Below are 111,697 nucleotides of genomic sequence, written 5' to 3'. Positions count from 1 at the left end.
ACAGGCCGAGCCCGGAGAGCAGCGCGCCCTTGTGCCCGTGCCGGTCACCGAGCGCGCCCGCCGGGATGAGCAGGCCCGCGAAGACGATGACGTACGCGTCGACGGTCCACAGGACCTCGCTCGCGGACGGGTGCAGACCGGACGAACCGAGCTGCGGGATCAGCAGGTTGATGGCGGCGACCATGCTCTGCGCGACCATCACGCAGGCACAGAGGACGAGGAGCGTCGACCGTCTGAGGGCGGTGGGGGGTGCGGGGGACTCCGCCGTCGGGTCGGGTGGCGGCGACGGCGTCGGCGACGGCGACGGGTCGGGTGGAGACGACGGCGCCGGGTCGGACGCGGTCGGCCGCGCCGGGACCGGTGCTTGGGCAGGCGAGGGCATGGCTCCTCCTCGGGAGCGTGGTGGCGTGGGATGTACGGCCACCGTAGGCTCGCCCGTTATCTGCTTTCCAGTGCAAGTTCCGCAAGGGATGATTGCGTGTGACGCAAGTGGAACGCCCCGCCGAGGGCGCCGGCCTCGACCTGAACCTGCTCCTCGCCCTCGACGTCCTGCTCGACGAACGCAGCGTGCGCGGCGCCGCCCGCCGGCTGCATCTGTCGGAGCCCGCGATGAGCCGCACCCTCGGCCGCGTCCGCAAGGCGCTCGGCGATCCGGTCCTGGTGCGGGCGGGCCGCCAGATGGTGCCGACGCCGTACGCGCTCGCGGTGCAGGCGGAGGTGGGCGCGGTGGTGGAGCGGGCGCGGGCGGTGTTCGCGGGGCCGGGCGCCCAGGACCTGCGGGCCCTGTCGCGCACGCTCACGCTGGTGGGCCACGACGCGCTCGCCGCCGCGTACGCACCCGACCTGTTCGCCCGCGCGGCCGCCGAGGCTCCGGGGATCCGGCTGCGGTTCCTGGCCGAGAGCCATCTGGACGCGCCGGTGCTGCGCGAGGGCGTCGCCGACCTGGAGGTCGGCGTGATCGACACGGTCGCGCCCGAGGTGCGGGTCGAGCCGCTCTTCGACGACGTGATGGTCGGGGTCGTACGCCCCGGACACCCCTTGTTGCAGGGCGAGTTGACGCCGAAGCGGTTCGCCGCCGCCGACCATCTGACGGTCTCGCGGAAGGGGCGGATGGCCGGTCCGATCGACGCCGCCCTGGCCGAACAGGGCCTGCGCCGCCGGGTGGTGGGCAACGTCAGCACGTACCCCTCGGCCCTCTTCATCCTCCTGCGCACCGACCTGGTCGGCCTGAGCATGACCTGGGCCCGCCCCCTGACCGAGCCCCTCGGCCTGGTCACCTTCCCCATTCCGCTGGAGCTGCCCCCGCTCAGGATCGCCATGGCGTGGCACCCCCGGCACGACGCGGATCCGGCGCACGCGTGGCTGCGGGGGTGTGTGCGGGAGTTGGTCGCGGCGCCTGTGTAAGAGCTCGTACTGTTGCTGAACCACTCTCAGATGTAGTACTTCTTATACATGAGCGAGCAAGTCCACAACAGGCTGGCGATGGTGCGTGCCGAGCGGAAGGTGTCCCGGCAGAGCCTCGCCGAGGCCGTGGGCGTGCACTACCAGACCATCGGCTACATCGAGCGGGGGCAGTACAACCCGAGCCTCGACCTCGCGTTGAAGGTCGCGAAGTTCTTCGGTCTTCCCGTCGAGGCGCTGTTCTCGCTGGAGCCGTTCAAGCCGCTCACGGATCAGGTGTACGGGCACGGGAGGGACCAGTAAGTCATGGCGCAGCAGGAGCAGTTGAGCAGGTACGACCAGCGGATGTACGCCCTGATGAACCGGACCGAGGGCGCGCCGCTGTACCGCACCGCGGCCCGGCGCCGCGCCGTCGTCGGCGCGCACGTCGTGCTGACCGTCGCCTCCGTCGGGGCCTGGCTCGCCACCGTCGCGGGGCGGCAGGACTGGGCCACCTGGGTGATGCTGGCGCTGCTCGTGCCGTGGTGCGTCGCGACCGGGACCATCAACGGCGCGACCCGCGGCCTCCTGGAGCTGCGGACCCGCGCCCTGGACGAGCGGCAGCGCGCGGAGCGGGACCGGGTGAAGGCGCTCGCCCACCGGATCATGAACTGGCTGCTGTTCGCGACAGTCGTGGGCGCGGGCGCCGCCCAGCTCTCGGGCGTGGATGTCAGGGCGACGGTGTTCCAGCTGGCGGTCGGCGTCCTCGTCGCGCACTGGCTGATGCCGATGTGGGTGGCGGGCCTCTCGGCGCGGGACGAGCCCGAGGGGTTCGACGTCGAGGAGTGACCGCCAGGCAGACCTGGCGGTGCGGTGACCGTCAGGTCTGCTGCAGCTCCTCCTGGAGCTTGGAGATGTCCACCGAGTCCTTCGCCGACGGCGTCTTCGTCGGCACCGGCTTGTCGTAGTCGGTGAGCGTCGTCGTCTTGTCGGTGCCCGTGCCCTTCTCCGTGGCGCGGATCAGATACGGCTTGCCCTTTGCCGCGACGTACAGCGTGGTGTCGTTGCCGTCGTCGTCCTTGCCGGTCAGGGGCACGACGCGGGTGTCGTCGACCGTCGTGACCTTGCCCTTCTTGAGGTTCTTGGACTCGTCTGAGTCGTCTGTGTCGTCGGAGTCTTCGTTCACGCTCTTCTGGAGCTCCTTGAGGTCGCAGACCTCCGCGAGCCCCTTCAGCATGTCGTCGTTCGTGCTGCCGTGGATGTAGCGGTCCTTGAAGAGCTCGGCCGCCGCGTCGCCCTGGCCACCGGGCACCTGGTTCTTCCAGAACGCCTGGTCGGGCTTCATCCACACCTTGTCGCCCTGCTTGACCAGCTCGGCCGAGCCGCCGGTGCCGCCGAACTTCAGCGTGCCCGCGCAGTTGCCGTCACGGTCGAGCGTGAGGTCCATGTGCGCCGGATCGTCCTTGTCGACGTCGCTGCCCTTGTCCGTGAGCGTCAGATGGACGGACTTGGCGTCGAGCAGTTCCTTTTTCGCCTTGTCGGAGATCTCCTGGGCGCTCAGGTCCGCCGTGCCGTCCTTGCTGTCGCCCTTGCCGCCGTCGTCGTCCGAGCAGGCGGGGACGAGCAGCGCCAGCGCGGCGGCACCGCAGACAGCTCCTGCGGTTCGCAGTCGCATACGGGACAATTGACTCATAGCGTCACCTCCGGTGACAGAACGTGTTTCGAGCGTACGTTTCACCCCGCGTACCCGCATGCGCAGTGACACGGCGCACTTTCGGCCATCGAATAGGCATGCTTTTCCAGGCCGGGGGCAGGTGCTCCCGGCTACCACGGGTGACAGGTGGGGCAATATGCAACAAATGTCAGGAACGGAAGGCAACAGGGACGTGTCCGCACAACAGACCATCCACGTGGCGGGAGAGTGGCTGAGCGCCGTTTCCGGTGCCACCCGCGAGATCATCGACCCCGCGGATGCCAAGCCGTTCGCGATCATCGCCGAGGGCGGCACCGAGGACGCGGACGCCGCCATCGCCGCAGCCCGCAGGGCTTTCGACGAGGGCCCCTGGCCGAGCACGCCGGTCGCCGAGCGCGCCGCGCTCCTGCGCCGGGTCGCCGACCTCCTCGTACGCGACCGGGAAGAGATCGGGCTCCTGGAGAGCCGCGACGCGGGCAAGACCCTCGAAGAGGGCCGTGTCGACGTCGACTGCGTGGCCGACGCCTTCCGCTACTTCGCCGATCTGGTGATCGGCGAGGGCGCCGGACGCGTCGTCGACGCCGGGTCCGACGACATCCACAGCGTCGTCGTGCACGAGCCCATCGGCGTCTGCACGATGATCACCCCCTGGAACTACCCGCTCCTCCAGGCCAGCTGGAAGATCGCGCCCGCCCTCGCGGCCGGCAACACCTTCGTGATCAAGCCGAGCGAGGTCACGCCGCTGACCACGGTCGCGCTGATCGAGCTGCTCGTGGAGGCCGGTCTGCCCGCCGGTGTCGCCAACATCGTGACCGGCCCCGGCCACACCGTCGGCGCCCGCCTCGCCGACCACCCGGACGTAGACCTGGTCTCCTTCACCGGCGGCCTCGTCTCCGGCACCAAGGTCGCCCAGGCCGCCGCCCTCGGCGTGAAGAAGGTCGCCCTGGAGCTCGGCGGCAAGAACCCCAATGTCGTCTTCGCGGACGCCTGCGCCACCGACGAGGGCTTCGACACCGCCGTCGACCAGGCGCTGAACGCCGCCTTCATCCACAGCGGGCAGGTCTGCTCCGCCGGCGGCCGCCTCATCATCGAGGAGTCGGTGCGCGAGCGCTTCGTCGCCGAACTCGCCCGCCGCGCCGAGAAGATCAAGCTCGGCCGCGGCACCGAGGACGGCGTCGAGTGCGGCCCGCTCGTCTCGCAGCAGCAGCGCGAGAAGACCGAGATGTACGTGGCCTCCGCCCTGGAGGAGGGCGCGGTGCTGCGCTGCGGCGGCAAGCGTCCCGAGCCCAGCGACGCCCGCCCCGCCACCGGCTACTTCTACGAGCCGACGATCCTCGACCAGTGCCACCGCGAGATGAAGGTCGTCCGCGAGGAGGTCTTCGGCCCGGTGCTCTCGGTCGAGACGTTCCGTACCGAGGACGAGGCCGTCGCGCTCGCCAACGACACCGAGTACGGCCTCGCGGGCGCCGTGTGGACCACCGACTCGGGCCGCGCGCGCCGCATGGCACGGCGGATGCGCCACGGCACCATCTGGATCAACGACTTCCACCCCTACCTGCCGCAGGCCGAGTGGGGCGGCTTCGGCAAGAGCGGCGTCGGCCGCGAGCTGGGCCCCGCAGGACTCGCCGAGTACCGCGAGGCCAAGCACGTCTACGAGAACCTCGCGCCGAAGCCGGTGCGCTGGTTCGCGGGCTGAGCCGCCCGTCCCCCTTACGCGTAAGCACCTTGTACGACCTCGCAGGAAGAGGAGCAGTTCCCCCATGGCTGAAACGAACGAGTACGACTACGTCATCGTCGGCGGCGGCACCGCAGGGTCCGTGATCGCGTCCCGGCTCACCGAGAACCCGGACGTCACCGTCGCCGTCATCGAGGGCGGCCCCAGCGACATCGACCGCGACGACGTCCTGACGCTGCGCCGCTGGCTCGGCCTGCTCGGCGGCGAGCTCGACTACGGCTACACCACCACCGAGCAGCCCCGCGGCAACTCGCACATCCTGCACAGCCGCGCCAAGGTCCTGGGCGGCTGCTCCTCGCACAACACCCTGATCTCCTTCAAGCCGCTGCCGTCCGACTGGGACGAGTGGGAGGCGGCCGGGGCCACCGGCTGGAACGCCAAGGCGATGGACCCCTACTACGGCAAGCTGCGCAACAACGTCGTACGCGTCGCCAAGAAGGACCAGAACCAGATCGCGACCGACTGGGTCGAGGCCACGAAGACCGCGCTCGGCGTGCCCGAGGTCGTCGGCTTCAACGACAAGCCCTTCGACGAGGGCGTCGGCTTCTTCGACCTCGCGTACCACCCGGAGAACAACAAGCGCTCGTCGGCGTCCGTCGCCTATCTGCACCCCCACATGGAGGCCGGCGACCGCCCGAACCTCCACCTCTTCCTGGAGACGTGGGCGTACAAGCTTGAGCTCGACGGCAAGACCGCGCGCGGTGTGCACGTACGCACCAAGGACGGCGCCGAGAAGCTGCTGAGCGCCCGCCGCGAGGTACTGGTGTGCGCGGGTGCAGTCGACACCCCCCGCCTCCTGATGCACTCGGGCATCGGCCCGGCGAAGGACCTTCAGGCCCTCGGCATCCCGGTCGTGCACGACCTGCCGGGCGTCGGCGAGAACCTCATCGACCACCCGGAGTCGGTCATCGTCTGGGAGACCAACGGGCCGATCCCCGGCAACTCCGCGATGGACTCCGACGCGGGCCTGTTCGTGAAGCGGGACCCGGACCACAAGGGCCCGGACCTGATGTTCCACTTCTACCAGATCCCGTTCACCGACAACCCGGAGCGGCTCGGCTACGAACGCCCCGAGCACGGTGTGTCGATGACCCCGAACATCCCCAAGTCCCGCGCCCGCGGCCGCCTTTACCTCACGTCCGCGGACCCCGAGGTCAAGCCGTCCCTCGACTTCAAGTACTTCGCGTACGACGAGAACGGCGTGGACTACGACGGGCAGACCCTCGTCGACGGCATCAAGCTGGCGCGGAAGGTCGCGCAGGCCGAGCCGTTCAAGAAGTGGCTCAAGCGCGAGGTGTTCCCCGGCCCCGAGGTCACCGACGACGCCGAGATCAGTGAGCTCGTACGCAAGGCCGCGCACACCGTCTACCACCCCGCAGGCACCTGCCGAATGGGTGCTTCCGGTGATGAACTCGCGGTGGTCGACCCGGAGTTGAAGATCCGGGGCATGGCAGGAATCCGTATCGCGGACGCATCCGTCTTCCCGACGATGCCCGCCGTGAACCCGATGATCGGAGTGCTCATGGTCGGGGAGAAATGTGCCGAGATCCTTGAAGCCGATATCCAGGGAGGTGACGGCCGATGAGCGAGTCCGCCACTACCGCCACCGCCACCGCGACCGACGCGTCCACGGACGTCGTCTTCGCCGTCGACAACCTGTGGAAGGTGTTCGGCCCCAAGGCCGAGCGCGTCCCCGGTGACAGCGAGCTGACCTCCCTCGACCCCGTCGAGCTGCGGGAGCGCACCGGCTGCACGGCCGCCGTGCGCGATGTGTCCTTCGAGGTGAAGAAGGGCGAGGTCTTCGTCGTCATGGGCCTGTCGGGCTCCGGCAAGTCCACGCTCGTGCGCTGTCTGACCCGCCTCATCGAGCCGACGTCCGGCGCGATCGAGATCGACGGCGAGGACGTCCTCGCCATGGACAAGAACCGGCTGCGCGAACTGCGCCGCCACCGCGCGTCCATGGTCTTCCAGCACTTCGGCCTGCTCCCGCACCGCACGGTCCTCGACAACGTCGCGTACGGCCTGGAGATCCAGGGCGTCGCGCGCGCCGAGCGCCGCGAGAAGGCCATGAAGGTCATCGAGAAGGTCGGCCTCGAAGGCCTGGAGCAGCGCAAGCCCGGCCAGCTCTCCGGCGGCCAGCAGCAGCGCGTCGGCCTCGCCCGCGCCCTCGCCGTCGACCCCGAGGTCCTGCTCTTCGACGAGCCGTTCAGCGCCCTCGACCCGCTGATCCGCCGCGACATGCAGGAGGAGGTCGTCCGCCTGCACCGCGAAGAGGGCCGCACCATGGTCTTCATCACGCACGACCTCAGCGAGGCCCTGAAGCTCGGCGACCGCATCGCGCTGATGCGCGACGGCCGCGTCGTCCAGCTCGGCACGCCCGAGGAGATCGTGGGCTCGCCCGCCGACGACTACGTACGCGACTTCGTCCGGGACGTGCCGCGCGAGCAGGTCATGACCTGCCGCAGCGCCATGCGTCCCGTCGACTCCGACGCGGACGAGGACACCAAGGGCCCGGCGATCGCGCCCGACGCGACCGTGTCCGAGGCCATCGAGGCCGTCGCCCGCACCGGGTTCCCGGCGCGCGTGATGGACGGCGGCCGGTGCCTGGGCGTCGTGGACCACGAGCAGCTGATCGGCGTGGTCGCGGGCGTGGCGCCCAAGGGCGGCACGCGGGCACCCGCGAAGGCTGCTTCCGGGATACGTAAAGAGGTAACCGGCGAGGTGGCTTCCTGATGGCCACCGCCACCGCCTCCGGACCCCTGCGAGATACCGGGATCGGCGCCCTGCTGCGCCGCCGCGCCGTCGTCAAGCTCCTGCTGCTCGCCGTCGTCGCGGCCGTCGCCGTACCGATCCTCAACGCCAAGTGGGCCTCCGGCGCCTGGCCGGACGCGCTCACCGTCGACCTGACCGAGCCGCTCACCAAGGCCAGCGACTGGATCATCGACAACCGCGACAGCCACTGGCTGTTCACCTACTTCTTCGGGCACATCTCCAACGCCATCGTGCTGTCCGTGCGCGGCGTCTACCTGGTGCTGCTCGCCGCGGGCTGGGCGGGCGTCACCGTCGCCGCGGGCGCGATCGCCTGGCGCGTCGCGGGCCTGAAGCTCGCCGCCCTGGCCACCGCGGCCTTCGCCGTCTGCGGACTGCTCGGCATGTGGGTGCCGACGATGCAGACGCTCGCGCTGATGGTCGTCGCTGTGCTCTCCTCGGTGATCCTCGGCATGCTGCTCGGCCTCGCCGCGGGCCTCAACGACCGGATCTTCCGCCTGATGCGCCCGGTCCTTGACACCATGCAGGTGCTCCCGGCCTTCGCGTACCTCCTGCCCGTCGTGCTCGTCTTCGGCATCGGCGTGCCCGCGGCCGTCCTCGCGACGGTCGTGTACTCGGCCCCGCCGATGGCCCGCCTCACGGCCCTCGGGCTGCGCGGCGCCGACGGCGGCGTGATGGAGGCGGTGGCATCGCTCGGCGCGACCGCGCGCCAGCGCCTGCTGTCCGCGCGCCTGCCGCTGGCCCGCAAGGAACTCCTCCTCGGCCTCAACCAGACCATCATGATGGCGCTCTCCATGGCCGTCATCGCGTCCGTGATCGGCGCGGGCGGCCTCGGTGACCGCGTCTACCAGGCGCTCTCCACCGTCGACGTCGGCCAGGCCCTCGCCGCCGGCATCCCCATCGTGCTGCTCGCCGTCGTCCTCGACCGCGTCACCGGCGCGGCGGGCGAACGCCTCGGCGCGCACGCCGAGGACACCTCGCCGCTGCGCGGCTGGCGCGGCTGGTCGATCGCCGCCGCCGTGACCCTGGCCTGCGCCCTCGCGGCCAGGTTCGCGGACCGCCTGGAGTGGCCCACGAGCTGGGTCGTGCAGATCGCCGAGCCCGTGAACACCGCCAAGGACTGGATGGTCGACCACCTGTACACGGGCGTGCCCGTGGTCGGCGGTACGGCGGACTGGGCCGCGCACTTCACGACGTACGTACTCGACCCGGTGCGCGACGGCCTGCAGGGCCTGCCCTGGTGGTCGGTGCTGCTTATCGTGGCGGCCCTCGCCTGGGTGATCGGCACCTGGCAGACGGCGCTCACCGCCGTCCTCGCGATGGCGGCGATCGGCGTCATGGGCGTGTGGAACGCGTCGCTCGACACCCTCTCCCAGGTCCTCGCGGGCGTGGCCGTGACCGTCGTCCTCGGCTTCGCGATCGGCATCGCGGCCTCGCGCAGCCGACGCCTCGAAGCCCTGCTCCGGCCCGTCCTGGACGTCTTCCAGACGATGCCGCAGTTCGTGTACCTGATCCCGGTGGTCGCCCTGTTCGGCGTGGGCCGTGCCCCCGCCGTCGCCGCGGCCGTCGTGTACGCGCTGCCCGCCGTCATCCGCATCACCACGCAGGGCCTGCGCCAGGTGAACCCCGCCGCGATGGAGTCCTCACGGTCCCTCGGCGCCACCAACTGGCAGCAGCTGCGCCAGGTCCAGCTCCCGCTGGCACGCCCCGCGCTGATGCTCGCCCTCAACCAGGGCGTCGTGCTCGTCCTCGCCGTCGTCGTCATCGGCGGCCTGGTCGGCGGTGGCGGCCTCGGCTACGACGTCCTCGCCGGTCTGGCCCGCGGCGACCTGGCCACCGGCCTGGTCGGCGGTGTCGCCATCGTCTGCCTCGGCCTCATGCTCGACCGCGTGACGCAGCCGACGGAACGCCGCGCGAAGAAGGGAGCCTGACCATGCGTACACGTACACGCGTGACCGCCGCGCTGGCGGGACTCGGCGCCCTCGTCGCCCTCTCCGGCTGCGGCAAGGCCGACATGTCCAAGCAGGCGTCGCCGTACGCCAACGCGGCGGGCGCCAAGACCGTGACGCTGTCCGTGCAGTCCTGGGTGGGCGCGCAGGCCGATGTCGCCGTGGCCGAGTACCTGCTCAAGAACGAGCTCGGCTACCGCGTCGACAAGGTCCAGATCGACGAGATCCCCGCCTGGGACGCCCTCAGCCAGGGCCGCGTCGACGCGATCATGGAGGACTGGGGCCACCCGGACCAGGAACAGCGCTACATCAAGGACAAGAAGACCATCACGCCCGGCGGCGACATCGGCGTGACCGGCCACATCGGCTGGTACGTCCCCACGTACTTCGCCAAGAAGCACCCCGACGTCACCGACTGGAAGAACCTCAACAAGTACGCGAAGGACTTCCGTACGCCGGAGAGCGGCGGCAAGGGCCAGCTCATGGACGGCTCCCCGTCCTACGTCACCAACGACAAGGCCCTCGTCGAGAACCTCGGCCTGGACTACAAGGTCGTCTTCGCGGGCTCCGAGGCCGCGCAGATCACCCAGATCGAACAGTTCGCCAAGCAGCAGAAGCCGTTCCTGACCTACTGGTACAAGCCGCAGTGGCTGTTCAAGAAGGTCCCCATGACGGAGGTGAAGCTCCCCGCCTACAAGGAGGGCTGCGACGCCGACCCCGTCAAGATCAAGTGCGCCTACCCGCACACCCCCCTCCAGAAGTTCCTCAACGCCGACTTCGCCAAGAACGGCGGCAAGGCGGCCCAGTTCCTGAAGAACTTCAAGTGGACCGAGGCCGACCAGAACGAGGTCTCCCTCATGATCGCGGACCAGAAGATGTCGCCGGAGGACGCGGCGAAGAAGTGGGTCGACGCGAACAGGGCCACGTGGAGGACGTGGCTCCCGAAGTAGCCCGCACTCAAAGACCGGGGGCTCCGCCCCCGGACCCCCCGTCGGCGCTCCGCGCCTCGTCCTCAAACGCCGGACGGGCTATGAATAGCCCGTCCGGCGTTTGAGGAGCAGGGGTCCGGGGTGCGCTACTTCACCGGCACACGGCCCGCGAACGGGCGGTCGAAGAGCCAGTTGTAGAGCATCTCCCGGCAGATCCCGGGCTGGAACGCGGGCACCTGGTGGCCGGAGTCGGGCACGCCGACCTGCGTCAGGTTCCTGAGGCCGCGGACGAATCCCTTCGGGTCGCCCTGTGCCTGGGTCCAGATCAGCCGGGGCGCGGCACGCCACTGCGCGTGCTGATCGCGGCCCTTCTGCCGCATGAGGTCGTCGAGGATCTCCTCCGTGCTCCGGTAGCCGCAGGCGGTGTCGAAGTTCCCGGTGTAGAGCAGGGTCTTGTAGCCCTTGTCGACGATCTCGGCGTACCGCCAGGAGCCGTCCGCCATGTTGTCCCGCACCAGCGCCTCGGCCACCGGGCCGTGGTCGTCGGCGCTCTGCCACGCGACGTTCTCGGGCACGTGCAGCGCGTTCTTCACGGCCGCGCTGTTCAGATAGGCGCTCAGCGCCCCCATGGGCAGATCGTCCCAGCGCCGGACGTCGTAGACGTCGAAGTTCCCTCCGTACGCCTGGACCGCGGCCACCAGGTCATTGCCGAGCCTGGTGGCCTCCTCCATGTCCTGCTTCCTGAGGGCGTCCTGGAAATCGGCGTAGTCCCTGTCCAGGGAGTCCTTCTGGCCGATGCCGAGGAACCCGGTCGTGTAGGCGTAGTCGATCAGGACGCGGAGCGACAGCTCGGGCTTGATCCAGCCGTTGCCGACGGCGATGCCCTTCAGGTTGACGCGTTCGTCCTCCGGGACCCGGCCGTTCTGCCGGTCGATCTCCAGGGCGATGGCCGGCACGTACTTGCCGGCGTAGCTCTCGCCGCAGACGTACAGCGGGCATTCCTCGTACTCCGGATGCAGGTGGAAGAACTCCCGCAGGGCCTTCCAGAACATCTGGCTGAGGGCCCGCTCGCTGCCGACGTACTCCTCGGTGTCGGAGTAGCTGTATCCGGTGCCGATGGGCTGGTCCCAGAAGACGACGTGCGCCTCCTGGTTCCAGGAGTTGGGGGTCACCGATATCGTCCCGGCGGCGTCGTCGCCGATGGACAGCGGCCCGTTCTCCAGGAAGAGGCCGAGGAGCGAGGAGGCGCCGGGTCCGCCGTTGAGCCAGATAAGGAGTGGTGTCCGGCTGATCAGCTCCTGCTGGTCGGCGGCCTCGACGTGCGGGTCGCAGGTCTGGCTCTCGAAGAACCAGTAGAACAGGTGGTCCTTGGCGTGCGGATGCTCCGTGCTGTCGATGTGTACGTGCCCGGCGTAGGAGCGCGCTTTCTTGGTGTCGCCGGAACTTAAGTCGATGCTCTGGGTGTTGAGGACGTTCGCCGGGATCGAGGCGACAAGGTCCGGGTCCGACATGGCTCACCTTCCGTTCGTTCGCCGGGACCGGGTGCGGTAGGAGCCGCGGAACAGTTTGGCGGTACGTTCCGTCTGCTCCAGGACGCCGATGCGCTGCCCCTGGAGCAATTGCACCGCGGGGAACCGGTCCTTCTCGAACAGCAGGATGTTCAGGGAGCCGCCGTACTTGAAGTTCCCTATCCGCTCGCCCTTTTCCACCGTGACCGGCCGCTGGAGCGGGGACTTGAACTTGTCCAGGAAGTTCACGGAGGCGATCGAGTTGAGGCCGACGGGCACCATGCCGACGTACCCTTCGCCGTCCGGTCCTCCCGACGCGTTCAAGTACTGCGTCTTGAGGATGAGGTATCCCCGGCGGAACTTCTCGAAGTCCGAGTAGTCGTAGCCGTATCCGACGTCCCCCTTGTCCAGCAGGTCGGGGAAGTTCCGGAACCCGTAGTACGCGCCCTCGACGTCCTCGCAGGATTCCACCACCTCACCCGCCACCGGTGCGTGGTACCAGTGGTAGCTGTCGGGCATCAGGACGCACGACACCGCGGTCCCGCCGTCGAAATGGCGGGCGTACTCGGAACCGTGGAGCAGCTCGTCGACGCTCAAGGTCACCGTCTTGACGTTGATCCGAGTCTTCGCGGTCAGGTTGTCGACGACCATGTTGATGACGCAGTCGGCCGGAGCGACCACGACGCCGATGTCGTCCTTGGCGTCGACCGGCCGCCGGCCGTCCTTGATCTCCCGGACGAAGAACTCGTTGAAGGTCTTCCAGTTCTCGACCTTGTACTCGTCCATACGCTTCGGGCCGAGCTCGTCGATCCACTTCCCGATGACCTCGTGCCACTTGTCGCCGTCCAGCTTCCCGTCCATCTGCATGCCTTGCAGATTCGTGAAGTCGGCGGTCATGTAGCGCCCCAGGCCGGAGATGACGAAGTTCCGGCCAGGCTCGTTCTCGTAGCTGATCCAGCTGAACTTCTCTATGTAGTCGAGGCCGTTGTGGACCCCCGACTCCCAGCCGTACCACTCCCTGAAGAACCGGCACAGAGTCTCGATTCCCGGCTTCTTCCAGTCGTACTTCACGCCGTCCGGTGTGCCGTCCGGGTACGGCTTGATGCCGTGGATCGCCGCGTCGTAGCCCTTCTTGAACTCTTTCTCGTCCTTCTCGTACCAGTTCCTGATCCGGTCGAGAAACTCGTCGAGGGACTTTGAGAAAGGTTCGTACCCCTGCGTCATTTCCTGTCTCCTTCCGCGTTCGGCCCTGGCATGCCGGACAAGGCTTATCCGGATCCGGGCCGCCGTGAAAGGAGGTCTGGGTGTGTGATGGCTGAGACCCGCACGGGCGGAACAAGCCAGTGCGGGTCCGATGGGCCTGGTGGACCTGGTGGACCTGGTGGACCTTGTAGGCCTTGTAGGCCTACCCCAGGTCCGACGCGATGCCCTTCAGCGCCGCCATGGCCTGTCGTTGCAACCCCGGCCCGAAGGTGATGCGCGTGGCACCCAGTTCACCAAGCTCCTTGGGGGAGGGCCCGCCAGGTATGGCGATGGCGTTGAGCGGCCCCTCGATACCGTCCCGCAACGCGGGCAGAACGTCGGCCGGGGCGAGGATGACGTACACACAGTCCGCCCCCGCCTCGACGTACAGGCGAGCCCGCCTGACCGTCTCCTCCAGGTCCGCGACCCCGCGTACGTACGTGTCGACGCGCGCGTTGATGAACAGCTCCGCCCCGGCGACGGCCCGCACCTCCGCGAGATAGTCCGCCTGCGCGGAAGCCTCCTTGAGCGTCCCGCTCCGTTCGGCCTTGCCGCCCCAGGAGTCCTCCAGGTTGCACCCGACGACCCCGGCGTCGAACAGCCGGTCCACCAACTCCCGGGCCGGAAGACCGTACCCGTCCTCGACATCCGCGCTGACGGGCACGGACACACCCCCCGCGATCCGCCCCACCGCCGCGAACATCTCCCGCGGCGGCACAGCCCCGTCCGCGTACCCGAGCGAAGCCGCGATCCCCGCGCTGGGCGTGGCGAGCGCGGCGAACCCCGCGTCCTCGAAGACCCGCGCGCTGGCGACGTCCCAGGGCCCGGGCAGAATCAGCGGATCGCCCGCGGCCCGCCCGTGGTGCAACGCACGGAACGCCTCGACACCGCCGCCCGTCACGCGTGCTCGCCGGGCTTGTAGGTGGGCGGGTTCCGGATGCTGACGTTGATGCGGTTCCAGGCGTTGATGAGGGTGATGGTCGAGATGAGCTGTCCGAGCTCACGCTCGTCGAAGTGCTTGGCCGCCCGCTCGTACACCTCGTCGGGCACGAACCCGTCCGTGAGGACGGTGATCGCCTCCGTCAGGGCCAGAGCGGCCTGCTCCTTCTCGGAGTAGTGACTGGCGGCTTCCTCCCAGGCGTTGAGGAAGTAGATCCGCTCATCCGTCTCGCCGGCGAGCTTCGCGTCCTTGATGTGCATGTCGATGCAGTACGCACAGTGGTTGATCTGTGAGGCGCGGATCTCGAGCAGATGCTTGAGGCGGACGTCCAAGCCCTTGGAGGCGGCCTGGCCCGCGGCCATCAGACCCTGCATGACGTCGAGGCTGACCTTGGCGCCGCGCTTGCTGCTGCTCATCACAAGTACCTTTCTGCTGAACCGAGTTGACTGCTTCTGTTGCCGGGGGTCAGTTGGCGGGCCGATGGGCGGTGGACCCCGGCGTGTAGTGCCCCGGAACCATCCGAGTGGTGACGGAGATCCGATTCCACCCATTGATCAGGGTGATCGCGGCGACGAGATGAGCGAGCTCCTTCTCGTCGAACTCCTTGGCGGCCCTCTCCCACACCGCGTCCGGCACGAACCCGTCCGTGAGGACGGTGACGGCCTCGGTCAGCTCGATGGCCGCGATCTCCTTGGCCGTGTAGAAGTGCTTGGACTCCTCCCATGCGCTGAGCTGCACGATCCGCTCGACGCTCTCGCCCGCGGCGAGCGCGTCCTTGGTGTGCATGTCGACGCAGAACGCGCAGTGGTTGATCTGCGAGGCGCGGATCTGGACCAGCTCGAAGATGACCGGGTCGACACCCTTCTTGGCCGCGGTGGCGAACCGGATCATGGCCTTGTACGCGTCCGGCACGAGCTCGGCCATGTTGAGCCGGGGCGTGTGCTCGGGCAGCCGCGCGTCGTGGGAGTGGTTGCTCTCGGTGTTCGTCGTCATGGGTACGACGCTACGGCGCGATTAGCCCAGAGGTATGGTCCATTCCCATGGAAGAATCCTGGGCCACTTTGGGGGTGGACCTGCACCTGGAGACCCCGGCCGCCGCAGCGCCCGGAACCCCCCACTCCGGCGTACGCAAGGGCCTCACCGACGCCCTGCGCGAGGCGGTCCGAGGCGGCCGCCTGGCCCCCGGCACGCGCCTCCCCTCCTCCCGCTCCCTCGCCACCGACCTGGGCATCGCCCGCAACACGGTCGCCGACGCGTACGCGGATCTGGTCGCGGAGGGCTGGCTGACCGCGCGCCAGGGTTCGGGCACACGGGTCGCCGAGCGGGACGTGCCGCGCCCCGTGGCCCCCGCGCGCCCGCGGCGGACGGGCGGCGCACCGGCGTACGACCTGATGGCGGGCGCTCCCGACGTGGCGTCGTTCCCGCGGGCGGAGTGGCTGAAGGCGGCCCGCCGCGCGCTGGCGGCCGCGCCCGACGACGTCATGGCGTACGGCGATCCGCGGGGCCGTGTGGAGCTGCGCACCGCGCTCGCCGCGTACCTCTCGCGCGCCCGGGGCGTCCACGCGGACCCCGACCGCATCATCGTCGTCCCGGGCTTCGCCCACGCCCTCACACTCCTGGGCCAACTGCTCTCCGACCGCGGCCTGCGCCGCATCGCCGTGGAGTCGTACGGCCTGGACCTCCACTGGGAGCGCCTGGCCCGCACGGGCCTGCGCACGGTCCCCCTGCCCTTCGACGACCAGGGCACCCGAACAGACGGCTTGACGTCCCACAGAGCAGTCCTGATGACCCCCGCGCACCAGTTCCCGATGGGCGTGCCGCTGCACCCCGACCGGCGGGCGGCGGCCGTCGACTGGGCGCGTCGCACGGACGGCCTGATCCTGGAGGACGACTACGACGGCGAGTTCCGCTACGACCGCCAGCCCGTAGGCGCGCTCCAGGGCCTGGACCCCGACCGCGTGATCTATCTCGGCACCGCCAGCAAATCCCTCGCCCCCGGCCTGCGCCTCGCCTGGATGGTGCTGCCCACCGCCCTGGCCCTGGAGGTGGCGGAACTCAAGTTCGCGGTCGGCGTGGCCAGCAGCGCACTCGACCAAGTGACCCTCGCGGAGTTCATGACGTCCGGTGCGTACGACCGCCACGTCCGCGCGGCCCGCCTGCGCTACCGTCGCCGACGCGACCAGCTCGTCGCCGCCCTCGCCGACCGCGCGCCCGAAATCCGCGTCACCGGCATCGCAGCCGGTCTGCACGCCGTGGTCCGCCTCCCACCCGGCACCGAACAAACAGTGGTCCAGGCAGCCCACTGGCAACACCTGGCCCTCCAGGGCCTCTCCACCTTCCGCCACCCCGAGGCAACGCCCCCACCCGTAGACGCCCTCGTCGTCGGCTACGGCACACCCCCGGACCACGCATGGACGGCAGCCCTAGAAGCCCTGTGCAGAGCCCTGCCCTAACCAGTGCCCCCGTCCCGAAACGTGAACGAGGCCGCCCGGAGGTAAGCAGAGTGGCGCTTCCGGGACGGAAGGTCTACGGCTCCGTCGGGGCTTCGCCGAAGCGGGCCAGGGCCAGGGCGCCTGCCACCGCCACCCCGAAGCCCAGGACGGCCAGCCAGGTCAGGCCCTCTCGGGTGCGGTCGCCGAGGTAGATGACGCCTACCAGGGCGGGGCCGATTGTTTCGCCGATGACCATGCCCGCGGTGGCGGCCGTGACCGAGCCGCGTTGGAGGGCGGAGGTGAGGAGGAGGAAGGCGGCGCCTCCGCCGACGAGGAGGGCGTACGTCGCCGGGTTGGTGGCCAGCGCGGCCGGCGAGACGTCGTCGATCAGGCGGACCGCGACCTCCACCACACCGAAGCCGCAGCCCGCGCCCAGGCCCAGGGCCAACGCCCGCCCCCGGTCCGGAAGTCGGCCGGCGACGGCGCCGACGGCCAGGACGGCCACGGCCACCCCCAGCATCACGTATCGGAGAGTGGTCGAACCGGTCCCGTGCCCCTCCTCGCCCGAGGCAAGCCCGAGCATCGCAAGCCCCGCGCACACCACCCCCACGGCCCCCCACTCCCACCCGCTCAACCGCACCCGCAGCAGCCGCGCCGCCACCACCGCCGTCACGGCGAGGGAGGCCGCGAGGGCCGCGCCCACCGCGTAGATGGGGATGGAGCGCAGTGCCATGATCTGGAGCACGAAGCCCAGGCCGTCCAGGGCCAGACCGGCCACGTACCGCCACTGCCGCACCGCCCGCCACAGCAGCGCCGGATCCACCCCGGAACCCGTACCCGGCGCGGTCGAGCGCGCCGCCACCGCCTGCAACACCGACGCCGTACCGAAGCAGACCGCCGAACCCAGCGCGCAAAACATCCCAAGAGACACGAAAGGACAGTAGAGGAGGGGGTGGTGCGGGACCCGTTGGCGGGGCTGTGGCGGCGGTCATCTAGCCTGCGTCGTCGACACGGTTCAGCGGTTCAGCGCGTGTCGGCACGGTTCAGCGGTTCAGTGCGTGTCGGCACGGTTCAGTGGTTCGGTACGTACGGGGGAGCGGCACAGTGAGTGGCACGGGCATGGCCGACGAGAAGCGACCGCGGCGGCGACGGCTGCGCTCCAGCACGGTGGCCCTCGGCTCCATGGGCGTCCTCGCCGCCGCCCTCACCTCCTGCGGCTCCGAGCCCGACAAGCGCTGCGTGGACCGTGACAGTTACGACCTGCTCACCGGGTACAAGGTCGTCAGCGACCAGCAATGCACCGGCACCAGCACCGGAACAGGCACCTCCCCCCGCGCCTCCGCCGCCTGGTACTACGACCCCGACGTCGACGGCCGCTACGCCGACGACGGCACCTTCAGCCGCAGCGAAGCCGTCGATCGCGACGGCTTCGGCTGCTCGGGATCGGGCTCCGGCGGCGGCTGAGGACGAGGTCGAAGGACCGTGGAGCGCCGCACCCTCACCCCCCGCCCCGGCTGGCAGCAGACCGTCGAGGAGCAGGGGCTCATCTACCCCCTGACCCGCCACCCGGACGGGACTCTGCGCCCCTACTGGGACGAGTCCGCGTACTACGTCTTCAGCCTCCCGGAGGTGGAGGCCCTGGAAGACGTCGTCGAGGAACTGCACGCCATGTGCCTGACGGCGGCCGACCACATCGTCCGAGAAGGCCGCCTCGCCGACCTCGGCATCACAGAGCCACGCCTCGCATCCCTCGTGGCGGAGGCCTGGCGGCGACGGGACGAACTGCCGTCCCTGTACGGCAGGTTCGACCTGCGGTACGACGGCAGCGGCAGCCCCGCCAAGCTGCTCGAGTACAACGCCGACACCCCCACCTCCCTCGTCGAGGCCGCCAGTCCCCAATGGTTCTGGATGGAGGACCGCTTCCCCGGCGCCGACCAGTGGAACTCCCTCCACGAGCGCCTCGTCGACGCCTGGAAGAAGCAGGCCCACCTCCTCCCGCCCGGCAGCCCGCTCTACTTCGCGCACTCCGCCGGCGACGAGCTCGGCGAGGACCTGATGACCGTCGCGTACCTGCGCGAGACCGCCGAGCAGGCCGGACTCGCCACGGACGCCATCTCCGTGGAGGACATCGGCTGGGACCGCCTCTCCCGCCGCTTCGTCGACAAGAAGCTCCGCTTCATCCGCTCCTGCTTCAAGCTCTACCCCTGGGAGTGGCTCACCACGGACCGCTTCGCCCCGCACGTCCTGGAGACCCTCGACAACGGCGGCGGCACGGGTACGACGCTCTGGATCGAGCCCGCCTGGAAGATGCTGCTCTCCAACAAGGCGCTGCTCGCGGTGCTTTGGGAGCTGTACCCCGGCCACCCGAATCTGTTGCCTTCGTACGTGGACGGTCCGCGCGACCTCGCGACCACTACCGGATACGTCGCCAAGCCCCTCCTCGGTCGGGAAGGCGCGGGCGTGACCATCCACGAGCCCGGCAGCAGCCCGGCGGACCTGCCCCAAGACCCCCACTGCTACCAGGAGTTGGCCCCCCTCACCGACTTCGACGGCAACCGCGTCGTCCTCGGCGCCTGGGTCGTCGAGGGCGAGGCGGCGGGCCTGGGCATACGCGAGTCGTCCGGCCTCGTCACGGACGAGTATGCCCGCTTCCTGCCGCACGTGATCCTCTGACCCACCCGGACACCTAGAGGCGCGGCTGCGTGCCGGGGTGGAGTTCGATCCGTACGTCGTCGTCGTCCTTGATGACGTACGTCGGGTCGGTGCTCTTCTTCCACCCCAACGGCAGTACGTAGTACCGCTGATCGCGTTCGACGAGCAGCCGCAGGCCGCTGTACCGGTAGCGGTAGTGGGTGCCGCGGCCCAGGTCCTCCACCTTCGGTCCGGGCGGGGCGAAGCTGAGGCGGTCGGTGGTGAGGACGACCACGGCGACCCGGCGTACGAGTCGCTCGGCGTCGTGGTGCGCGTCGTGGCGGCCGCGGTCACCGGCCACCAGGGCCACGACCCAGACCAGGCAGAGGCCCCCGGCCACGAGCGAGGCGGCGCGCCACCACCCGGGCGGGCCCGCGATGCCCGCGGGAGCGGCGGCGCGTGACCAGCCGAGCAGGAGCCCGGTCGCGACGAGCAGCGGGGCCGTCCAGGCGTACGGCTGTATCCACCGCCACAGCAGCAGCAAGGACGCTCCGGCGGCGACGAACCAGACGTGGGCCCGCGCCACCGTGCCTCCGACCCCGTGCAGTCGGCGCACGTGGCGCGCGGGGACGTGCAGGGCGCTCAGCAGCCGGGGGAGGTGCGGGATCAGGAGGGTCAGGATGAGGACTTCTATGGCGGACAGGGCGGCGAGGTTCAGGCTGCGGATGACGAGCTCGAAGGTGTCGAAGCCGACGGCGAAGCTGTCGAGGTGGAAGTAGCCGTAGTAGGCGTTGGTGTAGATGTAGCCGGCGTAGAGCATGAGGGCGCTGACGAACGAGGCTGCTCCGACTACGGAGTTGAGGAGTTCGGCGGGGCTGCCGCCGGCGGGGTCGGGGGCGGCAGTTGGGGGCGCCGGGCGTGGCCTCGGCACGCGGGTGCGCCGCCCGCGCCGGGCGGCGGCCGCCTGGGGCCGCGCCCGCGGTGAGCGAGGCGTACCGCTCGACCTCGGTGGTCCGGCGCCCACCCCCGCTCAGTTCCCCTCGGAAGAGGGCGAGGGCGAGAGCACCGGCGCAGGACTGCTGCTCTCCGGTTCGACCGACTCCGGCGTACGCCGACACGGATCCTCGTCGGTCCCCGGGGACGGGAACAGGGTGCACCCCGGCGGGTGCGCCGGAGTCGAGCCGCTGACCCCGGGTCCGGGCACATCGATCGGCCCCGTATCCGTAGGCGGCGCCTGCACCGGCGGCACCCCGGGGTCACCGCCCCCACCGCCGCTGTCCCCCGCACCGGTCGACCCCGCGGACGGGCCCGCGGACTCACCGGAAGCGCTCGGCGAAGGCACCGCCCCCGGCCCGGAAGACCCACCGGGTCGCCCCGGCGTCCCACCCCCGGCCCCGCCCGAATGCCCGCAGGCCGCACCCCCGAGCCCCAGCACCACCACCAGGACGGCCGCCGACACGGCTCCGCCGCCCCCGGACCCAACACCTCGGCGTACACGCATGCGTTCCCCCTCACACCGGAACGTCCTCACAGTGCGTGAGCGAAGAATGGCACCGGTAGCGGGGGCTGCCCATATCCCCGGCGCGAAATTCACCCTGCGCGCGGGCACGAATTTCCCCCGGCGCGCGGGCGCGGAACCGGGCAGGGCACGATAGGCGGTCGCATCGACCAGATGGATCAGTACGACAGGGAACACAGGAAGCACATGAGCACTCAGCGCGCATCGCAGTACCGTCGGAGGCTCGGCCTCGTGGCCGTCGCCGTGATCACCACCGCCTCCCTCGCCGCGTGCGGCGGCGGTTCCGGCAAGAAGAGCGGCAAGTCCGGTGGGTCGGGCGCGAACAACGAAGCCACCGAGGCCCCCAAGAACCTCAAGCTCGGCCAGCCCGGCCCCGACCAAGAAATCACAAGGTACAAGAAGACCGCGAAGTTCTCCCTCACGCCGACGAAGGTCACCGAGGGCAAGCCGGCGGACCTGAAGGAACTGGGCGACGACAAGAAGTATGCGGGCAAGAAGATCGCCTGGATCTACGTGAAGGCCAAGCACGTCGCGGGCGCGGCCTCGATCAAGGGCCCCATGGTGATGAGCGAGGTGAACGCGGAGACCGGCGCGGGCGCCCCCGCCACGAAGTTCATCCTCATCGGCAGCCTCTCCAGCCAGCCCGCCGACTGCCTCGACACCGGCAAGAAGGAGATCAGCAGCGAGGACATCTGGAAGAAGGGCGAGGAGCGCACGCTGTGCGAGCCGTACCTGATTCCCGCCACCGAGAAGGTCAAGTCGGTGACGTACTCGCAGGGTTACTACAAGGAGCCCCTCAAGTGGGCTGTGAAGTAACCCACTTGAAGAGCTGGTAGCTCACTTCACGCAGGTCGAGTCTTTGGCAGGCAGCCTGCCTGTGGCCAGGTAGGCGTTCACCTTCCCGTCCACGCAGGCGTTCCCGTACTCGGCGTAGAGCCCGTGCCGGTTGGCACCCTTGAGGGTGAGCAGCCGGGAGCCGGGCAGCCGGTGCCGCAGCGCCACGCTCCCGACATACGGAGTACGCGGATCCCCGGTGGCGGCCACGATCAACGCCCGAGCATCCCGCCGCACCTCCGTCGGCCGCTCCCGGGGCCGCTCCCAGAAGGCGCAAGGGTTGATGTTGTTGGCGAGCGGCCCGAAGACGGGGTGTTCCCTGCGGCTCGCCTGGATGTCGCGCCAGTAGTACTCGGGGTCGCGCGGGACGGCCACGTCCCCGCAGAGGATCGCCATCTGCGCGCTGCCGTACGCGGACTCGGCGCCGGTCGTCGCGACCCGCAGTGTCGCGGTGAGGCTCTCGGTCAGCCGGGTCGGCTTCCCGGCCGCGGCCTTCGCCAGCACGGAGACCGTGTCGGCCAGGTCGGCCCGGCCCGCGTCGGTGTCGTCGGCGTTGCCGTTGAGGAGCAGCAGCGGCACGTGGGTGTCGTCGATGCGGTACGCATTGGCGGCCGTGCCCAGCGTGAGCCCGCCCGCGGACTTCGCCACGATCCGGTCGATCGTGGCGAGGACCTGGGCGGGCGTCCGGCCGAGTCCGTACGTCCCGTCCCGCTTCGCCGCCCACACGGCCCAGTCGGCGAGCGCCCGCTCGTTCTCGGGCTCGGCGCCCCGCATGAGCCGGGGCTGGTAGCGCGGTGCGTCGAGCGCGCTGTCGAGGACCATGCGGTCGTAGCGGCGCGGGAACATCTGTGTGTAGACGGTGCCGAGGTACGTGCCGTACGAGTACCCGAGATACGACAGCTTCGGCGCACCGAGGGCGCCCCGGATGACGTCCATGTCGCGCGCCGTGTTGCGCGTCGTGACATGCGGCAGCACGTCGGCGTTCGTGTCCCGGCAGGCGTCCGCGAGCCGCTTGTGCAGGCCGACTTGCCGCTCGAAGCTTGCCCGGCTGAGCCCGGCGGACAGTACGTACGTGCTGACGGGCCACCCGCAGTCCAGCCCGGTGCTGCGGCCCACGAAGCGCGGGTCCATGCCGATGAGGTCGTAGCGCCCGGCGACACCCTTCATCGCGTCCCGGATGGCAGGCGGAAGGTAGAGCGTGGCGTCCCCCGGCCCGCCGTAGTTGAGCAGCATGGGACCCACGTGGCGTCGGGTGTCGCTGCCCTTGATCCGCGAGATCGCGACTTCGATCGTACGACCGCCGGGGTCGGAGTAGTCGAGCGGAACCGTCACGTTCGCGCAGCGCGCGCCCTCCTTCTCCAGGTACTTTCCCCCTTCGTCGTCCGGACCGAGGACACAGCTGCGCCAGTCGAGGCGCTGGTCGTAGTAGCGGCCGAGGCCGCCGGACGCGGTGGCCGCGGTGGCCGCGGGGGCGGCGGTGGCCGCCGGGGTGGCGAGGGCCGCCGGGGTGGCGAGGGCCGCTGTCCCCGTCACCGCCACCGCCGTGAACACCGCCGTGCACAGGGTGAGTTTCATGCACAAAACGCTAGAAGCACGGTCCTTCGTACGCACTCCGGGCGGCCCCCGCAATACGGCTGGAGAAAGCCACACCTGCGGCCGCGCCCGCGCACTCCCGCAGGGCGGTGACCTGAGGACGAGTCCGTGTGAGCGAGGCCGCCCGGAGGTAAGCAGAGTGGCGCTTCCGGGACGGAAGTCAAGGGCGCCCTTCGGGCGTCGGCTTCGCCGATTCCGCTTCGCTCCACCCTTGACTACCGCCCCTACAGCGCGAGTTGACGTAAGTCCGGGCGGCCCCGGGGTGAGGCGGCGGGCAGGGGTCCGGTGGAGGCGGACGGCTTCATTGCCGGGTGCCGCCCGGCACTGACTGGGTGCGGGCGGGCTGGGCTGTGGCCCAACGGAGTCGCTGGGTGGGGGTTCGCCTGATTCGCCGGGGGAGGGGGGAGTAGGGGGCGCGGAGAGGAGGGGGGCGAGGAGAGGGGGAGGGGGCGAGGAGAGGAGGTGGGCGCGAGGAGAGGAGGAGGGGGCGGTCGCGTGGCCGGGCGTCGGGGCGTCGGGGCGTCGGGGTGTCGGGGGTCTCGGCCGGGCCTCACCCTCCCCCCCCAACTACCTACTTCGGAAAAGTTGTGCGAGGCGCGCGGGGTAGTGCGGGTGGGAAGGCGTGCGCCCCCGCCTGTCGGCACAGATTTGGCACATGTCAGTGCAGGTCAGTGGGGGTGGGGAGGGGGCGTGAATTGCTTGGGTGCACTACTTCTGCGCGCCTCTCGCAACTTTTTCAAAGTAGGTAGTTGGGGGAGGCTCAGGCCCAACGAGTCCGGCTGAGTCTGGAGGAGTCGGGCGGGGTCGGGAGGATCCGAGCCGCGCTCGGCGGGCGGGCTTGGCCCCTTCGCCACCCGGGCCGCACGGCTGCCCTGTCCGCGAGGTGCACCAAGTCAGTGCCGGGCGGCACCCGGCAATGAAGCCGTCCGCCTCCACCAGGCCCTGCCCGCCGCCTCACCCCGGGGCCGCCCGGACTTACGTCAACTCGCGCTGTAGGGGCGGTAGTCAAGGGTGGAGCGAAGCGGAATCGGCGAAGCCGACGCCCGAAGGGCGCCCTTGACTTCCGTCCCGGAAGCGCCACTCTGCTTACCTCCGGGCGGCCTCGTTCACGTTTGCGCGTAGGGGAGGAAGTCGCTCCACGCGGTGGCCGCAACGGCGAGTTGGGGGCCGTCGGGGTTCTTGGAGTCGCGTATGTGGATGGTGTCGGGGGTGGTGGCTACTTCGACGCAGGCGGGGCCGTCGTCAGTGCTGTGGCTGCTCTTGAACCACTCCAACGTCATGTCTCGTCCCGCACTTTCTCGATGAAGGCCAACGACTCACGTGGCGTAAGCGCCTGTGCCCGGATGATCCCATAGCGCACGTCGAGGGTCTGGACCTCTTTCGGACTGGAGATCACCCGGCTGACGAGCTGGACTTCGTTGTGGGCGACCGTGCTGCCGTCCTTGAGCTTGAACAGCCTGAATGGCCCGCCGAGACCGGCGTTCTCCTCAAGGTCCAGAGGTAGGACTTGAAGGTCCACGTTGCGCAACTTGCCGACCTCCAACAGGTGTTCGAGTTGGGCTTGGAGCACCATTGTGCCCCCGAGGGGGCGACGTAGCGTCGACTCGCACTGCACGAAGCTGAACATTGGCGTGGCTGACGTCCCGTCGATGATCGCTCGACGAGCCATGCGCGCGGAGAGCCGCTGCTCCAGCTCCTCCTGGTCGAAGGGCGGACGTCGGCAGCCGAACACAGCCGATGCGTACTCAGGGGTTTGCAGCAGCCCTTCGATCACGGAGTTGTTGTACGCGCACACCTCGACGGACTGGGCCTCCAGCTTGGCCAGATCCCGGACTCGTCGCGGGTACCGAGCCCTTTCGGCGTCGGCCTTCAGGCTTTGGAGGTGACCGTTGGCGTTGAGGATTTGGTCGGCCCGGTCCAGGAATTCCGGCCTGGGAATCCGCGCCCCGCGTTCCACCTTGTGGATCAGGTTCTCCCCGTACCCCATGCGCTCACCGAACTCAACTGCCCGCAGGCTGGCGGCCTCCCGCCAAAGCTTGATCTGCCGCCCGATGAGTTCAGCGATCGCGCTCGACTCGTCGTCGGAGTCGACCTCCCAGCCGACGTCGTCCTCGTCCACGCTCACGGCGTACCTCCCCAGGTCACGGGTACGGACAGGACGAGCCGGTACAGGACCGGACAGTCACCGTACGCACAGGAATCATCACTGTTCAGGCTAAGCGTCATCGGCCACGCTCAGTTATGTGAACCGAGAAATCACCCGCCCCAGGGCCGAAGTGCCAGCGCCCGTGCGCCGCTTCAGTGTGCAACTGTCGAGCACCCGCAGGGGAGCCCGCCTGGCAAGGCTGCTCTCGACGGAGCAACTCCGTACATGGGGAGTCCCGTTGGAGGCCGCAGGCCAGATCATCGCGGAGTTGGCGAGCAATGCGGCGGTGTACGGGAGGGTGCCCGCGAGGGACTTCCGGGTGACGCTGACGGCGAGCGTCGAGGTGTTGCGTATCGAGGTGATGGATACGCGGGGTGACCGGCTGCCGGAGGTGCGGGAGCCGGACGGGGAAGACGAGACGGGCCGCGGCCTGCAGATCGTGGCGGCACTCGCGGACCGCTGGGGCGTGGAGCTGGGCCCGGAACCGCTCAAGACGGTGTGGGCGGAGCTGGACGTCCCCTAGAGGTGCCCAGTCGCGGCGCGCTGCCCCGGTGCGGGCCTGTTCGGGCCCGCACCGGGGCAGCGGGGCCGGAGGCTAGCTGTACTGGAAGAGGAAGGACCGGAACTTCAGGTTCACGCCGCCCTCACCCCCCCTGTTTAGAACCTGATACGTGCCTTCGCAGTCGATGCTCTCGAAGACGTAGACCTTCGTGTCCGTCTTGTTCGCGGGCGAGTGCGCGGGCTTGGTCCCCGCGGCCTCCGCTTCCTTGACGTTGTGGCACTCGTTGGTCGCGAGGTCGTCGTTCCCGTTGTCGTTGAGCTTCTGCCGGCGCTCGACGCCGTTGGCGTCGGTCTAGGTGTAGCGGAAGTCGCCCAGTGCGGCCGAGGCGGAGCCGGGGGTGGCGAGGAGGAACGTCAGGGCGCAGGCAGCCGCGAAGGCGATGGCGCGTGGGCGCGTCATGGGGGGTCCTTACGTGGAGGGGGTTGGCTCAGGCGTTCCCGAGTTACCCGGCAAAGCCGCTGGTAAGCCTTGTTTCACCTGAATGGGTCGACAGAATGTTTTCTGTCCCAATCCGGGCTCCCCCGGCGCAGGCGATGCCCGCGCCGGGGGAGGCGACTAGAGGGTGGCGATGACGTTGTCCACAGTCACCTCGACACCCGTGACCGCGTTCTTGACCGTCGCGACGAGCGATTCGGCGGTGGTGCCGACAAGGCCGCCCCCAGGGGCGGGGGCGGCGGAGGCGGGGGTGGCGAGGACGCCGAGGAGTGCGGCGGTTCCGAGGATCACGGCAGCGGTGCGGCGCATGGCGAAGTGCCTTTCAGCGGAGGGGGGTTGGAGTTCGCCCCGACAACCGGAGCGAGCCATTCCCACAACTGCCCAAGGTGATGATCGGGCACGCACAGCTCACTCGTAAGAGCAGATAAGCGCCTTAGGCGACAGTGTGCCGAGCGCTGAAGATGCCCCAGCGCAGGAGTCCGGCGCGGGTGGCGTCGACCCAGAGGGGGAGGTTGGCGAGCAGGCCGTCGACGTAGGCGGGGCTGATGGTGGCGCGCAGCTCGGCCTCGTGGGCGCGGGTCTCGGCCGTCAACCGGACGTAGTGGTACGTGAGTTGAGTGCTGTGGTCGTCGAAGGCGGCCGGGGCGAGGCCGAGGTCGGCGAGCTGGCGGAGGTAGAAGGACGGGGTTGCCAGGGCGTCCACGCCGAGGCGGGAGACGACCGGGAGCAGCGCCTCGGCGGGCGTGTCCTCGTCGGCCATGATGTCGGTGAAGGCGAGGGCGCCGCCGGGCTTCAGGACGCGCGCGGCCTCGCTGAGCACGCGGGACCTGTCACCGCTGTGGCAGAACGCCTCCAGGGAGCAGACGGCGTCGAAATGGTCGGCGGCGTACGGGACTTCGTGGAAAGAGCCGGTCACGACCTCGATGAGGGAGTCCAGGCCGCGCTTCGCGTTGGCCGCGCGGTGGCGGTCGTTCTGGGCGGCGCTGAGGTTGAGGGCGACGACCCGGCAGCCGAAGCGCTCGGCGAGGTAGCGGGCGGTGCCGCCGTAGCCGGAGCCGAGGTCGAGGACGGTGCGGTCGGGGCCGAGAGTGTCCGCGAGGCGGTCGGCCAGGCGCTCGACGGTGCGGCGCGAGGCGGCGGCGACGGGCTCCGCGTCGTGGGCGTAGATGCCGGTGTGGATGTCCTCGCCGCCCCACACCGCGTCGTAGAAGCCGTCGACGTCGCTGGACTCGTAATAGCTGCGCGTCGCGTCCTCGTTGCCGGCCAGATTCTCGCTCATGCGTGCTGTCCCCTCGCTCTTCACCGTGCCGCCCACGTGGCGGCACCCCAAGCGTGGGTGCCGCCACGGGAAACGATCAAGAGCGCCAAGTCGGCCACGGGGGCGCGGGGCGAGGTTTTCAGCCGAACCGCACGCTGTGCGGGAGCGAGCCGAAGAAGCCGGTGGACTGACCGGGGCGCAGGGTGCTGTGGGGTTCCTCGCAGCCGTGGTCGAAGTAGATCGTCGCGGTCGTGTCGGTCTGGTTGTCGGCGCTGGTCGCGCCTCCCTGGACGAGCAGTCGGCACTCGTTGTTGGCCGGGTTGTTCATCTCCAGGTCCCCGGCGTCGCGCGAGTGGTAGAAGAACGTGCCGGTGGCGGCGTGGGCGCTGGCGGTGGGCAGCGCGGCGAAGAGGGCGAGGGCGGCACCGGCGGCCAGCGCCGTGCGGCCGAGCCGGGGCGCCGTAACGCGTGTGGTGGTGGTCATGGCGCCCACGCTCGCGGAGGGCGGCGGGACCGCCCAGGGTGCAGGCCCCCTGGCGCCCGGGAACCCTCCCCACCCCACCCGGGAACAACTACCCCCACTGAATAGAACGTTCGTTACAGCCCATACATGTGCTCAGTCCGACGCCCGCGGCATGGCCCACTTGGGTCGCCAGGTCTCCGGGCCTCCGTGGTCCGCCGGTCGGGCCGCGAGCAGATGATCGCGCAGCGCGGCAAGACCGGGATGCGGGTTGTCGCGACGCCAGAGCAGCGAGTGCGGGTAGACCGGCGTCGGGTCGCGGAGAGGGATGAGCCGCAGATCGTGCCCTGCGGGCCAGACCAGCGGGGTCTGCTTGCTCATGAACGTCGCCAGCGTCGCCGAGTCCGCGATCGTGTCGAGCAGCGACTCGACGCCGAAGATCGGGCCGACCACGTCGATCTCGCACCCGAAGGTCGCGGCGAGCTCGTCGTAGTACGCCGCCCACTCCGTCCCCGCGGTGTTGCCCGGCATCCAGATCCGCCGCCCCGCGAGCTGCGCGGGCGTGACCGACGGGGCGCCCGCGAACTCGTGGGCGGGGCCGGTGAACAGCAACAGCGGCTCGTCGAGCACGGGCACGGCCTCGATCTCCTCGGGCAGCCGCCGCCCCGGCATGGTGACCGCGCGGAACGTCGCGTCGATCGTCCCGTCCAGGAGCGCGGCGATCGCCGCGTCCGCGCCGAACAAGGTCACGACGTCGAGGTCGGTCTCCGGGTGCGCGCGATGGAAGTCCCGCAGCAGCCCGGCCGTCGCCACCCGCCGCCCGACCACGTCTACGCGCAGCGCCCGGCTGCCCGGCCTGACGGACGCCGCCGCCCGCTCCTCGGCCTCAAGCAGCGCACGGGCATGCGGCAGAAACGCCTGCCCGTCGATCGTGAGCCGCGCCCCGCGCGGCGTCCGCGTGAAAAGGCGCACCCCGAGATCCGCCTCCAACGCGGCCACCCGCTTGGACACGGCCTGCTGGGTGATCCCCAGATCGGCGGCGGCCTCCTGGAACTGGCCCGTGTCGGCGGAGGCGACGAAGGTGCGTACGGCGTTGAGATCCACGCGGTCACCATACGCCCACTCGTGTACAACCCTTGGTTGTACTAGGTCTCTCCCTGGTTGTTTGCCGGGCGGCCCGGCCCTTGGCTTTGATGCCCGAGGTCGAGGGCGGCGAAGGCTTGTCCGGAGAGGGGGCGCTCGGTATGGCGGGCAGGGGCGGGCGGAGGTCGCTGGGCCGGGACTTCGGGTGGCTGTGGGCGGCGTACGGAGTCAGCGCGTTCGGTACGCGCTTCGCCTTCGACGCGTTCGCCCTGATCGCGATCCTCGCGCTGCACGCGGGCCCGGCGCAGGTGTCGCTCCTCTCGGCGGTGGGGCTCGCGGCGGGGGCGGTCCTCGCGGTGCCGCTCGGACCTTGGGTGGAGTTCCGCCGCAAGCGCCCGGTGATGGTGGCGATGGACCTGATCCGCTGCGCGGCCCTCCTGACCGTCCCGGCCGCGTACGCCCTCGACGCTCTGACCTTCGCCCAACTTCTGGTTGTGTCCGTACTGGTCGCCGCCGCCGACATCGCCTTCAGCGCGGCGGCCGGTGCCTGCCTGAAATCCCTCGTACGCCAGGAGGACCTGCTGACGGCCAACGGTCGCCTGGAGTCGACTTCCTGGACGGCCACGGCACTGGGGCCGCCGCTCGGCGGGGCGGCGGTGGGGATGTTCGGCCCGGCGGTGACGGTGGCGGCGGACGCGCTGAGCTATGTGCTTTCGGCGGCGGGGATCCATGCGATCGGCGGCAAGGAGCCGTACCCCGAGCGGAGCGGCCAGCCCCGGCTGCGTGCCCGCGATCTCCCCGACGGCTGGCGGTTCCTCCTCGCCGACCCGGCCCTGCGGCCCCTCTTCCTCAACACCGTCCTGGTGAGCGGCCTGATCATGGCGGCCTCACCCCCACTCGCCGTCCTCATGCTCGGCCGACTCGGCTTCGCCCCTTGGCAGTACGGCCTCGCGTTCGCGCTGCCCTGTGTGGGCGGGCTTATCGGCTCCCGGCTGTCGCGCCCCCTCGTACACCGCTTCGGCGAGCACGCCGTCCTGCGCACCGCGGGGACCCTGCGCGCCTGCTGGCTCCCGGGCCTGGCCTTCGTGCACCCGGGCCCCACCGGTCTCGCCCTGGTCATGGGCATCGAGCTGGGCCTGATCACGTGCATGGGTGTCTTCAACCCGGTGTACGCCACGTACCGCCTGAACCGCACCCCGCCCGACCGCCTCGCCCGCACCCTCTCCGCCTGGTCGATCACCACTAAGGCGACGGTCGCGGCCCTGACCGCGACCTGGGGACTGCTCGCCGCACTCACGGGCCCGCGCACGGCCGTCGCCACCGCGGGCGCGCTCCTCCTGGCCACCCCGCTCCTGCTGATCAAGGCCACGCGCGGCGCCCACCGCCCCGCCCCTCAGCCCAGATAGCAGGCCGAGACGTAACCCACCACGCCCGTCCGCTTGTTCTGCACCAGCTGCCAGGCGGCGGTCCTGCTGCCGTCCTGGCACTGCACGTTGGGGCCCGAGTCGGTCTGGTACCAGTACGCGCAGTCGCCCTGGTCGGCCCAGCCGACGTGATCGCCGCCGGGCTTGTTGCGCATGTGGATGTTGGTGCCCCTGAAGTCGGTGTGGGGGCCGCCGATCTCGCAGGCGGCGGGGGCGAGGGCTTGAGTGGGGGCGGGGGCCGCGGTCGCGTGCCCGGCGCCGACGGTGAGGGGGGTCAGGAGCAGGGCGGCTCCCGCCACCGCGAGCTTCGTTCGCTTCATCATGAGCGCAACGGTCCCGAACCAGGGCAAGGCCGACAAGAAGGCGCGCCCCTCAGGACTCTGCGGATCGGGTGGACCGATAGTGCTCGGCTATCTCGTCCGACGTGGTCACCCACACCCCCGGGTGATTCACCACGTATTCAAGCGCCTGGTCCAGGTACTTGGCGCGGAACGCCTGGCCGATCACGAACGGGTGCAGGGCGAGGGCCATGACCCGGCCGCTGTCGGCCGCGGTCGCGTCCTCGTGCAACTGGTCGAGCTGGTCCTTGACGATCTGTACGAAGTCGGGGCCGGACGTGCTCTTGCCGACGAAGAGACTGATGTCGTTCAGCTCGACGGAGTACGGGACGCTGAAGACGCCGGGGACGTTGAGGGCGTAAGGCTGGTCGTCGTTCGTCCAGTCGAGGACGTAATCAAGACCCAGCTCCTTGAGCAGGTGAGGGGTGCGGAAGGTCTCCGTCAGGGCCGGTCCCATCCAGCCGCGCGGCCGGGTGCCGGTGGTCCGCTCGATGGTGGAGACGACGTCCGTCAGATACGCGCGCTCCTCGTCCTCCGTCATGTCCGCCTGGAAGATGGAGTTGTTCTTGCCGTGCGCGAGCCAGGCCCAGTCGCGCTCGCGCCCCGCCTTGACGATCTGCGGATAGCGGTCGCCCACATCGGAGTTGAGCAGCACGCTCGCCCGGACCCGGTGACGGTCGAGGGTCTCCAGGGTGCGCCAGAAGCCCACCCGGGGACCGTAGTCGCGCCAGCCGTAGTTGAGGGGGTCCGGGGCGAGGTGCGCGGTGCCCGGGAACGTGGAGGTGGACGGCTTGTCGACCTCGTAGTGCTCGATGTTGAGCCCGACGTAGAAGGCGACCTTGGCGCCTTCCGGCCACTGGATCGGCTCGCGTTCGACGATGGGGCTGTAGTCGTAGAGCTGGTTGTCCATCGGGTTCACCTTGTCTGTGTGCGGTGTGGCGCGGTGCTGCCATGTGCTGTGAGCAGCACCGCGGCTTCCTTCTGCACACATCCTGAAACCTTCACACTGATGTGAGGGTCAAGTCGTCGAGGGCCGAGTCCACCACCCCGAAGGCCTTCTCGCCCGTCTCCAGGGAGTCGTACACGAACCGTACCGACACGTTCTCGGCCTTGATCCCGCAGTACTCCGAGATCCCGGTGCCCAGCGTGCGCGTCAGCGTGTCCTCCCAGCCGAGCTTGGCGAACTGCTCGCCCTGGTAGGCGACCAGACCGAGCCACAGCATGTGCTTCCCGGCGAGCAGCGGGTCCTTGCGGCCGTACGCGAAGCCGTTGTTCCAGACCCGGTCGATCCACCCCTTCAGCAGGGCGGGCAGGCCGAACCACCACACGGGGAAGACCACGACGATCGTGTCGGCGGCGGCCACGCGCCGCATGTGGGCGCGGACTTCGGGCGAGTAGTCCTTGTCGGGGTCGGCCCAGTCGGGCTCGTCGGCCGGGGTCATGCGGGGGTCGAAGTCCTCGGCGGTGAGGTCGAGGAGGTCGACGGTGTGGCCCTGCGCGGTGAGGCGTTCGCCTGCGTGGCGGACGAGTTGGGAGGTGAGGGAGTCGGAGCGGGGGTGACCGGTGACGAGCAGGACGTCGGCCATGGGCGGGGCTCGCTTTCGAGGGGGAGCGGGGGCGTGGGGTTGCCGTGTTACTTGGTGGGGTTGCCGTCCAGGCGGACGAGCATCTTGCCGGTGTTGGCGCCGCGCAGGACGCCGAGGAAGGCCTCCGGGGCGCGCTCGATGCCGTCGACGACGGTCTCCTCCGTGCGCAGGGTGCCGTCGGCGAGCATCCCGGCCGCCTTGGCGATCCACTCCGGGAAGAGGTCCAGGTGGCTGGTGACGAGCATGCCGCGCAGGGTGGCCTCCTGCTTCGCGGCGTGGAAGAGGTTGTCGGGGCCGGGGGCGGGCGTGGTGGCGTTGTACGTGCTGATGGCGCCGACTAGGGCGACGCGGCCCTGCGGGCGGAGCGCGCCGATCGCGGCCTGGAGGTGGTCGCCGCCGACGTTGTCGAGGTAGACGTCGACGCCGTCGGGCGCGGCCTGGGCGAGCTGCTCGGGCAGACCGCCCTGCCGGTAGTCGATGGCGGCGTCGTACCCGAACGTGTCGAGCAGCTTCTTCGTCTTCGCCGGACCACCCGCAGAGCCGATCACCCGGGACGCCCCGAGCGCACGGGCCACCTGCCCCGCGACACTGCCGACGGCACCGGCCGCGGCCGACACGAACACGACGTCACCCTCCTTGACGGGGGCGATCCGGGTCAGCGCCGCGTAGGCGGTCAGTCCCGTCGTACCCAGCGGCCCGAGGTAGGCGGACGCCGGGGCGAGCGCGGTGTCGACGACCGTCACGGCGGCGGCGTCGAGCACGACGTACTCACGCCACCCGGCGAAGTGCGAGACGGTCGCCCCGACCGGCACGTCCGGGCTCCCCGAGGCGACGACCTCACCGATGGCGCTTCCGTCGAGGGCCGCGCCCAGCTCGAAGGGCGGGATGTACGAGGGCACGTCGTCCATGCGGCCCCGCATGTAGGGGTCGACGGACATCCAGGTGTTCCGGACGAGGATCTGGCCTTCGGCGACGCTGTCCGGGACCTGGGTCGTGACCAGTTCGAAGTCGGTGGGGGCGGGCTGACCGACGGGGCGGGCGGCGAGGCGGATTTCACGGGAGGCGGGCATGGTGGGCTCCTTGGTGTGTGGTGCGGTTGGTGGATCTGTTCGCTGTGCTGCGTTGCCGTTTCCGGCGACGAGGAACAAGGTGCCTGGGGGCTCGCACGAACCACTGACGGCTGACGCACGACGATCCGGTCGGCCGGACACGATTACGGTTACGGCATGCGATTCGAGGAGCTGGGCCCCCTGGTGGTACGCGCCGACGACGGCGCGATCGTGCCGGTCCCGGAGCCGAAGGTGCGCGCACTGCTCGCCGCACTCCTCGTGCGAGGGGGCCGCCCGGTCCAGGTGGACACGCTGGTCGACGACCTGTGGGCGGACCGCACCCCGACCAACCCCGCGAACTCCCTCCAGACCAAGGTCTCCCAGCTACGCCGAGCCCTGGCGGCGGCCGAGCCGGGCGGCCGAGACCTGGTGACGTACGGCCCGGCGGGCTACGCGCTGCGCCTGGCGAACGACGCCACGGACGCGGCCCGCTTCACGGCCAGGACGACGGCCGCGTACGACGACACGGTCGACCCCCGCGAGCGGGCAGCCCTCCTGACCGACGCCCTGGCCCTGTGGCGAGGCCCCGCCTACGCGGACTTCCGCGACGCGGAGTTCACGAGGGCGACAGCGGCCCGCCTGGAGGAACAGCGCCTGACCGCCGAGGAGACGCTGGCCGAGCTGCGCCTGGACCTGGGCGAACACACCCTGCTGGCCGACGAGTTGGCCGACCTGACCGCCCGCGAACCACTCCGCGAACGCCTGCGCGCGGCCCACATGCGCGCCCTCTACCGGGCGGGCCGCCCCTCCGAGGCCCTGGACGCGTACCAGGACCTGCGCCGCCGCCTCGCCGACGACCTGGGCACGGACCCGGGCCCCGAGGTCACGGCCCTGCACGAGGCGATACTCCGCCAGGACCCGTCCCTGGCACCCCCGCCGCGCCCGGCGGCACCCACCCCGACCCGCCCCCACACGAACCTCCCGGCCCGCGTGACCGACCTGATCGGCCGCGACGCCGAGATATCCCGCGTACGCGACCTGGTCCGAGGGACCCGCCTGGTGACCCTGACCGGCCCCGGCGGCGTGGGCAAGACCCGCCTGGCCCTGGAGGCGTCCCGCACCCTGCTCACCGACCACGCCGACGAATTCCCGGACGGCGCCTGGCTGGTGGAACTGGCGGGAACGGGGGACGACGTGGCGGAGACGGTGGCGGCGGCACTGGGCATCCGAGAGGACACGGCGGGGTTTTCAGCCCGTCCGGCGATTGAGGACGAGGCGCGAAGCGCCGACACGGGGGTCCGGGGGCAGAGCCCCCGGCCTCGGGAAGGGGCGGGCTCGGGGAAACAAACCGCCCTGGCCCAAGCCCTCGCCCCCCGCCACGCCCTCCTCGTCCTGGACAACTGCGAACACCTACTGGACCCGGTAGCCGACCTGGTGGCCCACCTACTCCGCAAGGCCCCCCACCTGCACATCCTCACCACCAGCCAGGAACCCCTCGCCCTGACGGCAGAAACCCTGGAAACAGTCGTCCCCCTGCCGGAGGCAGAAGCCCTGCGCCTCTTCGAGGAACGAGCCACGGCGACCACCCCCGGCTTCACCCTGAACCCCGAGAACCTAGAGGCCGCGTCCCTGATCTGCCGCCGCCTCGACGGCATCCCCCTGGCCGTGGAACTGGCGGCGACCCGCGTCCGCACCCTGGGCGTACACGCCCTCGCGGACCGCCTGCACGACCGCTTCCGCCTCCTGAACCAGGTACGCAGAGACGCCCCGGCCCGCCAGCGCACCCTCCGCGCGATGATCGACTGGAGCTGGGAACTCCTGACGCCGCCGGAACAGCGGGCGCTGCGTCAACTGGCGGTGTTCCCGGGCGGATTCACGCTGGAGAGCGCGGAATCCGTACTGGACGAAGCGTCGCACCGAGACCCGCACGCGGCACCGGACGAACCCCCCGTCCTGGACCTGATAACCCGCCTGACCGACCGCTCCCTACTGACCCCCACAGCCCACACCCCCACCCCCGGCACCCCCCACACCCTCATCCGCCACCGCATGCTCGAATCCGTAGCCGCCTACAGCCTCGAACGCCTCGAAGAAGCAGGCGAGTCGAAGCCCCTCCGCCACCGCCACGCCCTGCACTACACAGACCTCGCCGAACGCGCCGCCCCCGCCCTGCACGGCCCCGACCAGCACCACTGGCTCCGCCGCCTGGACGCGGAGACGGTGAACCTGCGCGCCGCCCTGGAGTGGGCCACCACCGAGGCCGACGCCACCCTGACCCTGCGCCTGGTCAACTCCCTGACCTGGTACTGGTTCCTGCGAGGCCGCCTCAGCGAGGCCCTGCGCTGGATCGGCCTCGCCCTGGACCTGAACCCGGGCGCACCCGCGCGCGAAAACGGCGCCCGAGCCACCGCAGCCACCTCCCTCTCCGCCTTCGGCCTCCTGACCGGCGAAGACGCCTGCGCGTACGGCGCGGACTGCGTGACCGAGCGGGACGGCCACGCCGCCCCCCGAGCCCGCTGGCTCCTGGCCTTCGCCCGCTGCGGCTTCGAACGTACGGAGGCCGAGACGGCCCGAGTCGACGCGCTGCTCGACGAGTTCCGCACGGCGGGCGACCGCTGGGGCGAGGCCGCCACCCTCAGCGTCCGCGCCACCCGCGCCCTCTACGCCGGCGACCTCCCCGCCCTGCGCGCGGACGCCACCCGCAGCGCCGCCCTGTTCACCGAACTCGGCGACCGCTGGGGGCAGTTGCAGTCGTCCGAACAACTCGGCGTACTCGCCGAGATCGCCGCCGACTACGACGAGGCGGCACGCCTGCAACGCGACGGCATGGCGGGCGCCGAGGAACTCGAACTCTGGACCGACGTCTCCTTCCGCCTCTCCCGCCTGGGCCGCCTCGCCCTCCTGACCGGCGACGACGCCCGCGCCGACGAGTACCACGAGCGTGCCGCGCGCCTCGCCGTCCAGCAGTCGCACCGGCCCGCGCAGCAGTTCGCCGAGACCGGCCTGGCCCTCGGCGCCCGCCGCCGCGGCGACCTCGACACCGCCGAGCGGCACCTCCTGCCCTGGCTCGACTTCAACCGCCGATTCGGCATCGACTCCGGCACCGCGCTGCTCCTCGCCCAGCTCGGATACGTCGCCGAGCAGCGCGGCGACGCCCCGCGCGCCGAGACCCTGCACCGCGAGGGCCTGGCCGTGGCCCGCGGCACCGGCGACAACCGGGCCGTGGCCCTGGCCCTCGAAGGCCTGGCGGGCGCCCGCTCCCTCGCCGGTGACCACCCGGCCACCGCCGCCCTCCTCGGCGAGGCCGCCGCCCTCCGCCAGGCCGAGGGCACCCCCCTGCCCCCGGCCGAACGCGCCGACGTCGACCGGGCCACCACCCGCTCCCGCACGGCCCTCGGCACTTCGGCGTACGAGGCCGCGTACGAAGTCGCGTACGCGAAGAAGGTGGCCGCCGTGGACTAACCCAGCACCGACCGGAGCTGGTCGAGCCCCCAGTCCAGATCCTCCTTGCTGATCACCAGCGGCGGCGCGATCCGGATGGTCGAGCCGTGGGTGTCCTTCACCAGGACCCCGAGGTCCATCAGCTTCTCGGAGATCTCGCGGCCCGTGCCGCACGACGGGTCGATGTCGACGCCCGCCCAAAGACCGCGCCCGCGCACCTCGGTGACCTTGCCGGAGCCCACGAGCAGGCCCAGCTCGGCGTGCAGGTGCTCGCCGAGCTCGGTGGCGCGCTGCTGGAACTCGCCGGTGTTCAGCATCGCGACGACCTCCAGGGCCACCGCGCACGCCAGCGGATTGCCACCGAACGTCGAGCCGTGCTCGCCCGGCCTGAACACGCCGAGCACGTCCGCGTCCGCCACCACCGCCGACACCGGCACCACACCGCCGCCGAGCGCCTTGCCGAGGACGTACACGTCCGGGACCACGCCCTCGTGCTCGCACGCGAACGTCCGGCCCGTGCGGCCGAGGCCCGACTGGATCTCGTCGGCGATGAACAGCATGTTGTAGTCGCTGGTCAGTGCCCTGACGCCGGGGAGGTAGCCGGGCGGCGGGACCAGGACCCCGGCCTCACCCTGGATCGGCTCGATCAGAACCGCGACCGTGTCGTCGGTGATCGCTTCGCGCAGCGCGTCCAGGTCGCCGTACGGCACGATGTCGAAGCCCGGCGTGTACGGGCCGTAGTCCGCGCGGGCCTCCGGGTCGGTGGAGAAGCTGATGATCGTCGTCGTGCGGCCGTGGAAGTTCTCCCTGGCCACCACGATCCTCGCCCGGCCGTCCGGCACGCCCTTGACGCGGTACCCCCACTTCCGCGCCGTCTTCACCGCCGTCTCCACGGCCTCCGCGCCCGTGTTCATCGGCAGCACCATGTCCTTGCCGCACAGCTCCGCGAGGCGTGCGCAGAACTCCGCGAAACGGTCGTGGTAGAACGCCCGCGACGTCAGCGTCACGCGCTCCAACTGCTCCTTGGCCGCGTCGATCAGGCGGCGGTTGCCGTGGCCGAAGTTCAGCGCCGAGTAGCCGGCGAGCATGTCGAGGTAGCGACGGCCCTCCACGTCCGTCATCCAGGCGCCCTCCGCCGACGCGACGACGAGAGGGAGGGGGTGGTAGTTGTGCGCGCTGTGCGCTTCGGCCGAGGCGATGAGGTCTTCCGTAGTGGTCACGGGGGGCTCCGTTTCTCGCGGGCGCACGTCGTCGTGCGCTGGCTTCCGGCTGTTCACGGCGCGATGCGCGTTCTTCCGGGAGGGGACGGACGGTACGGGACGGGCATGTGGCCCAATTCCTATCGTCGCTCGCATCCTCAACGAAGGGCACGGGCGAAGGACCACGACACGGTGGAGTGCCCGATAGGCTGGTTTTTCACAGCACGGCGACTGGCGCACAGGGAATCGACCCTGAGGAAGCCGTGCGAGGCAACGCCTTCGAGGTGCCGACCGCCTGGGCACCCCGGGACCACGACCGGACATCTCACCGCTCGCCCCGGAGGACGCCATGACGCAGCCCCCTGCCCATCAGCCCGCTGCCCACCAGCACCCCGCCCTCGCCGCCGCCGACCCCGAACTCGCCGCCCTCGTCGGCGCCGAGGAACGGCTCCAGGCCGACACGCTCCGCCTCATCCCCAGCGAGAACTACGTCTCCGCCGCCGTCCTCGAAGCCTCCGGCACCGTGCTGCAGAACAAGTACAGCGAGGGCTATCCCGGCCGCCGCTACTACGAGGGCCAGCAGAACATCGACCAGGTCGAGCGCCTCGCCGTCGCCCGCGCCAAGGCCCTCTTCGGCACCGACCACGCCAACGTCCAGCCCTACTCCGGCTCCCCGGCCAACCTCGCCGTCTACCTCGCCTTCGCCGAGCCCGGCGACACCGTCATGGGCATGGCCCTGCCCATGGGCGGCCACCTCACCCACGGCTGGGGCGTCTCGGCCACCGGCCGGTGGTTCCGCGGCGTGCAGTACGGCGTACGTGAGGACACCGGGCTCGTCGACTTCGACGCCGTACGCGAACTCGCCCTCAAGGAGCGGCCGAAGCTGATCTTCTGCGGGGGCACCGCGCTGCCCCGCACCATCGACTTCGCCGCCTTCGCCGAGATCGCCCGCGAGGCGGGGTCCGTGCTCGTCGCCGACATCGCCCACATCGCCGGGCTGATCGCGGGCGGCGCCCACCCCTCACCCGTGCCGCACGCCGACGTGATCTCCACGACCACCCACAAGACCCTGCGCGGCCCTCGCGGCGCGATGCTCCTGGCCCGCGAGGAGCACGCCAAGGCCATCGACAAGGCCGTCTTCCCCGGTCTCCAGGGCGGGCCCCACAACCAGACCACCGCAGCCATCGCCGTCGCGCTCCACGAGGCCGCCCAACCCTCCTTCCGCGACTACGCCCACGCCGTCGTCGCCAACGCCCGAGCCCTCGCCGACGCCCTCCTCGCCCGCGGCTTCGACCTCGTCTCCGGCGGCACCGACAACCACCTCATCCTGATGGACCTCACGCCCAAGAACGTCCCCGGCAAGATCGCCGCGAAGGCCCTCGACCGGGCCGGGATCGTCGTCAACTACAACACCGTCCCCTACGACCCCCGAAAGCCCTTCGACCCCTCCGGCATCCGCATCGGCACCCCGTCCCTCACCTCCCGCGGCCTCACCACCGCCCACATGGACACCGTCGCCGAGTGGATCGACCGCGGGGTCCGGGCGGCGGGGGCGGGGGACGAGGACGCGTTGCTGAAGATTCGGGGTGAGGTGGGGGAGCTCATGGGGGCGTTTCCGGCGCCGGGGCTGACGGCGACCTGAGCGGCGGTAGGACTCGCCACCCGGCCGGTCAGGTGTCGATCAGTTCCTGGCCGGGTGGCTCTTCCTGGGTGCGACGGCGGAACCAATGCAGGGTGCCCGCGCCTGCCACTGCGCCCGCCGCCGCGCTCGGTATCGCCCAGCGCCAGCCCGAGTCGCCCCCGGACGGGCTGCCTCCGGCCGGGCCGTCCCCGGCTGCGGTGTCGCGGCCCGATGTGCCCGCGTCCGACGGGCGTATCCCCGGGTGGCTCCGCTCCCCGTCGGCCGGTTTGCCCATCAGGCCCAGGTCCTTCAGGAGGGAGCGCAGGGCCGACGGGTCCGGGGACCTGTGCCAGTAGCCGCTCATCGTCTCGGTGTCCGTCGTCGTGTGGATCCATATCGCCGCGCCCTTCGCGGCCGACGGCTCGGGATACACCCGGTCCACGCGCCACGGCGTCACGTCGTGCACCAGCCAGGTCACGTTGATCTGTCGGGTGGTGCCCAGGCTCAGCCCGGGCGGCTGCTCGCTCTCGCCCTTGGTGGTGGGGCCGAGCAGGGTCTCCAACTCGGCGTACTTCTCCCGGCCGTTGTACAGCGACGCCGTCTCCGCGCTCTCCGGCGAGGTGAGCAGCACGCTCGTGGACCCGCCGGCGGCGGCTTGCGGGGCCCAGAGGAGCAGCGTGAGCAGCACGCCCACCGCCGTGACGCCCGCTGCGGCGAGCCGCCGGGCCGTGCGGCGCGGCGGCCCCTGCCTTGTCCTGTCCCCTGCCCCTCGCACTGTGTTCCTCGTCTCATCGGCGACGATCGACAGAGCCACGGCTTGAACGACGAGCCGTCCCGGAGCTTCCTCCAGCACTCGCCCCGCCCGCCCTGGAGCCTCCTCCAAGGCATCCCCCGTGCACCCACACCCTTGGTACACCGCCCGGACCGAATCGGTTCCCACCCGTCACGCACCAGTTCCCGACCAACGGGCGGCACCTGAGAGAATGCTGAGCATGGCCTCTGATCGTCCCCGCTCGCTCCCCGGTGACCGTCCTCGCGTGCTCTCCGGCATCCAGCCCACCGCAGGCTCGTTCCACCTCGGCAACTACCTGGGCGCCGTCCGCCAGTGGGTGGCCCTCCAGGAGTCCCACGACGCGTTCTACATGGTCGTGGACCTGCACGCGATCACGATTCCGCAGGACCCGGCGGAGCTGCGGGCGAACACCCGGCTCGCCGCCGCCCAGCTCCTTGCCGCGGGTCTGGACCCGGAGCGGTGCACGCTGTTCGTGCAGAGCCACGTGCCCGAGCACGCCCAGCTCGCGTGGGTCATGAACTGCCTGACGGGGTTCGGCGAGGCCTCCCGCATGACGCAGTTCAAGGACAAGTCGGCCAAGCAGGGCGCGGACCGCGCGTCGGTGGGCCTGTTCACGTACCCGGTCCTCCAGGTCGCCGACATCCTGCTCTACCAGGCCAACGAGGTGCCGGTCGGCGAGGACCAGCGCCAGCACATCGAGCTGACCCGTGACCTGGCCGAGCGTTTCAACGGCCGCTTCGGCGAGACGTTCACCGTCCCGGCGCCGCATATCCTCAAGGAGGTCGCGAAGATCTACGACCTCCAGGACCCGGCGATCAAGATGAGCAAGTCGGCGTCCGCGCCGAAGGGCCTCATCAACCTCCTCGACGAGCCCAAGGCCACCGCCAAGAAGGTCAAGAGCGCCGTCACCGACACCGACACGGTGATCAAGTACGACACCGTGAACAAGCCGGGCGTCAGCAACCTGCTCACGATCTACTCGACCCTCACCGGCACCGGTATCGCGGAACTTGAGCAGAAGTACGCCGGCAAGGGCTACGGTGCGCTGAAGACCGACCTCGCCGAGGTCATGGTCGAGTTCGTGACCCCCTTCCGGGACCGCACCCAGGAATATCTGGACGACCCGGAGACGCTCGACTCGATCCTGGCCAAGGGAGCGGAGAAGGCGCGCGCCGTCGCGGCGGAGACCCTGGCCCAGGCGTACGACAAGGTGGGCTTCCTGCCCGCCAAGCACTGAGCACCACCCCGGGCCGCCCGACCGAGCACGACCCCCGGCCCACCCGACCGAGCACCACCCCGCCGTCCGGCACGGCGGAACCCCCTGCCCACCAACACGACGACAGGAGTACGACGTGGGGACCGTAACGATCGGTGTGTCGATCGCGGTCCCGGAGCCACACGGCAGCCTGCTCCAGGAGCTGCGCGCCGGCTTCGGGGACCCTGCCGCACACGGCATCCCCACGCACGTCACGCTCCTTCCGCCGACCGAGGTGGAGTCCGGCGCGCTGCCCGCGATCGAGCAGCACCTGACGTCGGTCGCGGCCGCGGGACGCCCCTTCCCGATGCGGCTCTCGGGGACCGGTACGTTCCGTCCCCTTTCGCCCGTCGTCTTCGTCCAGGTCGTCGAGGGCGGCTCGGCCTGCTCCTGGCTCCAGGAGCGCGTCCGCGACACCTCAGGACCCCTCGTACGCGAACTGCAGTTCCCGTATCACCCGCACGTCACCGTCGCCCACGGCATCGAGGCCGAGGCCATGGACCGCGCGTACGAGGAGCTTTCCGAGTACGAGGCCGAGTGGCCGTGCACCGGCTTCGCGCTGTACGAGCAGGGGGCCGACGGCGTGTGGCGCAAGCTGCGCGAGTTCGCCTTCGGCGGGTCCACGGTGCCTCCGCAGGCGTCCGCCCCGGCCGCGCGGGGTACGCTGCCCGCCCGCTGACCGGGCGGGACCCGGGGGCGACCCGGGGCGGTCGGACGGGGGCTTCAGTGAGGGCGTACAGAGCCGTGGTGAGCGCGGTCGCCGGGGTGTTGTTCCTGGCCGGGTGCGGCGGGGACGGCAGGGGCGGCGGTGGCTCCGCGGGTGGTGCGGACAGCTCGCGCGCGCCGGGCTCCGCCGAGCGCGGCTCGTGGAAGATCGTGCACGTCGACAAGCGGGCCAGGGGCACGGTGGAGGCCGTCGCGGCCGTCGCCGCCGACGACATCTGGGCCGCGGGTGCCGAACAGAGCGGCAGTACGGGCCGGTCCGACCCGTACCTGCTGCGCTACGACGGCACCAAGTGGCGGCGTACCCCGCTCCCCGCCGCACTGGGCGGACGCGTCTCGCAGCCCCGGCTCGACGCGTCGGGGCCCGACAACGTGTGGCTCCACGGCGTGGCGCCCGGCTACGGCTCCCGCCTCGCCCGCTTCGACGGCACCCGCTGGCGCACCGTCCCGCGGCCGCCCGTCCAGGGCGCCGTCGGCGACCTCAAGGCCTTCGCGCCCGACGACGTGTGGGCGCTCGTGGGCGACCGGGCCGCGCACTGGGACGGCACCCGCTGGACCGCAACCCCGCTGCCCGCCGTCGCCCACGCGCTCGACGGGAGTTCCGGGGACAACGTGTGGGCCGTCGGGAACCGCGACAGCGGGCCCGGAGCGGGCGGCGCCGGGGGCGAGAAGACGCAGCCCGCCGCCATGCGCTGGGACGCCCGCGCCCACGCCTGGAAGCTGACGCCGACGCCCGCCTTCCGCTTCGAGGACCCCGTCCCGCCGGAGGCAGGCGCCTCGCTCACCGAGGTGCTCGCCGTGTCCCGCGACGAGGTGTGGGCGTACGGCATCCACTCCTCCAACGACGGCGAGTCCGAGACCGAGCCGTCCAGCGAGCACGTCCAGCTCCGCTGGGACGGCACGCGCTGGCACCGGCAGCCGGACGCCGACACCGACCCCTGCCTGTCACGGCCCCCCGTCGCGCACGACGGCGCGGGCGGCGTGCTCTTCGAACGGCACCGGTTCCGCGCCGCCGACGGCTCCTGCCGCAAGGTTCCCTGGAAACGGCTGCCCGCCACCGGCGCGGTCACCGCGGGCGGCGAGCAGCAGTTGTGGTTCGAGCGGGTGGGGCGGGTGCCCGGGACGAAGCGGTTCGTGGGGGCCGGGAAGGTGTACGTGATGCAGAGCGGGAATCCGCTGATGATGCCCGTGGTGGCGGTGTACGAGCCCTGAGCCGGGGTTCTCCGGCGGTCGCGCTCACACGGGCAGGCGGCGGAACACCGGGCGTGGCACGTGGCGCAGCGCCGACATCACCACGCGCAGCGCGCCCGGCACCCACACCGTCTCCGAGCGGCGGCGCAGGCCCGTCTCGATGGCCTCCGCCACCGCCTCCGGCGTCGTCGCCATCGGGGCCTCGTCCAGGCCCGCCGTCATCTTCGAGCGTACGAAGCCGGGGCGTACGACCATGACGTGTACGCCCGTGCCGTGCAGGGCGTCGCCCAGGCCCTGGGCGAAGGCGTCCAGTCCCGCCTTGCTGGAGCCGTAGATGAAGTTGGAGCGGCGGGCGCGTTCGCCGGCCACGGAGGAGAGGACCACCAGGGAGCCGTGGCCCTGGGCCTGCAGCGCGCGGGCGCAGATCAGGCCCGCGGAGACCGCGCCCGTGTAGTTCGTCTGGGCCACGCGGACCGCCGCGAGCGGGTTGTCCTCGTCCCGGGCCTGGTCGCCGAGGATGCCGAAGGCCAGCAGGACCATGTCGATGTCGTTGTCCGCGAGGAGGCCGCCGATTGTCTCGGTGTGGGACTCCGCGTCCAGGGCGTCGAAGGGGACCGTTCTGGCGTCGGCGCCCATGTCGCGGAGCTGTGCCGCCGCTTTTTCCAGGGCGGGGGAGGGGCGGCCTGCGAGCCAGACCTTGCGGGTTCGGCGGGCGACCAGGCGTCGGGCCGTGGCCATCGCGATTTCGGATGTGCCGCCGAGGATGAGGAGGGACTGGGGGGTGCCGAAGGCGTCTTTCATGGGGGTCCTTGGGGGCTGGGTGCGGGTGGGTGGGGCCTTGCCGGGGGCTCCCCAATCCCGCCCCTTCCCGTAACCAGGGGCTGCCGCCCCTGGACCCCGCTGATCGGCGCTCCGCGCCTCGTCCTCAAACGCCGGACGGGCTGATAGTGCCGACTGCGTGCCGTTGGTAGTGGCTTGGGCCGGGGGGGAGGGAGGCTGGGGCGGTGTCAGAGGTTCAGGCGGCGGGAGAGGTCGGAGCGGAAGAGGGTGTGGGGGTCCAGGTTCTTGCGGAGGGTGCGGAAGTCGGGGAGGCGGGGGTACATCGCCGTCAGGGTGTCCGGGCGTAGGCGGGAGTCCTTGGCGAGGTAGACGCGGCCGCCCGCGGCGGTCACTTCTTCGTCGAGTTCGTCGAGGAAGGGGCCCAGGCCCGGGAGGTTCGCCGGGATGTCCAGGGCCAGGGTCCACCCGGGCATGGGGAACGACAGCCAGCCCGACCCCGCCTCGCCGAAGCGTTTGAGGACGGCGAGGAAGGACGGGCAACGGCGCGCGGAGATGCGGTGCACGATGCGCCGCAGGGTCTCCTCCTCGCCGTACCCGACGACGAATTGGTACTGGACGAAGCCGCCGCGCCCGTACACGCGGTTCCAGTGCGGCACGCCGTCGAGGGGGTGGAAGAAGGCGGAGAGTTTTTGAAGCTCACCGGTGCGGGAGCGGGGCGCCTTGCGGTACCAGAGCTCGTTGAAGAGGCCCACCGAGCGCCGCCCGAGCAGCCCCTCGGGCAGGAAGCGCGGCGCGGCGGGCAGTTGGCGCGGCCGGAAGGCGAGGGGCGCGGTGCGGGCGCGGGCGGGCAGCGCGGCCAGCGGCGCGTGGTCGCCGCGGGTCAGGACGGCGCGGCCGGTCGCGGCCCCGCGGGCGAGGAGGTCGATCCAGGCGACGGAGTAGCGGTAGCGGTGGTCGGTCGCGGCGAGGCGGGCCATCAAGTCGTCGAGGTCGGCGGCGCGTTCGGTGTCGACGGCCATCAGGGACGTCTCCACGGGGTGAAGCTGGAGCGTGGCGGAGAGGATCACGCCGGTCAGGCCCATGCCGCCGGCCGTCGCGTCGAAGAGCGGACTGCCCGGCTCCACGGTGTGCACGGTCCCGTCGGCGGTGAGCAGGTCGAGGGCGAGGACGTGCCGCGCGAAGGAGCCGGACACGTGGTGGTTCTTGCCGTGGATGTCGGCGCCGATCGCGCCGCCCACGGTGACGTAACGCGTGCCGGGCGTCACCGGCACGAACCAGCCGAGCGGCAGCAGGACTTCCATCAGGCGGTGCAGCGAGACGCCCGCGTCGCACACGACGGTGCCCGCGTCCGCGTCGATGCTGTGCACGCGGTCGAGGCCCGTCATGTCGAGCACGGCCCCGCCCGCGTTCTGCGCGGCGTCCCCGTAAGCCCGCCCGAGCCCGCGCGCGATGCCCCCGTGCTCCGCGCAGGCGCCGAGGGCGGCCACCGCCTCCGCGTGCGTACGCGGCCGTACGAGACGGGCGGTGCTGGGGGCGGTGCGACCCCAGCCGGACACGGATACGGACTCGGGCGCTGGGGTGGATGGCATGCCAGCGACCGTATCGCCCCCGTGTGGGCGATTTGTTCACCACCATCCGTCCTCTCACCGAAATGGGTGATTGAGGGAGTGTCATCAAAGATTGCCATAGTTATTGAGGGTTTACGGAGAAGAGTCGCTATGTGACGAATACGAGGGATGTCGATCTGGGGCCGGCTCTGGATGTGAAGTGCTCGGGGAGCAGACGGTCCCTGCGCGACGCCGACCACCGGCTGCTGTCCGCGCTGCGCGACTGCGGCGCCGACCCGCGCGTGGCCGGCGCCGCCCGCGCCCTGTCGTGGAGCGGTGAGCACGGCGCGGTCTGGCTCGCCGCGGGCCTCGCCGGGGCGGCGCTCGACCGTGAGCGGCGTACCGGCTGGCTGCGCGCCGCCGCGCTCACCGCCGCCGCGCACCTGGCCAGCATGGGCGTGAAGCGGATCGTGCGGCGGCCACGCCCTGCCCACGTCGAGCCGCTGGTGCGCACCACGGGACGGCACTCCTTCCCCAGTTCGCACGCCTCCTCCGCGGTCGCCGCCGCCCTCGCGTACGGCGCGCTGCGCCCCGCCTGCGCCCGCCTCGTGCCGCCGCTGGCCGCCGCGATGTGCGTGTCCCGCATGGTCGTCGGCGTCCACTACCCCTCGGACGTCGCGGCGGGCGCGGCCCTCGGAGCGTTCGCCGCGCGGGCGGGCCGGACCTGGATGGGAGCCCCCACTGATGGCTGAACGAGCCGCCACGGCCGAACGAGCCGCCGTCCTGGAGCAGCGGGGTCCCCTCGGCCCCCGCTCCCCGAGACCCGGCCGCCCCGGCGCCCTCCCCCTCGGCCTCCTCAAGACCGCCCGCCCCCGCCAATGGGTCAAGAACGTCCTGGTCGTCGCCGCCCCCGCGGCCGCCGGCGAGCTCTTCTCGCGGCACGCCCTCACCCAAGTCGCCCTGGTCTTCGGCCTGTTCACCGCCGCCGCGGCCGCCGTCTACCTCATCAACGACGCCCGCGACGCCGACGCCGACCGCGCCCACCCCACCAAGTGCCGCCGCCCCGTCGCCGCCGGGCAGGTCCCCGTGTCCGTCGCGTACGCCGTGGGCGGGCTGCTCGCCGTCCTCGCGCCCGCGGCCGCCGCGCTCCTGTGCACCCCGCTCACGGCGGTGCTCCTCGCCGCGTACGTCCTGATGCAGCTCGCGTACTGCGTCAGCCTCAAGCACGTCCTCGTCGTCGACCTGGCCGTCGTCACCACCGGGTTCCTGATGCGGGCGATGATCGGCGGTGTCGCGCTCGGCATCCCGCTCTCGCGCTGGTTCCTGATCACCACCGGGTTCGGGGCGCTGTTCATGGTGTCCGCCAAGCGGTACTCGGAGGCCGTGCAGATGGCGCAGGCCGCCGAGGACGAGGGGCGGGCCGAACGGCTCGGCGCCACCCGGGCGTTGCTCACCTCGTACACGACCGGCTATCTGCGCTTCGTGTGGCAGCTCGCGGCCGGGGTCGCCGTCCTCGCGTACTGCCTGTGGGCCATGGAGAGCGGCGGCATCGCGGGCACCGGCCTGCTGCCGTGGCGGCAGCTCTCCATGGTCGCCTTCATCCTCGCGATCCTGCGGTACGCCGTCTTCGCCGACCGCGGCACGGCGGGCGAGCCGGAGGACGTCGTCCTGCGGGACCGGGCGCTCGCGCTGATCGGCGTGGTGTGGCTGGCCATGTACGGGCTCGCGGTCGCGGACTGGTGAGGGGTTCCGCAGTCCGGTGGCTGCGGGCCGCCGGGCCCGAGCTCACCGGCTTCGCCGTCGTCGGGCTCTGCGCGTACGCCGCCGACCTCGGGCTCTTCGTCTGGCTGCGCGGGCCCGTCGGCCTGGACCCGCTGACGGCCAAGGCCCTCTCCTTCGTGGCCGGATGCACGGTGGCGTACACCGGAAACGCCCTCGGCACCTACCGGCGCGCGCCGCACGGCCTCTCGCGGCTGCGGCAGTACGGGATCTTCTTCGCCGTCAACGTCGCGGGCGCCCTCGTCCAGCTCCTGTGCCTGGCGGTCTCGCACTACGGACTCGGGCTGACCTCGCGGCGCGCCGACACGATCTCGGGAGCGGGAATCGGCATGGCGCTTGCCACGATCCTGCGATTCTGGGGTACCCGGACCCTGGTATTCCGTTCGCGGAGTGCCTTGGCGCCGACGGGGTGAAACGGACGGGGTGACGGTGACATGGACTGGTTGAAGAAGCTGCCCGGGATCGGGCCGCTCGTCGAACGGCTGACGCGTACGCACGCCTGGCACTCCTACGAGCGGCTCGACCGCGTCCACTGGAGCAGGCTCGCGGCCGCGATGACCTTCATCAGCTTCATCGCGCTGTTCCCGCTGATCACCGTGGCCGCGGCGATCGCCGCCGCCACGCTCAGCGACAGCCAGGTGAAGCGCATCGAGAACAAGATCTCCGAGCAGGTGCCGGGGATCTCCGACCAGTTGGACCTGGACGCGCTCATCGCCAACGCGGGCACCGTCGGCCTTGTCGCGGGCGCGCTGCTGCTTTTCACCGGCGTGGGCTGGGTCAGCTCGATGCGGGAGTGCCTGCGCGCGGTGTGGGAGCTGGAGGACCCCGAGGAGAACCCGTTCCTGCGCAAGCTCAAGGACCTCGGGGTGCTCGCCGGGCTCGGCGGCGCCGGGCTCGCCTCGCTGGCCGCCTCCGCCGTGGCCTCGACGGCGGTCGGCTGGACCGCCGACCAGCTCGGCGTGGACCGGGACGGCGCGGGCGGCGTCCTGCTTCAGATCACCGCGTTCGCCATCGCTGTCCTCGCGGACTTCCTGCTTCTTCTGTACGTCCTGACGCTGCTGCCCGGCGTACATCCGCCCCGGCGCCCGCTCGTCGTCGCCGCGCTGATCGGCGCGGCCGGGTTCGAGCTCCTGAAGGTGCTGCTCGGCAGCTATATGAAGGGCGTCGCCGCGAAGAGCATGTACGGCGCCTTCGGTGTGCCCGTGGCGCTGCTGCTTTGGATCAACTTCACCGCGAAGCTGCTGCTGTTCTGCGCGGCGTGGACGGCCACGGCGAAGGAGTCGGCGGGCCCCGCCCCTGCCGAGGCGGAGCCCGCGGAAGCCGCTACGGGCGGCGGCGACGCACCAGGTCGGGCAGCGGCCAGCGGCGGTTGAGCAGGAACAGGCCGCCCGCGATCAGCGCGAGCACACCGCCGGTCACACCGAGCGCCACGCCCATGCCGCCGCCGGAGCCCTCGTCGGTAGCCTTCGCCGCGCTCTCCGCACCGCCCGCCTGGCCCTTGCCCGGCGCGCCCTTGCCGGAGCCGGTGTTCGCGCCCTTCGGGGCGACCAGCTCGCCGACCGGCTTCACCTTGCCGCTGGCGGCGAAGCCCCAGTCGAGCAGGCGGGCCGTCTCCTTGTAGACCGCCTGGCTCTCGCCGGAGTCCGGGTTCATGACCGTGACGAGCAGCACCTTGCCGTTGCGCTCGGCGACACCCGTGAACGTGGTGCCCGCGTTGGTCGTCGAGCCGTTCTTCACGCCCGCGATGCCCTTGTACGGGTCCAGGCCCAGGTCGCCCGTGAGCAGCCGGTTGGTGTTCTGGATCTCGAATTCGCCGCGCTTGGTCTTGCCCTTGTCCTTGCCCTTCTTGACCTTCTTCGTCTCACCGGGGAACTTCGCGGTGGCCGTCGAGCAGTACTCGCGGAAGTCCTTCTTCTGCAGCCCGGAGCGCGCGAAGAGCGTCAGGTCGTACGCCGACGACACCTGGCCCTTCTCGTCGTAGCCGTCGGGCGTGACGACGTGCGTGTCGAGGGCCTGCAGCTCCTCGGCGTGCGCCTGCATGTCCTTCACGGTCTGCGCGACGCCGCCGTTCATGGACGACAGGACGTGCACGGCGTCGTTGCCGGAGCGCAGGAAGACACCGAGCCACAGGTCGTGGACGGAGTACGTCTCGTTCTCCTTGACGCCGACCAGGCTGCTGCCCGCGCCGATTCCCTCCATGTCCTTCGTCTCGACCCGGTGCTTGGCCGTCTTGGGGAACTTCGGCAGGACCGTGTCCGCGAACAGCATCTTCAGGGTGGAGGCCGGGGCGAGCCGCCAGTGCGAGTTGTGCGAGGCGAGCACCTCGCCCGACTCGGCGTCCGACACCATCCAGGAGCGGGCCGACAGATCCTTCGGAAGCACCGGGGCGCCCGCCCTCAGGTCCACCTGCGTGCCCGGCTCGCCGAGCCGCGCGCCGCCGACCGTCGACATGGACGCGGGCGGCTTCGGCTTGTCCTTGTCGCTGGAGTTGTTGGAAGCACCGCCCGGTTTGTCGTCGGCGAGCGCGGGAGCGGCGGTCGACAGGCAGAGCAGTGTCGCCGTGGCGAGCAGCACGGCGGTCTTTTTCGAGACAGGCACGGACGAGAGCGTACGGGGCAGGGCCCGGCGCCTTTCGGCCGAGGTCGCCTCCGGCGACCCGCCGCCGCGCCCCGGCTCCCCGCCCCTCTCCGCACCCCGAAGGTCGCGTGTCAGGCCGGCTCGCGATACTGAGCTCATGAAGCTCAGCCGCCCCGTCTCCTGGTTCCTGCTCGCCTTCGGTGTGTGGAGCTGGTTCATCTGGATCACTTTCGTCAAGAACCTGTGGAAGGACGGCAGCGGCCTTGCCTTCGACGACGCGAACGAGCCGACCGGGTACTTCTGGGTGCACCTGACGCTCGCCGTTGTCTCCTTTGTCTTGGGGACGGTGGTTGGCACCATCGGGTTCCGTGGCGTGCGCGCACTGCGCCGAACCTCATAGCCGTGGGCATCCTCCTGGGGATCCTCATCGGGGCCGGAGTGCTGGCCGCGTTCGGCGGCCTGCTCTGGTACGTGTGGCGACGTGTGATCCGCGACACGACGGAGCGCGGCTCACGTTGGCGGCGGGCAGGCACCGCCGTCTTCTTCACCGGCCCGGCCCTGATGTTCGCCGCCCTGGCGGCGGAACGCGCCGGAGCCCCCTTCCTCCTCCAGCAACTCCTGGCCTGGCCGGGCTTCATGTGGATGGCGTTCGCGCTGTATTTGCTGCTGGCGCTGCTGGTGGGGGAACTGGTCCGGCTTGCGGTGCGGAAGTTTTCACCCGGTCCGGCGACTGACGGCGGGGCCCCATCTCAAGCCCGTCCGGCGATTGAGGACGAGGCCCGAAGGGCCGATGAAGCGGGGGAAGGGGCGCAGCCCCAGCCGACCCCCAGCAGCGAAGTCACCCGGCGGGTGTTCGTCGCGCGTACGGTGGCCGCGAGCGCAGCGACCATCGCAGCGGCAACCGTGGGCTACGGCACGTACAACGTCCTACGCGGCCCCAAGATCAAGCGAGTAACCGTCCCCCTCGCAAAGCTCCCGCGAGCAGCACACGGCTTCCGCATCGCGGTGGTGAGCGACATCCACCTGGGCCCCGTCCTGGGCAAGGACTTCGCCCGCCGAGTAGTGGACACGATCAACTCCACACAGCCCGACCTGATCGCAGTGGTAGGCGACCTGGTCGACGGCGACGTGGAGGACCTGGCCCCCGCGGCCCGCCCCCTGGCGGACCTGCGAGCACGCCACGGCGCGTACTTCGTCACCAGCAACTTGCCCCAAAGACACTGTCCTCTGAGGCAGGGGCACAGGCAAGGCCCCCGCCTCGACTGGCGGGGGCCTCGCAGGTCAGTGGTGCTGGCGTAGACGAGACGCGCGTAGCTAGGCGTCGCCGTTGATACGTCGTTGCGTGTGCCCGTTGACGCTTCGCGTCGGGGGCCCGGCGGCACGCAGCAGTGGGGCTGCTCTGCCGGGCGCTGTCGTGTTCGGGGCCCAGAGCTGCGTGATGTGGCCGATCCGCGTAGCTCCGCCGCAGGCCTTGCAATTGACTGCTACAACGTTCAGGTAGATCAAGGCCGTTGTCTGGCGACCCTTACATTCCCAACACGGGGTCGAGTTGAAGCGTTGCTGCATGGCTTCGAACGCTTGATTCACCATGTTCCCGTCCCTGAACACTTCCTCCGGGTCCCATGTCGTTGTCATCAGTCCCACCTCAGTAGACGTTCCCTCAGCATGGCACAGCGGTCCACCCTCGTGGGGTAGACCGCTGCGACTGGGCCTGACCGAACGTCAGACGCTACCCGTGCCGTTACAGGCCGGACAGACAAGGTCGCCTATCCATCCGGTCCCATCGCAATGTCCGCACTTTGCCTGGCATTGCGCTTTCGGCCGTGTCTTCATGGCGCTTTCCTCCTCTCGTACCTGCTAGGGAGTTGAGTTTCGGTTCTGGCTGATTGCCCCGGCTGGCAACGGGTGGCGCTGCCAGCCGGGGCTTGCCCGCTGCCCTGCTGTACCAAGGCAGGGTGCGGGCTAGAAGCTCAACTCACCACCGTTCGAGGTGGAACGGCCCCCCGGCGAGTTGAGCGGGTCTGGAACAACGCGGCCCCGGTCGTCCGCCGATGTGCAACCGACCGGGGCCCGTCGCTGGCTCGGCTACCTCCGGAGTAGGAAGGCTCTAAGGCCCAGCCATACCGCGCCCAATGCGTGAACAGGACCAGGCGCGAGGGTCAATCCGCTCTCTGCCGCGAACCCCAAGCGGGGACATGGCATGGGGCGCGTGCGGCAGAGAGCGGGGCTTCGTGGCTACGCGGGGGCGGGCTCGCCCTCCGCGCAAAGAGGAACACGCATTCCGTGGTCGAAAGCGCTCAGGGCCATTCGGATAAGCTTGGCGTGGAGCGGGGGAGCGTGGCTCTCAAGGTTAAAGACGGGCACCCGTTTGAGGCTGGCCAATTCCTCGCGGGCGCCTTCGGGAAGAGCCAAAGCGGCGGCCTGCCTGTTGTCGACCGTCCCCCCGTCCAACACGATGTCGACACGCGCTGCGGTCTTCCCGTCCCTGCTGGCGAGCCGTTGATCAATCAGGAGCGCATGCGTGATGCCGCGCTTGATTCCCGTGGTGTCGTGCAGCACACGCCTGCCCGCCTCGGCGATGCTCTCGCCTGCCTGCTGCTGACCCGTGGGGAGTCGCCAGTCGTGCTTGTGGTTGGTTCCCTGTTGCTTCGGTTTGGCCATCAGGACTTCGCCCTGTCGCGTGTGGACCAGGACCACGACCCTGAGATGGGTCAGTAATGCTGGGTCGGTACCGTGCATCGTCCTTCTCCATATCGTTTCTGGTGGGGCTGCGACCCTTACCCGATTCGGTCGCCCTGGGGTGTACGGGATTGTGCGCTAGAGCTGGCCGGTGCCAGCGAGCGTGAGTACGAAGGTGCATGCGGCGCTGAGGACGATGACCATCAGCACGGCGCCGCGTTCAAGCAATTCGTGGCCTCTCACTCGTAACACGCTTACGCTCCCTTCCTGTTCGGGGTGGATGTGCGGTGCGGTGGTTCCGGCCGCTACGGAATTTCTCCTCGGCTTCGCTGATTGGCTGCCGAGACGGCTGCGCTCAGAACCTCCGCTTGGGTGGCCGGTCGCAGGGTGCCGGACGCGGCTTTCCATTCGCGTCCGCCCTCGGGGTGCCGCAGTTGATAGTTCGGCCCCTCGTGCCCCATGACACGCCCCACGTGGCCCGAAGCGTCCACGACCATGTCTCCCGGCTCCGGGTCGTAGGGGTGCTCCCGGGCAGTCTCAGGGCCGTTCACAACTTGTCCTTCAGCTTGGCCTCGACGGTCCGCAAGTCGACGTGCGCGGCGTCGGTGTAGACGCGCGGAACCCATGCCGGGGCAAGCCCCCAGACGCCCCCGGCTTGAATGAGCGCCACCAACTCGGCCACATTGTCTGGCGTCGTCGTGTAGTCCGAACTGCTCTTGCTCGCCATGGTCGTTGCTCCGCACATCATCTGGTTCGCTTCGTCCTGAGGCTTTACGTTGACGAGCATGTAGACCTGGAGCGAGGTTGGAAGTGTGGAGTCCAGTTAGGCCCACGTGTGCGCAGCGTTAACCAACAAAACCAACAGGAGGGGACGGCATGCCACCACGACGGACGGCGTCGGACCGTAGCCGGTCAGCGCGCGCACGCTACGCAGACGCGCTGGCGTTACTCCGCAGCGAAAAGGGGGTTTCGCTGCGGGCGCTGGGGGACGCGGTGCGCGCAGATCACACCCACCTGAGTCATATGGAGCACGGCCGCAGCATCGGCGGTCCAGAGCTGGCGCGGGAGCTTGATCAGTACTACGGCACGACCCACCTCATCATCTTGTGGGAAGCGGCAGCACGTGATCCTTCGCGTTTCCGTGAGCAGTACCAGACCTACATGACCTTGGAGGCACAAGCCCTGGGGCTACAGCAGTACGCGCCGAGCATCATGCCGGGCCTGCTTCAGACTGAGGCATACGCTCGGACGCTGCTTCGGGCGGCAGGGCCGATAGATGAAGATGCACTCACTGAGGACGTCGTGGCGAGAATAGGGCGACAGGAACTCTTGAGTCGCACAGATGACCGGCCAGAGTTTCGCGCGATCCTTGACGAAGCCGTCTTGCGGCGCCCGTTGGCAGATCCGAAGGAATGGCATGAACAGTTGGCACACCTACGTCAGGTCGCCGAACTGCCGAACGTGACACTTCAAGTGGTGCTGACATCCGTCGGACTGCACGGACTGACGAACACGGACACGACATTTCTGTACCTGTCTGACGGTCGCACGTTGGCTTACGTAGAAACCGGCTACTCAGGTGCGTTGGTCGAAGACGCAAGGAATGTGGACCGGCTCCGAAGGTCGTACGATCACCTGCGTGACATCGCGCTGTCTCCGCGCAAGTCATGCGACGTGATCACTCAGCACATGGAGGAAACCCCGTGTCAGCCCCCCGAATAGATGAGAACACTGCGAGCTGGCGACGTTCCAGCTACAGCAACCAGGACGGGGGTAACTGCGTTGAGTGGGCGCCCGAGCGCGTGGCGGCTGTAGGTGCGGTCCCGGTGCGGGACAGCAAGAGGCCGGGTGGGCCGGTCCTCACGCTCGCCCCTGAGGCGTGGTCCGCCTTCGTCGACTTCGCGCGCGCCAACGGCTGACGCTCAGGCGAAGCCCTGTTGCTCCACTAGGGCGGCGGGGCTTCGTGCGTGCTGGATGCGTTTCTTCCTGCGGCTGCGGTGAGTGACGGATCAGGGCTCAGCCGGCATGAGCCTCATCCGCTTTTGTCCGTTTCTGCTGTGACCCTGCGTTAAATCGATCTCTCGGTGCGTGCCCCGTGCGGCGGGGCGGTGCTTGATTGTCGCTCAACTTATCCGGATAAGTGGTTGACCCCTAAGCGGTGATGCTCAAGGCTTGGCACTTATCCGGATAAGTGGTTGACCGGTAGGTCGGCCGCTTGTCGCCTGCATGATCTGAAGGAGTGTCAGATGGCAAGCAAGACTGTTGTGGGTCGCGTGCTCTTCACGCTGGCTCTGGCTCTGAGTGTCGGCATGGTCGGTGTGTCGGCCGCGTCGGCCGCGCCGCCTCCTGCTGCACCGCCCCCCGCGGCGGCGCCCGTGAAGGCTGCTCCGTCCATGCCGATCCCGGGACCCGGCGGCTTGGTGCAGACGTACTCCGCTGGCAGTGACGGGCGCCTGTCGTACGGGGAGATCGCGGCGGCGACCGTGAACGGTCTCCGGGTGCGTTCCGGCCCCGGTACCGGGTACACAGCGCTCGGGCTGCTGGGCAAGGGCGACAAGGTCCGGCTGATCGGTGCCAGGCAGGACAAGCGCGGTCAGATATGGCACAGGGTCGTTTTGCGTCACAGCTCCGACTACGGCCTGCCGCGCGGCTATCGCGGGTGGGTGACGGCCTCGTACCTGTACTGAGGTACCGCTGAGGGTGGCCCCTTCTCTGCTGTTCGCGGAGAAGGGGCCGCTTTCGGCCGTTCTGCCGGTCTGTTTGCTGAGTGCATATCCCGCTGGCATTTCTGCAACATTTTCGGGCATTGGCATTCCGAAACGTTGCCATCGGTAGCATTCTGTGTGCAGCACTCAGAACGGCCGGAAGCCTGACCTCTCGCGCCTCAACTGCGTAGAGGGGTCACGGGGGTTGTCGGAGACAGCGAGAAAGGCTCACTCGTGCTCAAGAGGGCGTTGCAATGGTGAATATATCGGAGAGTGGGGACCCTGACGAGACGCTTTGGGTGCCGCAGATCGACTACCTGTCGGCCTGGCGGCGGGCGGCGGTGGCGGCGGACACGCTGAATGTGGCGGCGGCATCATGCGGGCTGGATGTGGTGCGGGCGCTGCCGCATGCTGGTGCGCGGGGCGAGGCTGTCGTCTGGCTGCACCCGGACGGCGCCCGGGAGCTCGCGCATGTGCTGACCCTGTGGGATCGGGCGTGGCGCGTCAGGTAGCGGAGAGAAGGGGAGACGGCGGCATGCGGCACGACGGATGGCACACCCGTAAGGGATCACGAGTGATGATCGAACAGGATCGGAGTGGTGAGTTCATCGTCTGTGAGGGCTGCCCCCGGCCCATCCGGATCACGGGTGCGGGCGCTGCGCGGGTGGCGGCTGAGGAGCATGCGCGGAGGTGCGACCGGTAGGTGGGAGGGCTGCGGCGGTACCCGTCACGGCTCGCGGCCGACCGCCCCCGCCCCGATGGCGCCTCTGTTGGGCCTGGGCCACGGAAAGCCAGCCACGACGGGGCCGCAGATTTTTGCCGGCCGCGAGTGGATCACGGTTACCACCTGCGGTCTCAGCCACGCTACCCATGGCTCTTGGCACGTCCCGGGGCCGCAGTCGCCATGGATCGCGCGGTCCCCGTCGGGCGCACCGCAGGGCCGTAGGCCTGAGGAGGGCACCGACCCTGAGGCGTCCCGGCCTCAACTGCCCGGCGTCTGTGGGCAAGAGCCAGAGACTGACTGCTCTCTCGTCCCGCACGGCCTGGCGGCCGAGGACGAACCACACAGCAGGGCCCCCGCGTTGAGGAAATCCGCGGGGGCCCTGCTCGCTGCTCAGGGGCTGATCGAATGCCGGGCGGTCCGGACGTCCGGACGGGACCGGCCGGAGGCCGCATGCCCGGCCGGAGCGGCCGGAACCGCCCGGCGCGCCGCAGGCGCGCCCTTGAGGAAGTAGAGAAAAGTTACGCCGATGGCTCCGGCTTCGACCGTGATGCGGTGGTCTTCTTGGCGGCCGGTCGGCGCGTCGGGGTGATCGGATAGCTGAGCTGCACCCGGGAGGCGGCAGCGCGCAGTTCCTCGCAGATGAGGGCGCGTTGGCTGTCGGCGTCGCTGATCAGACGGTAGGTGATCAGAAGCGGTGAGGCGTCGGCCAGTCCAAGGGCTGTGCGCTCGTCGGGGTAGGGCAGGCGGGCCGTGACCGATTCCGTGATCGCAAGCGTGCGGCCGTCGGCAAGCCGGGCGTAGAGATCGTCTAGCGGGGCGTCAGGCTGCTCGGCCAGTGCGGGCACCTCGGCCGCCGTGGCCAGCGGGATGATCACACGGTGCGCCACCCTGATACCGGTCTGCGGATCATGGAATGTGCGATCTACACAGATGGCGTCCTGATCCTGCTGATCAAGGAGTACGGCGGGCTGCCCGTCGACGGTGATCCGGGAGACAGCGGGCGCCTCGGCCTCGCTGAGATCGCCCGGCGTCTGCCACGTCTTGCCCGTGCGGTAGACGGACCGGTCTACCGTGAGTGCGGCGGTGCTGCTGCTCTGGTACCGCACCATCGGCTGTTTGCCTTGGCTGACGCTGACGAGACCCATGCCGCGCAGCTCGGCAATCGCGCTGCGCACCGTGGACTTGCTGACACCGAACGTCGCGGTGAGCGTCGCTTCACTCGGCAGGAGATCACCCCCTGCGTATGTGCCATCCCGGATCTGCCCGGCCAGGTGCTCGGCTACCTGCATGTACATGCTCGGTCGTCGCTCGATGAACGGTCGGCTGTTGTCGGTTGCTGCCATGCCGCTGCCTCCGGCTGTCGGCGGGTGGATGTGGTGACAGTGCGTCATGCGTAGTGGTGCTCCCCAGCTCCACCCTTGTGAGGATAAGGGTTGACCTCTTATGGGTATAGGGCGCAGCATGAGCGAACCTCTTATCCGGATAAGAGGCTAGGTGATAAGTGCGAGGTGAGGTGAACTCCTGTGCAGAACAAACCGATTGACGTGGCCCGGCTGGGTGTCATGCGGTGCGTGATCGCGCCCGAGGCGCGCACGACCCAGGACGGGGAGCTGCGCCGTGATCGCGAAGGACAAGTGCAGTGGGTGACGGCGCTCAGCGTGCGGCAGCTCGAAAGCCGCCGCGCGGACGTGATCAACGTGGTCGTCTCCGGCGCTCAGCCGACGGGCGTTGCTGAGGGCGCAGAGGTCCGCGTGACCAATTTGTGGGCCAACGAATGGGCCATTGACGGCCGCAGCGGGACGTCCTGGCGGGCTGATGCGATCACCCCGGTCCCGCCTGCTGCCACCAGTGGTTCTGACCTTATGCCGGCCACTAGTGGATCAAGAGGAAAGGCAGGTGAGAAGTGATGGACCGGTACTTCTGGCACCTGACCACGCGTCAGGCAAACGGTCTGGACTGCGTGGTCTGTGAGGCTGACCTCCACGCCGGGGAAACCTCGCTCGTTCCCGTCGGCATGGACCCGGCTACCAAGTTCCCGGTCTACGCGTGCAAGCAGCCGTGTGCGGTCTCGGTGGCGGTTGAGGCCGAGCGGATGGCGCGCGACATGCGGATCGCCACCGGCACCGAGAGCGACAGTGCGGATGCCGGACTGATCGGCCGCGACAACGAGTTCGGCGCTCTGCTGAGGGACATGCGCCTGCTCGTGGGCATGGACGCGCTCTTAGCCGTGACCAGTGATCTCCCCACCCTGATGTACCTCCTTCAGATGACGGACCAGCATGCCGAGTCGGCCCATTTCCGGGCCCGTGCGGTCTGGGAGCGCATGTCCCGACCCAACCCGGACCAGGGCCAGGGAGACGGGGGAGGCGGGACGTAGTGGGCATCCCCGTAGGCCTCTGGATCCTCGTCGGCCTGGCCCTCGTCGGCTGGCTCGCACGGCGGTGGTGGGAGCCTTGCCTCGCGGCGCACGGCCTCGCCCCCAGGGATCTTCCGTTGCGCTGGTGGCTCGTCGGCTACCCGGCGGCGGCCTGGCGCATCGTCTACACCTGGCGGCGCCTGTGCATGATCAACAACCTCTCGGTGTCCTTCCGGCCGAATCAGCGCCTGATCAGCAAAGACACAGTCGTCCAGGGGCAGGCACTCAAACCCCGGGTACCGAAGATCAGTTGGCCGATGCCGACCCGTACCGGCCTGCGGGTGCGTGTGCTGATGCACCCCGGACAGACCCCTGCGCCTTATTACGCGGCGGCGCGCGCCATGGAACATGCCTGGCGGGTGCACGGCGTCCGGGTCACCTCCCCCCGGCGCGGCCACGTCCTGATCACAGTCACGGCCCATGATCCGCTCACCGGCGAGCTGCCTGCCGCGAAACCGGCCACCAGGGAGCTGCTGTCGGCGGATGTCGGCCTGGTCGAGGACGGCTTGGCCTGGGTGATCGACTTCCGGCGCATTCCCCACTGGATGATCACGGGGGCGACACAGAGCGGCAAGAGCACGCTGTTGGCGGCGCTCGTGCGGGCGCTGACCCCGCAGCGGGTCGCCCTGGTCGGGATCGACTGCAAGGGCGGCATGGAACTCGGCCTCTTCGGCTCCCGGTTGACGAAGCTGGCGTCCAGCCGCGCTGAGGCGATTGAGGTCCTGGAACGGATCATCCGAGAGATCCAGGAACGTACCCGGCTCTGCCGCACGGCGGGCGTGCGCTCCATCTGGGATCTGCCCGAGGATCAGAGGCCGGTGCCAGTGGTCCTGATCGTCGATGAACTGGCAGAGCTCTACCTCAACGACGGCTCCCGCACCTCGAGACGGGAAGCGGAGGAGTGCGGCACGCTCCTGCTGCGTATCGCCCAACTCGGCGCGGCTCTGGGCGTGCACCTGGTGGCGGCCGGACAGCGAGTCGGCTCCGATCTCGGCCCCCGCGTCACCGCCCTGCGCGCACAGCTCGGCGGACGCGTCGCCCACCGGGCACACGACGAAGCCTCGGCAGAAATGACCCTCGGCGACATCAACAAAGACGCGGTGGTGGTCGCGCAGAGCATTACCGAGGAAGAGCAAGGCGTGGCGGTCGTTGCCATGCAGGGGCGCTGGTCCCGTGCCCGCTCCCACCTGATCACCTCGGAGGAGATCGCGGATATTGCTGCCACTTATCCTCCGCTGAATCCGCTCCTCTCCGGACCGGAAAACAGCGAGACGGGTATGAAAGGGGGGCGTGCAGAATGAAACCCGGCACGATCTACCTGCTAACGGCCTTCCTGGGTTTGTACGCATTCATGCTCGCCCGGTCCCGTGAGCTGAAAATCCATCAGGTAATCCTTATCGCCCTGGGCGGATTCCTCCTGGCTTTCACCCCGCTCGGGTATCCCGTGTGGCTGCTCATCCTGGCTATCGGCAAAGGCCTGGGCGCCTGACCAGAACCAGCGGGCCGCGCTCTGCTGCCCGCAGAAACCAACCGAAAGAAGAAACCATGACGTACATCGAACATCTCCTCGGCGTCATTGCTGCTGCCGCGCTGAGCCTCCTCGTGGCTATCGCCGGAATCGGCGCGACCCATCCGGCAGGCACGGTATTCGTGAAAGCCTCCGGCGCGACGTCGGTTTCATGTACGGCTGCGAAAGTCAGAGACAAGCCGGAGGGGAATTCCTTAGCGCACGGAATAGGGTACCGCGGCGAGGAATTCACCTTCCAGAAATTCGCCTTACGGAAGAGCGAGCGGGCCTGGTACTCGTACGGCACCGTGACACGCAAATCTGACGGCAAGAAGGTGCACGGCTACATCCGCTATGAATGCGGCAACCCGCACGGCTCCTACGGCGCACCTCTCCCGAAAAACATGAACTGACCCCAGAACACAAAACCTCTTCGCGAACTCACTGACACACACAGACTCTCTCACCAGACCACAGAAAACACGGAGCCGAATCATGACGACCGATCTGATCCCACACGAAAGGGGACCCCCGTCCCATGTATCCCTCGACGCAAACGGCGCGGCGCTCAGCTCTCGAAAAGGCTGAGCGTCTGCGCCTTCTTTCATCCACCGAGCGCGACCTGATACGGCTCGTGCATGAACCCGGATTCCCGCGCTGGCTCGAACAGATCAAAGCGACCGGAGGATGCGCCCACCCGATCTACCTCTCCGGCCGGACCACCCTCCGCGACGCGGCCACCGGCTCCGTGCTCCGCCACTACGACACCGCCGCCGAGCCTGGCGGCAGACTGCCCGTGCGCTGCCGAAACCGCCGCCAGACGCGCTGTGAGCCTTGCTCGCGCGAGCACGCGGGCGACACCTATCATCTCGTCCGCTGCGGCCTGCGAGGCGGCAAGGGCACCCCCGACCGCGTCCAGCTCCACCCGAGAGTTCTCCTCACCCTCACCGCACCCTCATTCGGACCGGTCCATCGCGCTACCTCGGAGAGTTTGTGCAGGTCACGGAATGCCGGCTGCACCTGCGATCATGGCCGACCCCTCGCCTGCAACCGACAGCACGCCGACGGCGACACGGTCATCGGACAGCCGCTCTGCCCGGACTGCTACGACTACACCGGACACGTCCTCTGGCACGCCCACGCAGGACGGCTGTGGAACCGCTTCTGCCACACGATCAGGCGTCGCCTGGGCACGTCGGCGGGCATTGCACAAACCCGGCTCCGCGACCACCTCACGCTGAGCTTTGCCAAGGTCGCCGAATACCAGAAACGCGGGGCAATCCACTTCCACGCGGTTATCCGTCTAGACGGTCCTGACGGCCCCTCAACTCCGCCTCCGGCCTGGGCCACCCCCGAACTCCTCACAGGCGCAATCGAGTTCGCTGCGGCATCCGTGACCGTACGCACTCCATATTCTCCGGCCACCGGTGAAAGGGTCCTCCGCTTCGGCCAGCAACTCGACGTGCACCCCATCGCCAGCGAAGCCTTCTCGGGCTCGACCGCTGTCACTGATGATGCCGTAGCGGCCTACGTCGCCAAATACATCACCAAAAGCGTCAGCAGCAACGCGGGAGGCCTCGACCACCGGATCACCCACTACAGCGGAATAGCACTCGCCCCCGTCAGCGCCCATATACGCGCCCTCATGGGCACCTGCTGGCGCCTGGGCGCCCTGCTCGAACTCGCAGGCCTCAATCTGCGCTCCTGGGCTCACACACTCGGCTATCGCGGCCACGCCCTCACCAAATCCCGCCGCTACTCCACCACGTACGGGCACCTGCGGGCAGCACGCGCAGACCACCAAAGCGGCGCTAGCTCCCTCTCCATGGACAGCAGAGCAACGGTCACGGAATCAGCCTGGAGATATGTCGGGTCCGGCCATTCCCTCGCTGCGGCGGAAATCGCCTATGGCATCGCATCGGACATCTCTGCTGCACGAGAATTACGCAGAGAGATCATGATGTGCGGGGGTGCAGATGTTGAATGATCCGCATGTCGGCAGATTTCACTGTGACCGGACGGTCGACGATCGAACAGTGCAGCACCGCACCTGGCGTCTCACGTCAGGTTCCTTCAACGTGGCGCGAATGGTATCGCAGGTGCTAGGCGGCCAAGCATCGGAATTTGGGGACGTGGGGTGGGAAGTCGAAACGGAAGCTGAGGAGATTCCCATACTTCTTGAGGAAACGTGTGCGTGCGGTGTGGCGTTTCGTATCGAGTCCGCTGCGCACATAGGTTCCTTCGTCTTCAAATCCAGCTATTTGATGCTCGACGACTGCTCTCTAGGGCCGCGTAGTATGCTGATCCGTCCTGTTCAATTCAAGACGCGTACAGGTATGTACGTCCTCTATCTACTGCCAGAGATTATCTGAATTCGCACGCTGAAGCCGCAGGGGGAACGTGCGACTTTGCCATGTATCGGCGGTCGTCTACCGCAATGCCAACTGTAGGTGTCGAATATCTGCTCCGGTTATGCGAACTCGCTCATCTGCCTTAGCGTGATAGAGCTTAACCTTCACGTCGAATGCTGCTAGAAGTTCACGACGTTCTGCATCGTCCTTAGCGTTATGCCATTTATCTGCCACGGTGATTCCGGTGGGTACCCACTTCATTCCGGCGGGGCGAGTGGGAAGCTTCTTGAGTTCTTCGATCTCATCGCTCATTCGTGCATACTCTGTCCGATACCACTGCTCGTCTTCTTCGCTATTGTAGAGACCTGCTGTGCGATCTGACCTCAGGCGCTGGCGGTCGGCGCGGAGTTCCGCGATTCGTGCTAGGTGTCCGGTTCCGGGGTCGTATCTCTTTTCTACGAACTGTCCCGCTCCATACTTCGACAGGAACCAGTCTGTGACTATCTCGTTGAGTTTACTTACTGCCATACTCGGCGCGGGCTTGCAGTGCTGCGAAGATTTAATTCCGCGCACCCGTGCCGTGCATCCGTATGCCTTTTCCTGTTTGGTCTTCTCGGTCATTTGAATTCGCTCATTGCAGTTACCGCAAGATGTGCGGCGGCTTGCCAGTAGATAGATTCCCTTGGGGGCGGGCGCCTTCCTTCCCTTTTGTGGCTTCGTCTTCTGGATCAGGGCATCTCGCTTGGCGTGATCCCAAAGGCCTTCTGCTATCCGCTTTGGGTGCCCGCGCTCGTCAAGTACCGGTTTCCCTCTGTGTAGTAAGTAGCCTAGAGACCCTTCGCTGGTGAGTAACTCCTTAATCATTACCCCTGTCCATAGCGTTCGTCGCGGCTCTTTCCCGTACTTCACTCGCCGGTAGTCCCTGGGTGAGAGAATCCCTTCGCGGTTGAGGCGCGCGGCCTCTGTGTTAACGGTTATGGTTCCCGTCTCGTCTGCGAGAATCCTTTCTGCGACGTTGCAAAGAATCTTCTTTGCGTCGGGGTCGTGCTCGACGTGGTGCACGCGCCCCATGGGGATCAAACGGACGAACTGAAAACCGTACCGGTTTCCATTCTTCGGGCGGCCCGCTTTCCTTGATGCTTCGGCTTCTTCCCGATTGCGCTTCTGGATTGCTCGAAGCTCCATTTGCGCTCCGAATGATTCCATGGAGAGGCGCATTTCGTCGGCTGGGTCGTCAAGGTCCCACGGGCCTTGGTGCCCATGTGTGACAAGCAGTCGCCCGGATTCGTGTACTGCGTACGCGGTGTTGAGTACGTCGCGTTGGTTCCGGCCGATTCGGTCGACTGCTGACCCTACGATTCCGGAGTAAGGGCCCGCTTCGTTGCGTAGCCATGGTCCAAGCTTCTCTCGTGTGAATGGGTCTGTCGCACCGGATACCTCCCAGTCGTCTGCCCAATCAATGATGTGTCCGCCGATGGCGGCGGTAGCCGCGATGATTAGATCGGCCTGCTTCTCGGGGCTGTTGGTCTTGTCGGTCATGCGAGATAGGCGCCGTACACCTAGGAGGCACCTGCCGCACCCGTCGTATTCGGTGGTTGCCATGTGATTCATGGTCGCCTGCCTTCCCATCGCACGCATGTGTGTTTTGGGTAAGTTGCCGACCGGCAACCACGAATACTTCTCCGGCGCCGAGCAGTGGGTGGAGCACGTCCGCGACCTGGGCCTGCACCCCCTGGAGAACGCCCGCACGGAGCTGCCGTACTTCGACCTCGCCGGGGTCAACGACGTACAGGGAGAGGGCGAAGGCGAGGGCCCGGACTTCGGAAAGGCGCTCGGCGACCGCGACCGACGACGCGCGTCGGTGCTCATGGCCCACCAGCCCGTGGTGATCCACGACGCGGTCAAGCACGGAGTGGACCTCCAGCTCTCCGGCCACACGCACGGCGGCCAGCTCTGGCCCAACAACCTCATCGCCGACCTCGCGAACCCGACCCTCGCGGGCCTGGAGCGCTACGGCGACACGCAGTTGTACGTGACGCGCGGCGCCGGAGCGTGGGGCCCGCCGGTACGGGTCGGCGCCCCGTCCGACATCACGGTGGTGGAACTGGCGTCACGGCAGGCGTGAGCGCAGCCGCGGCGGCCTCGGGCGGCGGCTGCGTCCGGCGCGGCGGCTCCGTGGGGTGCGGAGGGGCGGCCGGGAGCGGCGGCGCGGGCGTCCGGGGCAGGGTGACCAGAACCGTCAGGCCCTTGCCAGGAGCCGTGCGGACCGCGACCTCACCGCCGTGCGCCGCCACCACCCCGTGCACGATCGCCATGCCGAGCCCGCTGCCCGCGCCCCGGCCCGCCCGGAAGAACCGGTCGAACACGCGCGCCGCGTCCTCGGTGTCCATCCCGGGACCCTCGTCCGCCACGGTCAGGTGCACCACGCCCTCGCACCGGTCGAGGCCGAGCCGCACGGGCGCGTCGGCGGGCGTGTGCGTACGCACGTTGGCCAGCAGGTTCGCGAGCACCTTGCACAGCGCCTGCTCGTCCGCCTGCACCAGGATCGCGCCGTCCGCGCGCACGGTGAGCGGCCGGTCCGGCTCCTGCGCGCGCAGGTCGTCCGCGGCGTTCCGCACCACCCGGCTCAGGTCGACCGAGCGGAACCGCAGCTCGGGCTGCTGGTCGAGGCGGGCCAGGGTGAGCAGTTCCTCCACGAGGTGGTTCATGCGGTCGGTCTCGGCGTGCACGCGGCCCCACGCGCGCGTGCGGTCCTCCTGCTCCCTGAGCATCCCCTTGTCGTACAGCTGGAGATAGCCGCGGATCGCCGCGAGCGGCGTGCGCAGCTCGTGCGAGGCGTCCGCGACGAACTGGCGGAGCTGCGCCTCGCTGCGCTCCCGGGTCGCGAAGGCCGCCTCGACCTGCTGGAGCATGGAGTTGAGGGCGAGCCGGAGCTGCTCGGTCTCCATCACGGCGGCGGGATGCGCGGGTACGCGCCGCTTCAGGTCGCCGTCGGCGATCGCCGACGCCGTCTCCACCATGTCCTCAAGGGGCCGCAGGCGCTGGTGCGCGGCGATCATCGTGAGGACGGCGAGCAGCCCGAGCAGCACGGCGCCGAAGGCGAGGTCGAGCTTGAGCGCCTTGGCGACGCCCGACTGGACGTTCTCCGTCGACGTCGCCATCAGGAGTACGGAGCCGTCCTTGAGCCGTGCCCCGGTCGCGCGGTAGGCGTCGCCGTCCAGGGTGAGGTCCCGGGGTCCGGCGCTGCTCGCGAAGTCCACCGGGTCGCCCACGGCCGTGGCCAGCGCGCGCTGGCGTGCCGTCGTCGGCAGCGGGCCGACGCGGACCGGGCGGCCCTCGGGGTCGATGACCACGAACGTCGACTCCGGGGGCGGAATCCCGTCCGCCTTCAGGGCGTTGGGCGGCAGCTCGTCGAGGGAGCCGAGGCCGGTGAGGGTCCGCATCTGGTCGAGCGTGAGGCCGCTGTGGCGCACCGCGGAGCGCGAGGCGGACAGTTCGGTGTCGACGTTGTCGAGCAGGTAGTGCCGCATGCCGATCAGGCTCACGGCGGTCGCGGCCACGATGCCGAGGGCGAGCAGCGCCACGTTCACCAGGGTGAGCTTGGCGCGCAGCGAGTTCATGCCGAGCCGTCCGCGCGGCCTCGGGCGCCCAGGTGCGCGGAGCCTCATGCCAGCCCGTACCCGACGCCGCGCCGCGTCGTGATCAACGGCGGCCCCACCTGGTCGAGTTTGCGCCGCAGATAGCTGACGTACGTCTCCACGACCGTCGACTCCGCCGAGTGCTCGATGTTCCACACATGGCGGAGGAGCTGTTCCTTGGGTACTACCTGGCCGCCGTTCCTGACCAGGAAGCGCAGCAGCGCGTACTCGGTCGGGGTGAGCTGCACCGAACCGCCACCGCGCCGCACCACGTACGTCGTCTCGTCCAGCTCCAGGTCGCCGTACCTCAGCGGCGGGCGCTGCGGCAGCACGTCGTTGGGGCGGACCCGGCGGAGGACCGCGCCGATGCGGGCGATGACCTCGTCGATGTTGAACGGCTTGGTGATGTAGTCGTCGCCGAAGCCGAGCGCGCCCACGACCTCCGCGGGCGCGTCCCTCGCGGTGAGGAACACAAGGGCCAACTCGGGCCGCCGCGCCCGCAGTTCACGCCCGAGCGCCCGTCCGTCGCCGTCGGGGAGCATCACGTCGAGCAGCGCGCAGTCCGGCCGGGTGCGCTCGGCCGCGGCGAGCGCCTCGCGGACCGTGCCCGCCGTCATCACCTCGAAGTGGTGGAAGCGCAGGGCGATCGCGAGGACGTCGGCGATGCTCGGCTCGTCCTCGACGACCAGGACGGTCGCCCGGCCCGGCGCCGCGTCGGCGCCCCCGGCCGCTGCGACATGTGTTCCCCGGTGACCTTCGGCGTGGCTCATGACCCCAGTATCCGCACGCTCGTTGTACGAAGGACGGGTCCGCCCTTTGGAGTTCCTTGAGAATCGCTTCCGTAACGCGCCGTTGGTGCGGCGGATCCCTGATGCTGGGGCGCGGAAACCCGTGGGCTCGCCCGGGGCCCCGGCCCGGGAACCTCCCGTGGTCCGGACCGCGGGGGAATCGGTTCCAGCGGTATTCGGCGGCATTCGGCGGGTAAGGGAGCGTGCGACGTGACGGCATGGGCGCGGTGGTGTCATCGGCACCGTCTTGTGGTCCTCGTGCTGTGGCTGGGGGCCCTGTTCGGCCTCGGCGCGGCGGGCTCCAGTGCCGGCACCGCCTACTCCAACGTCTTCTCCCTGCCCGACACCGACTCCACCCGCGCCCACGACCTGTTGACCAAGGCGTTCCCCGAGCGCAGCGGCGACACCGACACGGTGGTGTGGAAGACCGGCGGGGACTCCTCGGTCCGCGACGGTTCCGTACGCGACCGGATCGAGCCCGCGCTGAAGGAGATCGCCGCCCTGGACGGCGTCGGCGACGTGGCGAGCCCGTACGCGCCGGGTCCGGCCGCCGCCGCCCAGGTCAGCGCGGACGGGCGCATCGCCTACGCGCAGGTCACCTTCGTACGACAGGCCAACGAGATTCCCAAGGAACTCGTCGAGCGGGTCGTCGACACCGCGCGCGCCGCCGAACGCGACGGACTCCAGGTCGAGTTGGGCGGTCAGGCCATCGTCCGCACCCAGGAGCCGCCCACCGGCATCTCCGAGGCCGTCGGCATCGCGGCCGCCGCCGTCGTGCTGTTCCTCGCCTTCGGCTCGCTCTTCGCGATGCTCCTTCCGATCGTCACCGCGGTGTTCGCCGTCGGCACCGGCATGCTCGCCACGATGCTGCTCAGCCACGTCACGGACGTGCCCGAAGTGGCGCCGCTGCTCGGCTCGTTGATCGGCCTCGGTGTCGGCATCGACTACGCGCTGTTCATCGTCACCCGGCACCGCCGCGGCATCCTGCGCGGCCTGGAACCGGGCGAGTCGGCGGCGCAGGCCCTCAACACCTCCGGGCGCGCGGTGCTGTTCGCGGGCGGCACGGTGTGCGTCGCGCTCGCCGGGATGCTCGTGATGGACATGCCGTTCCTGGACGGCGTGGTGATCGCGGCGTCCCTGACGGTGGTGCTCAGCGTCCTCGCCGCGATCACGCTGCTGCCCGCCCTGCTCGGCTTCCTCGGCGCGCGCGTGCTCAGCCGCCGCCAGCGCCGCCGTCTCGCCGAGTCCGGGCCCGAGCCGGAGGAGCCGGGCGGCCTCGCGGCGCGCTGGTCCGCGCACGTCGAGCGGCGCCCGCGCATCATCGCCGTCCTCGCCGTCGCCGTCATGGCCGCCCTCGCGATCCCGCTGCTCTCGCTGCGCCTCGGCGCCACCGACCAGGGCAACCACCAGGAGTCCACGACCACCCGGCAGGCCTATGACCTGCTCGCCGACGGCTTCGGCCCCGGCTTCAACGGACCCCTCCAGGTAGTCGTCGACAAGCCGGGCCCCACGGACACCGAAGGCCTGGTGGAGCGGATCCGCGACACCGAGGGCGTAGCCCACGTCACGGCGGCCCCGCCGTCGGCCTCCGCCGACACCACCGTCATCGAGGTCGTGCCCACCACCTCGCCCCAGTCCCAGGAGACCGACGCGCTCATCGACCGGCTGCGCGGCGACGTCCTGCCGCAGTCCGGCGCGGACGCCCACGTGGGCGGGGTGACCGCCGTCTTCAAGGACTTCGCGGCCGTCACATCGGACCGCCTGCCGTACTTCGTCGGCGCCATCATCGTGCTCGGCTTCCTGCTGCTCCTGGTCGCCTTCCGCTCGTTCGTGGTGCCGCTGGTGGCGGCCCTGATGAACCTGATCGCGGCGGCCGCGTCCTTCGGGGTGCTCGTCGCGGTGTTCCAGTGGGGCTGGGGCATGGAGATCCTCGGCCTCGGCAAGGAGGGGCCCATCGCGGCCTTCCTGCCGGTCATCATGCTGTCGATGCTCTTCGGCCTGTCGATGGACTACCAGGTGTTCCTGGTCAGCCGCATGCACGAGGAGTGGGTGCACACCCGCGACAACGCCCGCGCCGTCCGCGTCGGCCTCGCGGAGACCAGCCGCGTCATCAACTGCGCGGCGCTCATCATGATCTGCGTCTTCGCCGCGTTCGTGCTCAGCGGCGACCTGGAGGGCGCGATGGCGGGCATCGGCCTGGCCGCGGCCGTCGCCCTCGACGCCTTCATCCTGCGCACCGCCCTCGTCCCGGCCGCCATGCACCTCCTCGGCCGCGCCAACTGGTGGCTGCCCGGCTGGCTCGACCGCCGCCTGCCGCACCTCGCCGTCGAACCGAAGGAAGCCGAGCCGCCGGCCCCCGAGGACCTGGAGGTCCTCGTCGCGGCGGCCCTGGGAACCCCCCGCCCGCCGATCCCCCCCGGCTCGGCGGGCGGGTGCACCACCTCGCCCGGCATCTGCGGCGCGGTCAATCCGTACGAGGCGGCGCACGCGTACGAGTACGAGTCGAGGGACGCCTCCGGCGACCCCGCCAAGGCGCTGCCCGCGTACGACGCGCACGACCCTGCGACCCCGTACGGCCCCCGCCGCCCCGGACAGTCGGCGGACTCCGGCGCCGGACTCCCCGAGGGCCCCGGCCCGCACGCCTCCGTGGTGCACGGCTTCATCGTCACGCCGGACGGCGACCCCATCCACAGCGTGACCCTCACGCTCCTGTCCAAGGGCGGCCGCCAGCTCGACCGCGTGTCCTCGCTGGCCGACGGCTCGTACATCCTCGCGGCCCCCGCCCCCGGCGTGTACCTGCTCGCGGCGACCGCCCCCGGGTACGCGTCGAGGGCCCGCCACATCATGCTCGGCGACGGCCCGTTGACGTACGACCTGGAACTGGTGGAAGCGGTCGGCGGCGGAGTGAGCGCCGTGACCTGACCCGGACCCCACCGGGGGCGGAGCTGCACCCGCCCACCGGTCTCACGGCCGGGACGCCCGCGCGCCGACGACCACCCGAGCCCACGGGGCGGCGAGCGGGACGACCGGCACAGCGGTGGCCGCCCTTCCACAGGGGCGGCCACCGCTGTTTCGACAGTGCCGCCTGCCCGGGTCGGGCCCACCACCTTCCTCCCGGTGCTCCCGCCGCTCCCTGCGCTCCGCCGTACCGCTCAACTGCGCGCGCAGCCGCCGCAGTCCGCGGTGCAGGGCCATCCGTACGGCGCCGGGCCGCTTGCCGAGCACGCGGGCGGCGGACGGGCTGTCCATGCCGACGAGCACGCCGAGGAAGACGGCCTTGCCCTGGTCCGGCGGCAGCGCGGCGACCAGGTCCACGGTGTCGTCCGTGGCGAGCGCCTCCAGGACCTCCTCGGCGGTGTCGCGGGCGTCCGGCACGTCGAGCGCGTCGCCGTCGGTGAGGCTCAGCCGGGGGCGGCTCATGCGGCGGCGGATGTGGTCGCGGGCGCGGTTGCGGGCGATGGCGGCGGCCCAGCGGCGGAAGTCGGCCCCGTCCCCGCTGAACCGCTCCAGATCACGGGCGATCTGCAGCCATGCCTCGGAGGCCACGTCCTCCGACTCGTCCCCGACGATGCCGCGTACGTAGCCGAGCAGCCCCGGGTGCACCCACTGGTACACCAGCGCGAAGGCCGCTTCGTCGCCCTGTCCGGCGTCGGCTAGGGCGCGGGTCAGCGCGGCGTCACCGATCCTGCTCCGTCCTTGTCGGCCCCCGGCGTCCGGACCTTCCCGGCTCCCGGCATCGGGCCCTTTTCGGCCCTCGGGACCCTGACCTCCTCGGTCCCCGGTGCCCGGAAGCCCACGTCTGTGGTCCTCGCGGCCCTCGTCCCCGCCCTGTCGGTCCCCACCCGCGCCCACGCGCTCCTCTTAACCCCCGCTGACACTGCGCACCGTGCCCGTGCCCCCGTACCCGTACTTGTCCGCCGTCCGCCGGGCGTTACCGCCCGCGCGGCCCCTATCGGCGGGCGGGTTCGCGTTCCTCCCCGGGCGCGGTGGCCGGGTGCCGCCCCGGCAGCGTCAGATAGAAGGTCTGCAGGGACTCCGCGGCCCCGACCTCGTACCGGTTCACGACCTTCCCCAGTGGGCTCCACACCCGCCCGTCCGGCATGCGTACGCCGACGGCCTGCCCGAAGAACTCCCGCTGGCTGGCGTCGAAGTCGATCCAGGTGGCCCCCGCGCGGCGCACGAGCACCTCCCCGACGTACGCCCCGAACCCGGACAGCGTCTCCGCGACCTCGGCCCGCTCCCGGCCGCTCTTGCGCAGCCCGTCGAGCACGAAGTCCACGACGCGCAGGCTCCGTACGGAGAAGTCCAGCGGCAGTCGGTTGCGTTCCGGCACACGGTTGCGCTCCGTCACACGCGCGACGAATCTTCGCGCGTACCCCCGCATCTCCTCCGCTCTCGGCGCTCTGATCCCCTCACCGGCCACGTTTTCCATGTGCTCCCCGCCCCTTCGGCTCCGCCCCACCCTGTGTGAGAGCACCGAACGCACTCTCCGCTTAACAAGCGCAACCAGGATCCCAACCGTCACGGGCGCCGCCGGTGTCCCTTCTCACACGCCCAACTCGCCCTGCCAGTACAACCTTTCGTCCTGATCGTCCGTCCGTGAACCGCCCCCGCGTGGCCGGTGTCCGCCCCCGATATGCCCGGTTTCCGCCGGGCGTGGTGACGGGCCGCCGGACTGCTGTATAACCGCCGCGCCCACCGGATTCATGCCGGTCGTGGACATGTGCTGGACAGGGGAGGGGGCTCGCGGGGTGGGAAATCACGGCCTGTCGGAGACCGTCGTCGAACTGACCGAGGAGGAGAAGGCACAACTGGTGGGAGAGGTCCCTGACCGCCGCGTCGTGACCACCGGCGCCGTGCTGCTCGTGATCTGCGCGGCCTTCGTCGTCCGGGGAATGTTCGGGGACGGGAACGGTGGGAACACCGGCGGCGGGCCCGGCCCGGAGGACATCGCGCGGGCCCGTGCGCCGGTCGCCGCCGTCACCTACGAGATCACCGGGAAGGGCAGCGCCGACATCTCCTACCTCACGCGGAACGAGCGCGGACGCGGCGGCCGCCCCGCCGTCGAGGCGGGCGTCCGACTGCCGTGGCGCAAGACGGTGTTCGTACCGGCCGGGGAGCGTCCCGTGGTGAGCGTCCGCCTCGACGAGGGCGGCGGCGAGGCGCGCTGCGCGCTGGCGGTGGGCGGGAAGCACCGGCATCGGGACGCGGCGGCGGGGGCGTTCGGGCGGGCTACTTGCAGTGTGCGGGTGGGGTGAGGGGGGTGGGCGTGAGGTTTACGGGCGGGGTGCGCTCTCCAGGGGCGCGGTGTCGGTACCGGTGTGGGCGTCCGCTTCGGCCGGGCTGTCGGCTTTCGCGTCGCTCGGGCTGTCGGCTTTGTCGGACGCGGCGCTCCCGGTGGGAGTCGCGGGCGGTTGCCGGAAGTCGCGTACGCCCGGTACCGCCGCCGTGCCCGCGCACACCACGCCCACCGTCAGGGCCGCCGCGTACAGCGGGACGGACGGGCCCCACGCGTCGGCCGCCAGCGGGCCGAGGACGTAGCCGAGCGGCATCGCCGCCATCGAGAGCAGCCAGTCGTACGAGGTGACGCGGGCGAGCACGCCGGACGGTATCGCCGCCTGCACCGACGTCTCCCACACGGGGGAGAGGAAGCCGAGCCCGGCCTGCGCGACGCCGTACGCGGCGATGGTGGCAGGGGCGGGGGCGCCGGCGGCCAGCAGGATCAGGGGGAGTGCGTACGTCGCGAGGCCCAGGTTGGCCATCAGGATCGGGCGGCGCGGGTGGGCGCGGCCCGCGAGCAGGGAGCCGAGCAGCAGGCCGACGGCGCCGGTCTGCAGCATCGCCACCCACACGCCCTCGCCGCCCAACTCCCTTACCGCCAGGACCGGTCCGAGGGTCGTCAGGACGGCCGCCGCGCCGTTCCAGGCGGCGTGTGCCACCAGGCTGGTCCAGTACCAGTCGCGGGAGCGGACCTCGTGCCAGCCCTCCACGAGGTCCTTGCGCAGGGAGCGCCGGTCCTGGCCGCCCTGGTCGCCCTGGCCCGGAGCTGTCTCCTGGCCGGGGGCCGTCCGCCGCATCCGCACCCGTACCGCCGACAGCAGGCACGCGCTCGCCGCGAAGCACAGCCCCTGGAGCAGGAACGCCGAGCCCGGCCCCGCCACCAGGACCAGCGCCCCGGCCAGCGCGGGCCCGCCGACCCGTGTGCCGCTCTTGACCACGCCGAGCGCGGTGTTGGCCGCGTGCCGGTCCTTGCCGTCCACCATGGCGGTGACCAGCGTCGGCAACGTGGGCAGGGCGAACGCCGTGGCGGCGCCGCTCACCGCCTCCGCGGCGGCCATGTGCCACAACTCGGGGCTGCCGGAGAGGAGTTGGACGCCCACGAAGAGCTGGGTGGCGCAGCGCACCAGGTCGGTGGTGAGCGCGATCTTCCGCGCGTCGAAGCGGTCGCCGAGCACGCCGCCGAGCGGCAGCAGCAACAGTCGCGTGCCCATCGCGCAGCCGAGCACGAGTGCCAGCGCGGACGCGGAGCCGGTGACCCGCAGGACGGCCAGGGCGAGGGCCGCGGGGATGACGGCGTCGCCGATGAGGGAGAGGGAGCGGCCGATGAAGAAGAGGCGGAAGGGGTGGTTGTGGCGGAGCAGGCGGGAAGGGCCGGGTGGGCGCGGCTCTGTGTGCGGCATGACGCGGACTGTATTTCGGCGTCGAATTATTCGTCAACGAATTATCTGAAGCCGAAGTAATCTGTGGGCATGACGCCCGATGAGACGAAGTCGCCCGGAGTGTCCCGCGCCCACGACGAGCCCCGGGACTGGACCGACGGGCACGTCGCCCAGTGGCTGCCCGTGCTGCCCGGCCTGGACCCTGACATCGAGGGCGCCGTCACGCGGGTCAAGAGGCTCACCGTCCATCTGCGCCGGGTGCGCGAGCAGTCCCTGGTGGACTTCGACCTGGAGCGCCACGAGTTCGACACCCTGCACAAGTTGTCGGGCCGCGGCGGCCGGGCCACCCCGTCCGAACTGGCCGCCGACCTCGACCTCGCCCCGGCCTCGGTCACCGGACGGCTCGACGGCCTGGAGCGGCGCGGCCTGCTGCGCCGCACCCCGTCCAAGACGGACCGCCGCCGCGTGGACGTGGAGCTGACCGAGGAGGGCAGGGCGGTGTGGCTGGGCGCGATGGACGTACTGGGCCACGAGGAGTACCGGCTGCTCGGGGTGCTGTCGGGGGAGGAGCGGGCGCAGCTGTCGGACCTGCTGCGCCGGATCATGGTGGTGGCGGAGGGCGGGGACGCGGGCGGGGCGGGCGTGACTAACTCCGGGCCAGCTCCGGCCTCTTGGAGTAGTCCGTGAAGCCGACGACGTTCCCCCACGGGTCGGTGATCTCGACCGTCCAGCCCGTCGCCGTGGAGAACGGCTCCGTGAGGGCGGGGATGCCGGCCTCCCCGAGGGCGCGGGCCTTGGCGCGGGCGTCCCCCACTTCGAGCCAGAGGCGCGAGGCGGGCCACGACGGCGGCCGGCGCCCGATGCCGTCCTCGACGCGCAGCAGTACGCCGGGGGTCTCGGTGCCCGCCTTCAGGATGGCGAGCCCGGCCTCGTCGAGGCGGTACGCGATCGGGAACCCGGCGCGCTCGTAGAAGCCGACGGCCTCGTCCAGGTCGCCGACCGGGAACAGCGCGTTGTCGATGCCGAGCAGGTCGGTGCCGGGGGCGCCGGAGGACGGCTGATTGTCTGACATAACGTCAGAATACGGGTCGGGTGGGGCGTTGCCGCCGCGTCAATGCCGTACGGCGCGTTTCCCGCCGTGAACCCTGGTACCCGAACGTCCCGCACCGCCCGCCCGACCGACGTACGGAGAACCCCTGATGCCCGACACCCAGGACCTCACCGCCCTCGCCGAAGAGCACCTGAACCAGGCCCGCACCGCCGCCCACGGCCGCAGCGCGCGCCTGATCGTGCACGACGGCGCGCTGCGCCAGAGCGTGATCGCGCTGGCGGCGGGCTCCGCACTCGACGAACACAGCACCCCGCCCGCGGCGAGCCTCCAGGTCCTGCGCGGCAAGGTCCGCCTCACCACCGAGTCCGGCGACACCGACATCGTCCTCGCCGCCGGGCAGCTGTGCGCGGTGCCGCCGGAGCGGCACGGGTTGCTGGGCCTGGAGGACTCGGTGGTCCTGCTGACGGCGGTGACGGCGACGGGTTGAGTTGCTTCAAGCGCCGGACGGGCTGGAACCTCGCCGCAACCGGCACATATTCAGCCCCTCCGGCGTTTGAGGAGCGGGGTCTGGGGCGGAGCCCCGGTTTCGGGAAGGGGCGGGGTTGGGGCGCCCCCGCGAGGCCCCCCAACCCGCGCCCAAGCAAACCCCACCCAAACCACCCCCCACACCGCCACAGCCACCCACAGCAGCACCCGCCCCAGCGTCCGCAGCCACGGCACATCGGTCACGACGCCCGTGGACAGCGTGGCCACCGCCGTCATGCCCAGGGGGAACACCGTGGCCCACCGGCGTACGTCGTAGTGGAAGCGGGGCCGGACCGCCTCCGCCGCGGCGAGCGTCGCGTACCAGGCGAGGGCCAGCGCCAGCAGGACGTACGTGAGGTTCCGCAGGAACTCGTGGCCGGTGCCCGTCCACAGCGGGGACGCCGTCAGCTTGGACGCGGCCAGCGCCGAGATCGCGAGCGCGCCCCCCGCCACCCACTGGTCCCCGGCCCCCTCCCACACCTGCCGGAAGTCGAAGCGGAGCAGCGCGTCGGCGTACAGGAGCAGGCCAAGGCCGAAGAGGGCGAGCGCCGCGTCGCCCAGCCACTCGCCCTTGCCCGCGAAGTACAGCGTGGCCGCGAGGACGGAGAGGCCCTGTGTCGCCACGCACACCAGGAACACTCCGCCGGGCATGCCTCGCTGCCAGTGCCGTACCACCGCGAGGAGCAGGACCGGCCACACCACCGCCGCGATCACCAGGAGCGTGATCGCCAGCCACTGCCAGCCGAGGAGTGAGAAGCGGGTGCCCACCACCGTCGTCGCCGCCACCGCGGTCAGCGCCGGTGGCGTGATCGCGGACTTCGTCCAGCGCGCCCGGTCCCGGGCGATGAGGTCGGTGAAGTCCGCCGCGAGCAGCACCCACAGCAGCGACGCGATCGCCAGCAGGATCTCCGACAGGACGTCGTGGCCGGTCAGGAACAGGCCGACGGAGAGGATGCCGGTGGCCATCACACAGGCCCCGGCCGCCGGGGTCACCTCTTCGCGCCACGCGCGCCGGTGGGGGAGCTGGGGAAGGGGAGTCACACGGCCATGACAACCCGGGGGCGCGCCCGCCACCACTTGGTCTAGGCCGAGCTGCGGACCCGCCCGCCCCGGCTTGGGATGGAGCGTGTGAACGCCCCCACCGGACCGGATGCCAGGAAAGCCGCCGCGGAGCGGGCAGCCGCCGCACCACAGGACGTCTCCGCCGGGCGGGCAGCCGCCGCACGACAGGCCACCCCCACCGAACCCGCCGCCCCCCTCCTCCGCACGGCCCGCTTCCTCCGCCACGGCGAAGCCTCGTCCGACCTGCACAGCATCCGCATCGAGGGCGGCCGCGAGGGCGACGCCTTCTACCGGGACCGGTGGAGCCACGACAAGGTCGTCCACTCCACCCACGGCGTGAACTGCACCGGCTCCTGCCGCTGGAAGGTGTACGTCAAGGACGGCATCATCACCTGGGAGACGCAGGCCACCGACTATCCGTCGACGGGCCCCGACCGCCCCGAGTACGAGCCCCGCGGCTGCCCCCGCGGCGCCGCCTTCTCCTGGTACACGTACTCCCCGACCCGCGTGCGCTATCCGTATGTCCGGGGCGTGTTGCTCGATCTGTACCGGGAGGCCAAGCAGCGGCTCGGTGATCCCGTGCTCGCCTGGGCCGACATTCAGGGCGATCCCGAGCGGCGGCGTACCTATCAGCAGGCCCGCGGCAAGGGCGGCCTGGTGCGGGCCAGTTGGGACGAGGCCGTCGAGATCATCGCGGCGGCCCACGTCCACACCATCAAGTCGTACGGCCCCGACCGCGTCGCGGGCTTTTCGCCCATCCCCGCCATGTCGATGGTGTCGCACGCGGCCGGCGCCCGCTTCATGTCGCTGATCGGCGCGCCCATGCTGTCGTTCTACGACTGGTACGCGGACCTGCCGGTCGCATCGCCGCAGGTCTTCGGCGACCAGACGGACGTACCGGAGTCCGGGGACTGGTGGGACGCCGCCTACCTGATCATGTGGGGCTCGAACGTCCCGGTGACGCGCACGCCCGACGCGCACTGGATGGCCGAGGCCCGCTACCGGGGCCAGAAGGTCGTGGTCGTCGCCCCCGACTACGCCGACAACGCCAAGTTCGCGGATGAGTGGCTGCATCCGCATCCGGGGACGGACGGCGCGCTCGCGCTTGGTATGGGGCATGTGATTCTCAAGGAGTGCTTCGTCGAGCGGCGCGTCCCGTTCTTCGACGACTACGTACGCCGCTTCACCGACCTGCCCTTCCTCGTCACCCTCACCGAGCGCGACGGCGCCTACGTCCCCGCGAAGTTCCTGCGCGCCTCCGACCTCGGCGACACCGGCGAGGGCGCCGAGTGGAAGACCGTTGTCCTGGACGAGGGCAACGGGCAGCCCGTCGTCCCGGGCGGCTCGCTCGGCTTCCGGTGGACCGAGTCCGGCAAGGGGAAGTGGAACCTCGATCTGGGGGACGTCAAGCCGCGGCTTTCTCTGTACGAGGAGGACGCGCGGGGAGTGGAGGTGTTGCTGCCGCGCTTCGACACCGAGGGGGGTGCGCACGGGCAGGGGAGGGGGGAAGTGCTGCGGCGCGGGGTGCCCGCCATCCGGCTCGCGGGGCCCGAGAGTCCGCTGGTCACCACCGTCTTCGATCTGCTGCTCGCGCAGTACGGCGTCGGCCGCGAGGGGCTCGTGGGGGACTGGCCGGCCTCGTACGACGACGCGTCCTCGCCCGGCACGCCCGCCTGGCAGGAGGCGCACACCTCCGTCCCGGCCGCCAAGTGCGCGCGGATCGCAAGGGAGTTCGCGGCCACGGCCGAGAAGTCGCAAGGGCGCTGCATGATTCTGATGGGCGCCGGCACCAACCACTGGTTCCACTCCGAGACCATCTACAGAGCCTTCCTCGCGTTGCTCCAGCTCACCGGCTGCCAGGGCCGCAACGGCGGCGGCTGGGCGCACTACGTCGGCCAGGAGAAGTGCCGCCCGGCCACCGGCTGGGCCACGCTCGCGGGCGCGGGCGACTGGTCGCGGCCGCCGCGCCAGATGATCGGCTCGGCGTACTGGTTCCTCAACACCGACCAGTGGCGCTACGACACCTTCGGCGCCGACGTGCTCGCCTCACCGCTCGGCGAGGGGCGGTTCGCGGGGATGACGGCCGCGGACTGCCTGGCGCAGGCGACGCGTTCCGGGTGGATGCCGTCGTATCCGACCTTCGACCGCAACCCGCTCGACCTGGGCGAGGGCGACGACCCGGTGGCGGAAGCCGTGGCCCAACTCCGTTCCGGTGAGCTGAAGTTCGCCTGCGAGGACCCCGACGCCCCGGAGAACTGGCCGCGCGTCCTGACCCTGTGGCGCGCCAACCTGCTCGGCTCGTCCGCGAAGGGCGCCGAGTACTTCACCAAGCATCTGCTGGGCACGCACTCGTCCCTGCGTGCGCAGGAGGCCCCGGCGGGGGCGCGTCCGCGTGACGTGACGTGGCACGAGCAGGCCCCCGAGGGGAAGTTGGACCTGCTGCTCTCGCTGGACTTCCGCATGACGTCCTCGACGCTCCTGTCCGACATCACGCTCCCGGCGGCCACCTGGTACGAGAAGCACGACCTGTCGACCACCGACATGCACCCCTTCGTGCACGCCTTCACCCCGGCCGTCGACCCGCCCTGGCAGGCCCGCACCGACTTCGAGGCCTTCCACGCGATCGCCGACCGGCTCAGCGAACTCGCCGCCGACCACCTCGGCACCCGCCGCGACCTGGTCGCCACCGCCCTCCAGCACGACACCCCCGGCGAGACCGCGCAGCCCGGCGGCCTCGCCCTGGACTGGCGGCGCGGCGAGTGCGAGCCCGTGCCGGGGAGGACCATGCCCGCCCTGACCGTCGTCGAGCGCGACTACACCGCGATCGGCGCCAAGTTCGCGGCCCTCGGCCCGCTGGTGGAGAAGCTCGGGCTGCCCGCGAAGGGCATCGCGCTGCGCCCCGACGAGGAGGTGGCGGCGCTCGGGGCGCTCAACGGCGTCGTACGCGAAGGGCCCGCCGCCGGACGCCCCCGCCTGGACACCGCCGTGAAGGCCGCCAACACCATCCTCGCCCTGTCCGGCACCACCAACGGCCGCCTCGCCACCCAGGGCTTCCGCACCCTGGAGGCGCGCACCGGCCAGGAGATGGCGCACCTCGCCGCCGAACACGAGGGCAAGCGCATCAGTTACGCCGACACGCAGGCCGCGCCCGTCCCCGTGATCACCTCGCCGGAGTGGTCGGGCAGTGAGTCCGGCGGGCGCCGCTACACCGCGTTCACCCTCAACACCGAGCACCTCAAGCCCTGGCACACCCTCACCGGGCGCCAGCACTTCTTCCTCGACCACGACTGGATCCACGAGCTGGGCGAGGCGCTTCCCGTGTACCGGCCGCCGCTCGACATGCACCGCCTGTTCGGCGAACCGCGGCTCGGGGCCGACGGGGAGCGGGAGGTGACGGTCCGCTATCTGACCCCGCACAACAAGTGGTCCATCCACTCCGAGTACCAGGACAACCTGTTCATGCTGTCGCTGTCGCGCGGCGGCCAGGTCATCTGGATGTCCCCGGACGACGCGGCGGCCATCGGCGTCCAGGACAACGACTGGATCGAGGCGGTCAACAGGAACGGCGTGGTGGCCGCCCGCGCCGTCGTCTCGCACCGCATGCCCGCAGGGACCGTCTACATGCACCACGCGCAGGAACGCACCGTGAACGTCCCCAAGACGGAGACGACCGGCAAGCGCGGCGGCATCCACAACTCCCTGACCCGGCTGCTCCTCAAGCCGTCCCACCTCATCGGCGGCTACGCCCAGCTCACCTGGGCCTTCAACTACCTGGGCCCCACGGGCAACCAGCGCGACGAGGTCACCGTGATCCGCCGCAGGACCGAGCAGGAGGTGACGTACTAGCCATGCGGGTACTCGCACAGATCGCGATGGTCATGAACCTCGACAAGTGCATCGGCTGCCACACCTGCTCGGTCACCTGCAAGCAGACGTGGACCAACCGCTCCGGCATGGAGTACGTCTGGTTCAACAACGTCGAGACCCGGCCAGGGCAGGGCTATCCGCGCCGCTACGAGGACCAGGAGAAGTGGCGCGGCGGCTGGGAGCTGAACCGGCGCGGCGCGCTGAAGCTGAAGTCCGGCGGCCGCTTCCACGCCCTCGCGACGATCTTCTCCAACCCGGTGCTTCCCGAGATCAAGGACTACTACGAGCCCTGGACGTACGAGTACAAGAACCTCACCGACGCCCCTCTCGGCGACGACTACCCCGTCGCGGAGCCGCGCTCCCTGATCACCGGCAAGCCCATGAAGATCGAGTGGAGCTCGAACTGGGACGACAACCTGGGCGGCGGCGCCGAGGGCGTCGCGGCCGACCCGATGGTGGCCAAGGCCCAGGCCAGGGAGACCGCAGACCGGGCCGCGGTGCAGGTCAAGGCGGCTTTCGAGCAGACCTTCATGTTCTATCTGCCGCGCATCTGCGAGCACTGCCTGAACCCGGCGTGCGTGGCCTCCTGCCCGTCCGGGGCGATGTACAAGCGCACCGAGGACGGCATCGTCCTCGTCGACCAGGACCGCTGCCGGGGCTGGCGCAAATGCGTGACGGGCTGCCCGTACAAGAAGGTCTACTTCAACCACCGCACCGGCAAGGCCGAGAAGTGCACGCTCTGCTATCCGCGCCTGGAGGTGGGCCTGCCGACGGTCTGCTCCGAGACGTGCGTCGGCCGCCTGCGCTATCTCGGGGTGGTCCTGTACGACGCCGACAAGGTCACGGCGGCCGCGTCCACCCCTGACGAAAAGGCCCTGTACGAAGCTCAGTTGGGCGTCTTCCTCGACCCCGCGGACCCCGAGGTACGGCGGGCCGCCGAGCGCGACGGCATCCCGCACGACTGGATCGAGGCGGCCCGCCGCTCACCCGTGTACGCGCTGATCAGCACCTACCGGGTGGCCCTGCCCCTGCACCCGGAGTACCGCACCATGCCGATGGTCTGGTACGTCCCGCCGCTCTCCCCGGTCGTCGAGGCGCTCACCGGGACCGGGCACGACGGCGAGGACGCGGGCAACCTCTTCGGCGCCATCGACACCCTGCGGATCCCCCTGGAGTACCTGGCCGAGCTGTTCACGGCCGGGGACGTGGGGCCGGTGCGGGCCGCGCTCGAGCGGCTCGCGGCGATGCGGTCGTACATGCGGGGCGTCAACCTCGGCGACCCGGCCGACCCGTCGGTCCCGGCGCGCGTCGGCATGACCCCGCAGGACATCGAGGACATGTACCGGCTGCTCGCCGTCGCCAAGTACGAGGAGCGGTATGTGATCCCGACGGCCGCGGTCGGGGACGCGCGGCGCCTGGAGGAGTCGGCGGTGCCCGACGGCTGCGGCCTGGACGCGCCCGGCGGCCCCGGCATGCTCCCGTCCGGGCCGCCCGGCGCGGGCCCGTTCGGGGACGACTCGGGAACGTACCAAGGACTGCCCCTCGTCACGATCGAGAACTTCCACGCGTCGCGCCGCCGCCAGACGGCCGACGACGTCTCCGCCGAGGAGGAGCTGTGACGGACCTCGCCGTGCTCTACCAGGGTGCCGCGCACTGCCTGTGCTACCCCGACTCCGAAGTGCGGGAGCGGCTGCCCCTGGTGCGGGCCGCGGTGCCCGAACTGCACCCGTTCCTTGACGAGTTCGCGGGCTGGTCCCCGACCGCGGCGATGGAGCACTACGTACGCGTCTTCGACTTCAAGAACCGCCACAGCCTGTACCTGAGCTGGTGGCTGGACGGCGACACCCGCCGCCGGGGCGCGTCCCTCGTCGCCTTCAAGGAGACGTACCGCGCCCACGGCCTCTCCGTCACCGGCGAAGAACTGCCCGACTACCTCCCGGCCGTCCTGGAGTTCACCGCCCGCACCGGCGACCGGACACTCCTGACCTCCCACCGCGCGGGCCTGGAACTGGTGCGCCTGGCGCTCACCGACGACGGCACGCCCTACGCCCTGATCCTGGACGCGATCTGCGCGACGCTGCCGGGGCCCTCGCCCAAGGACCGGGTGGAGGCGCGGGCGCTCGCCCGCTCGGGCCCGCCCACGGAAACCGTAGGACTTGACTGATGGACACGTTCCTGTGGGGAGTACTGCCGTACGTCGCCCTGGTCCTGCTGATCGCGGGCACCTTGTGGCGCTACCGCTACGACAAGTTCGGCTGGACGACGCGCTCCTCGCAGGTGTACGAGTCGAGGCTCCTGAACATCGCGTCCCCCGCCTTCCACTACGGCATCCTCTTCGTCCTGGTGGGCCATCTGATGGGCCTGTTCGTCCCGGAGTCCTGGACGAACGCGGTCGGCCTCAAGGAGCGGGCCTACCACCTGCTGTCCCTGTACGGCGGCACAGCGGCGGGCGTCCTCGCGGTCGCGGGCATCGCCCTGCTCCTCTACCGCCGCCGGACGAACACGCCCGTCTTCCGGGCGACGACCCGCAACGACAAGCTCATGTACGCGGTGCTGCTCGCCGCCGTCATCATGGGCATGTGGGCCAAGCTGACGAACTCGTCACCGAGCTCGGGCTACAACTACCGCGAAACGATCGCCCCTTGGGCCCGCAGCATCTTCACCCTCCGACCGGACATCTCCGCGATGGAGGGCGTCCCGCTGACCTACCGGATCCACGCGGTCATCGGCCTCACCCTGATCGCCCTGGTCCCCTTCACCCGCCTGATCCACATGTTCAGCGCGCCGGTGCAGTACCTGTTCCGGCCGTACGTGGTGTACCGGAGCCGGGGGGCGGGGGAGCTGGGGCGGCGGAAGGAGCGGCGGGGGTGGGAGAAGGTGGATTCGTAGGGTTCAGTCGGTGCGTCGCTTGGGCTGGGACGCTTTGAGGATCTCCGCCACGTCCAGGGACACTTTGGCGCCGATCGAGTCGGGGAGGGCGATCACCTGGCCGGGGGCGTGCACTTGATGGTTCCCGTACTCGCCGCCCTTGGGGTCGGTGAGGACGTGCAGGCGCTGGTGCTTGCGGTCGACGACGACGTATACGGGGACCTTGGCCTCGGCGTAGGCGGTGACCTTAGTCTTCAGGTCGTCCCTCCAGTTGCTGGAAGTGACCTCGAGAACGAGTCGGAAGCAGACCGGGTCGTAGGCGTTGTTCTCGACGAGGTGGTCGTCGATGTCGGCATCCACTACCGCTAGGTCGGGGATCGCGTAGTCCTCGATGCCGGTGGGGAGCCAGAGACCGACGTTCTGGAGGACCTCGATGTCGCCGTCGTCCAGTCCGGAGGCGATGAAGGGGCGCATGAGCTTGGTCAGTGCGCGTGCGTGCGGGGCGTCCGGTGAGGGGGTCACGAGGAGATGTCCTCCGATGATCTCGACGCGGTAGCCCGGATGACGCTCCATGATCTCGTCGGCGATGGCCGTGAGGGAGAACGGCTCTTCGTCCTCGTAGGGCTGCTCGACGCTGGCGGCGGACATCGCGTGCCTCCTAAGGGCTGGTGTCGAGAGCATCATCGTAGGACGAGCCAGGCTCGGGCGTCCGGAGCTGATTCGTTCACCAGAACGAGTGAGGGCCCCGCTCCCCGGTGCGGAACCGGGGAGCGGGGCCCTACTGCAAGCCGAGCCGGAGGCTCAGAAGCGTCGCGTGATCAGCGCCCGCTTCACTTCCTGGATCGCCTTCGTCACCTCGATGCCGCGGGGGCACGCGTCGGTGCAATTGAACGTGGTGCGGCAGCGCCACACGCCGTCCTTGTCGTTCAGGATCTCCAGGCGCTGCTCGCCCGCCTCGTCGCGCGAGTCGAAGATGAAGCGGTGCGCGTTGACGATCGCGGCCGGGCCGAAGTACTGGCCGTCGTTCCAGAACACCGGGCAGGACGACGTGCACGCGGCGCACAGGATGCACTTCGTGGTGTCGTCGAAGCGCTCGCGGTCCTCGGCGGTCTGCAGGCGCTCACGGGTCGGCTCGTTGCCGGAGGTGACCAGGAAGGGCATCACGTCGCGGTAGGCCTGGAAGAACGGGTCCATGTCGACGACGAGGTCCTTCAGGACCGTGAGGCCCTTGATGGGCTCGACCGTGATCGGCTTGGCCGGGTTGATGTCCTTGATCAGGGTCTTGCAGGCAAGGCGGTTCTTGCCGTTGATGCGCATGGCGTCCGAGCCGCAGATGCCGTGGGCGCAGGAGCGGCGGAACGTCAGGGTGCCGTCCAGGTCCCACTTGATCTTGTGCAGACCGTCGAGGACGCGCTCCTTGGGGTCGATCTCCAGCTGGAAGTCTTCCCAGACCGCGTCCGCCGAGATCTCCGGGTTGAAGCGGCGGATCCGGAAGGTGACGGTGATGAGGTGGTCCGAGGCCGCGGCTTCCGCCTCGACCTTGTCCATCGTCGGAGTTGCCATCAGTACTTACGCTCCATCGGCTGGTAGCGGGTCTGGACGACCGGCTTGTAGTCGAGGCGGATCGAGTCCTTGCCGTCGTCGGCGACCTCGCGGTACGCCATGGTGTGGCGCATGAAGTTGACGTCGTCGCGGTTGGGGTAGTCCTCGCGGTAGTGACCGCCGCGGGACTCCTTGCGGGCGAGCGCCGACACCGCCATGACCTCGGCCAGGTCGAGCAGGTTGCCCAGCTCGATGGCCTCCAGGAGGTCGGTGTTGAAGCGCCTGCCCTTGTCCTGGACCGAGACGTTCTTGTAGCGCGCGCGCAGCTCGGCGATCTTCTCGACGGCCGTCTTGATGGTCTGCTCCGTACGGAACACCATCACGTTGGCGTCCATCGTCTCCTGGAGCTCCTTGCGGATGTCCGCGACGCGCTCCGTGCCCGTGGAGTCGCGCAGCTGCTCCACCAGGGAGACCACGAGCTCCGCCGGGTTCTCCGGCAGCTCCACGTAGTCGGCCTTCGCGGAGTACTCCGCGGCGGCGATGCCCGCGCGGCGGCCGAAGACGTTGATGTCCAGGAGCGAGTTGGTGCCCAGACGGTTGGCGCCGTGCACGGACACACAGGCGACCTCGCCGGCCGCGTACAGGCCCGGGACGACGGTGGTGTTGTCCGACAGGACCTCGCCCTCGACGTTCGTCGGGATGCCGCCCATGGCGTAGTGCGCGGTGGGCTGGATCGGGATCGGGTCCGTGTAGGGCTCGATGCCGAGGTAGGTGCGCGCGAACTCCGTGATGTCGGGCAGCTTGGCGTCGAGCTGCTCCGGCGGGAGGTGCGTGAGGTCCAGGTAGACGTGGTCGCCCTCGGGACCGCAGCCGCGGCCCTCACGGATCTCCGTGTAGATGGAGCGCGAGACGACGTCACGGGACGCGAGGTCCTTCATGACCGGCGCGTACTTCTCCATGAAGCGCTCGCCGTCCTTGTTGCGGAGGATGCCGCCCTCACCACGGGCGCCTTCCGTCAGCAGGATGCCCATGCGCCAGATGCCGGTCGGGTGGAACTGGAAGAACTCCATGTCCTCAAGGGGCAGACCGCGCCGGTAGCAGGCCGCCTGGCCGTCACCGGTCAGGGTGTGCGCGTTCGAGGTCACCTTGAAGAACTTGCCGGTGCCGCCCGAGGCGTAGATGACGGACTTCGCCTGGAAGACGTGGATCTCGCCGGTGGCCAGCTCGTACGCGACGACGCCCGCCGACTTCTTGACCCCGTCCTCCTCCACGATGAGCTGGTCGAGGACGTAGAACTCGTTGAAGAACTCCACACCCTCCTTGACGCAGTTCTGGTAGAGGGTCTGGAGGATCATGTGGCCCGTGCGGTCCGCGGCGTAGCAGGAGCGGCGCACCGGCGCCTCGCCGTGGTTGCGGGAGTGGCCGCCGAAGCGGCGCTGGTCGATGGTGCCGTCCGGGGTGCGGTTGAACGGCAGGCCCATCTTCTCGAGGTCCAGGACCGCGTCGATGGCCTCCTTCGCGAGGATCTCGGCGGCGTCCTGGTCGACCAGGTAGTCGCCGCCCTTGATCGTGTCGAAGGTGTGCCACTCCCAGTTGTCCTCCTCCACGTTGGCGAGCGCGGCGGCCATGCCGCCCTGCGCCGCGCCCGTGTGGGAACGCGTGGGGTAGAGCTTGGTGAGCACGGCGGTGCGGCTGCGCTTCGTCGCCTCGATGGCGGCGCGCATGCCCGCGCCGCCCGCGCCGACGATGACGGTGTCGTACTTGTGGATCTTCATGACGTGGATTACCTCAGCCCCGTGCCTAGCGGATGTTCGGGTCGAAGGTGAAGATCACCAGCGTGCCCAGCAGGATGGTGAACACCGTGGCGGTGTACAGCAGGCCCTTCAGCCACAGCCGCGTGTTCGGGCGCTCCGCGTAGTCGTTGATGACCGTACGCAGGCCGTTCGCGCCGTGCAGCATCGCGAGCCACAGCATAAGGAGATCCCAGACCTGCCAGAACGGGGACGCCCAGCGGCCCGCGACGAACGCGAAGCCGATCTTGGAGACGCCGCCGTCGAGGACGAGCTGGATCAGCAGGTGGCCGAGGACCAGGACGACGAGGACGACGCCGGACAGGCGCATGAAGAGCCACGCGGCCATCTCGAAGTTGCCGCGGGTCGAGCGCGGGGTCTTCGAGGTGCGCTTGCGCGGGGCCTCGATGACGGGGGCCGGGTTGTCGGCGTCGTAGAGCGAGATGCCCTCGACGGGGCCGACGCCGGAGCTGTCGGACTTCTGAAGCGTGATGTCGGACATGTCTGGCCTCAGCTCCCGAATACTTCGCGGACGGCGTGGCCGAGGACCGGGTACAGCGCGCCGACCATCAGCACGATCCAGACGCCCATGACGGTCCAGAGCATCTGCTTCTGGTAGCGGGGGCCCTTCGACCAGAAGTCGACGGCGATGACACGCAGGCCGTTGAGCGCGTGGAAGAGGATGGCGGCGACGAGGCCGTACTCGAGCAGCGCGACGAGCGGCGTCTTGTAGGTAGCCACGACATCGTCGTACGCCTCCGGGGAGACGCGGACGAGAGCGGTGTCGAGGACATGCACGAACAGGAAGAAGAAGATGAGGACACCGGTGACTCGATGAGCCACCCATGACCACATGCCTTCCCGGCCGCGGTACAGCGTTCCAGCCGGCACGGAAGAACCCTCCGGGAGCGGGGATTGGGGCCGGCCGGCTTCTCGGTCGGACGAGCCCGGCCGGGTACGGTCCACCGGCCGCTCGTCATCGTATCGACGAGTTGTCGGCTTCCCCGCCCGGGGTCCTCTGGTGTGATCAAACAGGCAATCAAACTGGTACGTACGGGCTATCGCGGTGGGCCTCGCCGCGCTGCGCCGCAGGTGGAGCGGGCTGTTCCGGGGCGCCTGCCACCGCGTGTTGCGCCTGTTCGCGGACCAGCCGGGTGAGGCGGCCGCGGGCGAGGCGGCGCAGTTCGTCGGCCGCGACGGCGCGCTCCTCCTCCGGGTCGTTGCCGAGCCGGCCGCGGATGGAGGCGAGCAGGTGGTCCAGGGCCTCGCTGCGGGCGACGCCGTCGAGGCAGATCACGAAGGCGTGGCCGAACCGGCTCTCGTAGGCGGCGGTGGCGGCGCGCAGGGCGGTGGCCGCGGCCCCGTAGCCGGTGCCCGGGGGGAGCGCGGGCTCCAGGGGTTCGGCGGCGAGGGCTTCGGTGAGGTCGTCGGGAGCCAGGTCGTAGGCCGCCTCGTCGGCGGCGGCCAGCAGGGCGTCCAGGTCCGGGTAGGGCCGGTGGGCTGCGAGGCGGTGCGCCCAGTGGCGGCTTCCGCAGCAGGTGGTGAGGGTGCGCTCGGCGGATTCCGGTGACGCTGTGTTCAGCGGGTGCAGGGCGTCCGGTATGGCGCGGTGCGGCTGCAGGGGGGCTCCTCGGCAAAGAGCGGGGGTGATGGGTCAACGCTAGCGGGGTGGGGGTGGAGGTGTCCTTGGGGTACCCGGAAATCACCCGAATGGGAGAGTTTGGGGACGTTGGGTGGACGAGCGCCGCTCGTGGGGGCGGGCTTAGCGTGGGGGTGTGGAGCCGTTGATATCGCTGATCTCCCGGACCCCTCCGAGCCGCGTCGGCCTTGCTGCGCCGGGTGGCGGCGAGAGCTGTGGCGGGGGTGGTCGGCGGTGATGCCGCGGGGGCTCGCCGTGGGCGCGGGCGTGGTCGCGGCGGGGGCCGTGGCGCTCACCGTGGGGCTCTGGCCCGACGAAGGCGGCGGCTCCGGGAACGCGGCCCGGGGGAACGGCGAGCGGGCGTCGTCGTCGGCGCCGCCGCGCGCGCCCGAGCCCACGAAGTCGTACGCACCCTCCGAGGCGCCCGCCACCATCCCCGCCGTGCGCGCGCACGAAGCCGCCCGCGGGCCCGGCTGGCGGCCCGGCGACGGCGGGCGGGTCCTCGTGGGCGACGGCCGCCTCGCCGACGAGGCGCGGCTGCTCGCCGGGGAGCTGCGGCTGAAGTACGGGGGCGAGGCGAAGCCGCGTGCCGGTGACGTACGCCTGGAACTGTCGAAGGGTGATCGGGGCGCGGGCGGTGGCGCCGAGTCGTACACCCTCACCGTGAAGAACCGCGTCGTCCGGATCGCCGGGCCCGCCGAGGCGGGGGTCTTCTACGGCACCCGCACCCTCAAGCAGGCCGTCGCCGACGGCCGCACCGCGCCGGAGGGCGTCGTACGGGACCAGCCCGCCAAGCCGCGCCGCGGCTTCATGATCGACACGGCGCGCAAGCACTTCTCCGCCGAGTGGATCGAGGACCGCATCCGCGACCTGGGCGACCTCAAGTACAACGAGATAGGTCTGCACTTCTCGGACGACCAGGCCTTCCGCATAGCCTCCGAGTCGCACCCCGAGATCGTCTCCGCCGACCACCTCACCAAGGACCAGGTCCGCCGCATCGTCGACCTCGCGGCCAGCCGGCACATCACCGTCGTACCGGAGATCGACTCGCCCGGACACCTCGGCGCCGTCATACGCGCCCACCCCGACCTCCAACTGCGCAACACCGGTGGCGCGCCCACGCAGGGCGCCGTCGACATCTCGAAGCCGAAGGCCGCCGAGATCGTCGACGACCTGCTGCGCGAGTACGACGAGTTGTTCCCCGGCGCGCGCTGGCACCTGGGCGCCGACGAGTACCAGGCGCTGACCGTGCGCGACCCCGAGGCCTCCTTCCCGCAGCTCGCGGCCGCCGCGCGCGACCGCCTCGGCCCCGGGGCGCGCGTGCAGGACCTCGCGACCGCTTGGCTGAACGACCGCGCGAAGACGGTCGGGCCCGGCCGCCAGGTGCGGGCCTGGAACGACGGGTTCTTCCGGGGCGGCGTCACGCGCGTCGACGACCGCGTCGAGGTGGCGTACTGGACCGGCAAGGAGCTCGGCTCGCGCGAGCCCGTCGAGTACCTGCGGGACGGCCGTGACGTCATCAATTACAACGACGAGTTCCTCTACTACGTCCTCGGCCAGCCCAACGACTTCCGGTACCCCACCGGGCAGCGCATCTACGAGCAGTGGACCCCGCGGGTGGTGCGCGGCACGCAGCCCGTGCCCGCCTCGTACGACCGCCAGATCCTCGGCGCCACCTTCGCCGTGTGGTGCGACCTCGCCAACTCGCAGACCCAGGACGAGGTGGCGCGCGGCATCCGCATGCCGCTGCGGGCGACGGCCCAGAAGCTGTGGGACGCGCGGGAGCCGACGCGGTCGTGGGCGGAGTTCGAGGGGCTTGCGGGGCGGTTGGGGTAGCGCGAAAAAATGCGGGGGCAGTGGGGGAAATCGGGTAGGTTCGCAGGTCGCGCCGTGCCTGTGCCCGGGGAGGGGTGAGGGCGGCGCCCTCTTTTTGTTCTCCGACCCGTGGGGGGTTCCTCCGTCATGTCGTACACGCCGCCGAGCATGCCCGTCGCTCCGCCGCCGCCGTCCGCTCCCGGCCCCGGTGCCTGGCTGAAGTCCCCCGTCGGGCTCGCCAACGGCACAGTGGCGCTGCTCGGTGTCGGCATCGCCACGGACCTGTTCTCGCTCTGGGCGGGCGGCGGTGTCTTCGGCGTCGTGAGCGACCTGATCGACGGGGGCCTCGGCACCGTCACCGAGGACCGCGCCGACCGCGCCGACTCGCTGTACGCCGCCTCGGGCGTCTTTCAGGTGGCGGCGCTGGTCGGTACCGCCGTCCTGTTCCTGTGCTGGTTCCGCCGGGTGCGCGTGAATGCCGAGGTGTTCGCCCCGGACGGCCACTCCATGTCGCGGGGCTGGGCGGTGGGGGCCTGGTTCGTGCCGGTCGCCAACCTCTGGTTCCCGCGGCGCGTCGCCGTCGACATCTGGGACGCGAGCTCCGAGGGGCGGTGGCTGCCGGGCGGTGCCCCGCAGGCCGGGCGGCGCACGCTCCTCAATGCCTGGTGGACGCTGTGGATCACGAGCAGCGTCTTCGGGTGGATCGCGTCGCAGCAGTACAGGAAGGCCGAGGAGCCGGAGAAGATCAAGAACGCCGTCGTCTCCCTGATGGCCTCCGACCTCCTCAGCATCGCCGCCGCCGTCCTGGCGATCCTCTTCGTGCGGCGCCTCACGGCGATGCAGGGCGCGAAGGCGCGGAGCGGTCCCGGGAGCCCCACGCACGCGTGACTCCCCCTGCGCCACGCGCAGATCATCCGCACGTGCTGTGTCCGATCCGTGCTTTCGGTGTGCTTTCGGTGGCGCACGCACCGGCCCTGTGGTGTATTCGGCGACACACGCCGGAAAGCACGGAATCCACGGCGAGCAGGGCAAGCACGGTACGAGCACAACGGGGGCACGGAGATGGGCTACTGGGGGTACTACGTCGTGGGCCGCAGCGAGCGGCCGCTCGGCGAGTTCGCGGCGGTGGCGGGGGTACGGGACCGGCTCACGCTCCTCGAGCGGCGGCCGGACGGATGGCAGGTCTGGGAGTGCCCGTCCGACGGGACCGTCGATGTCGGCAACATGAACACGCTCGCCCACGAGACCGAGGCGCCCGCGCTCTTCGGCTACGTCCTCGACAGCGACTGCGTGGTCGTCGAGGCGGCGGCGCCGGAGAGCGGCGCGTGGACGACGTGCCTGGCCAGGAACGCGATGGCCGGGTACCTCGACCTCGGCGAGGACGAACTGACCGTCGAGGACTACTTCCTGGAGCCGCGCGACGCCGCCGACCGCGCCGTCGCGTGGGCCGCGGAGTCCGGCAGGACGGCACGGCCCGCGGCGCTCCTCGACGTCCTCACCGCGGACCCCGAACCCTCCGCGGAGGAACTCTTCTTCCGCTTCCTCGACCGCCTCGGGGTACTCCCGCAGTAGCCGGAGGCACCGTGACGTCCGGCGTCGAATTCCAGCCTCCCTGGCCTCACAGTGACGTTCCGGGGGCTCCGTACGCAGTAAGGGCAAGTGGGGCATGCGGAGGTGCCCAGTCCGCGACAGGAGACGGCGTACGTCATGAGTACGAGCCCTTTGTCCAGTTCAGACCCGCACGCGCGGACGGGCGCCGAGACGCGCGTCGCGTGGCCGGATAGCGCGCCCCTGGGCGCCACACGGTCGGATCCCGGCCAGCCGAGCCTGACCGACCTGATCGCCCGAGCCGACGAGACCGCCCTCGCGGCAAGCGCACTCGGCTGCCTGGACCGCTGCCTGCCGCTGCTCGACGGCGAGGACCAGGTGCTGCGGCCGTTGTGGGTGAGCCTGGCGGACGGGACGGGGTGGGAGGGGGCACTGACGGAGGTACGGACGGCGCTGGGCGCCGGGCCGACCCCCGACCTCGGGGGAGCTTGGTCGTCCGACGCGGGCCCCGACCCCGCCGAAGCCACCGCCCTCGCCCGCCGCATGCTCGAAGCCGTCCCCGCCACCCGCTCGGCCGCCGCCCTGCGCGCCTGGGCCGACGGCTGCTCGGCCGCCGCGCTCCGCATCCACCGCCTCCTGGACGCCGGGGACGAGGGCGTGTCCCCCCTGGTCTCCGCCGAACTCCGGCGCCAGGTACGGGTCCTGGAACTCCTCGGCGGCACGAGCGGCACCGGCGGCGGCCTGCGCCAGGTCCTCGACGTGTCGACGGAGGGCCGGCGGGTGCTGCGGGCGGTGGTGTCGCGGTCGCGGCGGTCCGGGGTGACCTCGGAGTACTGACTCCGGGGTGGCCCCGGGGTACCAACCCCCGGGGCCACCCCGGGGTACTACGGCGTGAGTGCCTCGCCCAAGTGCGCCTTCTCCGCCGTACCGAGCTGTGCCCGGCCGTAGTAGACCCCGCTCTTCAGCGGGACCGTGCCTGCCCCGTCGGTGTCCAGTTGCAGGATCGTTCCGGTGCCGGCGTCCTCGCCGTCCGCGCCTATCGCGAGGTCCGCGCGGCCGTCGCCGGTGAAGTCGGCGAGGGTGACCGCCGAGCCGAGGCGGTCGCCAGACTCGGTGGAGCCGGGGACGTCCGGCTCGTCCTGGCTCATGGCGAGCGCGCCCGCGCCCGTGAGGCCGGTCCGCGTGCCCTTGAAGAGCAGTGAAGTGCCCGCGTCCGTACGGGACTTGCCCGCGCGGGTGATGTCCTCGCCGGGGGCGCCCGCCAGGACGTCCGCGTACCCGTCCTTGTCGACGTCGCCCACCGCCACCGACCAGCCGAGCGCGTCGCCCGCCTCGGCGGCGCCCGGCACCCCGTCGCTCGCCTGGTGCACGGTGGTCGCCCCGGCGGAGGAGAGGCCCGAGGCCGTGCCGGGCACGACCGTCACCTGGCCGCCCGCGTGCGCGCCGGACTCGGAGGTGTACGGCTGGCCGATGACGAGGTCGGCCCGGCCGTCGCCGGTCACGTCGCCCGCGGCGACCGAACGGCCGCCCTCGGCGGTCAGCGTGCCCACGCGGCTCAGACCCGAGCGGGTGCCCTTGAACCAGACGACCTTGCCCTTGCCCGCCGCGTCCCGGTAGCTCAGCGCCACGTCGGCGTACTTGTCGCCGTTGAAGTCGCCGGACGCGGCGTCCGCGTACGCGATGGCGCTGTCGCCGGACGTCACCGTGCCCGCCGTCTCGTGTCCCGCCGAGAAGCGGGCCGCCCAGCTGCCGCCCGTGCCCGTGGCCGCGGCGAACACGTCCGCCTTGCCGTCGGCGTTGAAGTCGCCGACCGCGACGGCCGAGCCGAACCGCGCGCCGCCGTAGGCGAAGTCCTCGGAGAGCTGCATGTCCGTGCCGGAGGTGAACTTCGGGCCGTACAGCATCGTCACCGCCCCGCGGTCCTTGTGACCGGACGTGTCGTCCTCGCCGGGCGCGCCGATCACGAGGTCGGCGTTGCCGTCGCCGTCGATGTCGCCCCACGCGGTGGCCGCGCCCCACTGGTCGCCGGACTCGCTCACGCCGGGCACGCCCGTGCTGGACTGCGTCAGCGTCTTCTTCTTCGCGGCGACCGGCCCGCCCGCGCCGCCCGGCACGACGGTCACCGATCCCTTGGACCCGGACGCGCGCGGCGTGGCCGCGACGAGGTCCACGGTCCCGTCGCGGTCGAAGTCGCCGGCGGGTGCCGCCGGGTCGCCGTCGGCCGCGTACGCCGCCGTACCGACCGGCAGCGCCACGGCTCCCGTGCCGCCGAGCACGACGGCCCCGACCGCCAGCCACGCCCCGCGGTGCGCCTTTCGCAGCCTCAAATGCCCCAACCCCTCTGGTGAAACGGTGAGTTCAGTGAACCTCAGTGAATCTCAGTGAACTCGATCGACTTCCGGTGAATCTGCGAGTTCGTAAGACGACCGAGGGGGCGGAAGGGTTGTACGGAGCGGGGTGTTTTGTCACGTGACGTTTCCCGCACCGCGCGGATGTGACAACGGGGTGGACGGCCACGCAGTGTTCATGGGAAGGGTTCATGAGAATCGCGTGAGAAGGCGCGGCGGAGACGGGTGGGGACTGTGGGGCTGAAGGCGGCACTCGGGACTCGGGGCGACGGCCGCCGCACGTGGGTGCGGGGCGCGACGGCCCTGCTCGCGGCCGGTTCGCTGGCGTCCACGCTGACGGCCTGCGGCGGCGAGAGCAAGCCGGTGCGGCTCGACGGCGGGACCTTCACCAAGGAGCTGTCCGCGGACCGGGCGCGCGGCGAGCGGCTCGCGACCGAGGGCATGGAACTGCTCAGGTCGGCGGACTCGCTGCGCGTCAAGGTAGAGATGACGGCCGGGTCCAGGGAGAACGGCACCGACCGGCAGCAGGAGGTCACCCTCCACCTGGACCGGCGCAGCAACTGCACGGGCACGTTCGACTCGGGCTCCGGCCAGCGCGGCGACCTGATCATGATCGCGGGCAGCGCGACGTACGTCCGGTTCACGGACGAGTCGCTGGAGTCGCTCCGCAGGACGGCCCAGGCGCGCGGCCCGGAGGCCGCGGCGCAGATCGAGGAGCGGATCGCGCTCATCCAGGGCAAGTACGTGAAGCTCCCCACGGGCGACGGCAGCTCGGGCCGGACAGCTGTGCCGGGCGCGCAGTGCGACCTCGACGAACTGCTCGGCGAGATGGGCGGCGCAGGCGACGACGGCTTCGACGGCCAGATGAAGGCGGAGCCCGCGACGTACCGCTACGGAAAGCGCGTCATACCGCTCATCGAGCCGAAGACGGAATCGGAACCGGACTCGATGTTCGACGGCAACGCGATGTACGTGGCGGCCGAGGGCAAGCCGTACATCACCGCCATCGAGCTGGAGGAGGACGGCGGCCACATGACGATGCAGATGTCCGACTACGGCAAGCCCGTGGAGGCCCACGCCCCGCCGGCGGCCCAGACCGTCGACGCGAGCGAACTCGGCGACGGACCGGCCGGGGCCGACCTCTTCGAGGTCTGAACCCACGCCGCCGGTGGGGGTCCCCGCCCGGCGGAGCCGGGCTTACGGGGGTGGGTGAGCGGCCGGGGCCGCCACCCCTGGCCTGACCGGGCCATAAGAGGCCCCTGACCAGGCCCTTTGTTGTTTGGGCGGCGGTTCTCGCCTACTGTCTGGACCGGTCTCTCACTGGGTGTTTCTGGCTGTTCCTGGCCGCTGTTGGCCACGCGTTGGCCACGCGCCCAACTCTGGGGATGGTCATGCGGGCTGTCGCGCCGGAAGCAGGTATCTCGCTGGTGCTGAGGTCACGCCGCGTCTTGCTGCGGTTGAGGCGGGTGTGCAGGACCTCGTCGAGGCGCACATGGAGACGATGTTGGGCGTCAAGTTCCTCGCCAGCGAGTACGTCATCGACTGCGTCGACGGCGGGCGGATCGACTCGCTGGGCCTCGACGCCCGTGATCGTCGAGTACAAGCGTGGCACCGACGCAGGCGTGATAAATCAGGGCCTGTACTACATGGCCTGGCTGACGAACCACAAGGACGCCTTCCGGAACCTGGTCCGTTACCGGCTCGGGGGGATGGCCGCTTCCCAGATCCTGTGGAGCGCACCGAGGCGGATCTGCGTGGCCGACGACTTCACCCGCTACGACGCGCACGCCGTGCGCGAGCACCGGCGCTCGATCGACCCGGTCCGCTACCGATACCTCGGCGGCGATCACTTCGGCCTTGAGACCGTGGCCTCCGCCACGGGCCACTCGGCTCAGGCCAAGCGGGTACGCCGCGCGGCCGGGGCACCGCCGATTCGGAACCAGGGCAGCGCGACCGCCGAGCTGGCCCAGGCGGTCGAGGAGGCCCTGCTCGGACTCGGGGACGGCGTCACCCCGGTGCAGCGCAAGCAGTGCACGGCCTTCCAGAGGCTGCGGAACTTCGCCCGCGTCTGCCCGCCGCAGCAGACCAAGATCCTCGTGTACCTCAGGCCGACCCGGGTGCGGTCGAGCTGATCCCTGGCTTCACGCGGGCCGTGACGGGGCTCGGCCACCGCGGCACGGGTGACCTGGAGCTGCAGCCGCGCAAGGAGCAGGACCCGGAGCGCTACGTATCGCCCTGCGTCTCGTGCTGCCGCGAGGGCATCTGGGAATCTGCTCAGATGGTCAATGAACGCCTGCGCTGGACTGACCTGCCGAAAGCGGTTGTTCGGGCTCGAAGAACAGTCCGGCCTGGTCCCCGACCCCCGCTCGATCTGGGCGGGACTTCCTGCTGCTGGGCGACGTCGACGGCGACGGCGTAATCGGGCGGGCGGAGTTCGCCCGTATGGCGCGGTTTCGCGGACCTTCCGACTCCAGCGACGATGCGTTCGTCCAACTGGATCTGAACCAGGACGAAGCGGTCGACGCCACCGAGCTACTCGCGGCCATTCGCGGATTCTTCATCAGCGAGGATCCCGAGCATCTTGGAAACCTGCTGCACGGTCGAATCTGATCCCACCCCACCTGGGGCGCTTCCCATGGCTGCGGGCAGGTTCCGTTCGCGCTCGGCGACGCGTCGGTGTGAGTCGCCGAATCGTGGTCGGCAACCAGCGTGTGAAGCTGGGCGAAGCCGGTGCCGGAAGATCGTGACCGTCGTGATCAAGGACACCCACTTCCGTAGCCTGTGCTCGTCGGCCTCACAGCCAACCGGCAGCTGTTCAGCGGCACCGTGCCGACGGCCCTTCGTTCGTCACGGTGGACATCGACGGAGGAAGCTGCATCCGGCTGAGACCGACCGGGCCCGGCACCTCACCGGTACACGGCGTGGTCAGCGCTCCTGCGGGTGCAAGCGGGCGGAGCCGGGAGGGGCAGGGCTGCTGTCCGATCCCTCGGGCAGCGCACTTCCGGCACGCCACTCGGCCCAGGGCAGGTTCCAGTCGCCGTATCCGTTACCGAAGGCAGCCATGCGGGCCCCGCCGCTATTGACCACCTCCACGATGTCTCCTTCGCGCACGCTCGCGAAGAACCAGGCGGCATCACGCTCACTCATGCCCGTACATCCGTGGCTGACATTGGCCCGCCCCTGCGCCCCAGTGGACCACGGAGCGGCGTGCAGATACTCACCGCTCTGGGTGACGCGGACAGCATTGTGTACGACCAGGTCGAACGCGTCCGGGCTGTTTGAGGGGATCCCGATGCTCGTGCCGTGCATTCGCACGGAGCGGCGCTTGTCCAGGACGACTTTGACGCCGTTGCGGGTGGCGTAGCCCGGCTTGCCGGTGGTGATCGGGATGACCCTGACAACCTTTCCATCGCGCTTGACGGTCATCGAGTGGGCGCCGGCGTCGGTGACGGCTTCGAACCGGCTGCCGAAGACGACGCTCACGGGCTTGGCGCGCCCCATGTGCAGGCCGTCGTTCACCTTGACGCCTCGCAGTTCCGCACGTACGTCGACGCGCGCGTGGGCGGGCCAGTAGCTCCTGGGGCGGTAGTGCAGTTCCCGGTCGTTGATCCAGTGCCAGGAGCCGTCGACCCGCGGCCGGGACGTGACCTTCAAGGCGCGCTCGACGAGAGCACGAGCCTGGGTCTTCTTTCTGCTCAAAGGGACACCCAATTCGGCTGTGATCGGTTGACCGACGCCATAGGTGCCCGCTGCGGGACCGAAAGTGACATCGACCGTTCTGCGGGCCGATGCGGTGGCGAACTTGGTGGTCCAGCGAAGAGGGGAGCTGTCGCCGTCTTCGGCGTCGACCCGGACGGTGTGGCGGCTGCTCGCGGTCAACGAGCCGGTGCTGCGCCACCGTGAGCCGTCAGGGCTGAGGTCACCCGCCACGCGCCGCCCAGCGGCATCGGTGAGCGTCACATCGGTGAGGCGGCCACCGGCATCGCGATCACGAAGCGACACGGTGACGGCTTCGTCGGGGGCAAGGTCGCGGCGGTCGGCCCCGGTGGGCCCGATGCGCGGAGGCCAGTCGGCGGCGTTGTGGAAAGCCGGTGTGTTCGATGTATCCGCAGGGGAGGTGACCAGGCCGCAGCCGACCAGGGCCGCGCTCGTACAAGCGATGAGCGGACCGTTCAACGCCTTGTGGAAACGGGACACCCTTCCCATGATCACGTCTCGGGTGGACCGGTCAAGCATCTCGCGGTTCTTTCCGAGGGTGGGTCGGTCGACGCAGAGCCGCCGGGAAGCAGTAGACCGCCGCATGTCTACTCGTGCCCCTTGCCGGATGCGGTGCCCGACTCGGAAATCACGCACCGGTCCGGCAGCCGAGGCGGACAGCCCATGGCCGGTGGCCTTCGGCATCGCGAACACCGTGGAGCCCAGGGTCCTGTTTCCGCCCTCGTCAGGTCCCGGTCGCGGACCGGTCACGCCAGCCGACCGGCAGCGTGTCGAGCTTCCTGAACTTCCAGCCGTACGGTCGTACGTCCTGCTGCAGGTGGAGATTCGGGAAGTGCTCAAGGAGTTGACGCAGCGCGCCCTCGACGATGGCCGGGACGACGTGGGCGGCGAGGCACTCGTGCCGGCCGAGGCCGAGTGACAGGGGTGTGGTGGTGCGGGCGCGCAGAAGGTCGAACCGGTCGGCGGCGGGGAAGACGGACTCGTCCCGGTTGGCCGAGGCGATGCCGGGTGCCACCGGTGCACCGGCGGGCAGTTCCCGCCCTCCCAGCACGACGGGCTTCGTCGTGAGCCGACCGACGGTGCCGACCGGGGCGGCCCAGCGGATCCCCTCGTACACCGCGGCGTCCAGCAACCCGGGGTCCCCCCGCAGTGCGTCCATCTGCTGCGGGTGCGTGAGCAGGGCATGCAGGGTGTTTCCCGCGAGCCAGCCCGGCTCCCGGACCGCGCTCGTCATCATCCTGAGGGTGGCGAGCGTCTGGTTCACACCCCACGACGCGTCGCCCGCCGGGCACCCGGCATGCACCAATGCCGACAGTGGTGAGTCGTCCGGCTGGTCGAGCAGTCGTGTCAGGTGCGGTGTCAGAGTCCGGTCCATCGCACCCGACACGGCCGCGCCGTACACGTGTGCCGCACCGGCCTTGGACGGGTTGTACAGCGCCTTGGTCAGGCCCGTCGACCAGCGGGTGAGGGTGGCAGTGTCGATGCCGTCGACCGCGTCCAGGCCGAGCAGCCAGGACGCCGTCTCCACGGAGACCGGTTCGAAGTACTCGGCCATCAGATCGGCGTGATCCCGATCGGCGAGGTCGCGCAGCCGCCGCACGGCGACGCTCCGGGCGTGGGCGGTGACGGCAGGGGCCGTCTCTGGGCGGAACCGGTCGCTGACGGACTTGCGGATCGCGGCGTGCCGATCGCCCTCCTGGTTCAACACGTTCTGTGCCCCGCAGTAGATGGACAGCGGAGAGGCGTCGTTGGTGGTGGTGTACGACTCCGGGCTCGTCAGCACGTGCCGCACGTCCTCCCAGCGGGTGGCGAGCCATGCGCCTACGGCGGGCACCCATGCCACGGGCTCCTCGGCGCGCAGCCGGCCGTAGGTGGGGTAAGGGTCCGCCTCAAGGCGGTCCACGGTGATGCTGTCGGTCAGCGCAGACAATGTGCCACTCCTCAAGGAGGTTTCATCGTTTACTTTCCGCGCCCAGAATTTCACCGGATCGGGCATCGGGCAAATCTGGTCCGAATTGCCTAGTACGGAGGTATGAGAGCCCGTTTCCGGGTGGCGGCCGCTCATTTTCTGGCTCAGGATCGCGGAGGGGGTTCCCGTGAATGAGCAGAGGAGTCGCGGCCATGGGTGAATCCTTCGACGCCCGCAAGTCGGACCTGGTGCGGCTCGCCCAGGAACGCATGCAGAGCGCGATCGCCGACAATACCTGGACAAAGCTCCAGAAGCTGGCGCTGACCTGCCGGATCCTTTTTCACATGGGACACGACTCCGGGCTGTCCGGACAGATCACCACACGTGCCGAGGCTCCGGGGACGTACTACACGCAGCGCCTCGGGCTCGGTTTCGACGAGATTACCGAGTGGAATCTGCTCAAGGTCGACGAGGACCTCAATGTCCTCGAAGGCGACGGGATGGCGAATCCAGCCAATCGCTTTCACAGCTGGGTCTACCGGGCCCGTCCGGACGTGAACTGCATCATCCACACCCATCCGCCTTACGTGTCGGCGCTCTCCATGCTGGAGATTCCGCTGAATCTCTCCCACATGGATACCTGTCCCCTCTATGAGGACTGCGCTTTCCTGCCGAAATGGCCGGGAATTCCGGTCGGAAACGAAGAGGGCGAACTGATCGCCGGGGCCCTGGGCGACAAGAAGGCACTGATGCTCTCCCACCACGGCCAGCTGGTGGCGTGTTCCTCCATCGAGGAGGCGTGCGTACTCGCGGTGCTGTTTGAACGTGCGGCAAGGCTGCAACTCCTCGCGATGGCCGCGGGTGACATCAAACCGGTGGACGAACTCCTGGCAGTGGAGGCGCACGACTGGGTCTCCACGCCCAAACGACACCAGGCCGCTTTCGCGTACTACGCGCGCCGAGCGCTGCGCAACGGACACGACGACTGCATCGACGCGGCTCCGCCGGACGTCTCTGGGGCCACCGACCAGCACACGATCCCCATCGAGGGAGGAGTGTGACATGGAGGGGCCGAAGCTCGGAGGGATCATCGCCTATCCGGTCACGCCGTTCCGCCGGTCCGACGATGCGGTGGACGAGGACAAGCTGCGCGCCCTGATCGAGCGGCTGGTCGCATCGGGTGCGCACGGGATCGCGCCGCTGGGGTCCGCCGGGGAGAGCGCCTACCTGAGCGACACCGAGTGGTGCCAGGTCGCGGAGACGTCCCTGGACGCCGGGAGGCGCCGGGTGCCGATGGTGGTCGGCGTCTCCGACCTGACCACACAAGGCTCGGTCCGGCGAGCCCGGTTCGCCGAGCGGTCCGGCGCGGACGTCGTCATGGTGTTGCCCGTCTCGTACTGGAAACTCTCGGAGCGGGAGATCGTCAGGCACTACGGCACGATTGCCGAAGCGATCGACATCCCGGTCATGGTTTACAACAACCCGGCGACGAGTGGCATCGACATGCCGCCCGAGCTGCTGGTCCGGCTGGCCACCGAGATCGACAACGTGACGATGGTCAAGGAGAGTTCGGGCGATGTGCAGCGCATGCACCGGCTCCACGAGCTGACGGACGGTCGGCTGCCGTACTTCAACGGGAGCAACCCGCTGGCGCTCGAAGCGTTCGCCGCGGGGGCCGCGGGCTGGTGCACGGCCGCGCCCTGCCTGTTCCCCGCCGAGATCCTGGCGTTCTACGAGGCCGTTCGCGCCGGCGACCTCGCCGATGCCCGGAAGCGGTTCTACCGGCTGCTGCCGCCGCTGCGCTTTCTCCTGGCAGGCGGGCTGCCCACGACGGTCAAGGCCGGACTCGCGCTCCAAGGTCTCGACGTCGGGGAACCGCGCCGCCCGCTGCTCCCGCTGGACGAGAGCGCGGTCCGGCAACTGAAGGAACTGCTGGCGCAGTTGTAGTCGACATCCGGGTAGTTACCGAACTGCCCGTTCCCGGCCATCCTGCCGCGGAACCACACGAGCCCGCTCGGAGCTCCAAGGGCGCTGCCCTGAGACCAGGGCAGCGCCGCATCACCCACGTAAGGAGAAGCCGGCCATGCTGCGCCCTATTCACGCCGACCGTCGCGAGGAAGTACTGCCAGTCAACCCGCTGTACAGCGGTCTGGTGCCCGCCGGCGGGGTGCCGCGCTTCCAACTGTCGCAGCAGTCGATGACAGCGGACGCCGCCAGCGCCCTCATCCGCGACGAGCTGATCCTGGAGTCCCACGCCCGGCTCAACCTGGCGACGTACTGCACCACCTGGATGGAACCGCAGGCGAGAGAACTGATCGCGGAGTGTCTCGACCGGAACCTGATGGACCACGACCAATATCCGCAGACCGCGGACATCGAGACACGCTGCGTCAACATCCTCACCAACCTGTGGAACGACCCTGACGGCGTCGGTGTCGGCGCTTCGACGGCAGGCTCCAGCGAGGCGGCGATGCTCGCGGGCCTGGCGATGAAATTCGCGTGGCGCAACCGCCGCCGGGCCGCCGGGCTGGTGGCCGACCGGCCTAACATGGTCATGTCCACCGCAGTACACACCTGCTGGCCGAAGTTCTGTCGCTACTGGGACGTCGAGCCGCGCTACGTTCCCATCAGCGAGCCGGACTACTGCGTAGACCCGGACGAGGTGGCCGCGGCGTGCGACGAGAACACGATCGGCGTGGTCGCGATTCTCGGCTCCAGCGCGTTGGGCAAATACGATCCCGTGGCCGAGATCTCGGGCCGGCTGGACCGACTGCAGGCCGAGCGGGACCTGAACGTCCCGATCCACGTGGACGCCGCCGTCGGCGGCTTCATCACGCCCTTCCTGGACCCGGAGCGCGTCTGGGACTTCCGGCTGCCGAGGGTGCGGTCGATCAACGCCTCCGGCCACAAATTCGGGCTCGTCTACCCGGGAGTCGGCTGGATCCTCTGGGAGGACCGAGCGGATCTCCCCGAGGAACTGGTCTTCGACTGCGAGCTGCTCGGCGGCTGCGTGCCGACCTTCACGCTCAACTTCTCCCGCTCCGGCGCACCGGTCGTCGCGCAGTACTACAGCTTCCTGCGGCTGGGCTTCGACGGGTTCCAAGCGGTGCAGCACACCTCCCGCGAGGTGGCGAGCTTCCTGGCGAAGGAGATCGCGCAGATTCCCGGCCTTGACGTGATCGCCGACGGCGTAGATCTGCCGGTGGTCGGCATCCGGGTCCGGCCCGGCGAGGAGGCGATGACGGTCTTCGACATCCACGACCGCATGCGCCGCCACGGCTGGCAGATCCCCGCCTACTACCTGCCCCCCGACCTTGAGCACATCGGAGTACTGCGCCTGGTGATCCGCCACGGGTTCAGCCAGGATATGGCTGAGCACCTGCTGCGGGACCTGCGCACGGAGGTCACCAGCCTCCTCCAGGGAGACTCCCGGCCGTGACCACGAGCTTCTCCGGTCAGCGGGCGCTGCTCAGGGCGTGAACAGCGACGAGAAGGAGAACGCGTGAGTACGTGCGGCGGCGCACACGCTCCCCGCCGCGGCCGGGAGCCGGGTCCGGCGACGCACGCCCTCCTGGAGGAGGCGGCGGAGTGCCTGAACGAACTCACCAAGGTCGTCCTCCGGCTGGAGGACCTGCTGGGTTCGTACGCGGCGACACCCACCGCCCAAGCCCAGGGATGCGACGGCCTGACGCGGCCGTTTGACGGCATGACCCGCGTGCTGCACGAGGCCCGTCTCACGCAGCGCGAGCGGGACGTGGTGGAGCTGCTCGCGCGAGGGTTGTCCAACCGCCGTATCGCGTGCGATCTCAGTATCTCGGAGCCCACGGTGAAGAACCATCTGCGCGCCGCCTTCCTGAAGCTCGACGTCACGGACCGCACGCAGGCCGTCGTGAAGGTTCTGGACGCTCGGCATCAGTGAGCTTCTTCAGCGTGGCCCGCGAGGGTGACCGACGCTGCGAGCTCTCGCCGCACCAGCGGGCCCTCGTCAACCCGCTCGCCAGCCGCGCGCCGGGCCTGCTGAAGGCCCTGCGCGAGGCTGATCCGCAGTACGTCCTGCTCCACGGCGACGGCTATGCCGGAGCCGTGGTGATCACCTGGGAAACCGTAGCGGACCTGGCCGGAGACCGACCCGTACGCGCGTGCGAGCTGAAGGCCACGAGTACCGCGCAGGCACTCAAGTCGTCCGGCAGCCCGCCTCCAGCCCGTGGTGCGCTCGTTCATGGGTCCACCCTCTTCGCGGGCTGCCCCTGCGGGGCAGGAGAGCCGGGGGGGGCGTGCGTGCAGCCGGGGGATCTTCGGCGCGAGGGGGGCGTGTTGTGGCGCGCCGTGTGGCGCGCGGCGGGCTGTCCGCAGCGAGGATGCCGATGTGATCATCCGATGGAGAAGGCGGGCGGAGCGGAAGCGCACACGCCGACGTGTGCTGTGCGTGCTGGCACCATCCGTCGCGGTCGTGATCGTCGGCGCGGACCCGGCGGGCCCGGCGGTGTCCGACGGCGCGGGCCGGCACGGGTTGGAGCTCCGGGTAACCGTGAACTCCCGTGCCGGGCTCGGCGCCCTGCATCCCGGTATCCGGGTCGGTGACCCTGTGATCAAGACGTATCGTCTCGTCAACCGGGGTGGTGCGGACCTGTACGACGTCCGGGTGACCGACCCGGGCCTGCCGGGTGTTGCGATCCGCTGTCCAGGCGGCGGCGACCGAGTGCGAATGCTGCGCGGACTCGGCTCCGCGCACTGCACGGCCCGCACGGCGGCACGGTTCGGCACATGGAGCGGCCAGGTCCGGGCCTCCGGGCACATCCCGTACCTGCGCGCCGACGCGGTGGCCCGGTCACGGTCCGGGTACGCCACGGTCGGAGGCGCCCTCAGACTGTCCGTAGCCGTGGCGGTCAACGGGCAGCGGGCGACCGTCACTTATCACGTGCGGAACACAGGCAACCGCCCGGTCTACGGCATCAGGGTCAGCGACCTGTCGCTCACCGGGGCGGGCATCGACTGCGGAGGCGGGCGGGCAGTCGTGCCCTTGCTGCATCCGGGGCGGTCCGCCGATTGCCACGCGGTGGTGCGCCGCGAACCCGGGACATACACCAGCGCCGGGGTCGCCGAAGGCAGCGACAGGATCCGTACGATCGGCGCCTCGGGCGGCACGGTTCCGCCACCGAAGCTCACCGCGCGTACCTCCCGGCGCTTTGTGATCCCCCGGCCCGCGGCGCCCAGAAGGCCACCGGCGCGATCGCGCTCGCTCGAAGGCGCGGCAGGGCGGCCGCTTCCGGCTCCGCCACCCCCGGGGCCCGCACCGCCCGCGGAACCGCCTGCCGCCGGAGCCCCGCTGCCTGCGGTGCCGGTACCGGTACTGCCTGGTGCCCTGCCGCCGCCACTTCCCCCGCCAGGCATCGCTGCGCCGGGGATCGGCCCTGGTGCCGCCCCTGGCATCGGTCCCGGCGCTGCCCCCGAAGCCGCCGGTGAAGCGGCTGCTCCCGCCGAGCCGCCCACCGGAGCGGTTGCTGGAGCAGGGGTGGGCGGTGCGGCAGTGGCCGGTGCGGACACGGGGGGAACCGCCGTGCCGCCCGAGGCGCGGCAGGACGAAGGGCGGCGGTCGGTCCTGGGCCGTTTCTACCGTCCAGGAGAGGGGCCCACGGGCCTCGGACTGCTCGCCGCGCTCTTTCTTGTGTTGATCCCCGGTGCCGTCGCGGCCGCCGTGCTCGGATCCCGCCGGGGGTAGCCGAGCCGCCGTGACGCACCGCAGCCGACAGGAGTCCGGCCTCGATGCTCGAAACCCTCGCCATTGTCCTCGGTGTCTCACTGCTGGCCGCGGCCTGCGTGGCGGTGAGGCACCGCTTCTGGCCGCCCGCTCCGGATGCCGAACCACGGGAGGACGTGGCCGAGTACATCGCGATGATGGTGGGCGTCCTCTACGCTCTGGTCCTCGGGCTCGCTCTGGTCTCGGTGTGGGACACCCGCTCCGGCGCCGAAGGGCATGTCCAGACCGAGGCGAGCGCCACGCACCAGGTACGGCTGCTGGCTGACGGCCTTCCCAAGCCGCATGCGGACGGCGTGCGATCCGGCATCGAGGCGTACGCCCGGCACGTGGTGAGCGTGGAGTTTCCCGCGATGACGGCGCGCGAGCCGCTGGGGCAGCGGGGCTGGGATCTGCTGGGCACGGTGCGCGTCGCCAGTCGGCTGCCCGCCGACGCCACGCCCTCGCAGCAGGCAACGTCTCAGGAGATCCTGGCGCAGCTCGGCACACTGGATGACGCCCGGCGTGGCCGGGAGGGCGACGCGGACAGCGGACTGTCGCTCGTGCTGTGGGTGGGGCTCATCCTCGGCGGGATCCTCACTCTGGCGTTCATGTTCATGTTCGGGGTGGAGCGGAGCTTCACTCACGTGGTGATGGTGATGGGCCTCGCGGCGCTGATCACCTTTATGGTGCTGCTCATCCACCAGCTCGACCAGCCGTTCCGCGGCATGCTCGCCGTGGATACGGCACCATTCAGCCGGTACTTCTGACCTCTCGGTTCACCGGGTGTCGCTGACCTCCCGCCCCTCATAGCCGGGGAGACGGCCGATGGCCGCACGGATCCGAGCCAGGGTCCGCCGACGCCCCAGTGCGGGCAGAGCGGCGGACAGCGGCAGGCCCTCCTCGGCGCGCCCGGTGACCGCCACCCGTGCCACGCTCTCCGTCGCGTCGGGCGGCAGGCCATGGGACTGGGCCACGTCCGACAGCGCCGCCGCGATGCCCGGTACCGACCACTCGGTACGGGACAGCTGCTTCTCGACGTCCGAGAGCAGCTCCGCGACGCCCGGCAGGATGACCTGTGCCCATGCCTTCTCGTCAACGACCGGCTCAGGGAGGAACAGCCAGTCGACCAGATCTTTGATCTCCGAAAGCCAGGTGATCCTGCCCTGCACCAGGGGTGCCACAGATGCGAAGCTCTTCTCGTCGAGAGCGTGGGTCGGCCAAGGCGCGTGCGGTGCCCCGAGCCAGGGGCGGCTCGCCTCGGCGAAGTCCTCGCCCGACAGGGCCCGGATCCGGCGTCGGTGGTACTCGCCCAGGTCACGCTCCTCGAAGCGGGTCGCTGCAAGCCCGGGGGAGCGAGATGGGTCCAGACGGGCGGTACGGCACCCAGCGCCTCCCACAGCAGCCGCTGACGTGCGGTGTCCGCCAGGTGTTCGGCGCCCTGGACCACATGGGTCACGCCCTCGGTGATGTCGTCGACAGTGTCGGTGAACACGGACAGGAGCGTGCCGTCCGGGGACACGACGGGGAAGTCGTGGGGGGCCTACGACGGCCCCGGTCCGGCACCATGAAGCGCGGCGTTCCGCCCGACGGGGGAGCGATTTCCGCCTCCGGCAGTTTCCCCTGCACGACGGGCTGAACGGGGCACATGCGCAGAAGTAGACACGCCGCTCGTCGAGCAGCCGCTCCAAGGCTCGGCGGTGTGCCGCCGTTGCACGACTGGAAGAACGGCCCCTGGAAGGCAGGCGCGTCGCCCCGGATGCCGAATGCGGCGAGTACACGGATGACTTCCTCGACCTGTCGAGGATCGGACCAGCGGCGATCGCGGTCGGCGACGGCGTCCGCGATCCGCAGGATGAAGCGGCCTTGGTTGCGCAGGGCGAATGCCCAGTTGGACAAGGCCACGCGAGCGGCATTGATCTCGATGGCCGAAGTCGGCGCAGGGGCGAAGCGCACACGAGCACAACTCGCCACGCTCAGCAGCGTACGCGCACTGTGTGGCGTGTGCCTCCGGAGAGGAACCAGCGCTGGTGGCGGTGGACCTCCGGCAGTGCGGGCGTGCCAGGAGTGGCAGAAGGCGTGACGCTGTTCGATCCTGAGGGAGCCAGACAGAGGGGGCTGCTGTCAGGAGTGAGGTCCATGTCGCGGAAATCACCGCAAGACCCCGGCGCGGGCACTGCAGAGGATGCCCTGCGCCCCCTGTTCGACGCTTTCGACAACGATGGCAACGGCACGCTGTCGTACGGTGAATTGACCGACCGGATGCGGCTGGTGGGCATTCTTGACGACGATCCGCGCATCACCGGCTTGCTGTCCTCCACGGGTGACCGGAGGACAGAACTCGGCTTCGAGGAGTTCGTGGCACTGGTCCGGGAGACCAGCGGCCTGCTGCGCAGGGTCGTGCGGGATGACCTGGCAGTCCCTGATTTCGCGGCCTTGGCCGCGGACGTCGACGGCCTGCATGAGGAACTGTGCGCGGAACGGGGCGGTGCCGTCGCCGACTACATTCCTCAACTGGCCGAGGTGGACCCTGAGTTGTTCGCAATTGGAGTTTGCTCGGTCGACGGTCAACGTCATCTCGTCGGTGACGCGCACGAGCCGTTCTGTGTGCAGTCGGTGTCCAAGACCGTCAACTACTGCCTCGCGCTGGACGAGAACGGGCTGTGGGGCACGCACGAGCACGTCGGCTGGGAACCGAGCGGCCGGAGTTTCAACGAACTGGCGCTCAACCCTCAGGGGCGCCCGCACAACCCCATGATTAACGCCGGCGCCATCATGAGCGCTTCGCTCATCCGGCCTGAGTCGTCCGCCGCCGACCGGTTCGGGCACGTGGCGGAGACCTGGCAGCGGCTGGCAGCAGGCCGTCGGGTCGGCTTCAGCAACAGCACATACCTGTCCGAACGGGATACCGCCGACCGGAACTTCGCGCTGGCCTATTCCATGCGCGAGCAGGAGGCGTTTCCCGAGGGGACGGACCTGCAACGGACCCTGGAGTTCTACTTCCAGTGCTGCTCCATCGAGCTCGACGCCGACATGCTGGCGATCGTCGCCGCCTCCTTCGCCAACGGGGGCGTGTGCCCTCTGACCGGGGAGCGGGTCTTCTCGGTCGACACGGTGCAGCACTGTCTGTCGCTGATGACCTCATGCGGGATGTACGACTACTCCGGAGAGTTCGCCTTCTCCATCGGGCTGCCCGCCAAGAGCGGCGTGTCGGGAGCACTGATGATCGTGATACCGCAGGTGATGGGGATCTGCGTGTGGTCCCCGCGCCTGGACGAGCACGGCAACTGCGTACGCGGAGTGGAGTTCTGCCGACGCTTCGCTCAGCGGTACAACGTGCACCCGCACGACGGCAGCGAGGTCCAGTCCGGCAAGCGGGACCTGGGGCGCAGGAAGGACCACACCCTGGTCGAGTCCGCACTCGCCCTGTGCTGGGCGGCGGGACAGGGGGATCTCAACGAGATCCGCAGGCTCGTCGCCTCGGGCGCCGACCCGGACGCCGCGGACTACGACGGCAGGACGCCGTTGCACCTGGCCGCCGGCGAAGGCCGCGTGGACGTGGTCAAGTACCTCCTGAATCGGGGTGTCCGCGTCGCTCCGCGGGACCGCTGGGAAGGCACACCGCTGAGCGACGCCCAACGCTCCGGCCATCAGGAGACCGTGGACGTGCTGCGCGCTGCCGGACATCCGGCGGAAGCCGTTACCACCGCCTCTTCCGCGCGTGGTCGCAGCCGCGCGTCGTCCCGCACCCGCGTTGCCACCGGTACCCGCAAGGCGGCCAAGAGGCCCACTGGCACAGCGGTGGCCGGCTGACCCACGCGCCTGGCCTGGAGACACCTCACAGGGAGACGAGGACCATCCCATGCACGACGACGCCGCTCATTCGCTACGCGCGGACTACACGCACAGCCACCGATGGCAGCGGCGCGAACCGTGAAGGACTCCTGCAGTTGGTCCGGGACTCGCTGGAGATCCTCACGGGGCGCGGTCAGGCCGATCCGTGCGTCGGCAAGGACGACGCCAAAGTGATCGGCGCTATCGGCGCGTTGATGTGCGTGGCCGCCGACACCAACCGCCTCGCCCAGGCCGTCGAGTCGGCAACCCTGGCGCTGCGCGCCACGACTGTGGACGGACACCACCGCCCGCGAGCGAGGAAGAGAAGACCGGATGGGGTTGCTGCTCCCGGGGGCCAGCGCGGCGGGAACCAGCCGAGGGACCGACGGCTGGGCTGACCCCCGCGACCCCGAGGATCTGCTCACCGGCGCAGCGCACTCGCTCACCAGCCCACTCCGAAGAACACGGAGATGGTCGCGACGAGCACGATGCCGACCAACAACGGCCAGTACAGAGCCTTGGCGGGCAGGTTGCCCTGTTTCGTGAGGATCTCGCCCGGCCGATCGAGGGCGATCAGTACGCCATTGGCCGTGACCAGGAGCAGCAGCAGGTAGAGCCCGAAGAACACGTACTCCATGTACATCACGGACCCATCGGCCGAGACCGACCGGATTTCGTTGTGGTCGACGACCACCACCAGGAGCATGGTCACCAGAAACGCCATCACGGCGAATGTGTTCGAACCGAAGAGTTCGAACTTCTGGTCGCGGCTGGTGACGAACAGCGAAGCGAACACCACCAATGCGATGAGGGCGACGGGTACCAGGTTCCCGACGACGGCCCCGGTGTAGTCGCGCTCATAGACCATGTTGAAGTAGAGGTCCGGGTAATTGACCGGCCCGTCGTACGGCTTGAGGCCGAAGCTGCTCGGATAGACGTAGCGGGCGTAGCTGTATGCGGTGTACATCGGGCGCCACTCGCCGCTCACCAGCTGCGGGTCCGTGCCCAGCAGGTCCTTGTCGAGCCAGGGCGGGTACGAGGAGAAGTCCGGGACGAGGACGGCGTCCTTGTCGAAGTCCGGTTGCCACATGCGCAGCCACACGTTCTGCCGGTCCAGCGGATAGGTGCGGTAGTCGAACCGCTGCCTGAAGGTGGCGTTGAAGTACCAGCCGGTCGTCTTCGTCCCGTCGGCGGCAGTCCGCTCGTAGGCGATGTCCCTGTCCTCCAGATGGGACTCGTCGGCCTCGGGGAAGACGACACCCCGGGTGAGGTCCTTGGGTGTGTTGGGCGGGTAGCGCTGCCACACGTAGCCGGACACCACCACGTTGTTGCTGGTCGTGAATTCGATCGACTCCACATAGACGCCCGTGGGGATGACAGTCGGGTCGCGCCCCGCGGGCATGGCACGGGAGAGGTAGCCCCGGGCGCTGCGCTCGTCCCGCACGATGCTCCCGGTGGTCCGGCCACGGCCTTCGTCGCGCAGGATGGCCGACCAGCAGACGATCATCGCCACGAGGCACACGAGGGTACAGGCCACGCTTGTCAGCCACACCCGACGGGCCGTGAAGGCCCAGGGGCGGGCGACCAGCAGCACGCCACAGAGCGCCGCGATCACGCCGCAGGCCACCGCCGTTCCGAACAGGGAGTCACCAAGAGCCGCTGCCTTGCTGCCCTGCCATACGGCCGTGGCCCCCAGGCACCCGGCAAGGGCCAGCGCTCCGCAGACTCCAGCAGCGACGGAACAGCACCTGCCGCACCGGCCTCGCCCGGCGGATAGGGGTTGCTCCGCGGCGGGCTTCAGCGGATCGATCCCAGAGCCGGTCATAGCGTCGGCACCTCCCGCCTGCGGGACACGCTGTGGGCCCGATGCCCAACGGGCGTGAGCGATCGGGTCGGGCGTCGCGGCCCGGCACGTCCGGGACACGAGCGGGGCGGCGGATCGGACCTCAGAGCCTGCCCCACATGGTGGTGCCGACGAGGGCCTCGTCGGCCGAGGTATGGAAGTCTTCCATCGCGTGATCGAACCCGGCCAGGCTGATCCTCCGGTCACCGTCGGTGTCCATGCGCCGGAACTGCCACCGCGCGTCGGGATCGCCGACCCGGCACGCGGTCATGACCGTGACGAACTCCGCCTCCGTGAGCCGCCCGTCCCCGTCCCTGTCAGCGACGGCCACCACGGCTTCGATCTTTGGACGCCCATGCTCGGGGCAGACGTTCTGCCGCTGGACGACCCGCGACTCCAGCGCTGCCTCGTACTCCCGCAGGCCGACCCGGCCGTCGCCGTCGGTGTCGGCGGCGCTGCGCAGACGGCGCCACCACCCGAGCAGCGCCTCTCGGAGCGCCTGCCCCTGGGCGGATGCGGCAGCCGTACCGGTGGCACCGTGGATCGCGGCGACGGTACCGAGGTAGCCGGACTCGCCGGCGAACCCGTCTCCGTCGACGTCGAGGAGTTCGAAGCGGCGGGTCAGCTTGCGACGCAGCAAGGAGTTGAGTGCGGTCATGCCTTCATGCGTAACGGGATCTTGGCCGCGCGGCATCCTGACCAAGTCGTTCAGGGGATAGCTGGGACCGTGTTCGGAC

At 70.1% G+C, this 111,697-nt stretch carries 105 protein-coding genes, 4 pseudogenes and 1 riboswitch (1 of these 110 only partly in view); of the genes and pseudogenes, 58 read left to right on the top strand and 51 right to left on the bottom strand.

The genetic code is table 11. From position 1 onward, the window contains the following. Positions 1-382, bottom strand: the start of a protein-coding gene (locus IEY91_RS03530) for an MFS transporter (protein ID WP_189172742.1). 1,145 nt of this gene lie to the left of the window's left edge; 382 of the gene's 1,527 nt are visible here — the first part of the coding sequence; the start codon lies at positions 380-382; the stop codon falls past the left edge of the window. A 92-nt stretch (positions 383-474) separates the two neighbouring features. On the opposite strand from IEY91_RS03530, the gene IEY91_RS03525 reads away from it, so the two are divergent. From IEY91_RS03525 to IEY91_RS03515, 3 genes are read left to right on the top strand one after another with little or no spacing between them, the layout of a single operon-like run. Next, positions 475-1,404 carry a LysR family transcriptional regulator gene (locus tag IEY91_RS03525; RefSeq protein ID WP_229696665.1) on the top strand — a complete coding sequence of 310 codons (930 nt, stop codon included), beginning with the start codon at positions 475-477 and terminating at the stop codon, positions 1,402-1,404. Positions 1,405-1,452: 48 nt separating this feature from the next. After that, complete coding sequence (locus IEY91_RS03520) at positions 1,453-1,704, top strand: helix-turn-helix transcriptional regulator (protein WP_164321534.1); 252 nt, start codon at positions 1,453-1,455, stop codon at positions 1,702-1,704. A gap of 3 nt (positions 1,705-1,707) precedes the next feature. After that, positions 1,708-2,229: a hypothetical protein gene (locus tag IEY91_RS03515; protein ID WP_189172741.1), complete on the top strand. Its 522-nt coding sequence runs from the start codon at positions 1,708-1,710 to the stop codon at positions 2,227-2,229. 31 nt (positions 2,230-2,260) lie between these two features. Here IEY91_RS03515 and IEY91_RS03510 read toward each other — a convergent pair whose 3' ends face one another. Further along, positions 2,261-3,055 (bottom strand): LolA-like protein, encoded by a 795-nt coding sequence (locus IEY91_RS03510; protein WP_189172740.1) that lies wholly within the window; start codon positions 3,053-3,055, stop codon positions 2,261-2,263. A gap of 175 nt (positions 3,056-3,230) precedes the next feature. On the opposite strand from IEY91_RS03510, the gene IEY91_RS03505 reads away from it, so the two are divergent. From IEY91_RS03505 to IEY91_RS03485, 5 genes are all read left to right on the top strand, one after another. Then, on the top strand, positions 3,231-4,769 hold the full coding sequence (locus tag IEY91_RS03505; RefSeq protein WP_189172739.1) for an aldehyde dehydrogenase family protein: 1,539 nt from the start codon (positions 3,231-3,233) through the stop codon (positions 4,767-4,769). 64 nt (positions 4,770-4,833) lie between these two features. Further along, positions 4,834-6,393: a GMC family oxidoreductase gene (locus tag IEY91_RS03500; protein WP_189172738.1), complete on the top strand. Its 1,560-nt coding sequence runs from the start codon at positions 4,834-4,836 to the stop codon at positions 6,391-6,393. After that, a complete protein-coding gene (locus IEY91_RS03495; protein ID WP_189172737.1) occupies positions 6,390-7,541 on the top strand; it encodes a quaternary amine ABC transporter ATP-binding protein in 1,152 nt (383 codons plus the stop codon). Before IEY91_RS03500 ends, IEY91_RS03495 begins: the two co-directional genes overlap by 4 nt. Beyond that, entirely contained in the window at positions 7,541-9,508 is a 1,968-nt protein-coding gene (locus IEY91_RS03490) for an ABC transporter permease (protein WP_164321523.1), read from the top strand. The genes IEY91_RS03495 and IEY91_RS03490 overlap by 1 nt, the downstream gene beginning before the upstream one ends. A gap of 2 nt (positions 9,509-9,510) precedes the next feature. Next, positions 9,511-10,476, top strand: coding sequence for an ABC transporter substrate-binding protein (locus IEY91_RS03485; RefSeq protein ID WP_164321521.1), 966 nt, complete (start codon positions 9,511-9,513; stop codon positions 10,474-10,476). Between the two features lie 125 nt (positions 10,477-10,601). Here IEY91_RS03485 and IEY91_RS03480 read toward each other — a convergent pair whose 3' ends face one another. The 5 genes from IEY91_RS03480 to IEY91_RS03460 form a co-directional block, all read right to left on the bottom strand. Next, complete coding sequence (locus tag IEY91_RS03480) at positions 10,602-11,966, bottom strand: S10 family serine carboxypeptidase-like protein (RefSeq protein WP_189172736.1); 1,365 nt, start codon at positions 11,964-11,966, stop codon at positions 10,602-10,604. A 3-nt stretch (positions 11,967-11,969) separates the two neighbouring features. Beyond that, complete coding sequence (locus tag IEY91_RS03475; RefSeq protein WP_189172735.1) at positions 11,970-13,187, bottom strand: phosphatidylserine decarboxylase; 1,218 nt, start codon at positions 13,185-13,187, stop codon at positions 11,970-11,972. Between the two features lie 181 nt (positions 13,188-13,368). After that, the gene (locus IEY91_RS03470) at positions 13,369-14,106 is read right to left on the bottom strand and encodes an isocitrate lyase/PEP mutase family protein (RefSeq protein ID WP_189172734.1); all 738 of its coding nucleotides are present in this window, start codon (positions 14,104-14,106) and stop codon (positions 13,369-13,371) included. Then, positions 14,103-14,561 carry a carboxymuconolactone decarboxylase family protein gene (locus IEY91_RS03465; RefSeq protein ID WP_189172733.1) on the bottom strand — a complete coding sequence of 153 codons (459 nt, stop codon included), beginning with the start codon at positions 14,559-14,561 and terminating at the stop codon, positions 14,103-14,105. The genes IEY91_RS03470 and IEY91_RS03465 overlap by 4 nt, the downstream gene beginning before the upstream one ends. 49 nt (positions 14,562-14,610) lie before the next feature. Further along, on the bottom strand, positions 14,611-15,138 hold the full coding sequence (locus IEY91_RS03460; RefSeq protein WP_164321511.1) for a carboxymuconolactone decarboxylase family protein: 528 nt from the start codon (positions 15,136-15,138) through the stop codon (positions 14,611-14,613). Between the two features lie 47 nt (positions 15,139-15,185). On the opposite strand from IEY91_RS03460, the gene pdxR reads away from it, so the two are divergent. Then, positions 15,186-16,598, top strand: a complete 1,413-nt coding sequence (gene pdxR, locus IEY91_RS03455) for a MocR-like pyridoxine biosynthesis transcription factor PdxR (protein WP_189172732.1) — start codon at positions 15,186-15,188, stop codon at positions 16,596-16,598. Between the two features lie 73 nt (positions 16,599-16,671). On the opposite strand, the gene IEY91_RS03450 is transcribed toward pdxR, so the two are convergent. Next, positions 16,672-17,496 (bottom strand): DMT family protein, encoded by an 825-nt coding sequence (locus IEY91_RS03450; protein ID WP_189172816.1) that lies wholly within the window; start codon positions 17,494-17,496, stop codon positions 16,672-16,674. Positions 17,497-17,696: 200 nt separating this feature from the next. Between IEY91_RS03450 and IEY91_RS03445 the strand changes: the two genes are divergently transcribed. Both IEY91_RS03445 and IEY91_RS03440 read left to right on the top strand, forming a co-directional pair. Beyond that, entirely contained in the window at positions 17,697-18,041 is a 345-nt protein-coding gene (locus tag IEY91_RS03445) for a hypothetical protein (RefSeq protein ID WP_164328261.1), read from the top strand. A gap of 18 nt (positions 18,042-18,059) precedes the next feature. Then, entirely contained in the window at positions 18,060-19,250 is a 1,191-nt protein-coding gene (locus IEY91_RS03440; RefSeq protein WP_189172731.1) for a glutathionylspermidine synthase family protein, read from the top strand. Positions 19,251-19,263: 13 nt separating this feature from the next. On the opposite strand, the gene IEY91_RS03435 is transcribed toward IEY91_RS03440, so the two are convergent. Continuing rightward, positions 19,264-20,139, bottom strand: a complete 876-nt coding sequence (locus IEY91_RS03435) for a hypothetical protein (RefSeq protein WP_229696664.1) — start codon at positions 20,137-20,139, stop codon at positions 19,264-19,266. A gap of 774 nt (positions 20,140-20,913) precedes the next feature. Between IEY91_RS03435 and IEY91_RS03430 the strand changes: the two genes are divergently transcribed. Further along, entirely contained in the window at positions 20,914-21,543 is a 630-nt protein-coding gene (locus tag IEY91_RS03430) for a hypothetical protein (protein WP_189172730.1), read from the top strand. Between the two features lie 21 nt (positions 21,544-21,564). On the opposite strand, the gene IEY91_RS03425 is transcribed toward IEY91_RS03430, so the two are convergent. The 3 genes from IEY91_RS03425 to IEY91_RS03415 form a co-directional block, all read right to left on the bottom strand. Beyond that, positions 21,565-23,136: an alpha/beta hydrolase gene (locus IEY91_RS03425; protein WP_189172729.1), complete on the bottom strand. Its 1,572-nt coding sequence runs from the start codon at positions 23,134-23,136 to the stop codon at positions 21,565-21,567. A gap of 1,124 nt (positions 23,137-24,260) precedes the next feature. Further along, positions 24,261-24,434, bottom strand: a complete 174-nt coding sequence (locus IEY91_RS03420; protein ID WP_189172728.1) for a DUF397 domain-containing protein — start codon at positions 24,432-24,434, stop codon at positions 24,261-24,263. Then, positions 24,431-25,279 (bottom strand): helix-turn-helix domain-containing protein, encoded by an 849-nt coding sequence (locus IEY91_RS03415; RefSeq protein ID WP_189172727.1) that lies wholly within the window; start codon positions 25,277-25,279, stop codon positions 24,431-24,433. Before IEY91_RS03415 ends, IEY91_RS03420 begins: the two co-directional genes overlap by 4 nt. A 118-nt stretch (positions 25,280-25,397) precedes the next feature. Here IEY91_RS03415 and IEY91_RS03410 point away from each other — a divergent pair, with 118 nt between their 5' ends. After that, complete coding sequence (locus IEY91_RS03410) at positions 25,398-25,823, top strand: ATP-binding protein (RefSeq protein ID WP_189172726.1); 426 nt, start codon at positions 25,398-25,400, stop codon at positions 25,821-25,823. 594 nt (positions 25,824-26,417) lie between these two features. Here IEY91_RS03410 and IEY91_RS03405 read toward each other — a convergent pair. The 4 genes from IEY91_RS03405 to IEY91_RS03390 form a co-directional block, all read right to left on the bottom strand. Continuing rightward, entirely contained in the window at positions 26,418-26,606 is a 189-nt protein-coding gene (locus IEY91_RS03405; protein ID WP_189172725.1) for a hypothetical protein, read from the bottom strand. A 124-nt stretch (positions 26,607-26,730) separates the two neighbouring features. Beyond that, the gene (locus tag IEY91_RS03400; RefSeq protein ID WP_189172724.1) at positions 26,731-27,576 is read right to left on the bottom strand and encodes an SAM-dependent methyltransferase; all 846 of its coding nucleotides are present in this window, start codon (positions 27,574-27,576) and stop codon (positions 26,731-26,733) included. A 118-nt stretch (positions 27,577-27,694) separates the two neighbouring features. Then, positions 27,695-28,039, bottom strand: coding sequence for a hypothetical protein (locus tag IEY91_RS03395; RefSeq protein WP_189172723.1), 345 nt, complete (start codon positions 28,037-28,039; stop codon positions 27,695-27,697). 132 nt (positions 28,040-28,171) lie between these two features. Continuing rightward, a complete protein-coding gene (locus IEY91_RS03390) occupies positions 28,172-29,119 on the bottom strand; it encodes a LysR family transcriptional regulator (RefSeq protein ID WP_189172722.1) in 948 nt (315 codons plus the stop codon). A gap of 140 nt (positions 29,120-29,259) precedes the next feature. Between IEY91_RS03390 and IEY91_RS03385 the strand changes: the two genes are divergently transcribed. Then, positions 29,260-30,504 (top strand): MFS transporter, encoded by a 1,245-nt coding sequence (locus IEY91_RS03385; protein ID WP_189172814.1) that lies wholly within the window; start codon positions 29,260-29,262, stop codon positions 30,502-30,504. Here IEY91_RS03385 and IEY91_RS03380 read toward each other — a convergent pair. From IEY91_RS03380 to IEY91_RS03365, 4 genes are all read right to left on the bottom strand, one after another. Then, the gene (locus IEY91_RS03380; protein ID WP_189172721.1) at positions 30,492-30,845 is read right to left on the bottom strand and encodes a hypothetical protein; all 354 of its coding nucleotides are present in this window, start codon (positions 30,843-30,845) and stop codon (positions 30,492-30,494) included. The two genes, IEY91_RS03385 and IEY91_RS03380, sit on opposite strands and share 13 nt — an antisense overlap. A 49-nt stretch (positions 30,846-30,894) precedes the next feature. Continuing rightward, on the bottom strand, positions 30,895-31,770 hold the full coding sequence (locus IEY91_RS03375; RefSeq protein ID WP_189172720.1) for a polysaccharide deacetylase family protein: 876 nt from the start codon (positions 31,768-31,770) through the stop codon (positions 30,895-30,897). Positions 31,771-31,861: 91 nt separating this feature from the next. Beyond that, the gene (locus IEY91_RS03370) at positions 31,862-32,446 is read right to left on the bottom strand and encodes an NAD(P)H oxidoreductase (RefSeq protein WP_189172719.1); all 585 of its coding nucleotides are present in this window, start codon (positions 32,444-32,446) and stop codon (positions 31,862-31,864) included. 47 nt (positions 32,447-32,493) lie between these two features. After that, positions 32,494-33,516: an NADP-dependent oxidoreductase gene (locus IEY91_RS03365; RefSeq protein ID WP_189172718.1), complete on the bottom strand. Its 1,023-nt coding sequence runs from the start codon at positions 33,514-33,516 to the stop codon at positions 32,494-32,496. Between the two features lie 156 nt (positions 33,517-33,672). Between IEY91_RS03365 and IEY91_RS03360 the strand changes: the two genes are divergently transcribed. Next, complete coding sequence (locus tag IEY91_RS03360; protein WP_189172717.1) at positions 33,673-36,957, top strand: AfsR/SARP family transcriptional regulator; 3,285 nt, start codon at positions 33,673-33,675, stop codon at positions 36,955-36,957. On the opposite strand, the gene rocD is transcribed toward IEY91_RS03360, so the two are convergent. Continuing rightward, positions 36,954-38,156: an ornithine--oxo-acid transaminase gene (gene rocD, locus IEY91_RS03355; protein WP_189172716.1), complete on the bottom strand. Its 1,203-nt coding sequence runs from the start codon at positions 38,154-38,156 to the stop codon at positions 36,954-36,956. The genes IEY91_RS03360 and rocD overlap by 4 nt on opposite strands. Before the next feature lie 196 nt (positions 38,157-38,352). After that, positions 38,353-38,443: riboswitch (ZMP/ZTP riboswitch) on the top strand. Positions 38,444-38,484: 41 nt separating this feature from the next. On the opposite strand from rocD, the gene glyA reads away from it, so the two are divergent. After that, a complete protein-coding gene (gene glyA / locus IEY91_RS03350) occupies positions 38,485-39,777 on the top strand; it encodes a serine hydroxymethyltransferase (RefSeq protein WP_189172715.1) in 1,293 nt (430 codons plus the stop codon). Between the two features lie 28 nt (positions 39,778-39,805). On the opposite strand, the gene IEY91_RS03345 is transcribed toward glyA, so the two are convergent. After that, on the bottom strand, positions 39,806-40,531 hold the full coding sequence (locus IEY91_RS03345) for a hypothetical protein (RefSeq protein WP_189172714.1): 726 nt from the start codon (positions 40,529-40,531) through the stop codon (positions 39,806-39,808). Between the two features lie 217 nt (positions 40,532-40,748). Between IEY91_RS03345 and trpS the strand changes: the two genes are divergently transcribed. The 3 genes from trpS to IEY91_RS03330 all read left to right on the top strand — a co-directional run bounded on the left by trpS (position 40,749) and on the right by IEY91_RS03330 (position 43,739). Beyond that, the gene (gene trpS / locus IEY91_RS03340) at positions 40,749-41,786 is read left to right on the top strand and encodes a tryptophan--tRNA ligase (protein ID WP_164321476.1); all 1,038 of its coding nucleotides are present in this window, start codon (positions 40,749-40,751) and stop codon (positions 41,784-41,786) included. A gap of 115 nt (positions 41,787-41,901) precedes the next feature. Beyond that, positions 41,902-42,483, top strand: coding sequence for a 2'-5' RNA ligase family protein (locus IEY91_RS03335; RefSeq protein WP_164321474.1), 582 nt, complete (start codon positions 41,902-41,904; stop codon positions 42,481-42,483). A gap of 68 nt (positions 42,484-42,551) precedes the next feature. After that, a complete protein-coding gene (locus IEY91_RS03330) occupies positions 42,552-43,739 on the top strand; it encodes a hypothetical protein (RefSeq protein ID WP_189172713.1) in 1,188 nt (395 codons plus the stop codon). A 24-nt stretch (positions 43,740-43,763) separates the two neighbouring features. Here the strand turns inward: IEY91_RS03330 and dprE2 are convergent, their stop codons facing one another. Both dprE2 and dprE1 read right to left on the bottom strand, forming a co-directional pair. Beyond that, on the bottom strand, positions 43,764-44,519 hold the full coding sequence (gene dprE2, locus IEY91_RS03325; protein ID WP_164321471.1) for a decaprenylphospho-beta-D-erythro-pentofuranosid-2-ulose 2-reductase: 756 nt from the start codon (positions 44,517-44,519) through the stop codon (positions 43,764-43,766). 206 nt (positions 44,520-44,725) lie between these two features. After that, a complete protein-coding gene (gene dprE1, locus IEY91_RS03320) occupies positions 44,726-46,087 on the bottom strand; it encodes a decaprenylphosphoryl-beta-D-ribose oxidase (protein ID WP_189172712.1) in 1,362 nt (453 codons plus the stop codon). A 200-nt stretch (positions 46,088-46,287) separates the two neighbouring features. On the opposite strand from dprE1, the gene IEY91_RS03315 reads away from it, so the two are divergent. Genes IEY91_RS03315 through IEY91_RS03300 form a run of 4 tightly spaced genes read left to right on the top strand, consistent with a single transcriptional unit; the run spans position 46,288 to position 49,197 of the window. After that, positions 46,288-46,797, top strand: coding sequence for a phosphatase PAP2 family protein (locus IEY91_RS03315; RefSeq protein ID WP_189172812.1), 510 nt, complete (start codon positions 46,288-46,290; stop codon positions 46,795-46,797). Next, a complete protein-coding gene (locus tag IEY91_RS03310) occupies positions 46,790-47,788 on the top strand; it encodes a decaprenyl-phosphate phosphoribosyltransferase (protein ID WP_189172711.1) in 999 nt (332 codons plus the stop codon). Before IEY91_RS03315 ends, IEY91_RS03310 begins: the two co-directional genes overlap by 8 nt. Further along, the gene (locus IEY91_RS03305) at positions 47,785-48,237 is read left to right on the top strand and encodes a GtrA family protein (protein WP_229696663.1); all 453 of its coding nucleotides are present in this window, start codon (positions 47,785-47,787) and stop codon (positions 48,235-48,237) included. Before IEY91_RS03310 ends, IEY91_RS03305 begins: the two co-directional genes overlap by 4 nt. A gap of 21 nt (positions 48,238-48,258) precedes the next feature. Next, positions 48,259-49,197 carry a YihY/virulence factor BrkB family protein gene (locus IEY91_RS03300; protein WP_189172710.1) on the top strand — a complete coding sequence of 313 codons (939 nt, stop codon included), beginning with the start codon at positions 48,259-48,261 and terminating at the stop codon, positions 49,195-49,197. Here the strand turns inward: IEY91_RS03300 and IEY91_RS03295 are convergent. Next, on the bottom strand, positions 49,148-50,422 hold the full coding sequence (locus tag IEY91_RS03295) for a D-alanyl-D-alanine carboxypeptidase family protein (RefSeq protein WP_373287877.1): 1,275 nt from the start codon (positions 50,420-50,422) through the stop codon (positions 49,148-49,150). The two genes, IEY91_RS03300 and IEY91_RS03295, sit on opposite strands and share 50 nt — an antisense overlap. A gap of 136 nt (positions 50,423-50,558) precedes the next feature. On the opposite strand from IEY91_RS03295, the gene IEY91_RS41560 reads away from it, so the two are divergent. Then, positions 50,559-50,801: an SCO4848 family membrane protein gene (locus tag IEY91_RS41560; protein ID WP_229696661.1), complete on the top strand. Its 243-nt coding sequence runs from the start codon at positions 50,559-50,561 to the stop codon at positions 50,799-50,801. A 2-nt stretch (positions 50,802-50,803) separates the two neighbouring features. Beyond that, positions 50,804-51,607, top strand: a pseudogene (locus IEY91_RS03290) (metallophosphoesterase); the annotation flags it as partial. A 1,029-nt stretch (positions 51,608-52,636) separates the two neighbouring features. Here IEY91_RS03290 and IEY91_RS03285 read toward each other — a convergent pair. Both IEY91_RS03285 and IEY91_RS03280 read right to left on the bottom strand, forming a co-directional pair. Then, positions 52,637-53,140, bottom strand: coding sequence for an NUDIX domain-containing protein (locus IEY91_RS03285; RefSeq protein ID WP_189172708.1), 504 nt, complete (start codon positions 53,138-53,140; stop codon positions 52,637-52,639). 487 nt (positions 53,141-53,627) lie between these two features. After that, positions 53,628-53,867, bottom strand: coding sequence for a hypothetical protein (locus tag IEY91_RS03280; protein WP_194492282.1), 240 nt, complete (start codon positions 53,865-53,867; stop codon positions 53,628-53,630). An 89-nt stretch (positions 53,868-53,956) separates the two neighbouring features. Here IEY91_RS03280 and IEY91_RS03275 point away from each other — a divergent pair, with 89 nt between their 5' ends. The 4 genes from IEY91_RS03275 to IEY91_RS03260 all read left to right on the top strand — a co-directional run bounded on the left by IEY91_RS03275 (position 53,957) and on the right by IEY91_RS03260 (position 56,297). Further along, entirely contained in the window at positions 53,957-54,802 is an 846-nt protein-coding gene (locus IEY91_RS03275; RefSeq protein ID WP_189172706.1) for a helix-turn-helix domain-containing protein, read from the top strand. Continuing rightward, positions 54,748-54,999 carry a DUF397 domain-containing protein gene (locus IEY91_RS03270; RefSeq protein WP_189172705.1) on the top strand — a complete coding sequence of 84 codons (252 nt, stop codon included), beginning with the start codon at positions 54,748-54,750 and terminating at the stop codon, positions 54,997-54,999. Before IEY91_RS03275 ends, IEY91_RS03270 begins: the two co-directional genes overlap by 55 nt. A 327-nt stretch (positions 55,000-55,326) precedes the next feature. Continuing rightward, the gene (locus IEY91_RS03265) at positions 55,327-55,767 is read left to right on the top strand and encodes an SH3 domain-containing protein (protein ID WP_189172704.1); all 441 of its coding nucleotides are present in this window, start codon (positions 55,327-55,329) and stop codon (positions 55,765-55,767) included. A 272-nt stretch (positions 55,768-56,039) separates the two neighbouring features. Then, a complete protein-coding gene (locus tag IEY91_RS03260) occupies positions 56,040-56,297 on the top strand; it encodes a hypothetical protein (protein WP_189172703.1) in 258 nt (85 codons plus the stop codon). 730 nt (positions 56,298-57,027) lie between these two features. On the opposite strand, the gene IEY91_RS03255 is transcribed toward IEY91_RS03260, so the two are convergent. Beyond that, positions 57,028-57,852 (bottom strand): GntR family transcriptional regulator, encoded by an 825-nt coding sequence (locus IEY91_RS03255; protein WP_189172702.1) that lies wholly within the window; start codon positions 57,850-57,852, stop codon positions 57,028-57,030. Between the two features lie 180 nt (positions 57,853-58,032). On the opposite strand from IEY91_RS03255, the gene IEY91_RS03250 reads away from it, so the two are divergent. The 6 genes from IEY91_RS03250 to IEY91_RS03225 all read left to right on the top strand — a co-directional run bounded on the left by IEY91_RS03250 (position 58,033) and on the right by IEY91_RS03225 (position 62,419). Further along, complete coding sequence (locus IEY91_RS03250) at positions 58,033-58,416, top strand: hypothetical protein (RefSeq protein ID WP_189172701.1); 384 nt, start codon at positions 58,033-58,035, stop codon at positions 58,414-58,416. Then, positions 58,416-58,886, top strand: a complete 471-nt coding sequence (locus tag IEY91_RS03245; protein WP_189172700.1) for a hypothetical protein — start codon at positions 58,416-58,418, stop codon at positions 58,884-58,886. The genes IEY91_RS03250 and IEY91_RS03245 overlap by 1 nt, the downstream gene beginning before the upstream one ends. After that, complete coding sequence (locus IEY91_RS03240) at positions 58,886-60,226, top strand: FtsK/SpoIIIE domain-containing protein (RefSeq protein WP_229696660.1); 1,341 nt, start codon at positions 58,886-58,888, stop codon at positions 60,224-60,226. Before IEY91_RS03245 ends, IEY91_RS03240 begins: the two co-directional genes overlap by 1 nt. After that, on the top strand, positions 60,223-60,414 hold the full coding sequence (locus IEY91_RS03235; RefSeq protein ID WP_189172699.1) for a hypothetical protein: 192 nt from the start codon (positions 60,223-60,225) through the stop codon (positions 60,412-60,414). Before IEY91_RS03240 ends, IEY91_RS03235 begins: the two co-directional genes overlap by 4 nt. A 56-nt stretch (positions 60,415-60,470) precedes the next feature. Next, positions 60,471-60,845 carry a hypothetical protein gene (locus tag IEY91_RS03230; RefSeq protein WP_189172698.1) on the top strand — a complete coding sequence of 125 codons (375 nt, stop codon included), beginning with the start codon at positions 60,471-60,473 and terminating at the stop codon, positions 60,843-60,845. 125 nt (positions 60,846-60,970) lie between these two features. Next, a complete protein-coding gene (locus IEY91_RS03225; RefSeq protein WP_189172697.1) occupies positions 60,971-62,419 on the top strand; it encodes a replication initiator in 1,449 nt (482 codons plus the stop codon). A gap of 442 nt (positions 62,420-62,861) precedes the next feature. Here the strand turns inward: IEY91_RS03225 and IEY91_RS03220 are convergent, their stop codons facing one another. Then, on the bottom strand, positions 62,862-64,322 hold the full coding sequence (locus IEY91_RS03220) for a recombinase family protein (RefSeq protein WP_229696659.1): 1,461 nt from the start codon (positions 64,320-64,322) through the stop codon (positions 62,862-62,864). Positions 64,323-64,443: 121 nt separating this feature from the next. Between IEY91_RS03220 and IEY91_RS03215 the strand changes: the two are divergent. Further along, positions 64,444-64,908, top strand: a pseudogene (locus IEY91_RS03215) (metallophosphoesterase); the annotation flags it as partial. Here IEY91_RS03215 and IEY91_RS03210 read toward each other — a convergent pair. Both IEY91_RS03210 and IEY91_RS03205 read right to left on the bottom strand, forming a co-directional pair. Then, positions 64,874-66,403, bottom strand: a complete 1,530-nt coding sequence (locus IEY91_RS03210; protein ID WP_229696658.1) for a sensor histidine kinase — start codon at positions 66,401-66,403, stop codon at positions 64,874-64,876. The pseudogene IEY91_RS03215 and the gene IEY91_RS03210 overlap by 35 nt on opposite strands. A gap of 44 nt (positions 66,404-66,447) precedes the next feature. Continuing rightward, positions 66,448-67,191, bottom strand: coding sequence for a response regulator transcription factor (locus tag IEY91_RS03205; RefSeq protein WP_189172694.1), 744 nt, complete (start codon positions 67,189-67,191; stop codon positions 66,448-66,450). A gap of 228 nt (positions 67,192-67,419) precedes the next feature. Between IEY91_RS03205 and IEY91_RS03200 the strand changes: the two genes are divergently transcribed. Continuing rightward, positions 67,420-70,131 (top strand): MMPL family transporter, encoded by a 2,712-nt coding sequence (locus IEY91_RS03200; protein WP_229696657.1) that lies wholly within the window; start codon positions 67,420-67,422, stop codon positions 70,129-70,131. Positions 70,132-70,173: 42 nt separating this feature from the next. On the opposite strand, the gene IEY91_RS03190 is transcribed toward IEY91_RS03200, so the two are convergent. Together IEY91_RS03190 and IEY91_RS03185 are read right to left on the bottom strand one after the other, a co-directional pair. Beyond that, positions 70,174-70,827 (bottom strand): RNA polymerase sigma factor, encoded by a 654-nt coding sequence (locus tag IEY91_RS03190; RefSeq protein WP_373287881.1) that lies wholly within the window; start codon positions 70,825-70,827, stop codon positions 70,174-70,176. A gap of 331 nt (positions 70,828-71,158) precedes the next feature. Beyond that, a complete protein-coding gene (locus tag IEY91_RS03185) occupies positions 71,159-71,542 on the bottom strand; it encodes a hypothetical protein (RefSeq protein ID WP_373287876.1) in 384 nt (127 codons plus the stop codon). A 418-nt stretch (positions 71,543-71,960) separates the two neighbouring features. Here IEY91_RS03185 and IEY91_RS41550 point away from each other — a divergent pair, with 418 nt between their 5' ends. After that, positions 71,961-72,467 (top strand): hypothetical protein, encoded by a 507-nt coding sequence (locus tag IEY91_RS41550; protein ID WP_229696656.1) that lies wholly within the window; start codon positions 71,961-71,963, stop codon positions 72,465-72,467. 18 nt (positions 72,468-72,485) lie between these two features. Here IEY91_RS41550 and IEY91_RS03175 read toward each other — a convergent pair whose 3' ends face one another. Further along, positions 72,486-73,889, bottom strand: a complete 1,404-nt coding sequence (locus IEY91_RS03175) for an MFS transporter (RefSeq protein ID WP_189172693.1) — start codon at positions 73,887-73,889, stop codon at positions 72,486-72,488. A gap of 69 nt (positions 73,890-73,958) precedes the next feature. On the opposite strand from IEY91_RS03175, the gene IEY91_RS42280 reads away from it, so the two are divergent. Further along, positions 73,959-74,555, top strand: coding sequence for a MarR family winged helix-turn-helix transcriptional regulator (locus tag IEY91_RS42280; protein WP_164321455.1), 597 nt, complete (start codon positions 73,959-73,961; stop codon positions 74,553-74,555). Here IEY91_RS42280 and IEY91_RS03165 read toward each other — a convergent pair. Continuing rightward, a complete protein-coding gene (locus tag IEY91_RS03165) occupies positions 74,515-74,940 on the bottom strand; it encodes a VOC family protein (RefSeq protein ID WP_189172692.1) in 426 nt (141 codons plus the stop codon). The two genes, IEY91_RS42280 and IEY91_RS03165, sit on opposite strands and share 41 nt — an antisense overlap. A 127-nt stretch (positions 74,941-75,067) precedes the next feature. Here IEY91_RS03165 and IEY91_RS03160 point away from each other — a divergent pair, with 127 nt between their 5' ends. Beyond that, a complete protein-coding gene (locus IEY91_RS03160; protein WP_189172691.1) occupies positions 75,068-75,406 on the top strand; it encodes a cupin domain-containing protein in 339 nt (112 codons plus the stop codon). Between the two features lie 50 nt (positions 75,407-75,456). On the opposite strand, the gene IEY91_RS03155 is transcribed toward IEY91_RS03160, so the two are convergent. After that, positions 75,457-76,485: a tellurite resistance/C4-dicarboxylate transporter family protein gene (locus tag IEY91_RS03155; protein WP_229696655.1), complete on the bottom strand. Its 1,029-nt coding sequence runs from the start codon at positions 76,483-76,485 to the stop codon at positions 75,457-75,459. Positions 76,486-76,563: 78 nt separating this feature from the next. Here IEY91_RS03155 and IEY91_RS03150 point away from each other — a divergent pair, with 78 nt between their 5' ends. The 4 genes from IEY91_RS03150 to narI are packed head-to-tail and all read left to right on the top strand — an operon-like array spanning position 76,564 to position 83,262. Beyond that, entirely contained in the window at positions 76,564-80,352 is a 3,789-nt protein-coding gene (locus IEY91_RS03150; protein ID WP_373287875.1) for a nitrate reductase subunit alpha, read from the top strand. Positions 80,353-80,354: 2 nt separating this feature from the next. Continuing rightward, a complete protein-coding gene (narH, locus tag IEY91_RS03145) occupies positions 80,355-81,992 on the top strand; it encodes a nitrate reductase subunit beta (protein ID WP_189172690.1) in 1,638 nt (545 codons plus the stop codon). Beyond that, positions 81,989-82,537 carry a nitrate reductase molybdenum cofactor assembly chaperone gene (gene narJ / locus IEY91_RS03140; RefSeq protein ID WP_164321451.1) on the top strand — a complete coding sequence of 183 codons (549 nt, stop codon included), beginning with the start codon at positions 81,989-81,991 and terminating at the stop codon, positions 82,535-82,537. Before narH ends, narJ begins: the two co-directional genes overlap by 4 nt. Beyond that, the gene (gene narI, locus IEY91_RS03135) at positions 82,537-83,262 is read left to right on the top strand and encodes a respiratory nitrate reductase subunit gamma (protein WP_189172689.1); all 726 of its coding nucleotides are present in this window, start codon (positions 82,537-82,539) and stop codon (positions 83,260-83,262) included. The genes narJ and narI overlap by 1 nt, the downstream gene beginning before the upstream one ends. 3 nt (positions 83,263-83,265) lie before the next feature. Here narI and IEY91_RS03130 read toward each other — a convergent pair whose 3' ends face one another. The 6 genes from IEY91_RS03130 to IEY91_RS03105 all read right to left on the bottom strand — a co-directional run bounded on the left by IEY91_RS03130 (position 83,266) and on the right by IEY91_RS03105 (position 88,164). After that, the gene (locus IEY91_RS03130) at positions 83,266-83,889 is read right to left on the bottom strand and encodes a Uma2 family endonuclease (protein ID WP_164321447.1); all 624 of its coding nucleotides are present in this window, start codon (positions 83,887-83,889) and stop codon (positions 83,266-83,268) included. Positions 83,890-84,042: 153 nt separating this feature from the next. After that, positions 84,043-84,804: a succinate dehydrogenase iron-sulfur subunit gene (locus IEY91_RS03125; protein ID WP_189172688.1), complete on the bottom strand. Its 762-nt coding sequence runs from the start codon at positions 84,802-84,804 to the stop codon at positions 84,043-84,045. Next, positions 84,804-86,558: a succinate dehydrogenase flavoprotein subunit gene (sdhA, locus tag IEY91_RS03120; protein ID WP_164321444.1), complete on the bottom strand. Its 1,755-nt coding sequence runs from the start codon at positions 86,556-86,558 to the stop codon at positions 84,804-84,806. Before sdhA ends, IEY91_RS03125 begins: the two co-directional genes overlap by 1 nt. A 25-nt stretch (positions 86,559-86,583) precedes the next feature. Further along, positions 86,584-87,075 (bottom strand): succinate dehydrogenase hydrophobic membrane anchor subunit, encoded by a 492-nt coding sequence (locus tag IEY91_RS03115; RefSeq protein ID WP_373287874.1) that lies wholly within the window; start codon positions 87,073-87,075, stop codon positions 86,584-86,586. An 8-nt stretch (positions 87,076-87,083) separates the two neighbouring features. Then, complete coding sequence (gene sdhC / locus IEY91_RS03110) at positions 87,084-87,464, bottom strand: succinate dehydrogenase, cytochrome b556 subunit (RefSeq protein ID WP_164321440.1); 381 nt, start codon at positions 87,462-87,464, stop codon at positions 87,084-87,086. A 148-nt stretch (positions 87,465-87,612) separates the two neighbouring features. Next, positions 87,613-88,164, bottom strand: coding sequence for a 2-oxo-4-hydroxy-4-carboxy-5-ureidoimidazoline decarboxylase (locus tag IEY91_RS03105; protein WP_164328252.1), 552 nt, complete (start codon positions 88,162-88,164; stop codon positions 87,613-87,615). 285 nt (positions 88,165-88,449) lie between these two features. Here IEY91_RS03105 and IEY91_RS03100 point away from each other — a divergent pair, with 285 nt between their 5' ends. From IEY91_RS03100 to IEY91_RS03085, 4 genes are all read left to right on the top strand, one after another. Next, a complete protein-coding gene (locus tag IEY91_RS03100) occupies positions 88,450-90,048 on the top strand; it encodes a beta-N-acetylhexosaminidase (RefSeq protein WP_189172687.1) in 1,599 nt (532 codons plus the stop codon). Positions 90,049-90,174: 126 nt separating this feature from the next. Further along, complete coding sequence (locus IEY91_RS03095; RefSeq protein ID WP_189172686.1) at positions 90,175-90,915, top strand: DUF4328 domain-containing protein; 741 nt, start codon at positions 90,175-90,177, stop codon at positions 90,913-90,915. A 174-nt stretch (positions 90,916-91,089) separates the two neighbouring features. Further along, on the top strand, positions 91,090-91,599 hold the full coding sequence (locus IEY91_RS03090; protein WP_189172685.1) for a hypothetical protein: 510 nt from the start codon (positions 91,090-91,092) through the stop codon (positions 91,597-91,599). Positions 91,600-91,734: 135 nt separating this feature from the next. Beyond that, a complete protein-coding gene (locus IEY91_RS03085) occupies positions 91,735-92,412 on the top strand; it encodes a hypothetical protein (RefSeq protein WP_229696653.1) in 678 nt (225 codons plus the stop codon). A 47-nt stretch (positions 92,413-92,459) separates the two neighbouring features. On the opposite strand, the gene IEY91_RS03080 is transcribed toward IEY91_RS03085, so the two are convergent. Then, positions 92,460-93,902: an FG-GAP-like repeat-containing protein gene (locus IEY91_RS03080; RefSeq protein ID WP_229696652.1), complete on the bottom strand. Its 1,443-nt coding sequence runs from the start codon at positions 93,900-93,902 to the stop codon at positions 92,460-92,462. A 246-nt stretch (positions 93,903-94,148) separates the two neighbouring features. Between IEY91_RS03080 and IEY91_RS03075 the strand changes: the two genes are divergently transcribed. The 3 genes and pseudogenes from IEY91_RS03075 (at position 94,149) to IEY91_RS03065 (ending at position 96,533) form a co-directional block, all read left to right on the top strand. After that, positions 94,149-95,078 (top strand): hypothetical protein, encoded by a 930-nt coding sequence (locus IEY91_RS03075; RefSeq protein WP_189172684.1) that lies wholly within the window; start codon positions 94,149-94,151, stop codon positions 95,076-95,078. 337 nt (positions 95,079-95,415) lie between these two features. After that, a pseudogene (locus tag IEY91_RS03070) lies at positions 95,416-96,147 on the top strand (transporter); the annotation flags it as partial. A gap of 218 nt (positions 96,148-96,365) precedes the next feature. Then, positions 96,366-96,533: a hypothetical protein gene (locus IEY91_RS03065; protein ID WP_189172683.1), complete on the top strand. Its 168-nt coding sequence runs from the start codon at positions 96,366-96,368 to the stop codon at positions 96,531-96,533. Between the two features lie 315 nt (positions 96,534-96,848). On the opposite strand, the gene IEY91_RS03060 is transcribed toward IEY91_RS03065, so the two are convergent. Next, positions 96,849-98,129 (bottom strand): L,D-transpeptidase, encoded by a 1,281-nt coding sequence (locus IEY91_RS03060; RefSeq protein WP_189172802.1) that lies wholly within the window; start codon positions 98,127-98,129, stop codon positions 96,849-96,851. 235 nt (positions 98,130-98,364) lie between these two features. Then, positions 98,365-99,570 (bottom strand): cytochrome P450, encoded by a 1,206-nt coding sequence (locus IEY91_RS03055; protein ID WP_189172682.1) that lies wholly within the window; start codon positions 99,568-99,570, stop codon positions 98,365-98,367. A gap of 191 nt (positions 99,571-99,761) precedes the next feature. Here IEY91_RS03055 and IEY91_RS03050 point away from each other — a divergent pair, with 191 nt between their 5' ends. From IEY91_RS03050 to IEY91_RS41535, 4 genes are all read left to right on the top strand, one after another. Beyond that, entirely contained in the window at positions 99,762-100,610 is an 849-nt protein-coding gene (locus tag IEY91_RS03050; protein WP_189172681.1) for an aldolase, read from the top strand. A gap of 1 nt (position 100,611) precedes the next feature. Next, positions 100,612-101,496 (top strand): dihydrodipicolinate synthase family protein, encoded by an 885-nt coding sequence (locus tag IEY91_RS03045; protein WP_189172680.1) that lies wholly within the window; start codon positions 100,612-100,614, stop codon positions 101,494-101,496. Between the two features lie 136 nt (positions 101,497-101,632). After that, positions 101,633-102,988 (top strand): glutamate decarboxylase, encoded by a 1,356-nt coding sequence (gad, locus tag IEY91_RS03040; RefSeq protein ID WP_189172679.1) that lies wholly within the window; start codon positions 101,633-101,635, stop codon positions 102,986-102,988. 63 nt (positions 102,989-103,051) lie between these two features. Further along, positions 103,052-103,468, top strand: a complete 417-nt coding sequence (locus IEY91_RS41535; protein ID WP_229696650.1) for a helix-turn-helix transcriptional regulator — start codon at positions 103,052-103,054, stop codon at positions 103,466-103,468. On the opposite strand, the gene IEY91_RS03030 is transcribed toward IEY91_RS41535, so the two are convergent. Beyond that, positions 103,462-103,770, bottom strand: a complete 309-nt coding sequence (locus tag IEY91_RS03030) for a hypothetical protein (protein WP_189172678.1) — start codon at positions 103,768-103,770, stop codon at positions 103,462-103,464. The genes IEY91_RS41535 and IEY91_RS03030 overlap by 7 nt on opposite strands. Before the next feature lie 205 nt (positions 103,771-103,975). Here IEY91_RS03030 and IEY91_RS03025 point away from each other — a divergent pair, with 205 nt between their 5' ends. Both IEY91_RS03025 and IEY91_RS03020 read left to right on the top strand, forming a co-directional pair. Continuing rightward, entirely contained in the window at positions 103,976-105,268 is a 1,293-nt protein-coding gene (locus IEY91_RS03025) for a hypothetical protein (protein WP_189172677.1), read from the top strand. Between the two features lie 44 nt (positions 105,269-105,312). Continuing rightward, positions 105,313-106,053, top strand: coding sequence for a bestrophin-like domain (locus tag IEY91_RS03020; RefSeq protein WP_189172676.1), 741 nt, complete (start codon positions 105,313-105,315; stop codon positions 106,051-106,053). Between the two features lie 9 nt (positions 106,054-106,062). Here IEY91_RS03020 and IEY91_RS42590 read toward each other — a convergent pair whose 3' ends face one another. From IEY91_RS42590 to IEY91_RS42580, 3 genes and pseudogenes are all read right to left on the bottom strand, one after another. Further along, the gene (locus IEY91_RS42590) at positions 106,063-106,683 is read right to left on the bottom strand and encodes a hypothetical protein (protein ID WP_373287873.1); all 621 of its coding nucleotides are present in this window, start codon (positions 106,681-106,683) and stop codon (positions 106,063-106,065) included. Continuing rightward, positions 106,653-106,778, bottom strand: a pseudogene (locus IEY91_RS42585) (glutamate--tRNA ligase family protein); the annotation flags it as partial. The pseudogene IEY91_RS42585 and the gene IEY91_RS42590, both read right to left, overlap by 31 nt. After that, positions 106,739-107,239 (bottom strand): glutamate--tRNA ligase family protein, encoded by a 501-nt coding sequence (locus IEY91_RS42580; RefSeq protein WP_194492281.1) that lies wholly within the window; start codon positions 107,237-107,239, stop codon positions 106,739-106,741. The gene IEY91_RS42580 and the pseudogene IEY91_RS42585, both read right to left, overlap by 40 nt. Positions 107,240-107,422: 183 nt before the next feature. Here IEY91_RS42580 and glsA point away from each other — a divergent pair, with 183 nt between their 5' ends. Next, positions 107,423-109,096: a glutaminase A gene (gene glsA / locus IEY91_RS03005; RefSeq protein ID WP_189172674.1), complete on the top strand. Its 1,674-nt coding sequence runs from the start codon at positions 107,423-107,425 to the stop codon at positions 109,094-109,096. Positions 109,097-109,559: 463 nt separating this feature from the next. Here glsA and IEY91_RS03000 read toward each other — a convergent pair whose 3' ends face one another. Together IEY91_RS03000 and IEY91_RS02995 are read right to left on the bottom strand one after the other, a co-directional pair. Next, complete coding sequence (locus IEY91_RS03000) at positions 109,560-110,630, bottom strand: hypothetical protein (RefSeq protein WP_189172673.1); 1,071 nt, start codon at positions 110,628-110,630, stop codon at positions 109,560-109,562. Between the two features lie 433 nt (positions 110,631-111,063). Further along, positions 111,064-111,618 carry an EF-hand domain-containing protein gene (locus tag IEY91_RS02995; protein ID WP_189172672.1) on the bottom strand — a complete coding sequence of 185 codons (555 nt, stop codon included), beginning with the start codon at positions 111,616-111,618 and terminating at the stop codon, positions 111,064-111,066. Between the last annotated feature and the right edge of the window lie 79 nt (positions 111,619-111,697).

Origin of the sequence: Streptomyces lasiicapitis (assembly GCF_014646335.1) — a bacterium.
Lineage (GTDB): Bacteria > Actinomycetota > Actinomycetes > Streptomycetales > Streptomycetaceae > Streptomyces > Streptomyces lasiicapitis.
The sequence above is the reverse complement of the archived record's forward strand: the minus strand, read 5'-3'. Positions and strand labels throughout refer to the sequence as shown.

Excerpts from the sequence above, each read along its gene's own strand:
- IEY91_RS03520 (WP_164321534.1), top strand. The coding sequence starts at position 1,453 with ATGAGCGAGCAAGTCCACAACAGGCTGGCGATGGTGCGTGCCGAGCGG.
- IEY91_RS03515 (WP_189172741.1), top strand. The coding sequence starts at position 1,708 with ATGGCGCAGCAGGAGCAGTTGAGCAGGTACGACCAGCGGATGTACGCC.
- IEY91_RS03510 (WP_189172740.1), bottom strand. The coding sequence starts at position 3,055 with ATGCGACTGCGAACCGCAGGAGCTGTCTGCGGTGCCGCCGCGCTGGCG.
- IEY91_RS03505 (WP_189172739.1), top strand. The coding sequence starts at position 3,231 with ATGCAACAAATGTCAGGAACGGAAGGCAACAGGGACGTGTCCGCACAA.
- IEY91_RS03500 (WP_189172738.1), top strand. The coding sequence starts at position 4,834 with ATGGCTGAAACGAACGAGTACGACTACGTCATCGTCGGCGGCGGCACC.
- IEY91_RS03495 (WP_189172737.1), top strand. The coding sequence starts at position 6,390 with ATGAGCGAGTCCGCCACTACCGCCACCGCCACCGCGACCGACGCGTCC.
- IEY91_RS03490 (WP_164321523.1), top strand. The coding sequence starts at position 7,541 with ATGGCCACCGCCACCGCCTCCGGACCCCTGCGAGATACCGGGATCGGC.
- IEY91_RS03485 (WP_164321521.1), top strand. The coding sequence starts at position 9,511 with ATGCGTACACGTACACGCGTGACCGCCGCGCTGGCGGGACTCGGCGCC.
- IEY91_RS03480 (WP_189172736.1), bottom strand. The coding sequence starts at position 11,966 with ATGTCGGACCCGGACCTTGTCGCCTCGATCCCGGCGAACGTCCTCAAC.
- IEY91_RS03475 (WP_189172735.1), bottom strand. The coding sequence starts at position 13,187 with ATGACGCAGGGGTACGAACCTTTCTCAAAGTCCCTCGACGAGTTTCTC.
- IEY91_RS03465 (WP_189172733.1), bottom strand. The coding sequence starts at position 14,561 with ATGAGCAGCAGCAAGCGCGGCGCCAAGGTCAGCCTCGACGTCATGCAG.
- IEY91_RS03460 (WP_164321511.1), bottom strand. The coding sequence starts at position 15,138 with ATGACGACGAACACCGAGAGCAACCACTCCCACGACGCGCGGCTGCCC.
- pdxR (WP_189172732.1), top strand. The coding sequence starts at position 15,186 with ATGGAAGAATCCTGGGCCACTTTGGGGGTGGACCTGCACCTGGAGACC.
- IEY91_RS03450 (WP_189172816.1), bottom strand. The coding sequence starts at position 17,496 with ATGTTTTGCGCGCTGGGTTCGGCGGTCTGCTTCGGTACGGCGTCGGTG.
- IEY91_RS03445 (WP_164328261.1), top strand. The coding sequence starts at position 17,697 with ATGGCCGACGAGAAGCGACCGCGGCGGCGACGGCTGCGCTCCAGCACG.
- IEY91_RS03430 (WP_189172730.1), top strand. The coding sequence starts at position 20,914 with ATGAGCACTCAGCGCGCATCGCAGTACCGTCGGAGGCTCGGCCTCGTG.
- IEY91_RS03425 (WP_189172729.1), bottom strand. The coding sequence starts at position 23,136 with ATGAAACTCACCCTGTGCACGGCGGTGTTCACGGCGGTGGCGGTGACG.
- IEY91_RS03420 (WP_189172728.1), bottom strand. The coding sequence starts at position 24,434 with ATGACGTTGGAGTGGTTCAAGAGCAGCCACAGCACTGACGACGGCCCC.
- IEY91_RS03405 (WP_189172725.1), bottom strand. The coding sequence starts at position 26,606 with ATGCGCCGCACCGCTGCCGTGATCCTCGGAACCGCCGCACTCCTCGGC.
- IEY91_RS03400 (WP_189172724.1), bottom strand. The coding sequence starts at position 27,576 with ATGAGCGAGAATCTGGCCGGCAACGAGGACGCGACGCGCAGCTATTAC.
- IEY91_RS03395 (WP_189172723.1), bottom strand. The coding sequence starts at position 28,039 with ATGACCACCACCACACGCGTTACGGCGCCCCGGCTCGGCCGCACGGCG.
- IEY91_RS03385 (WP_189172814.1), top strand. The coding sequence starts at position 29,260 with ATGGCGGGCAGGGGCGGGCGGAGGTCGCTGGGCCGGGACTTCGGGTGG.
- IEY91_RS03380 (WP_189172721.1), bottom strand. The coding sequence starts at position 30,845 with ATGATGAAGCGAACGAAGCTCGCGGTGGCGGGAGCCGCCCTGCTCCTG.
- IEY91_RS03375 (WP_189172720.1), bottom strand. The coding sequence starts at position 31,770 with ATGGACAACCAGCTCTACGACTACAGCCCCATCGTCGAACGCGAGCCG.
- IEY91_RS03370 (WP_189172719.1), bottom strand. The coding sequence starts at position 32,446 with ATGGCCGACGTCCTGCTCGTCACCGGTCACCCCCGCTCCGACTCCCTC.
- IEY91_RS03365 (WP_189172718.1), bottom strand. The coding sequence starts at position 33,516 with ATGCCCGCCTCCCGTGAAATCCGCCTCGCCGCCCGCCCCGTCGGTCAG.
- IEY91_RS03360 (WP_189172717.1), top strand. The coding sequence starts at position 33,673 with ATGCGATTCGAGGAGCTGGGCCCCCTGGTGGTACGCGCCGACGACGGC.
- glyA (WP_189172715.1), top strand. The coding sequence starts at position 38,485 with ATGACGCAGCCCCCTGCCCATCAGCCCGCTGCCCACCAGCACCCCGCC.
- trpS (WP_164321476.1), top strand. The coding sequence starts at position 40,749 with ATGGCCTCTGATCGTCCCCGCTCGCTCCCCGGTGACCGTCCTCGCGTG.
- dprE2 (WP_164321471.1), bottom strand. The coding sequence starts at position 44,519 with ATGAAAGACGCCTTCGGCACCCCCCAGTCCCTCCTCATCCTCGGCGGC.
- dprE1 (WP_189172712.1), bottom strand. The coding sequence starts at position 46,087 with ATGCCATCCACCCCAGCGCCCGAGTCCGTATCCGTGTCCGGCTGGGGT.
- IEY91_RS03310 (WP_189172711.1), top strand. The coding sequence starts at position 46,790 with ATGGCTGAACGAGCCGCCACGGCCGAACGAGCCGCCGTCCTGGAGCAG.
- IEY91_RS03300 (WP_189172710.1), top strand. The coding sequence starts at position 48,259 with ATGGACTGGTTGAAGAAGCTGCCCGGGATCGGGCCGCTCGTCGAACGG.
- IEY91_RS41560 (WP_229696661.1), top strand. The coding sequence starts at position 50,559 with ATGAAGCTCAGCCGCCCCGTCTCCTGGTTCCTGCTCGCCTTCGGTGTG.
- IEY91_RS03285 (WP_189172708.1), bottom strand. The coding sequence starts at position 53,140 with ATGCACGGTACCGACCCAGCATTACTGACCCATCTCAGGGTCGTGGTC.
- IEY91_RS03280 (WP_194492282.1), bottom strand. The coding sequence starts at position 53,867 with ATGCTCGTCAACGTAAAGCCTCAGGACGAAGCGAACCAGATGATGTGC.
- IEY91_RS03275 (WP_189172706.1), top strand. The coding sequence starts at position 53,957 with ATGCCACCACGACGGACGGCGTCGGACCGTAGCCGGTCAGCGCGCGCA.
- IEY91_RS03270 (WP_189172705.1), top strand. The coding sequence starts at position 54,748 with ATGCGACGTGATCACTCAGCACATGGAGGAAACCCCGTGTCAGCCCCC.
- IEY91_RS03265 (WP_189172704.1), top strand. The coding sequence starts at position 55,327 with ATGGCAAGCAAGACTGTTGTGGGTCGCGTGCTCTTCACGCTGGCTCTG.
- IEY91_RS03260 (WP_189172703.1), top strand. The coding sequence starts at position 56,040 with ATGGTGAATATATCGGAGAGTGGGGACCCTGACGAGACGCTTTGGGTG.
- IEY91_RS03255 (WP_189172702.1), bottom strand. The coding sequence starts at position 57,852 with ATGGCAGCAACCGACAACAGCCGACCGTTCATCGAGCGACGACCGAGC.
- IEY91_RS03245 (WP_189172700.1), top strand. The coding sequence starts at position 58,416 with ATGGACCGGTACTTCTGGCACCTGACCACGCGTCAGGCAAACGGTCTG.
- IEY91_RS03235 (WP_189172699.1), top strand. The coding sequence starts at position 60,223 with ATGAAACCCGGCACGATCTACCTGCTAACGGCCTTCCTGGGTTTGTAC.
- IEY91_RS03230 (WP_189172698.1), top strand. The coding sequence starts at position 60,471 with ATGACGTACATCGAACATCTCCTCGGCGTCATTGCTGCTGCCGCGCTG.
- IEY91_RS03225 (WP_189172697.1), top strand. The coding sequence starts at position 60,971 with ATGTATCCCTCGACGCAAACGGCGCGGCGCTCAGCTCTCGAAAAGGCT.
- IEY91_RS03220 (WP_229696659.1), bottom strand. The coding sequence starts at position 64,322 with ATGACCGACAAGACCAACAGCCCCGAGAAGCAGGCCGATCTAATCATC.
- IEY91_RS03210 (WP_229696658.1), bottom strand. The coding sequence starts at position 66,403 with ATGAACTCGCTGCGCGCCAAGCTCACCCTGGTGAACGTGGCGCTGCTC.
- IEY91_RS03205 (WP_189172694.1), bottom strand. The coding sequence starts at position 67,191 with ATGAGCCACGCCGAAGGTCACCGGGGAACACATGTCGCAGCGGCCGGG.
- IEY91_RS03175 (WP_189172693.1), bottom strand. The coding sequence starts at position 73,889 with ATGCCGCACACAGAGCCGCGCCCACCCGGCCCTTCCCGCCTGCTCCGC.
- IEY91_RS42280 (WP_164321455.1), top strand. The coding sequence starts at position 73,959 with ATGACGCCCGATGAGACGAAGTCGCCCGGAGTGTCCCGCGCCCACGAC.
- IEY91_RS03165 (WP_189172692.1), bottom strand. The coding sequence starts at position 74,940 with ATGTCAGACAATCAGCCGTCCTCCGGCGCCCCCGGCACCGACCTGCTC.
- IEY91_RS03160 (WP_189172691.1), top strand. The coding sequence starts at position 75,068 with ATGCCCGACACCCAGGACCTCACCGCCCTCGCCGAAGAGCACCTGAAC.
- IEY91_RS03150 (WP_373287875.1), top strand. The coding sequence starts at position 76,564 with ATGGAGCGTGTGAACGCCCCCACCGGACCGGATGCCAGGAAAGCCGCC.
- narH (WP_189172690.1), top strand. The coding sequence starts at position 80,355 with ATGCGGGTACTCGCACAGATCGCGATGGTCATGAACCTCGACAAGTGC.
- narI (WP_189172689.1), top strand. The coding sequence starts at position 82,537 with ATGGACACGTTCCTGTGGGGAGTACTGCCGTACGTCGCCCTGGTCCTG.
- IEY91_RS03130 (WP_164321447.1), bottom strand. The coding sequence starts at position 83,889 with ATGTCCGCCGCCAGCGTCGAGCAGCCCTACGAGGACGAAGAGCCGTTC.
- IEY91_RS03125 (WP_189172688.1), bottom strand. The coding sequence starts at position 84,804 with ATGGCAACTCCGACGATGGACAAGGTCGAGGCGGAAGCCGCGGCCTCG.
- sdhA (WP_164321444.1), bottom strand. The coding sequence starts at position 86,558 with ATGAAGATCCACAAGTACGACACCGTCATCGTCGGCGCGGGCGGCGCG.
- IEY91_RS03115 (WP_373287874.1), bottom strand. The coding sequence starts at position 87,075 with ATGTCCGACATCACGCTTCAGAAGTCCGACAGCTCCGGCGTCGGCCCC.
- IEY91_RS03100 (WP_189172687.1), top strand. The coding sequence starts at position 88,450 with ATGCCGCGGGGGCTCGCCGTGGGCGCGGGCGTGGTCGCGGCGGGGGCC.
- IEY91_RS03095 (WP_189172686.1), top strand. The coding sequence starts at position 90,175 with ATGTCGTACACGCCGCCGAGCATGCCCGTCGCTCCGCCGCCGCCGTCC.
- IEY91_RS03090 (WP_189172685.1), top strand. The coding sequence starts at position 91,090 with ATGGGCTACTGGGGGTACTACGTCGTGGGCCGCAGCGAGCGGCCGCTC.
- IEY91_RS03085 (WP_229696653.1), top strand. The coding sequence starts at position 91,735 with ATGAGTACGAGCCCTTTGTCCAGTTCAGACCCGCACGCGCGGACGGGC.
- IEY91_RS03065 (WP_189172683.1), top strand. The coding sequence starts at position 96,366 with ATGGCGCGGTTTCGCGGACCTTCCGACTCCAGCGACGATGCGTTCGTC.
- IEY91_RS03060 (WP_189172802.1), bottom strand. The coding sequence starts at position 98,129 with ATGGGAAGGGTGTCCCGTTTCCACAAGGCGTTGAACGGTCCGCTCATC.
- IEY91_RS03050 (WP_189172681.1), top strand. The coding sequence starts at position 99,762 with ATGGGTGAATCCTTCGACGCCCGCAAGTCGGACCTGGTGCGGCTCGCC.
- IEY91_RS03045 (WP_189172680.1), top strand. The coding sequence starts at position 100,612 with ATGGAGGGGCCGAAGCTCGGAGGGATCATCGCCTATCCGGTCACGCCG.
- gad (WP_189172679.1), top strand. The coding sequence starts at position 101,633 with ATGCTGCGCCCTATTCACGCCGACCGTCGCGAGGAAGTACTGCCAGTC.
- IEY91_RS03030 (WP_189172678.1), bottom strand. The coding sequence starts at position 103,770 with ATGAACGAGCGCACCACGGGCTGGAGGCGGGCTGCCGGACGACTTGAG.
- IEY91_RS03020 (WP_189172676.1), top strand. The coding sequence starts at position 105,313 with ATGCTCGAAACCCTCGCCATTGTCCTCGGTGTCTCACTGCTGGCCGCG.
- glsA (WP_189172674.1), top strand. The coding sequence starts at position 107,423 with ATGTCGCGGAAATCACCGCAAGACCCCGGCGCGGGCACTGCAGAGGAT.
- IEY91_RS02995 (WP_189172672.1), bottom strand. The coding sequence starts at position 111,618 with ATGACCGCACTCAACTCCTTGCTGCGTCGCAAGCTGACCCGCCGCTTC.